Source organism: Jiangella aurantiaca, assembly GCF_004349105.1.
In the GTDB taxonomy this organism is placed as follows: Bacteria; Actinomycetota; Actinomycetes; order Jiangellales; family Jiangellaceae; genus Jiangella; species Jiangella aurantiaca.
Genome location: NZ_SMLB01000012.1, coordinates 57,672 through 140,158, shown reverse-complemented (window position 1 = coordinate 140,158; position 82,487 = coordinate 57,672). Strand labels below are relative to the sequence as shown.

Annotated in this window: 78 protein-coding genes and 2 pseudogenes (1 of these 80 only partly in view); 34 read left to right on the top strand and 46 right to left on the bottom strand. The window is 72.4% G+C overall.

Annotated elements, in window-relative coordinates:
* From E1262_RS11710 to E1262_RS11700, 3 genes and pseudogenes are all read right to left on the bottom strand, one after another.
* Window positions 1-457: pseudogene (locus E1262_RS11710) on the bottom strand (hypothetical protein); the annotation flags it as partial.
* Window positions 454-825, bottom strand: coding sequence for a hypothetical protein (locus tag E1262_RS11705; RefSeq protein ID WP_132103307.1), 372 nt, complete (start codon window positions 823-825; stop codon window positions 454-456). The pseudogene E1262_RS11710 and the gene E1262_RS11705, both read right to left, overlap by 4 nt.
* Before the next feature lie 109 nt (window positions 826-934).
* A complete protein-coding gene (locus E1262_RS11700; protein WP_132103306.1) occupies window positions 935-1,624 on the bottom strand; it encodes a LuxR C-terminal-related transcriptional regulator in 690 nt (229 codons plus the stop codon).
* An 83-nt stretch (window positions 1,625-1,707) separates the two neighbouring features.
* On the opposite strand from E1262_RS11700, the gene E1262_RS11695 reads away from it, so the two are divergent.
* Window positions 1,708-2,547: an NAD(P)H-binding protein gene (locus tag E1262_RS11695; protein ID WP_132103305.1), complete on the top strand. Its 840-nt coding sequence runs from the start codon at window positions 1,708-1,710 to the stop codon at window positions 2,545-2,547.
* Here E1262_RS11695 and E1262_RS11690 read toward each other — a convergent pair.
* Together E1262_RS11690 and E1262_RS11685 are read right to left on the bottom strand one after the other, a co-directional pair.
* Window positions 2,534-3,931 carry an FAD-dependent oxidoreductase gene (locus E1262_RS11690; protein WP_132103304.1) on the bottom strand — a complete coding sequence of 466 codons (1,398 nt, stop codon included), beginning with the start codon at window positions 3,929-3,931 and terminating at the stop codon, window positions 2,534-2,536. The genes E1262_RS11695 and E1262_RS11690 overlap by 14 nt on opposite strands.
* Window positions 3,932-3,942: 11 nt before the next feature.
* A complete protein-coding gene (locus E1262_RS11685; protein WP_132103319.1) occupies window positions 3,943-4,665 on the bottom strand; it encodes an aquaporin in 723 nt (240 codons plus the stop codon).
* A gap of 48 nt (window positions 4,666-4,713) precedes the next feature.
* Here E1262_RS11685 and E1262_RS11680 point away from each other — a divergent pair, with 48 nt between their 5' ends.
* Together E1262_RS11680 and E1262_RS11675 are read left to right on the top strand one after the other, a co-directional pair.
* A complete protein-coding gene (locus E1262_RS11680) occupies window positions 4,714-5,385 on the top strand; it encodes an arsenate reductase/protein-tyrosine-phosphatase family protein (RefSeq protein ID WP_132103303.1) in 672 nt (223 codons plus the stop codon).
* A gap of 14 nt (window positions 5,386-5,399) precedes the next feature.
* A complete protein-coding gene (locus E1262_RS11675) occupies window positions 5,400-6,056 on the top strand; it encodes an arsenate reductase ArsC (protein ID WP_132103302.1) in 657 nt (218 codons plus the stop codon).
* Between the two features lie 9 nt (window positions 6,057-6,065).
* Here E1262_RS11675 and E1262_RS11670 read toward each other — a convergent pair whose 3' ends face one another.
* Genes E1262_RS11670 through E1262_RS11660 form a run of 3 tightly spaced genes read right to left on the bottom strand, consistent with a single transcriptional unit; the run spans window position 6,066 to window position 8,443 of the window.
* Window positions 6,066-6,743: a cation diffusion facilitator family transporter gene (locus E1262_RS11670; RefSeq protein WP_132103301.1), complete on the bottom strand. Its 678-nt coding sequence runs from the start codon at window positions 6,741-6,743 to the stop codon at window positions 6,066-6,068.
* A complete protein-coding gene (locus E1262_RS11665) occupies window positions 6,740-7,072 on the bottom strand; it encodes an ArsR/SmtB family transcription factor (protein ID WP_132103300.1) in 333 nt (110 codons plus the stop codon). The genes E1262_RS11670 and E1262_RS11665 overlap by 4 nt, the downstream gene beginning before the upstream one ends.
* A gap of 45 nt (window positions 7,073-7,117) precedes the next feature.
* Window positions 7,118-8,443, bottom strand: a complete 1,326-nt coding sequence (locus E1262_RS11660) for an FAD-dependent oxidoreductase (protein ID WP_132103299.1) — start codon at window positions 8,441-8,443, stop codon at window positions 7,118-7,120.
* A gap of 103 nt (window positions 8,444-8,546) precedes the next feature.
* On the opposite strand from E1262_RS11660, the gene E1262_RS11655 reads away from it, so the two are divergent.
* Window positions 8,547-9,383 (top strand): helix-turn-helix domain-containing GNAT family N-acetyltransferase, encoded by an 837-nt coding sequence (locus E1262_RS11655; protein WP_132103298.1) that lies wholly within the window; start codon window positions 8,547-8,549, stop codon window positions 9,381-9,383.
* 97 nt (window positions 9,384-9,480) lie between these two features.
* Here E1262_RS11655 and lepB read toward each other — a convergent pair whose 3' ends face one another.
* From lepB to E1262_RS11635, 4 genes are read right to left on the bottom strand one after another with little or no spacing between them, the layout of a single operon-like run.
* Window positions 9,481-10,020 (bottom strand): signal peptidase I, encoded by a 540-nt coding sequence (gene lepB, locus E1262_RS11650; protein WP_132103297.1) that lies wholly within the window; start codon window positions 10,018-10,020, stop codon window positions 9,481-9,483.
* Window positions 10,017-10,694 (bottom strand): DUF305 domain-containing protein, encoded by a 678-nt coding sequence (locus E1262_RS11645; protein ID WP_132103296.1) that lies wholly within the window; start codon window positions 10,692-10,694, stop codon window positions 10,017-10,019. The genes lepB and E1262_RS11645 overlap by 4 nt, the downstream gene beginning before the upstream one ends.
* A gap of 34 nt (window positions 10,695-10,728) precedes the next feature.
* Window positions 10,729-12,168, bottom strand: coding sequence for a copper amine oxidase (locus E1262_RS11640; RefSeq protein WP_132103295.1), 1,440 nt, complete (start codon window positions 12,166-12,168; stop codon window positions 10,729-10,731).
* Between the two features lie 18 nt (window positions 12,169-12,186).
* Window positions 12,187-13,014 (bottom strand): hypothetical protein, encoded by an 828-nt coding sequence (locus E1262_RS11635; protein ID WP_132103294.1) that lies wholly within the window; start codon window positions 13,012-13,014, stop codon window positions 12,187-12,189.
* A 447-nt stretch (window positions 13,015-13,461) separates the two neighbouring features.
* Between E1262_RS11635 and E1262_RS11630 the strand changes: the two genes are divergently transcribed.
* Window positions 13,462-14,535: a PIN domain-containing protein gene (locus E1262_RS11630; RefSeq protein WP_132103293.1), complete on the top strand. Its 1,074-nt coding sequence runs from the start codon at window positions 13,462-13,464 to the stop codon at window positions 14,533-14,535.
* Between the two features lie 103 nt (window positions 14,536-14,638).
* Here the strand turns inward: E1262_RS11630 and E1262_RS11625 are convergent, their stop codons facing one another.
* From E1262_RS11625 to E1262_RS11610, 4 genes are all read right to left on the bottom strand, one after another.
* Complete coding sequence (locus E1262_RS11625; protein ID WP_132103292.1) at window positions 14,639-14,875, bottom strand: hypothetical protein; 237 nt, start codon at window positions 14,873-14,875, stop codon at window positions 14,639-14,641.
* Between the two features lie 221 nt (window positions 14,876-15,096).
* Window positions 15,097-15,834: an SOS response-associated peptidase gene (locus E1262_RS11620; RefSeq protein ID WP_203453784.1), complete on the bottom strand. Its 738-nt coding sequence runs from the start codon at window positions 15,832-15,834 to the stop codon at window positions 15,097-15,099.
* A gap of 59 nt (window positions 15,835-15,893) precedes the next feature.
* Window positions 15,894-18,392 (bottom strand): beta-glucosidase, encoded by a 2,499-nt coding sequence (locus E1262_RS11615; RefSeq protein ID WP_132103290.1) that lies wholly within the window; start codon window positions 18,390-18,392, stop codon window positions 15,894-15,896.
* Window positions 18,393-18,398: 6 nt separating this feature from the next.
* On the bottom strand, window positions 18,399-19,466 hold the full coding sequence (locus E1262_RS11610) for a LacI family DNA-binding transcriptional regulator (protein ID WP_162605874.1): 1,068 nt from the start codon (window positions 19,464-19,466) through the stop codon (window positions 18,399-18,401).
* Between the two features lie 178 nt (window positions 19,467-19,644).
* On the opposite strand from E1262_RS11610, the gene E1262_RS11605 reads away from it, so the two are divergent.
* The 8 genes from E1262_RS11605 to E1262_RS32060 all read left to right on the top strand — a co-directional run bounded on the left by E1262_RS11605 (window position 19,645) and on the right by E1262_RS32060 (window position 30,212).
* Entirely contained in the window at window positions 19,645-21,282 is a 1,638-nt protein-coding gene (locus E1262_RS11605; RefSeq protein WP_132103288.1) for an FAD-dependent oxidoreductase, read from the top strand.
* 29 nt (window positions 21,283-21,311) lie between these two features.
* Window positions 21,312-22,925, top strand: coding sequence for a right-handed parallel beta-helix repeat-containing protein (locus E1262_RS11600; protein ID WP_132103287.1), 1,614 nt, complete (start codon window positions 21,312-21,314; stop codon window positions 22,923-22,925).
* The gene (ngcE, locus tag E1262_RS11595; protein ID WP_132103286.1) at window positions 22,922-24,346 is read left to right on the top strand and encodes an N-acetylglucosamine/diacetylchitobiose ABC transporter substrate-binding protein; all 1,425 of its coding nucleotides are present in this window, start codon (window positions 22,922-22,924) and stop codon (window positions 24,344-24,346) included. Before E1262_RS11600 ends, ngcE begins: the two co-directional genes overlap by 4 nt.
* Window positions 24,347-24,350: 4 nt before the next feature.
* On the top strand, window positions 24,351-25,268 hold the full coding sequence (locus E1262_RS11590; RefSeq protein WP_132103285.1) for a carbohydrate ABC transporter permease: 918 nt from the start codon (window positions 24,351-24,353) through the stop codon (window positions 25,266-25,268).
* 8 nt (window positions 25,269-25,276) lie between these two features.
* Window positions 25,277-26,203: a carbohydrate ABC transporter permease gene (locus tag E1262_RS11585; protein WP_132103284.1), complete on the top strand. Its 927-nt coding sequence runs from the start codon at window positions 25,277-25,279 to the stop codon at window positions 26,201-26,203.
* A 31-nt stretch (window positions 26,204-26,234) separates the two neighbouring features.
* Entirely contained in the window at window positions 26,235-27,773 is a 1,539-nt protein-coding gene (locus tag E1262_RS11580; protein ID WP_132103283.1) for a right-handed parallel beta-helix repeat-containing protein, read from the top strand.
* Window positions 27,766-29,724: an alpha/beta hydrolase family protein gene (locus E1262_RS11575; protein WP_132103282.1), complete on the top strand. Its 1,959-nt coding sequence runs from the start codon at window positions 27,766-27,768 to the stop codon at window positions 29,722-29,724. The genes E1262_RS11580 and E1262_RS11575 overlap by 8 nt, the downstream gene beginning before the upstream one ends.
* 239 nt (window positions 29,725-29,963) lie before the next feature.
* Entirely contained in the window at window positions 29,964-30,212 is a 249-nt protein-coding gene (locus tag E1262_RS32060; RefSeq protein ID WP_132103318.1) for a hypothetical protein, read from the top strand.
* A 121-nt stretch (window positions 30,213-30,333) separates the two neighbouring features.
* Here E1262_RS32060 and E1262_RS11565 read toward each other — a convergent pair whose 3' ends face one another.
* The 7 genes from E1262_RS11565 to E1262_RS11535 form a co-directional block, all read right to left on the bottom strand.
* Window positions 30,334-30,624 (bottom strand): antibiotic biosynthesis monooxygenase, encoded by a 291-nt coding sequence (locus E1262_RS11565; RefSeq protein WP_132103281.1) that lies wholly within the window; start codon window positions 30,622-30,624, stop codon window positions 30,334-30,336.
* Window positions 30,625-30,655: 31 nt separating this feature from the next.
* The gene (gene arfA / locus E1262_RS11560; RefSeq protein ID WP_132103280.1) at window positions 30,656-32,167 is read right to left on the bottom strand and encodes an arabinosylfuranosidase ArfA; all 1,512 of its coding nucleotides are present in this window, start codon (window positions 32,165-32,167) and stop codon (window positions 30,656-30,658) included.
* Entirely contained in the window at window positions 32,168-33,451 is a 1,284-nt protein-coding gene (locus E1262_RS11555) for a family 1 glycosylhydrolase (RefSeq protein ID WP_132103279.1), read from the bottom strand.
* Entirely contained in the window at window positions 33,448-34,275 is an 828-nt protein-coding gene (locus tag E1262_RS11550) for a carbohydrate ABC transporter permease (protein ID WP_203453783.1), read from the bottom strand. Before E1262_RS11550 ends, E1262_RS11555 begins: the two co-directional genes overlap by 4 nt.
* Window positions 34,272-35,231, bottom strand: coding sequence for a carbohydrate ABC transporter permease (locus tag E1262_RS11545; RefSeq protein WP_132103278.1), 960 nt, complete (start codon window positions 35,229-35,231; stop codon window positions 34,272-34,274). The genes E1262_RS11550 and E1262_RS11545 overlap by 4 nt, the downstream gene beginning before the upstream one ends.
* A gap of 5 nt (window positions 35,232-35,236) precedes the next feature.
* Window positions 35,237-36,508, bottom strand: coding sequence for an ABC transporter substrate-binding protein (locus E1262_RS11540; protein WP_132103277.1), 1,272 nt, complete (start codon window positions 36,506-36,508; stop codon window positions 35,237-35,239).
* Window positions 36,509-36,639: 131 nt separating this feature from the next.
* Window positions 36,640-37,662 carry a LacI family DNA-binding transcriptional regulator gene (locus E1262_RS11535; protein WP_132103276.1) on the bottom strand — a complete coding sequence of 341 codons (1,023 nt, stop codon included), beginning with the start codon at window positions 37,660-37,662 and terminating at the stop codon, window positions 36,640-36,642.
* 133 nt (window positions 37,663-37,795) lie between these two features.
* On the opposite strand from E1262_RS11535, the gene E1262_RS11530 reads away from it, so the two are divergent.
* The gene (locus E1262_RS11530) at window positions 37,796-39,898 is read left to right on the top strand and encodes an RICIN domain-containing protein (RefSeq protein WP_132103275.1); all 2,103 of its coding nucleotides are present in this window, start codon (window positions 37,796-37,798) and stop codon (window positions 39,896-39,898) included.
* Window positions 39,899-39,975: 77 nt separating this feature from the next.
* Here E1262_RS11530 and mmsB read toward each other — a convergent pair whose 3' ends face one another.
* From mmsB to chvE, 3 genes are read right to left on the bottom strand one after another with little or no spacing between them, the layout of a single operon-like run.
* Complete coding sequence (mmsB, locus tag E1262_RS11525; protein ID WP_132103274.1) at window positions 39,976-41,229, bottom strand: multiple monosaccharide ABC transporter permease; 1,254 nt, start codon at window positions 41,227-41,229, stop codon at window positions 39,976-39,978.
* Window positions 41,226-42,764 carry a multiple monosaccharide ABC transporter ATP-binding protein gene (mmsA, locus tag E1262_RS11520; protein WP_132103273.1) on the bottom strand — a complete coding sequence of 513 codons (1,539 nt, stop codon included), beginning with the start codon at window positions 42,762-42,764 and terminating at the stop codon, window positions 41,226-41,228. The genes mmsB and mmsA overlap by 4 nt, the downstream gene beginning before the upstream one ends.
* Before the next feature lie 14 nt (window positions 42,765-42,778).
* A complete protein-coding gene (gene chvE, locus E1262_RS11515) occupies window positions 42,779-43,918 on the bottom strand; it encodes a multiple monosaccharide ABC transporter substrate-binding protein (RefSeq protein WP_132103272.1) in 1,140 nt (379 codons plus the stop codon).
* Window positions 43,919-44,126: 208 nt separating this feature from the next.
* On the opposite strand from chvE, the gene E1262_RS11510 reads away from it, so the two are divergent.
* Window positions 44,127-44,726, top strand: a complete 600-nt coding sequence (locus E1262_RS11510) for a gamma carbonic anhydrase family protein (protein WP_132103271.1) — start codon at window positions 44,127-44,129, stop codon at window positions 44,724-44,726.
* Between the two features lie 34 nt (window positions 44,727-44,760).
* Here the strand turns inward: E1262_RS11510 and E1262_RS11505 are convergent, their stop codons facing one another.
* Both E1262_RS11505 and E1262_RS11500 read right to left on the bottom strand, forming a co-directional pair.
* Window positions 44,761-46,035, bottom strand: coding sequence for an MFS transporter (locus E1262_RS11505; protein ID WP_132103270.1), 1,275 nt, complete (start codon window positions 46,033-46,035; stop codon window positions 44,761-44,763).
* 243 nt (window positions 46,036-46,278) lie between these two features.
* Window positions 46,279-46,842 carry a class I SAM-dependent methyltransferase gene (locus E1262_RS11500; protein WP_162605873.1) on the bottom strand — a complete coding sequence of 188 codons (564 nt, stop codon included), beginning with the start codon at window positions 46,840-46,842 and terminating at the stop codon, window positions 46,279-46,281.
* A gap of 70 nt (window positions 46,843-46,912) precedes the next feature.
* On the opposite strand from E1262_RS11500, the gene E1262_RS11495 reads away from it, so the two are divergent.
* Window positions 46,913-47,794 carry a LysR family transcriptional regulator gene (locus E1262_RS11495; protein WP_132103268.1) on the top strand — a complete coding sequence of 294 codons (882 nt, stop codon included), beginning with the start codon at window positions 46,913-46,915 and terminating at the stop codon, window positions 47,792-47,794.
* 10 nt (window positions 47,795-47,804) lie between these two features.
* Here the strand turns inward: E1262_RS11495 and E1262_RS11490 are convergent, their stop codons facing one another.
* The 3 genes from E1262_RS11490 to E1262_RS11480 form a co-directional block, all read right to left on the bottom strand.
* On the bottom strand, window positions 47,805-48,824 hold the full coding sequence (locus E1262_RS11490; protein ID WP_203453781.1) for a fatty acid desaturase family protein: 1,020 nt from the start codon (window positions 48,822-48,824) through the stop codon (window positions 47,805-47,807).
* 65 nt (window positions 48,825-48,889) lie between these two features.
* The gene (locus tag E1262_RS11485; RefSeq protein WP_162605872.1) at window positions 48,890-50,002 is read right to left on the bottom strand and encodes a glycosyltransferase family 4 protein; all 1,113 of its coding nucleotides are present in this window, start codon (window positions 50,000-50,002) and stop codon (window positions 48,890-48,892) included.
* Window positions 50,003-50,325: 323 nt separating this feature from the next.
* Window positions 50,326-54,315, bottom strand: coding sequence for a metallophosphoesterase (locus E1262_RS11480; RefSeq protein ID WP_132103265.1), 3,990 nt, complete (start codon window positions 54,313-54,315; stop codon window positions 50,326-50,328).
* Window positions 54,316-54,710: 395 nt separating this feature from the next.
* On the opposite strand from E1262_RS11480, the gene E1262_RS11475 reads away from it, so the two are divergent.
* Window positions 54,711-54,986: a hypothetical protein gene (locus tag E1262_RS11475; protein WP_132103264.1), complete on the top strand. Its 276-nt coding sequence runs from the start codon at window positions 54,711-54,713 to the stop codon at window positions 54,984-54,986.
* Window positions 54,987-55,083: 97 nt separating this feature from the next.
* Here E1262_RS11475 and E1262_RS11470 read toward each other — a convergent pair whose 3' ends face one another.
* Window positions 55,084-55,983: a siderophore-interacting protein gene (locus E1262_RS11470; RefSeq protein ID WP_203453780.1), complete on the bottom strand. Its 900-nt coding sequence runs from the start codon at window positions 55,981-55,983 to the stop codon at window positions 55,084-55,086.
* A gap of 238 nt (window positions 55,984-56,221) precedes the next feature.
* Between E1262_RS11470 and E1262_RS11465 the strand changes: the two genes are divergently transcribed.
* From E1262_RS11465 to E1262_RS30865, 5 genes and pseudogenes are all read left to right on the top strand, one after another.
* Complete coding sequence (locus E1262_RS11465; RefSeq protein ID WP_132103263.1) at window positions 56,222-58,078, top strand: calcineurin-like phosphoesterase C-terminal domain-containing protein; 1,857 nt, start codon at window positions 56,222-56,224, stop codon at window positions 58,076-58,078.
* 117 nt (window positions 58,079-58,195) lie between these two features.
* Window positions 58,196-58,993 (top strand): thymidylate synthase, encoded by a 798-nt coding sequence (locus tag E1262_RS11460; protein WP_132103262.1) that lies wholly within the window; start codon window positions 58,196-58,198, stop codon window positions 58,991-58,993.
* Window positions 58,990-59,448, top strand: a complete 459-nt coding sequence (locus E1262_RS11455; protein WP_132103261.1) for a dihydrofolate reductase — start codon at window positions 58,990-58,992, stop codon at window positions 59,446-59,448. The genes E1262_RS11460 and E1262_RS11455 overlap by 4 nt, the downstream gene beginning before the upstream one ends.
* Window positions 59,449-59,473: 25 nt before the next feature.
* Window positions 59,474-60,670 carry an N-methyl-L-tryptophan oxidase gene (gene solA / locus E1262_RS11450; protein ID WP_132103260.1) on the top strand — a complete coding sequence of 399 codons (1,197 nt, stop codon included), beginning with the start codon at window positions 59,474-59,476 and terminating at the stop codon, window positions 60,668-60,670.
* Window positions 60,671-60,959: 289 nt separating this feature from the next.
* Window positions 60,960-61,232, top strand: a pseudogene (locus E1262_RS30865) (histidine phosphatase family protein); the annotation flags it as partial.
* A gap of 12 nt (window positions 61,233-61,244) precedes the next feature.
* Here E1262_RS30865 and E1262_RS11440 read toward each other — a convergent pair.
* From E1262_RS11440 to E1262_RS11430, 3 genes are all read right to left on the bottom strand, one after another.
* Complete coding sequence (locus E1262_RS11440; protein ID WP_132103258.1) at window positions 61,245-62,162, bottom strand: RNA polymerase sigma-70 factor; 918 nt, start codon at window positions 62,160-62,162, stop codon at window positions 61,245-61,247.
* Window positions 62,163-62,228: 66 nt separating this feature from the next.
* Window positions 62,229-63,779 carry an apolipoprotein N-acyltransferase gene (gene lnt / locus E1262_RS11435; RefSeq protein ID WP_203453778.1) on the bottom strand — a complete coding sequence of 517 codons (1,551 nt, stop codon included), beginning with the start codon at window positions 63,777-63,779 and terminating at the stop codon, window positions 62,229-62,231.
* 149 nt (window positions 63,780-63,928) lie between these two features.
* Window positions 63,929-64,522 (bottom strand): dihydrofolate reductase family protein, encoded by a 594-nt coding sequence (locus E1262_RS11430; protein ID WP_132103257.1) that lies wholly within the window; start codon window positions 64,520-64,522, stop codon window positions 63,929-63,931.
* A 140-nt stretch (window positions 64,523-64,662) separates the two neighbouring features.
* Between E1262_RS11430 and E1262_RS11425 the strand changes: the two genes are divergently transcribed.
* The 3 genes from E1262_RS11425 to E1262_RS11415 all read left to right on the top strand — a co-directional run bounded on the left by E1262_RS11425 (window position 64,663) and on the right by E1262_RS11415 (window position 67,816).
* Complete coding sequence (locus E1262_RS11425) at window positions 64,663-65,469, top strand: AraC family transcriptional regulator (RefSeq protein ID WP_203453777.1); 807 nt, start codon at window positions 64,663-64,665, stop codon at window positions 65,467-65,469.
* A 25-nt stretch (window positions 65,470-65,494) separates the two neighbouring features.
* On the top strand, window positions 65,495-66,877 hold the full coding sequence (locus E1262_RS11420; RefSeq protein WP_132103256.1) for a pyridoxal phosphate-dependent decarboxylase family protein: 1,383 nt from the start codon (window positions 65,495-65,497) through the stop codon (window positions 66,875-66,877).
* Between the two features lie 264 nt (window positions 66,878-67,141).
* Window positions 67,142-67,816 carry a response regulator gene (locus tag E1262_RS11415; protein ID WP_132103255.1) on the top strand — a complete coding sequence of 225 codons (675 nt, stop codon included), beginning with the start codon at window positions 67,142-67,144 and terminating at the stop codon, window positions 67,814-67,816.
* On the opposite strand, the gene E1262_RS11410 is transcribed toward E1262_RS11415, so the two are convergent.
* The 9 genes from E1262_RS11410 to E1262_RS11370 form a co-directional block, all read right to left on the bottom strand.
* On the bottom strand, window positions 67,776-68,705 hold the full coding sequence (locus tag E1262_RS11410) for an endonuclease domain-containing protein (RefSeq protein WP_132103254.1): 930 nt from the start codon (window positions 68,703-68,705) through the stop codon (window positions 67,776-67,778). The two genes, E1262_RS11415 and E1262_RS11410, sit on opposite strands and share 41 nt — an antisense overlap.
* Before the next feature lie 122 nt (window positions 68,706-68,827).
* Window positions 68,828-69,679, bottom strand: a complete 852-nt coding sequence (locus tag E1262_RS11405; RefSeq protein ID WP_132103253.1) for a cytochrome c biogenesis CcdA family protein — start codon at window positions 69,677-69,679, stop codon at window positions 68,828-68,830.
* A gap of 2 nt (window positions 69,680-69,681) precedes the next feature.
* Window positions 69,682-70,287 carry a redoxin domain-containing protein gene (locus E1262_RS11400; protein ID WP_132103252.1) on the bottom strand — a complete coding sequence of 202 codons (606 nt, stop codon included), beginning with the start codon at window positions 70,285-70,287 and terminating at the stop codon, window positions 69,682-69,684.
* 29 nt (window positions 70,288-70,316) lie between these two features.
* Window positions 70,317-71,075 (bottom strand): S-methyl-5'-thioadenosine phosphorylase, encoded by a 759-nt coding sequence (locus E1262_RS11395; protein WP_132103251.1) that lies wholly within the window; start codon window positions 71,073-71,075, stop codon window positions 70,317-70,319.
* Window positions 71,072-71,740: a glycosyltransferase family 2 protein gene (locus tag E1262_RS11390; RefSeq protein WP_132103250.1), complete on the bottom strand. Its 669-nt coding sequence runs from the start codon at window positions 71,738-71,740 to the stop codon at window positions 71,072-71,074. The genes E1262_RS11395 and E1262_RS11390 overlap by 4 nt, the downstream gene beginning before the upstream one ends.
* Window positions 71,737-72,327: a methyltransferase domain-containing protein gene (locus E1262_RS11385; protein ID WP_132103249.1), complete on the bottom strand. Its 591-nt coding sequence runs from the start codon at window positions 72,325-72,327 to the stop codon at window positions 71,737-71,739. Before E1262_RS11385 ends, E1262_RS11390 begins: the two co-directional genes overlap by 4 nt.
* The gene (locus tag E1262_RS11380; RefSeq protein ID WP_132103248.1) at window positions 72,324-72,776 is read right to left on the bottom strand and encodes a hypothetical protein; all 453 of its coding nucleotides are present in this window, start codon (window positions 72,774-72,776) and stop codon (window positions 72,324-72,326) included. The genes E1262_RS11385 and E1262_RS11380 overlap by 4 nt, the downstream gene beginning before the upstream one ends.
* On the bottom strand, window positions 72,773-73,951 hold the full coding sequence (locus E1262_RS11375) for a molybdopterin-dependent oxidoreductase (RefSeq protein WP_203453775.1): 1,179 nt from the start codon (window positions 73,949-73,951) through the stop codon (window positions 72,773-72,775). Before E1262_RS11375 ends, E1262_RS11380 begins: the two co-directional genes overlap by 4 nt.
* Window positions 73,948-74,592, bottom strand: a complete 645-nt coding sequence (locus tag E1262_RS11370) for a TIGR04282 family arsenosugar biosynthesis glycosyltransferase (RefSeq protein WP_132103247.1) — start codon at window positions 74,590-74,592, stop codon at window positions 73,948-73,950. Before E1262_RS11370 ends, E1262_RS11375 begins: the two co-directional genes overlap by 4 nt.
* A gap of 113 nt (window positions 74,593-74,705) precedes the next feature.
* Here E1262_RS11370 and E1262_RS11365 point away from each other — a divergent pair, with 113 nt between their 5' ends.
* From E1262_RS11365 to trxA, 5 genes are read left to right on the top strand one after another with little or no spacing between them, the layout of a single operon-like run.
* On the top strand, window positions 74,706-75,407 hold the full coding sequence (locus tag E1262_RS11365; RefSeq protein ID WP_132103246.1) for a response regulator transcription factor: 702 nt from the start codon (window positions 74,706-74,708) through the stop codon (window positions 75,405-75,407).
* The gene (locus E1262_RS11360; protein ID WP_132103245.1) at window positions 75,404-76,600 is read left to right on the top strand and encodes a sensor histidine kinase; all 1,197 of its coding nucleotides are present in this window, start codon (window positions 75,404-75,406) and stop codon (window positions 76,598-76,600) included. Before E1262_RS11365 ends, E1262_RS11360 begins: the two co-directional genes overlap by 4 nt.
* Complete coding sequence (locus E1262_RS11355) at window positions 76,597-77,916, top strand: hypothetical protein (RefSeq protein WP_132103244.1); 1,320 nt, start codon at window positions 76,597-76,599, stop codon at window positions 77,914-77,916. Before E1262_RS11360 ends, E1262_RS11355 begins: the two co-directional genes overlap by 4 nt.
* A 16-nt stretch (window positions 77,917-77,932) precedes the next feature.
* Window positions 77,933-79,009, top strand: coding sequence for an NAD-dependent epimerase/dehydratase family protein (locus tag E1262_RS11350; RefSeq protein WP_132103243.1), 1,077 nt, complete (start codon window positions 77,933-77,935; stop codon window positions 79,007-79,009).
* A complete protein-coding gene (trxA, locus tag E1262_RS11345) occupies window positions 79,006-79,365 on the top strand; it encodes a thioredoxin (protein ID WP_132103242.1) in 360 nt (119 codons plus the stop codon). The genes E1262_RS11350 and trxA overlap by 4 nt, the downstream gene beginning before the upstream one ends.
* Before the next feature lie 297 nt (window positions 79,366-79,662).
* Here the strand turns inward: trxA and E1262_RS11340 are convergent, their stop codons facing one another.
* Window positions 79,663-79,857, bottom strand: a complete 195-nt coding sequence (locus E1262_RS11340) for a hypothetical protein (protein ID WP_132103241.1) — start codon at window positions 79,855-79,857, stop codon at window positions 79,663-79,665.
* Window positions 79,858-79,965: 108 nt separating this feature from the next.
* Here E1262_RS11340 and E1262_RS11335 point away from each other — a divergent pair, with 108 nt between their 5' ends.
* Entirely contained in the window at window positions 79,966-80,334 is a 369-nt protein-coding gene (locus tag E1262_RS11335) for an ArsR/SmtB family transcription factor (protein ID WP_132103240.1), read from the top strand.
* 132 nt (window positions 80,335-80,466) lie between these two features.
* On the opposite strand, the gene corA is transcribed toward E1262_RS11335, so the two are convergent.
* A complete protein-coding gene (gene corA / locus E1262_RS11330) occupies window positions 80,467-81,483 on the bottom strand; it encodes a magnesium/cobalt transporter CorA (protein WP_203453787.1) in 1,017 nt (338 codons plus the stop codon).
* Window positions 81,484-81,792: 309 nt separating this feature from the next.
* Between corA and E1262_RS30300 the strand changes: the two genes are divergently transcribed.
* The 3 genes in view from E1262_RS30300 to E1262_RS11320 are tightly spaced (at most 16 nt apart) and all read left to right on the top strand, a layout consistent with a single transcriptional unit that may run on beyond the window.
* On the top strand, window positions 81,793-81,960 hold the full coding sequence (locus E1262_RS30300) for a low molecular weight phosphatase family protein (RefSeq protein ID WP_162605871.1): 168 nt from the start codon (window positions 81,793-81,795) through the stop codon (window positions 81,958-81,960).
* Entirely contained in the window at window positions 81,957-82,367 is a 411-nt protein-coding gene (locus tag E1262_RS11325; RefSeq protein ID WP_132103238.1) for an arsenate reductase ArsC, read from the top strand. Before E1262_RS30300 ends, E1262_RS11325 begins: the two co-directional genes overlap by 4 nt.
* A gap of 16 nt (window positions 82,368-82,383) precedes the next feature.
* On the top strand, window positions 82,384-82,487 hold the start of the coding sequence (locus E1262_RS11320; protein WP_132103237.1) for an ArsO family NAD(P)H-dependent flavin-containing monooxygenase. Its footprint extends 970 nt past the window's final position; 104 of the gene's 1,074 nt are visible here — the first part of the coding sequence; it begins with the start codon at window positions 82,384-82,386; the stop codon falls past the right edge of the window.

Genomic DNA, 82,487 nt, shown 5'->3' with positions numbered 1-82,487 from the left:
GTGGTGGCGGGGGTGGCGCGGCCGCCGTCGTCGGGGTGCGCTGCAGCGAGCGTGCCGCCACCGAGCCGAGCTGGGTGCCGACCGCCGTGCCGAGCGGCCCGCCGATCGCGGTGCCGAGGGCTCCCCCGGCGACCGGCAGGACCTTGCCGGCGATCTGCGCGAACGCCGGATCGGACACCAGCCGGCCGGTGCCGCTGCCGAGTTGCCGCAGCGCCTTGCCGAAGCCGAACGCTTCGGCCGGGCTCAGCTCGTCGAGGATGCCGGCGACCGCCAGCTCGAGGTCCTCCGGCGTCGCGTCGGCGTAGTCGTCGGAGAGCACCTCGGCGAGCGCCGCGCCGAGCCCATCGCCGTCCGCGTCGCCGTACCCGTCGTCGTCATCGACGGCGGCGTCATAGGCGTCGTACGGGTCGGCCGCGTCGTCGGTCTCGCCGGGCCAGTCGTCGTAGCCGATACTCATCGGTACCCCCACGCGGCGTTGTTCTCGGCGACACTGCGGATCGCGGCCGCGATGGCGTCCGGCGACACCGCGTCCATCGGCTCCAGGGACGGCCGCAGCCGGTAGACCGCGCCGCGGCCGGCTTCGACGTCGACACAGACGACGCCGACCAGCGGGTACTCGTCGAGCAGCCGCTCGGCGACCGCGGGGATCTCGCCACGGTGCATCGCGACCACGACGACGTCGGCCCGGCCCGCCTCGAGCATGAGGCCGACCTCGCCGGACGTCGCCGCGACGAGAGTGAGGTCGGGCTGGCCGGCCAGGCTCTGCTCGACCAGCCGGTGCAGTTCCGCGGGCGCCTCGCCCAGCGCGATCCGGATCCGCCGCATGCTCCGACGCTAGGACCGCCTCGGTGCCGGCCGGCAGGCCCAGCCGGGGCCTGGATTCGGCCGCCGGGAGGGACCGGTCCCCGATCCCTTCATGGTCCCGTCCGGGGTACTAGGACCGGGCCACCTCACCCTGCCGGGCGGACGCGGCGACCAGCGCGGACAGCTCCGGGACCCGGGCGTCGCGCAGCCGCGCGGCGGCCTCGCTGCGGTGCCGGACGCGCAGCTTCTCGAGGACGTTGTGCACGTGGTTCTTGACGGTACGCACCTCGATCCCGAGCCGGCGCGAGATCTCCTTGTTGGTGAGGCCCTGCTCGATCAGCACCAGCACCTCGCGTTCGCGCGACGTCAGGCGGCCGTCGTCGGCGGTCTCCTGGACGGCGCCGGCCTCCGCGACCACGTGCCGGACCAGCGCGGCGACGACGCTCGGCGGGCAGACGGTCTCGCCGCGGGCGACGCCGGCAACGGTGGCCTCGAGGTCGCGCAGCGTGCCGGTGCGCAGCACGATGCCGGCCACGCCGGTCCGCGCGCATGCCAAGGCGTCGTCGCCGCCGTCGGGGACCGCGATCGCGACGACGCGAGCCTGCGGCAGGGCGGCACGGACGGCGCGCAGCACCCGCAGCCCGTCGACGGAACCGAGATGCACCAGGACGACGGTGGACTCCGGGTCGAGCGGCAGCCGGACCGTGCCGGCGACGTCGGCGGCGGTGTGAACCTCGCCGGCCCACGCCTGGCCGCGCAGCTGGGCGGCCAGCGCGTCGCGGGACAGCGTGGTGTCGTCGACCAGGATCACAGACGTCATCGCACCGCCCCCCGTGCCGTCCACTGTGTCCCTGGCGGCGGGCGCCGTCAAGATCGGCCGGGTGGTCGCCTACGCTCCGGGCCATGAGGATCGCGGTGACCGGGGCGAGTGGACGGCTGGGCGGCCAGGTGGCAGAGCTGCTGGCCGGCGAGCCGGGCCACGAGGTGGTCGCGCTCGCACGCCCGTCGAGCACGTACGTCCCGCCGCCGGGAGTCACCGTCGCGGCCGCCGACTACGCCGACCCCGTCACCCTGCGCAAGGCGCTGACCGGCGCCGACACGCTGGTCTTCGTATCCAGCGACGGCCACGCGGCGACGGTCATGCTGCACCACGCCAACGTCGTACAGGCGGCCGCCGACGCCGGGGTCGGGCACGTCGTCGCGCTGAGCGGGCTGGACGTCGACCTCGAGTCGCCGTTCTGTTACGCCGTCACGAACGGGCACACCGAGCAGCTGCTGGCCGCCAGCGGCTGCGGCTACTCGCTGGCGCGAGCGTCGGTGTACACCGAGTTCTTCGCCGCCCTGGTGCGCGGCTCCCGGCGCGGCGACGCGGCCGGCGGCGAGGTCCGGCTGCCGGCCGGCGACGCCCGGGTGTCGCTGGTCGCGCGGGCCGACGTCGGGCGGTCGCTGGCCGCGCTGGCGCTGCGCCCGCCGTCGAACACGCACCACGACCTCACCGGTCCCGCCGCGCTCAGCCTCGCCGAGGTGGTCGCGGCCCTCGACCCCGCCGCCCGCTACGTCGACGTCCCGCCGGCCGAGTACGTCGCCGCTCTGCTCGACGGCGGCGAGACGTCGTGGTGGGCGCACGCGTACGCGACGACGCTCGAGTCCATCCGGCTGGGCCGGTGGGCGGCGGTGAGCGACGAGGTCGCGGCGCTCACCGGCCGGCCCGCCGCCTCCCTCCACGACCTCAGCGAGGGCTGAGCACCTGCGCCGGCAGCAGGTGCTCCCGGACCCAGGCCTGGGTGGCCATCTGGGTGGCGTCCCACGGTGAGCCGAGCGGCGGGGTGTAGGAGAGATCGAGCTCGCTGAACCCGTCCACGGTCATGCCGTGGAACAGCGCGGTGGCGTAGGTGTCGACCCGTTTCGCCGTCTCGGTGCCGCGAGGGCCGACCAGCTGCGCGCCGAGCAGCACGCCGGTGTCGCGGTCGCCGGTGATGCGGATGGTGATCGGCTGCGCGCCCGGGTAGTACGCCTTGTGGTCGTCGGGCGTGGCGGTGCTGCTGACCGGCGCGAACCCGGCCGCAACCGCCTCGTGCTCCCGCAGCCCGGTGCGGGCCGCGACGAGGTCGAACACCTTGACGACCTGGGTGCCGAGGCTGCCGGTGAAGCGGGTCCGCCCGCCGAGCGCGTTCTCGCCAGCCACCCGGCCCTGCTTGTGCGCGGTGGTGCCCAGCGGCAGGTAGGTGACGCCGAGCTGGCGGTGGTGGGTGACGACGCAGTCGCCGGCGGCCCAGACGTGCGGCAACCCGGTCGCCATGGTCTCGTCGACGACGACGGCGCCGCGCGGCCCGGTGCGCGCCCCGGCGGCGACGAGCAGGTCGGTGTCGGGGCGGACCCCGACCACCACGAGCACCAGGTCGACGTCCCACGCGAGCGGCTCGCCGTCCGGGCCGGTGCCGTCGACCTGCAGGCCCGCGGCGCCACGGCCCACCCGCGTCACCGTGGAGCCGGTGTGGACGGTGACCCCGTGCCGGTCCAGCTCGGCGTGCACGAGCGCTCCGAGCGACGGGTCGACGGTAGGCAGCACCTCGGGCAGCATCTCCACCTGCGTGACGGCGATGCCGCGGGCGCTCAGCCCCTCGGCCATCTCCAGCCCGACGTAGCCGGCGCCGACGATGAGCGCCGTCGACGGCTGGAGGCGCTCCAGGCTCCGTTCGAGCGCGAACGTGTCGCCCATGGAGTGCAGCACGTGCACGCCGTCGGCCGCCCCGAGGCCGTCCAGCCCGGCGATCGGCGGACGGATCGGGAGCGCGCCGGTGCCGATGACCAGCTCGTCGTAGTCCAGCGTCGTCTCCGCGCCGTCGCTCGACCGCAGCGCCAGCCGCCGCCCGTCGACGTCGATGCCGGTCGCGAGCGTGTCGAGCCGCAGCCGCATCCCCGTGTCCTCGAGGTCGGCGTGCGTGCGGTGCGCCAGGTTCGACCAGTGGCCCACCTCGCCGGAGATGTAGTACGGGATCCCGCAGATGGAGAAGTTCGGATAGGCGTCGGCCACGACCACGGTGACCTCCGCCGACGGGTCCAGCTCGCGGGCGCGCAGCGCGGCGGAGATGCCGGCGTCGCTGCCGCCGACGGCGACGATGTGCATGGGAACGCCTCTCAGGCTCGGGCGTGCGTGGGTTCGGGGTGCGGGACGACGACGGCGTCGGCCGCCCGGCCGGCGTCGGGGTACAGGACGAGGACGAGCAGCACGCCGACGGCACCACCCACGAGCTGGGCGGCGACGAACCCCGGCACCGAGGACGGCGCGACTCCGGCGAAGGTGTCGGAGAACATCCGCCCGACGGTGACCGCGGGGTTGGCGAACGACGTTGAGCTGGTGAACCAGTATGCCGCCCCGATGTAGGCGCCGACCGCCGGCGCGGACAACGCGCCGCGTCCGGTGCGGGCCAGCGCGAAAACGAGCAGCACCAGCCCGGCGGTCGCGACCACCTCACCGACCAGGAGCCCCGTCCCGCCACGCTCGGTCGCCGCCGTCCCGGCGCCGACCTCGAACATCGTGTTCGCCAGCAGCGCGCCGCCGATACCGCCGAGGCACTGCGCGGCCACGTAGGCGGCGAGCTCGGCCGGCGTGAGGCCGTCACCGGTCCGCCGGCCGAGCCACCAGCCGGCCAGCGACACGACCGGGTTGAAGTGCGCGCCGGAGACCGGGCCGAACAGCAGGATCAGCACGGCCAGCCCAAGCACCGTCGCGGTGCTGTTCTGCAGCAGCTGCAGCCCCACGTCGTCGGGCCAGAGCCGCTGGGCGGCGATCCCGGAACCCACCACCACCGCCACCAACAGACCAGTGCCGAGGAACTCGGCCAACAACCGTCGAAGCATCACGGTGACAGCTTGACGGAGCGAATTAGCTCAGTCAAGATTGAGGCAATGAACACTGAGCGAACGGGCGTGGAGCGGCGGGCCGCCAAGCACGCGGCCCTGGCCGACCCGTCCCGGTTGCACATCGTCGACCTGCTCAGCCTCGGCGACCTCTCCCCCAGCGAGCTCCAGGCCCGCCTGGGCATGCCGTCGAACCTGCTCGCCCACCACCTCAACACCTTGGACGCCGCCGGGCTGCTCACCCGCGGCCGCTCCGAGGCCGACCGGCGCCGCAGCTACGTACGGCTCACCCCGGGCGCGCTCGACGGCCTCGTCCCCGGCGCCGCCGGGCAGGCCCACCGCGTCGTGTTCGTCTGCACCGCCAACTCCGCCCGCTCCCAGCTCGCCGCCGCGCTCTGGCAGCAGGCGAGCCAGATCCCCGTCGCCTCCGCTGGCACGCATCCGGCCGACCGCGTCGACCCCGGTGCCGTCGCCGCGGCCCGGCGGCACCGCCTCCCGCTGCGAGCGGCCCGGCCCCAGCGCCTGGCTGACGTCGCGGCCGACGACGACCTCGTCATCACCGTCTGCGACCACGCCCACGAGGAGCTCGGCGACCTCGGCGGGCTGCACTGGTCCATCCCTGACCCCGTCCCGGCGGGCACCGCCGAGGCCTTCGACGCCACCGTGACGGCTCTCGCCGGCCGGGTCGACGGACTCGCCGCACGTCTCGCCGCCATCTGACAGGAGACACCGTCATGCCGAACACCGACGAGCGAGAACCGATCACGCTGGACCAGCAGTACGCCCTCACCACCGCCGCCACCCGGCTGGCCGGCGACTTCGAGGGCACGTTCGGCCAGGAGACGATCGAGCGGTTCCTGCACACCTCCTACGACCAGTTCGCCGGCCGCGCCGTCGTCGCGAACTTCCTCCCGCTGCTGGCCGAGCGTTTCGCCCGGCAGCGGCTCACCGCCCTGGCCCGGGTCGAGGGCCTCCACCACGACGGCCGGCCCACCGTCCTGTTCCTGTGCGTCCACAACGCCGGGCGTTCGCAGATGGCGCTCGGCTTCTTCCAGCACCACGCGGGCGACGGCGCCGTCGCGTGGTCCGGCGGCTCCGAACCCGGCGACCAGATCAACCCGGTCGCCGTCGCCGCCATGGCCGAGCGCGGCATCGACATCTCCGCGGAGTTCCCCAAGCCCTGGACCGACGAGATCGTCAAGGCCGCCGACGTCGTCGTCACCATGGGCTGCGGCGACGCGTGCCCGATCTTCCCCGGCAAGCGCTACGAGGACTGGACCCTCGAGGATCCCGCCGGCCGGGACCTCGCCTCCGTCCGGCCGATCCGCGACGAGATCGAGCGGCGGGTCCTCACCCTGCTCGACCAGCTCGGCGTCGCGCCTCGCGGCTGACGACGCGTGTCAGCAGCAGTCGCAGTCCGGGCCGCACCCGTCGGCCTCCGGGTCGCGCAGCAGCGCACCGGCCGTCGTCGCGCAGGCGTCGCCGCGCCAGGCCTCGATCCCCTCGCGGACGGCGAATCCGGCGATCACCAGCGCCGCCAGCGGGTCGGCCCACCACCAGCCGAGCGCGGAGTTCAGCACCAGCCCGGCCAGCAGCACCGCCGACAGGTAGCTGCAGATCAGCGTCTGCTTCGAGTCCGCGACGACGGCCGCCGACCCCAGCTCGCGCCCGGTCCGCCGCTCCACGAACGACAGCGCCGGCATGACCGCCAGGCTCACCGCGGCCAGCACGATGCCGACGGTGCTGTGCTCGGGCTCGGCCGCGCCGGCCAGCGCACGGACCGCCTCGAACCCGACGTACGCAGCCAGTCCGAAGAACGAGAACGCGATGATCCGCAGCGCGGCCCGCTCGCGCGCCTCGTGGTCGCGGCCGGCGAACTGCCAGGCGATCGCGGCGGCCGACACGACCTCGACGACGGAGTCCAGCCCGAACCCGATCAGCGCGGCCGACGACGCCGCGGCGCCGGCCGCGATGGCGACGACCCCCTCGACCACGTTGTAGCCGATCGTCGTCGCGACGATCAGCCGGACCCGGCGGCGCAGCACCGCGCGCCGGCCGGCACGCACCACGCCGCTCATCCGCAGGTGCACCCGTCGGGCCCGCAGCAGGCCGGATCGACGAACAGCATCACCCGCAGCAGCTCGTCCAGCGCCGGCGCCAGGTGCGGGTCCGACAGGCGGTACCACGTGCGGCGGCCGTCGCGGGTGGCCTCGACCAGCCCGCAGCCGCGCAGGCAGGCCAGCTGGTTCGACATCACCTGACGCGACACGCCCAGCGCGTCGGCGAGGTCGGACGGGAACGCCGGCGCCTCGCGCAGCGCGAGCAGGATCCGCGCCCGTGTGGGGTCGGACAGCGCGTGGCCGAGCCGGGCCACGGCCTCACTGTGCGACATCGTGACGGTGCTCATGACGCCGCACGATACACGGATCGCTGTATTCAGGGAACCCTGTATTCAGCGACCGGACGGCGCGCTCAGCTGGATCAGTTCCGGCTCCGCCGCCACCCCGCAGCAGCCGCCGCTGCCGCCGTCGCCGTCGTACCCGCCCGAGCCGCCGCAGACGCCGGACTCCGGCAGCACCAGCTCGACCCGCTCGGCGGCGGCGCGGTCGCCGGCGAGCGCGGCGGCGATGCTGCGCACCTGCTCGTACCCGGTGAGCGCGAGGAACGTCGGCGCGCGGCCGTAGCTCTTCATGCCGGCGAGGTAGACCCCGGGCTCCGGCTGGCCCAGCTCACGGACGCCGTGCGGCGGCACGCTGCCGCACGAGTGCACGTTCGGGTCGATCAGCGGTGCCAGCCGCACCGGGGCCTGCAGCGCCGGGTCGAGCTCCAGCCGCACCTCCGACAGCCAGCTCAGGTCCGGCCGCAGCCCGGTCAGCGCGATCACGTGGTCGACGGCGTCGACGGTGCGGCCGTCCTCGGCGACCAACGTCAGGCGTTCGCCGTGACGGGCCTCGACGGCCGCCGTCCGGAAGCCGGTGACCACTTGGACGCCGCCCGCCTCGACCGCGGCACGCGCCTGCCGGCCGAGCCGCCCGCGGGCCGGCAGCTCGTCGGCGTCGCCCCCGCCGAAGGTGTCACCGATGCCACCGCGCCGCAGCAGCCACGTCACCGCCGTGTCACCGTTGTGCCTGGTCAGGGACACGAGGGCGGTCAGGGCGGAGTGTCCGCTCCCGGCGACGACGACGTGCCGGCCGGCATAGCGGTCGCGGACGGCCGGCCGGCTGAGGTCCGGCACTCGGTACGTGATGCGGCCGGCCTCGACGGCGGCGCGCTCGCCCAGCGCGGGTAGGCCGTCGCCGCCCAGCGGGTTCGGGGCGACCCAGGTGCCGGACGCGTCGACGAGGCCGCGGGCGAGCACCCGCCCCTCCCGCCCGTCGGCGTACCGGACGTGGACGGTGAGCGGCTCGGTGTCGCGGCCGGCGTCGACCACGCGGTCGCGACCGCGGCGGGCGACGCCGACGACCTCAGCGCTCGTGCGCACCCGCTCCCCCAGCGCCATGGCCAGCGGGGCGAGATAGTCGCGCACCCACTCGGCGCCGGTCGGGTACGCGTCGGCCGGCGGCGGAGTCCAGCCCGTGTGTTCCAGCAACCGCCGGGCAGCGGGCGCGATCAGTTCCGGCCAGGCGGAGAACAGCCGGACGTGTCCCCACTCCGCGACCGCCGCGGCCGCCGTCGCGCCGCGTTCGAACACCACGACGTCGAGACCGCGCTCGGCCAGTTCGGCCGCCGCCGCCAGCCCGACCGGGCCGGCGCCGGTCACCACCACCGGATCCGTCATGTGCGACTCACTTTCATCGAAGACCGTCGATGGACTGGTGGGAGACTCTATCGACAAGTGTCGATCGTCGCAACTATCGATGTGTGTCGATAGACTGCGTCACATGACGATCCTGGCCGCCCCGGCGTCGCTGCTCCCGGCCGACGCCGCCACCGACTACGCCGAGTGTTTCGCCGCACTCTCCGACCCCACCCGGGTCCGGCTGCTGCACGCCGTCGCCACCTCGAACGGCGGCCTGACCGTCGGCGAGCTGACCGAGCTGCTCGGCATCAGCCAGTCGACCTGCTCGCACCACGTGCGCAAGCTGGCCGCCACCCGGTTCGTGCACGTGTCCAAGGTCGGCACCAGCACTCGGGTCACCGTCAACGAGGCCTGCTGCACCGGGCTCCCCCACATGGCCGACGTCGTCATGGGGATGGCCGGCGCCACCCGGCCGTGTTGCCCCGACGACGTCCCGGCCGACGTCACCGTCCGGGCGCTGGACGACGCCGACTGGCCGGCCGTGCGGCGCATCTACCGCGAGGGCATCGACACCGGCATCGCGACGTTCGAGACGTCGGTGCCGCCGGCCGCACAGCTGGCGGCGCGCTGGTTGCCGGGCCACCGCTGGGTCGCCGAGATCGACGGCGCCGTCGTCGGCTGGACCGCCGTCGCGCCGATCTCGACCCGCGACTGCTACCGCGGCGTCGGCGAGACTTCGGTGTACGTCTCCCCGGACCATCGGGGCCGCGGCGTCGGGAAGGCGCTGCTGCGGAAGCAGGTGACGGCGGCCGACGCGGACGGGCTGTGGACGCTGCAGACGGCGGTGTTCACCGAGAACCGCGCCAGCCTGTCGCTGCACCACCAGGCCGGCTACCGCACCGTCGGCATCCGCGAGCGGATCGCCCAGGTCGACGGCGTCTGGCACGACACCGTCCTGTTGGAGCGCCGCGCGAGCTGAAGGATCACGTCGAGTTGGGGTGCTCCCGCTTCCCCAGACATGCGTCCCTGGGGATGCGGGAGAAGTCCTGGTGATGTCAGACGTCGAGCCAACAGGGTCAGAACGTCCGCACACCCTGGCTGCCCCAGGCGAGGGAGACCACGCCGACCACCAGCTCCAGGTCGACGGCACCGCCGTGCTCCCCGAGCGGATCGGAGCGGGAGTCCCTGGAGTCGCCGCGGTTGTCGCCCATCACCCAGAGGGCGCCGTCGGGCACGGTGACGTCGAAGGCGAGCGCGCTGGCCGGTCCGCCGGCCAGGTACGGCTCGGCCAGGGGCGCGCCGTTGACCACCAGGGCGCCGTGCGAGCAGCAGCTCACCCGGTCGCTGGGCACCCCGATGACCCGCTTGACGAGGTACGGGCTGGCGCCGGTCGCGCCGGACCGCACCCAGCCGCCCGGGTCGCGGAACACCACGAGGTCGCCGCGTCCCGGCTCGTCCTGCCGGTTCGCCACGACCCAGTCGCCCGGTTCGAGCGTCGGCAGCATCGACGCGCTGTCCAGCGTGAACACGTGCGCCACCCGGCTCGGCACCAGCGCGCCCACGACCAGTGCCAGCAGGAGCACGGCCACCAGCCGGGCCCGACGGGTCCGGGTCACGGCGCCGCGCTGAGCTCGGCCAGCATCGACTCCATCGCCGCGACCTCCCCCAGCTGATCCTGGACGACGTGCTTGGCGACGGACACCGCGTAGACGTTCGAGCCGGCGGCGATCTCGTCGTACGCCATCTCCACGGCGCCCTCGTGGTGCGGGATCATCAGCCGCAGGTAGAGCAGCTGCGCCGCCGGACCGTCCGCCACCCGTAGTGCCTCGATCCGGCCAGCTGGCAGCATGCCGGGCATCGGCCCGGTGTGGCCGCAGCCGGGAGTGCCGGCGCCGTGCCCGCCGTGCGCCACGCTCCCCCACGCGTCCAGCCAACGACGCATCATCTCGACCTCGCGGGCCTGCGCCGCGCGGACGAACTCGGCGTACCGGCGCCCGCGCTCCCACACGCCGGACTTGGCCAGCAGCAGGTCGCTCATCGCCACCGCCTGCTCGTGGTGGGGGATCATCATCCGGACGAAGCAGATGTCCGCGGCCGTCGGCACGTCTCCCGCCTGCGCGGTCGCGGCACCCGGTGCCGGCGCGACGTGCGCGTCGTGGCCGCTGCCCGCCGTCGCCACCCACACGCCGGGCACCACCAGAGCCGCCGCCACGCAGAGGCCGGCCAGCCGGCCGGGCAGCCGCCGGCCGACCGGCGCGGTCAGAGCAGGCTCGTCCAGGTCCAGCGACATCCGAACCTCACTTCCGCGCCGGTCGGCTCCACGGTCAGCCCCAGCCGGTCGGCCGCCCGGTGGGCCGCGGCTGCGGCGTCGGCCGCGGCCGGCTCGTCGTGGTCGGGCTGGCCGACGGGGCCGGCGTGGGCGTCGGGGTGGCGGACGGCGACGGCGTCACCGTCGGCGTGGGGGTCGGGGTCGGCGTGATGTTCGGGTTCGGCACGCCGCGCATGTCTCCGTTGACCCATTTCCGGCCCTCGGGGACGTTCGGGTTCTGCGCGGTGAAGTCGCGCGGGTAGAGCGTGAAGCCCTGCCAGTGGATCGGCATCGGGCTCTGGTCCTCGTCGCGCACGATGTGGTGGAAGCCCACGTTCACCCAGGCCACCGGTTTGCGCAGGCGTTCCCGGTTGGCGACGTACTGCGTGACGCTCGCGTTCGGCTTCGACGGCAGCAGGTTGTACGACGCGAAGATCTCGTCGGACTTCGGCTCGGTGAACGCGAGGTCGTAGTCGGTCTCCGGGTTCAGCGCGTACGCCTGCGCGCGGTCCATGACGATCTCATAGGAGCGGGCGTGACCGTCGGCGTTGAGGCTGTCGGGGTTCACGACCCGGTAGGTCTCGCGGTTGTCCAGGATCAGCTTCTGCTCCCGGTTCACCGGGCTGATCGCGGTCTCGATGACCGGCGTCCTCCCGGTGTCGCCGGTGGTGCCGTACTCGCCGGTGAACTCGGAGTCGATCTTCTCCACGCGCTGCCTCGCCGCGCTGTCGATGTCGAACGCGACCCGCCAGAACGCGCTGTGGTAGTGGTTGACGGCGAAGTCCTCCTGGCCCTCCGCGATCGGCCAGCCGAAGTTGACCGCGTCGACGTAGTCGTTCGGCGAGAGGTCGCCTGTGGCGCCCAGCCGGACGGTGATCTCGCCGTCGTCGTGGAAGCGGTACTCGGTCTGGTACTCGTACCAGCCGATCCGCGACACCGTATGCAGCACCAGGTGCGTGCCCTGCGCGCCGTAGAGCGCGTCGTTGGTGATGTTCGACCGGTACGCGAGCCCGGCCTCCTGTTCGCCGACGCACAGCACGGGCGCCAGCGGGCGGGTCTCGGTGAGGTAGGAGCTGCGGATCTCACCGGCCGGGCAGTCGATCGCCGTCTGGTCCTGCATCCGGCGGCCGCCCACCTGATAGGTGGTGACGTCGTTGTACTCCGTCATGCCGGTGTCATAGGGGACGTTGAGCTGAGCCAGCCCGATCGAGTCGAGCACCATGACCGGCCGGCCCTCGTCGCGAGGCGTGAACGCCACCTTGTCGACGACGAGGCCGCGGTAGCTGTCGATCCGCCAGCACATCTCCCAGCCCGAGCCGGATCGGAGGGTCTCCTTCACCAGCGACGGGCCCGAGCAGGACAGCTCGGTCACGGACGCGGCGGACGCCGTCGACGTGAACCCGGCGAGCGAGGACGCCGCGAGGGCGGCGGCGAGCACGAGCTTCGGTACGCGCATCTTCAGTCGTCTCCTGGGTCACTTGATGGACGTCACGGTCTGCGCCGACAGGTTCACGACCAGTGGCGTCGTGGTGAGGTACCGGCCGTCCGGCGCCTGGACCATCAGCTGGACGCAGCGCTGCACGCCGCACGACTCCGCGCCGAGGTCGGCCGGTCCGGCGGTGTACGCGTGCGCGGTGAACGTCGTCTGGGCCGGGTCGGTGAGCTCCTCACCGGTCGCGGCCCGGAACTCGTCCTTGATGCCCTGGCTGAGCGGATCGGCGAGCAGCAACTGGTACGCGAGCAACGTCTCCTGGTCGGTGGGTGCCGGCTGCACGCCCGTGCCCTCCGTCACCGACTCGACCGTGCCGGTGGTGACGTCGACGACGTAGTGCAGGAGCTGGTCGGCTGCGTAGTCGAAGTAGAACAGGCTGTACCGGCGGTCGTCGTCGGCGCTCACGCTCGGATCGGCCAGGTCGGCGGACAGGTACTGCGCGCCGGCGCCGCCGCCGACGCTGGCCGTGCCGGCGTAGGACGGATCCTGGCTGACCAGGTAGCGCACGTACGCGACCTCGTCGACGGTCGGCGGGTCATAGGCAGCCGCCGTCACCGCCGGCGCCGGGACGGGGGTCGCGGGCGACGCCTGCTCGGGCGCGTCCTCGCCCGTCGACTCGGCGGCGATGGTCGGCACGGGGGTCTCGAGGGCCGGCGCGCCGGGCTCGGCATGCAGGACGGACGCCTGGGTTGCGACGGCCACGACGGCGGCCACACCGGCCACCGCGGCAATGCCGGCGGCGGCGACGCGCCGCGAGAGACGTCGTGGGAGTCCGGTGGTGCGGTGCGGTCGATCCTCGTTCAAGGGCATCAGGTCACCTTCGGCTCACGCAGGGCAGAGCTGCGCGTGCCCGCGACATCGGGGTGCGACCGCGCAGCGGCGAGGGGCTGGTGCGCGAGGTCGGGTCGCGACCCCGGAATCCTGACCCGGCCCGGTATGCCGGTTTCAGGAGATGGTGAGTAGAAGATTCCGGTCGGCGGTTTCCATCCGGTTACGCCGTGCCACGGAGATCGTTACGTCACTCGAAGCCCGACGGGAGCCGCAGCGTGTACAGCTCCTCCAGTGCGCGCACCTCGTCATCGGTCAGCTCGAGGTCGAGTGCCGCCACGCGCCTCGGCGACCCGCTGGACGGCGTCGGCGATCGGCCTGCCGGAAGATCTCCCACCTCCGTGATCATCAAGGATCGACCACACCATGACGTGGTCGATCCTTGATGATCACGGAGGAGTGCGGCGGACGCGGGCGTAGCCTGCCGGTGTGGACGACGAAGATCGCATCGCCCTGTTCCTGGACTACGAGAACCTCGCCATCGGCGCCCGCGAAGACCTGGGCGGCCTGGCCTTCGACGTGCGGCCGATCGCCGACGCGCTGGCAGAGCGCGGCCGGGTCGTCGCGCGGCGGGCGTACGCCGACTGGTCGTACTTCGACGAGGACCGGCGCATGCTCACCCGCTCGCACGTCGAGCTGATCGAGATGCCGCAGCGGATGGGCGCCTCCCGCAAGAACGCCGCCGACATCAAGATGGCCGTCGACGCCGTCGAGCTGGCGTTCGTGCGCGACTACGTGTCGACGTTCGTGATCTGCACGGGCGACAGCGACTTCACGCCGCTGGTGTACAAGCTGCGCGAGCTGAACAAGCGGGTCATCGGCGTCGGCATCCGCGCGTCGACGTCGGCGCTGCTGCCGCCCGCATGCGACGAGTTCCTCTACTACGACGACCTCGAGGGGATCGAGCCCGCCCCCAGCCGGCACTCACGGCAGCGCGAGCCGGAACGGCTCGCGGCCGAGCCCGCCGGGCCGGCGCCGGCCCACGAACAGCCGCCCGCCGACGAGCGGCCGCCTCGCGACCTCGACGACCTCGCCGGCGTCGTCGCGCAGAGCGTCGCCGGCCTGCAGCGCACCGGCGGCCAGGTGACCGCGTCCACGCTCAAGCGGACGCTGCTGCGCAAGGACCCGACGTTCAACGAGGCCGACCACGGCTTCCGCGCGTTCGGCGAGCTGCTGCGCCACCTGGCCGAGCGGCACGTCGTCGAGCTGGCGGACGGGCCGACCAAGGGCGATCCCGAGGTGCTGCTCCCCGCGCTCGACGGCGAGCAGGAGGCGTTCGACCTGCTCCGCTCCGTCGTCCAGGATCTGACGGCGAAGCAGGGCCGGGCCGCGCTGTCCGGGCTCAAGGACCAGCTGCGCCGGATCCGCCCCGGCTTCGGCGAGCAGGCGCTCGGCTTCCGCAGCTTCCTCCAGTTCGTCCGCGCCGCCGCCACGACCGGAGCCATTGAGCTGCGCTGGGACGACGACGCCGATGACTACCTGCTCACGGTCCCAGCGCCCTGACCCGGCCGCTGTCATCTCTGGTTGACAACCCGATCCGGAGCGGCCTGGATCGCGGCGTCGACACCGGCGTCGCGATCCTGTCCGCCATGTGTGCTGGAGCGAGCTACGACTCCGCCTGCCGCGAGGCCGGCAGCTGGAGTATCGCCGGGAGCTGAGCCTGCGCCGCCGCTCCCGCCGTGTCCCGACCGGAAGGCGTCTCGGGGTCGGACGCGAGGCGCAGGAGGACCAGTCCGCTCACGATGACCAGCACGCTGACGAGGAGGGCGGCCAGCAACCGCTGCTCAATTCCCGGCCGCACGAGCCAGCGCCGCATCTCGTTGAGCACGTGGAGTCCGGTCACGGCGGGTCCTCCCGGAGTTCGTCGCGTCGACAGCCGTGACGGTGACTACCCCGCCGCCGCGCGCCCAAACGGTCCGCCATGGAGGCCGCGCCGTAGGATCGGCGCACCATGCTCCTCGCGCATGCCAGTGACCCGCACGTCGGCAGCGACCACGACGACCCAGCGGTGCTGCGGGACGGGCTGCTGGCGACGGCTGCCGGTCCGGCGCGCTGGGCGGCTGATCAGCCCTCCAGCGTGGGCTGCAGCGGGACCGCCTCGGCCAGCAGCCCCGCATGGTTGTTCCGCACGTTCCCGACCTCCGGCCCGACCGGCCTCGTCTCCAGCGTGGCGCCCACCCGCGCCGCCGCCGTCCGCGCCAGGCCGAGCAGGCTCGCGGTGTCCTCGTTGCGGCGATCCAGCCAGTCCGGGATGTCCTCCGTCGACAGCAGCACCGGCATCCGGTCGTGGATGTGCGCCAGCCCCGGCACCGGCTCCGTCGTCAGGACGCTGGCTGACAGCACCCACCGTTCCGGTGCGCCTGGCGGCACCGACGGGTCCCGCCACCACTCGAACACGCCGGCCATCGCCAGCAGGCCGCGCTTCGGGTGGATGAAGTACGGCCGCCCCGCCCGGCCGGTACGCTGCCACTCGTAGTAGCCACGGGCCGGGAGCACACAGCGGCGCCGGGCGACCGGGCCGCGGAAGGCCGGCTTGTCCGCCACGGTCTCGATGCGTGCGTTGATCATCGTCGCGGCGCCGCCCGGGTCCTCGGCCCACGACGGGATCAGCCCCCAGCGGGCCGCGTGCAGCTGCCGGGTCCGCTCCGGCGGCTCGTCGGTGCGTTCCAGCACGACGGGGACGCGGTCGGTGGGCGCGACGTTGTACGACGGCATCAAGTCCGCGACGGTCCCCGCGGCGATGGCGTCGAACTCGGCCGCCAGGTCGTCGATCGACGCGTCGGCCACGTAGCGTCCGCACACCCGGTCATTGTGCCCAGGGCCCTCGGATGTCGTCGGGCCGGGCATGGCCCCAACCACAGTCACCCTGGCTCGACGACTCGCACCGACGATATCGAGGAGGCCTCCGGCCCCCTCTCATCGCCGGTCTGCCCGGCCCTCCTGGGGGGCGTCAGGTCGCACCGCAGCGGCAGGTCGTCGACGTGCGAGCCGACGTGCAAGGTGAACGGGCCGGGCTCGACGGCCCAGCCGCCGGCGGTCCAGTGCGAGAAGGCCCGCCGCCCGATGCCCACGCGCGCCCGCGTCGTCGCACCCGTCTCCACCCGCACGACGGCGAACCCGGCCAGCCATCGCACCGGCCGCTCGACCGCGCTGTCCGGCCGCGACAGGTACACCTGCACGACGTGCTTGCCGGCCCGCGCGCCCGTGTTCCGCACCTCGACCTCGACGTCGACGCCACCGTCGACCGCCGGTGTCACCCGGAGGCCGCCGAGCGACCACGTCGTGTAGCCGAGCCCGAACCCGAACGGGTACGCCGGCGCGCGCCCGGCCCGCAGCCAGGCTCGGTGGCCGACGTGGATGCCTTCGTCATAGGCGAGCCGGCCGTCGGCCGGCGTCGTGGACCGAACCGGGACGTCCGCCTCCGCGGCCGGCCACGTCGTCGGCAACCGCCCGCCCGGCTCGCGCACGCCGAGCAGCACGTCGGCCAGCGCGTGTCCCAGCTCCTGGCCACCGAACCAGGTGAGCAGCACGGCGGCGACGTCGTCGCGCCACGGCAGCAGGACCGGTGCGCCGGCCGTCACCGCGACCACCGTGCGCGGGTTCGCCGCCGCGACCGCCCGCACCAGCTCGTCCTGCCGGCCGGGCAGCGCCAGCGTGGTGCGGTCGAAGCTCTCGCTCTCGTCGTCGGCGCTGGTGCCGACGACGACGAGGACGGCGTCGGCCGCGCGAGCGGCGGCCACCGCAGCCGCGACCGGGTCGGACGCGTCCGACGCGACCGGATCGGTCCCGACCACCAGCGTCCCGGCGGTCTGCTCGTGGCCACCAGGCAGGTCGAGCCGGACGACGACGTCCACCGGCCGGCCCGCGACCAACTCCACCGGCGCGGCCGCCACCGGTGGCGACACCAGTCCCCCGGCGAACGCAGCGCCGTCGTGTTCGAGCACCGTGTCGAGCACCTCGGCACCGCCGACCGTCAGCCGCACCCGGCCCGCCGCCGCCACGCCAAGCCGCGCCGGGCCGCCGGCCGCCGGCCGGTACACCGTCGCCAGCTCGACCGACGCCGCGCCGGCCAACCGGCGCGACCCCAGCCGGGTCAGCTCGGCCGACCGGTACCGCTCCGACCGCAGCACCGTCCCGTCGGCGGCCCGGACCACCAGCCGCACCCCCGGCTCGCCGGTCTCGGGGTCGGCCAGGTCAGCGGGCGGCAGCGAGACCAGCCCGGGCCGCACCTGCGCACCGAGCGACCACCGCACGTCGACGCCGGGCAGCGCCGCGCGCAGGCCGTCCAGCGGCGACACGACCCGCTCGGGCTCGACGTACGCGCTGCCGCCGCCCTGGGTCCGGGCCAGGAAGGCAGCCTGTCCGATGACGGCGACCGACCGCAGCGCCGACGGGTCCCACGGCAGCTCGCCGCGGGCGTTGCGCAGCAGCACCATGCCATCGGCGGCCGCCTCACGCGCGAACCGTACGCCGTCGACACTGACCGGCGCCGGCCCGCCGGCCGCCTTCTCATACCCGGCCAGCGCGCCTACCCGCGCCGCCAGCCGTAGCAGCCGCAGCACCTTCTCGTCGACGGCCGCCTCCGGCACCGATCCGTCCCGCACGGCCTCGACCAGCGCTGCGCCCCACGGGCCCTCCGGCCCCGGCATCACCAGGTCCAGCCGCGCGAGCGCCGCCGCCGTCGTCGACCGGGCCGCGCCCCAGTCGGACACCACGACGCCGTCGAATGCCCACTCTCCGCACAGCGGCTCGGCCAGCAGCAGGTTCTCCGTCATGGTCGCTGTGTTGACGGAGTTGTACGCGGCCATCACCAGCCACGGCCGCTCGCGCATCACCGTCTCCTCGAACGCCGCCAGGTACAGCTCGCGCAACGCCCGCTCCGACACCACGACGTCGACCGTCAGCCGGTCGGTCTCCGCGTCGTTGCACACGTAGTGCTTCGGGCACGCGCCGACGCCCGCCGACTGCACGCCCCGCACGTACGCCGCCGCCAGCCGCGACGTCAGCAGCGGGTCCTCTGAGAACGCCTCGAAGTGCCGCCCGCCCAGCGGGCTGCGGTGCAGGTTCACGGTCGGCCCGAGCAGGACGTCGGCGCCCACCCGCCGGGTCTCCGCGGCCAGGACCGCGCCGAACCGCTCGGCCAGCGCGACGTCCCAGCCGGCGCCCAGCGCCGTCCCGGACGGCAGGTTCAGCGCCGTCACCGCGCCGCCGCGGTGCGCGGCCCGCACCCCGGCCGGGCCGTCGGTCAGCACGACGGACCGCAGACCCACGGCGGGCTCGGCCGGCAGGTGCCAGGAGTCGGTCCCGGTGAGCAGCCGGACCTTCTGCTCGAGCGTCAGCTTCGCCAGCAGCGCCTCCATGGGCGCTCACACCGCCGACGGGCGGCCGACGGTGCGGCCCGCGGTCAGCTCGCAGGCGATGAACTCCTGTTCCGGGCCGCCGTCGGGGGCGTCGAGCAGCCGCAACAGCATCCGGACGGCAGCCGCGCCGATCTCCCGGCTGGGCGTGCGCAGCAGGGTGAGCGCGGGGTCGGGCGAGAGCACGTTCTCACGGTCGCCGTGGTCGCCCAGTCCGACGACGCTCAGCTCGCCCGGCACGCCGACGCCCTGCGCCCGCGCGGTCTCGTACACGCGGTGGGCGACGTAGGACGACTCGGCGATGACGGCGGTCGCACCGGCCTCGCGCGCCGCCGCCAGCACCGCGGCCTCGCCGGCCGCAACCGGCACCCGCGGCAGGTCGGGGTTCGCGGCACCGAAGGCGACCATGCGCGCCCGCTTCGGCCCGAGCCGGTGCCGCGCGCACGCCGCCGCGAACCCCGCGCGCCGCTCCGCCAGCGTCTCCAGCGAACGCCCGCTGGCGACGTAGAGCAGCCGACGGTGCCCCAGCCCGTACAGCTCCTCGACGACGGCGTCCGTGCCGGCGGTGTAGTCGGCCGCGACCCACGACACCTGCGGCCCGACGTCGTCGTGCCGGCCGATCATGACGAACGGGTAGCCGTCGGCGGACAGCTTTGCCAGCTCCTCGCTGTCGACCCGGCCGCCGACCAGGATCGCGCCGTCGGCGAGTCGCAGCAGGTTCGCGTCGCGGCTGAAGATGGACCGTTCGCCCGACTCGTTCTTCGCGCCGGTGAACAGCAGCAGGTGGTGCGCGACGGCCTCGGCCTCCTCCTCGATACCGAGCAGGAACTCGTAGTAGAAGTCGCGGCTCTCCCACGGGAACATCCGCTGATAGGTGAACGCGCCGATGATGCGGTTGCGGCCGCCGGCCAGGCTCTGCGCGGCGATGTTCGGCGTGTAGTGGAGGTCGCGGACGGCCTGCCAGACGCGCTCGCGGGTCTGCTCGCTGACCCGGATGGCGTCGCTCTTGCCGTTGATGACGGTGGAGACGATGGCCGTGGAGACGTTCGCGGCGCGAGCGACATCGCTCTGCGTCACGCGTCGGCTGCCTGGCCGGCGGCGCTGGGCCACGGATACCTGCCTCCCTGTGCCGGCGAGATCTCGCCGGACCCACCCATTGACGACGGAACGATCCGAGTCTAGCATCGGCTAACGCGCTTAATCATAGCGCTTAATCATTGCGCTTAATCAGCTGCTGACGAGCCGGGAGGCGCCGATGGACCTCGAGACCGATGTGCTCGTCGTCGGCGGCGGGCTGGGCGGCGTCGCTGCGGCGCTCGCGGCCCTGCGCCTCGGCCGTCGCGTCGTCCTCACGGAGGAGTCGCCGTGGCTGGGCGGCCAGCTCACGTCGCAGGCGGTCCCACCGGACGAGAACGCCTGGGTCGAGACGTTCGGCGCGCCGGCGAGCTACCGCCGCCTGCGCACCGAGATCCGCGAGCTCTACCGCCGGCACTACCCGCTCACCGAGTCCGCCCTGGCCGCCGCCGCGCTGAACCCCGGCGACGGCCGGGTCAGCCCGCTGTGCCACGAGCCCAAGGTGGCGCTGGCCGCCATCCACGCGATGCTGGCGCCGTACCTGGCCAACCGGCGGCTCACGGTGCTCACCGGCACCCGGCCGCGGCTCGTCCAGGTCGACGGCGACGCCGTCGCCGCCGTGCGGCTGGAGGCCACCGACGGCCGGGCGGCCGAGGACGTCGCCGTCCGTGCGCCCTACGTCCTCGACGCGACCGAACTGGGCGACGTCGTGGAGAAGTCCGGCGCGGAATCAGTGATCGGCGCCGAGAGCCGCGACCAGACCGGTGAGCTGCACGCTCTGCCCGGGCCGCCGCAGCCGCTGGACCAGCAGGCGTTCACCTGGTGCTTCGCCCTGGACTACCGCGAGGGCGAGGACTGGACCATCGACCGCCCGGCCGGCTACGGCTTCTGGCGCGACCACGCGCCGGACTACTGGCCGGGGCCGCTGCTGTCCTGGACCGACGTGCGCCCCGACTCGCTGGCCGTCCGCACCCATCCGCTGTTCACCGACGCGGCGACGCCCACCGGCGGGCACGGCATCGACCGCTGGACGTTCCGGCGCATCCTCAGCGCCCGCACGTTCACACCCGGGTTCCTGGCCAGCGACGTCACCCTCGTCAACTGGCCGCAGAACGACTACGTGCTCGGCCCGCTGGCCGGCGTCGGACCGGCCGAGCGGCAGCGCCACCTCGACGCCGCCCGGCAGCTGAGCCGGTCGCTGCTCTACTGGATGCAGACCGAGGCGCCCAGGCACGACGGCGGCACCGGCTACCCCGGGTTGCGCCCGCGCGGCGACCTGCTCCGCGACGGGACACCGGACGACGCGGGTCTTGCGCTGCGCCCGTACGTCCGCGAGTCCCGGCGCATCGTCGGCGAGGTCACCGTCGTCGAGGAGCACATCGGCGTCGAGGCCCGCCGGGCCGCCGGCCTGCCGCCCGGCTCGGAGCTCTTCGCCGACTCCGTCGGCATCGGCTGCTACCGCATCGACCTGCACCCCAGCACCGGCGCCGGCGTCCCGCGCAGCTACGTCGACATCGCCTGCCACCCGTTCCAGGTTCCGCTCGGCGCGCTGCTCCCCGTCCGCATGGACAACCTCATCGCCGCGGCGAAGAACATCGCCACCACGCATGTCACCAACGGCGGGTACCGGCTGCACCCGGTCGAGTGGACCATCGGCGAGGCCGCCGGCGCGCTGGCCGCGCACTGCCTCGCCACCGGCCTCCCGCCCCGCGCCGTCCGCGCCAAGCCCGACGCGCTGGCGCAGTTCCAGCGCCTGCTCACCGGCGTCCTCGGCGCCGAACTGGCCTGGCCCGAGCGCATCCGAACCAGCACCGTCTGACCCCCGCTCCCCTTCCCCCTGGAGGGACCATGCCTCAGCCCACCACCGTCACCCGGCGCACCGTGCTCAGCATGGCCGCCGCGATCCCGCTGTTCCACGGCGCGACGAAGCTCAGCGTCGCGGCCGCGGACGCCGACCCCGCGGCCGGCGTCGTCAAGGCCTCCGACTTCGGCTTCGACCCGGAGGACTCCACCGCCGCGCTCACCGCCGCGCTGGCCAGCGACGCCGACGTCGTCGTCATCGACAACGTCGGACAGGACTGGATCACCGGCCCGCTGTGGATCAACCGTGACGACATCACCGTCATCCTCGAGGACGGCGTCACCGTCCGCGGCAAGGCCGCCGCGTTCCCGGACCGCCGCGACGGCATCTGGCGCATCCACGGACGCCGCAACGTCAAGCTGATCGGCTACGGCGCCACCTGCGTCATGAACAAGCCCGAGTACACCGGCGAATGGCGGGCCAACGTCCGCATGGGCACGTCAGAGAACGTCACCGTCGAGGGCCTGGTGCTGCGCGGCGCGCCCGGCGACGGGATCATCACCGGCAGCGGGTCGAAGAACATCACCGTCCGCAATGTCGTGTGCGACGACAACAAGCGCAACGCGATCAGCATCATCTACGCCGACGGCCTGCTCATCGAGGGCAGCGCGTTCATCAACACGGAGGGCACGCTGCCGGAGGCCGGCATCGACCTGGAGCCGGACACCGCGGAGCAGCTGATCAAGGACGTCGTGATCCGCGACTGCGTGTTCGCCGGCAACCGCACGTACAGCTTCGAGATCAACCTGATGCGCTACCGCCCGCACAGCACGCCCGCATCGGTGCTGGTCGAGCGGTGCTACATGGGACCGACCGGCGACGCCGTCGTGCACGTGCAGCCCGGCGCGCAGGGCCCGGCCAGCGGCTCGGTGGTCTTCCGCGACTGCGTGTTCGACGCCGGCGACTCCGCCGGCACCGTCAACCTCTACGGCCTGCGCGGCTACGACGGCCTGCGCGCGACGTTCGACCGGGTCGCGTTCACCGCGCTGCGCGACACCCCACGCACCGACCCGTTCGTCAAGGTCTGGTCCGGGCTCGTCACCGTCCTGCCGGAGTACGGCAACACCGGCTTCACCGACTGCGTCGTGCTCGGCGACCTCGACGGGCCGTTCCTCGCCGGCATGGAGGGCGCCGGTGACCCGATGCTGTCCAACGTCACGGGCACGCTCTGGGCGATCCGGCCGCAGCAGCCGATCGTCGAGACCACCGGCGCGGCCCAGGACGTCGACCTCGACGTGCGGCCCATCAGCGGCGCCGCGACCGTGGTGGTCACCAGCGACCGGCGCTGGGTGCGGGCCGGCGAGGCCGCCACCGTCACCGTCCGCCGGCTCGGCGACGACCTCGCCGCGCCGCTGGCGCTGCACTACGACCTGTCCGGCGACGCCCGCCACCGCGTCGACTACGACGGCCTGCCCGGCGTAGCCGTCATCCCGCCCGGTCACCGAGCCGTCGCGATCCCCGTCCGCGCCCGGGACACCGCCGCCGCCGCGCCCCGCGAGCTGACGCTGACGCTGCGGCCGCTGCCCGGCACGATCGTCGCCGGGCGCGACGCCGTCACACTGCGCGTCGCCGGCCGACCCGACACCGAGGAGACACCATGACCCACCCGACCCACGCCCTGAGCCGGCGCACGCTCCTTGGCATCGGCGCGGGACTCGGCGCCCTGGCCGGCACCGGGTTCCTGTCCGGCTGCGCGACGTCGTCGTCGACGCGCGACGGGGCGTCCCCCAGTCCACGGGCCACCGGCGACCCGGACAACCCGCTCGGCGTGCCCGCGGATCTGCCGCTGGAGGCCGTCATCTTCAAGGGCGGCTACGGCGACCAGTACGCGATCGACGCCGAAGCGATCTACCAGCAGCGGTTCCCGCAGGCCGAGATCCAGCACACCGGCGGGCAGGAGCTGGGCAAGCTGCTACAGCCGCGGTTCGTCTCCGGCGACGTGCCGGACGTCATCTGCAACGCCGGCGCCGGCGCGCTGATGCTCGCCCCACTGGTCGAGAACGGCCAGCTGATGGACCTGACGCCGCTGCTGGACGCGCCGGCCGACGGCGGCGACGGGAAGACCGTCCGCGACACGCTGCTGCCGGGCATCGTCGAGCAGGGCTCGTTCGGCGGGGTGCCGTACGCGCTCAACTACACCTTCACGGTGCACGGCCTGTACTACAGCAGCTCCCTGTTCGAGGAGCGCGGCTGGACCTTCCCCACGACGTGGGCGGAGATGCTCGACCTGTGTCAGGAGATCAAGGACTCCACCGACATGGCGCCCTGGACGTACCAGGGCAAGAACCCCGGCTACATCCTGACGCCGCTGGTCATGATGGCCATCAAGGCCGGCGGCCGCGAGGTCATCGAGGCGCTGGACAACCTCGAGCCGGACAGCTGGACCAGCGAGCCCATGCTGGAGTCGGCCCGGGCCATGTACCAGCTGGTCGAGCGCGGCTTCATCATGCAGGGCACCTCAGGTCTCACCCACACCCAAGCCCAGACGTACTGGGCGAACGGCAGAGCGGTGTTCATCCCGTGCGGCTCATGGCTGGAGAGCGAGCTCGGCGACGTCACGCCCGACGGCTTCGACATGGTCATCGCGTCGCCTCCGTCGCTGACCGACGACGACGCGTTGCCGCAGGCGGCCATCCGGGGCATGGGCAACGAGGCGTTCATCGTCCCGGCGCAGGCGGAGAACCCCTACGGCGGCATGGAACTGCTGCGCATCATGCTGTCGCCGACGTCGTCGCAGAACTTCACCCGGCAGACGCAGACGCTGACCAGCCTGGCCGACTACGACCCGCAGTCGGCCGGCACCGGGCTCACGTCGGTGCGCGACGCGCTGACCGCGTCGGGCGACGACACGTTCTACTGGCGCTACGGCACCTGGTACTCGCCGCTGCAGACCGAGGCCGCCAACGCGACCAGCGCTCTGATGACCGGCGAGATCGACCCGGACGAGTGGAGCCGGCGCTGCCAGGCCGCCGCCGACGCCGTCCGCAACGACGACTCGATCGAGAAGTACGGGGATCAGTGACGCCATGCGTGCCGGCAGTCTCAGGTTCGTCGTCTCGGCCCTCGCCGTGCCGATCCTCCTCTACGGCGTCCTCGTCATCTCCCCCTACGCGCAGTCGTTCTACATCTCCCTGACCGACTGGAACGGGCTGTCGCCGGAGCGGACGTTCATCGGGCTGGACAACTACGTGCGGCTCGTGCGGGACGACGTGTTCTGGATCTCGGTGTGGCACAACGTCATCGCCGTGCTGGTGATCCCCGCGGCGACGCTGGCGCTGGGCCTGTTCTTCGCGACGATGATCCACGTCGGCCGGTACCGCGCCCGTGGCGGCGGCCGCGGCGTCCGGGGCGCCGCGGTCTACCGCATCGTGTACTTCTTCCCGCACCTGCTGTCGATCGCCGTGGTCGGCGTGCTGTTCTCCACTGTCTACGACCCGACCGAGAGCGGCCTGCTCAACGGCGCGCTCGGCCTGGTCGGCATCGAGCCGGTGAACTGGCTGGGCAGCCGCGACACCGCCTACCCTGCGATGCTCGCGGTGATCATCTGGTTGTCCGTGGGCTTCTACGTGATCCTCTTCACCAGCGCCATGAGCTCGATCCCGGCCGACATCTTCGAGGCCGCCCGGCTCGACGGCGCGTCACGGTGGCAGACGTTCTGGCGTATGACGCTGCCACTCATCTGGGACACCGTCCAGGTGGCCGGCGTCTACCTCGGCATCCACGCACTGGACATGTTCGCCATCGTCAACGTGATGTCGGCGGCCGGCGGGTCGGGCGGGCCGGACAACGCCACCCAGGTGCTCGGCAACTACCTGTACCTCACCGCGTTCCAGAACAGCGAGTTCGGCTACGCCACCGCCATCGGCGTCGCCCTGCTACTGCTCACCCTGGCCTTCGCCGCGGCGTCGCTGCGGCTGACCCGGCGCGAACGCGTCGAGTTCTAGGAGCATCGATGAGCCTCGATACGACGCAGCGCGCGCCGGGCCCAGCCGGTCCGCCGGCACCCGGCGCGGTCCGGCCGGCGCCGCCGGGACCGCGCGACGGCCGCACCGCCACCGGCACGGTCCTCAACGTCTTCACCCACGGCTTCCTGCTCACCTGGGCAGCGTTGGTCGTCATCCCGCTCGCGTGGTGCGTGATGTCGGCGTTCAAGACCAACGACGAGCTGCTCAGCAGCCCATGGAGCCTGCCCGGCGCGCTGCGGTGGGACAACTTCGCCGAGGCTTGGACGAACGCCGAGATCGGGCGCTACTTCTTCAACACGGTGATCGTGGTGGCGCTGGGGACGGCGCTCACGCTGGCCATGGGCGCGACCGTGTCCTACGTGGTGGCGCGGTACGCCTTCCGTGGCAACCGGCTCGTGTACTTCCTGTTCGTCGTCGGCATGACGTTCCCGACCTTCCTGGCCATCGTGCCGCTGTTCTTCATCGCGCAGAACCTGCGGCTGGCCGACTCGCTGCCCGGCCTGGCCGTCGTCTACGCCGCGTACAACCTGCCGTTCGCCGTCTTCTTCCTCACCGCCTACTTCCGGACGCTGCCGACGTCGCTGTCCGAGGCCGCGTTCATCGACGGCTGCGGGCACTGGGGCACGTACCTGCGGATCATGCTGCCGCTGGCCCGTCCGGGCCTGGTCAGCGTCGGCATCTTCGTCGTGCTCGGCCAGTGGAACCAGTACCTGCTCCCGCTCATCCTGCAGTCCAGCCCGGAGAACTACGTGCTCGCCCAGGGGCTGGCCAACCTCGCGGTCAGCCAGGGCTACGCCGGCAACTGGAGCGCCCTGTTCGCCGGCCTCACCATCTCGATCGTCCCCGTGCTCGTCGTCTACCTCAGCTTCCAGCGGCAGATCCAGGGCGGCATGGTCACCGGCGCCCTGAAGTAGTCCTCTCTCCGTCCCCCAGCAAGGAGGAACCATGGCCGTCCCCCGTCAGTTCCGCCGCCGCACCGTCCTCGCCGGCGGCGCCGCCCTCGCCGTCGCAACCCAGCTGCCCGGCGTGACGTCCGCGCTTGCCGCGGCCTACCCGACGTTCGACATCAAGGCCGACTTCGGCGCCGCCGGCAACGGCAGCACCAACGACACCAAGGCGTTCCAGGACGCCGCGGCCGCCGTCCAGGCCGCCGGCGGCGGCACCCTCACCATTCCGGCCGGCGTGTACGTGGTCGGACGTCAGACGCACACGAACGGCGTCACTCCCTACTACGTCATGCAGCCGATCTTCCACCTCAGCGGCATCCAGTTCCTGCACGTCAAGGGCACCGCCGGCGCCGTCCTGCGGCTGGCCGCCGGGCTGCGCTACGGCTCGTTCGACCCCACGACCGGAGAACGCTACGACCCGCCGTCGCTCCCGTTCACCACGGCGTCCTACGGGGTGGAGGCCGGCCGGATGATCCAAGTCCTCGACGGCAGCAACATCACCATCGAGAACCTCGAGCTCGACGGCAACAACGACCAGCTCATCCTGGGCGGCGAGTTCGGAGACACCGGCCGGCAGCTCAAGGCCACCGGTATCCGCCTCCTGCGCTGCACGAACGTCCAGATCACCGATGTCCACTCGCACCACCACGGGCTCGACGGCGTCACCATCGGGCACGGGGGACTCACCGCGGCCGACCCGCCGACCCCGCACACGATCACCCGGCTTCGCTCGGAGTACAACGGCCGCCAAGGGTTGTCGTGGACCGGCGGTCGCGGGCTCACCTGCACCGACAGCGCGTTCAACCACACCGGACGCGGCGCGGTCCAGTCGGCGCCGTCGGCCGGCGTGGACATCGAGGCCGAGAACAGCGTGTGCCGCGACGGATACTTCCGCGGCTGCGAGTTCATCAACAACGCCGGCAGCGGGCTCGACGTGACCCACGGCGACGGCGGCTACACCCGGTTCGAGGGGTGCACGTTCTGGGGCACCACCAAGCACAGCGCCTACACCACGAAACCCGGCCTGGTGTTCAAGTGGTCGACGTTCTACGGCTCGGCCAACGTCGGCTACGGGTCCGCCGACGCGTCGCTGGCCACGGTCTACGCCGACTGCCACTTCGAGGACCGGCCGTGGACGAACGGGCAGGTGTACCGCGGCTCGTACCTCATCGCCGACCAGGGCAACGCCGGCCAGAACGTCCGGTACGCCGACTGCACGTTCGTCGCCCGCGAGCTGCGCAGCATCTGGACCAACGACGTCGCCGTGCAGAAGCACTTCCTCCGCTGCACGTTCGACCACCGCTACGCCGCACTGGCCGACGGCGGCATTCAGTGTCACCCGTGGGGCGCCCGGCTGGTGGCCTGCACGTTCACCGAGTCGATGGGGTCCACGACGAAGAACTGGTACATCAACCTCAACGACGTCGTGGTCGAGAACGACGTCGACGGCACACCGACGACGGTGACCGGCCCGCGCGTCCATTGGGCCAGTGCCACCGGCCCGGTCGGCGTGATCGCCGAGGGCACGTATGGCTGACGCCGATGGCACGGCGCCGCGGTTCCGCGACTTCCTCGACGGGATGTACGACCCGTCGCTGCAGGTGCAGCTGAACGTCCACCGCCGGACCAGCGAGTGGCTCGCGGCCGGCCGGCGTGCCAATGACCTGCTGCGGACCCCCGACGACGTGCGCCGGCGCCAGGAGGAGCTGCGCAAGCTCGCCCTCGAGGCGCTGGGCGGGGACCTGCCGGACGTCCGGCAGGTCCCCGCCGCCCGGCCCGCCGGCACGGTGGCGGCGGACGGCCACACGATCGAGAAGCTGATTCTGGAGATCGGCGACGGCGTGCGGCTGCCGGCGAACCTGTACGTGCCGCATACGGCGACCGCCGAGCGCCCGGCCGGCGCGGTGCTGTTCCTGTGCGGGCACGCCGACGCCGGCAAGGCCGCGCCGCGCTACCAGGCGATGTGCGCCAGGCTGGCCCGGGCCGGCCTGGTGGTGCTGACGTACGACTCCATCGGGCAGGGCGAGCGGAAGAGTTACCTCGATGCTGACGGGCGCGAGCTCATCCCCGCCAACGTGCCCGAGCACGTCCACGCCGGCGTCCAGTGCTGGTGGGCCGGCGACACCATCGCGCGCTACTTCGTCAACGACGCGCGCCGGGCGCTGGACTACCTCGTCGCGCGACCGGAAGTCGACCCCGGCCGCGTCGGCGCCGCGGGCAACAGCGGCGGCGGCACCCAGACCACCTGGCTGATGCTGGTCGAGCCGCGCATCGCGGCCGCCGCGCCCAGCTGCTTCATCACCGGCCGGGAGGAGTATCAGCGCTCCGGCCAGGCGCAGGATCCGGAGCAGATCATCCCCGGCGGAGCGCTGGCGGGCCTGGACCACGAGGACTTCCTCATCGCGATGGCGCCCCGGCCGACGCTGGTGCTCTCGGCCAACTCGGACTTCTTCTGTGTCGAGGGCGCGGTCCGGACGGTCGCGCGGGCGCAGCGGGTCGTCGCGCTGACCGGTGGCTCGCTCACCCACGTCAGGGCCGACGGCGAGCACGGTCTCGGCCCGGAGCTGGCCGCGGCCGCGACGGAGTTCTTCGCCCGTCACCTAGGCGACGGCCCGGCCCCGGCGGCGGCGCCGGCCCACGACGAGCCGCCGGTGCGGACGACCGCCGAGCTGCAGTGCACCCGGACCGGGCAGCTGGCCACCGACCACCCGGACGCGCCGCGGGTCTTCGAGCTCAACCGCGACCGGCTGGCCCGCGAGCTGCCCGGCGATGCCGGCGGCATCCCTTGGCTGCACGACCGCGTGATGAGCGGCCGCGAGCCCGCAGCGGAGTTCTTTCCGCGCTGGTGGACCGATCCCGCGTCCGGCGCGCGCAAGGCGTTCTGGTGGTCCGAGCGCGACATCGTCAACGCCGCGATCGTGCTCGACCCGGTCCCCGGTGTGCCGGCGCACGGCACCGACCTGTTGCTGCTCGACCGCGGCACCGAGGACCTCGCCGCCCACTTCGACGCCTGCGACCGCGCCCGTGCTGCCGGCCGCCGGATCGTCGTGCTGGACGTGCGCGGCACCGGCGCGCTCGCAGTGCACCGGTTCAACGAGTTCGGTCTCGAGGCCGGCTACGGGACGCTCTACAAGATCGTCGCCGACCTCGTCTGCCTCTCCGACAGCCTCGGCGCCGCCCGCGTGTACGACGTGCTCCGCGCCGTCGAGTTCGTCCGCACCTGGGCCGCGGGGCCGGTCCGCCTGATCGGCGCCGGCCAGGGCGCGTTCCTCTCCGTCCTGGCCGGCGCGCTGGCTCCCGGCGTCGCCGAGGTGGTCTGCCTGACGCCGCCGCTGGACCCCGTCCAGATCGTCCGCACTCGCTTCTACGGCCCGGAGCGCGACACCCAGGTTCTCATCCCCGGCCTCGCACGCCAGTGCCCGACGACGCAAATCAACGCCGCCCTCGGTCACCGATACACCCCCGCGAACAGGTGGTTCACAGCGTAGCCGCTGTGGCTCACCGGACTGGGGCCGTCATGGAGACAGGTACCGGTCACGGGTACCAGACCGCCCTGCTGGCCAGGGTTGCCGCCGACCTGGTCGGTATCGAGCGGTGGCCGGAGGTGGTCGTCGTTTTCGAGCGGACCACCCACGGGGCTGGAACGCCTGGCCGAACGTTGCATGCCTGGGCAGATCGGAGAAGCATCAACAGCACGGCCCGGTCGCTTACTCCGGAGGTGATCATCGTGGCGGTATGCGAGGTCTGTGGAAACGACTACGCGATGTCGTTCGAACTACACGCGCAGGGCGCTGTCCACGTGTTCGACAGCTTCGAATGTGCCATCCATCGAATGGCGCCGATCTGTGAACACTGCGGCTGCCGCATCGTCGGACATGGCGTCGAGGCCAGCGGCCACTTCTATTGCTGTGCCCACTGCGCGACGGAGAAGGGCGTCAGCGGCGTCGTCGACCATGTCGAAACCGCCCCGCGCTGACACCACGGCGGCGAACCCTGGTGCGGGTGGGCCGGGGGGTTCTCTTCGGGCATGTTGACGCTGATGCCAACCATTGGCGCTGGTGTCAACAAGCCCGAACAGAACATCCGCGGGGGTCGCCTCAGGCGTCGTCGGTGGTGCCCTCCTCGGCGGAGACCAGTTCGGTGATCGCCGAGAAGAACGCCTCGATCCCCGGCAGGTTGGCACCCTTCGCGCGGGAGGCGGCGAAGTCCTCGGGCGAACGCCAGGTGACGATGTCGAGCCACTCGTCGCCGGGCAGGCGGACCAGCATGGCGTCGATGAAGCCCTTCCGGTCGGCGCGGAAGTCGGCCAGCATGGCGGGCCGGGCGGCGAGCAGGCGGTCGGCGTTCTCGGGCAGCACCCGGAAACGGGTCAGCTCCACCGTCGTCATCGTGATCTCCTCGGCGAGGTCGGCAACGCCCTCAGCGTAGTGAGACCGCCGTCCACGACACCGGCGGGAGCTCCACCCGCAGCGTGCCCCCGTCCAGCACGGCCGACGGAGTCGGGCGCAGGCCCACCCGGTCGGGGTGGTCGAGGGTGTTGCGGGCGTGCACGTCGTCGTCCCACAACGTGACGGCCTCGGCGACCGAGCTCGCGCCGACGCCCCGCACGTCCACCGACACCGTGGCCGCCGAGTCCACCGACCGGTTCACCAGGAACACCGCCGTCTCCCCCGCCGACGCGTCGTGCGTCGCCACGGCGTCGACCACCGGGACGTCGCCATACGCCTCCGTCGAGTAGGTCGTCGTCTCGACCTCCACGGCCAGTGTGACGCCGCGAGCCAGCCGCGACGTCGTCGCGAACGGGAAGAACGTGGTCTGGCGCCAGCTCGGGCCGCCCGGCTCGGTCATGATCGGCGCGATCACGTTGACCAGCTGCGCCAAGCTCGCGGCCGTCACGCGGTCGGCGTGACGCAGCAGCGACATCAGCAGGCCGCCCACCACGACGGCGTCGGCGACGGTGTACGAGTCCTCCAGGATCCGCGGCGCGACCGGCCACACCTGCGGGTCCGTGACCTTGTCCTCCTCGTGGTAGCGGTCGACGTACCAGACGTTCCACTCGTCGAAGGAGATGTCGACCCGGCGCCGGCCGGGCCGCAGCGCGCGGACGTGGTCGATCGTCGCGGCGACGGACTCGATGAAGCGGTCCATGTCCACCGGCGACGCGAGGAAGCCGCCCAGGTCACCCGGTGTCTCGTGGTAGTAGGCGTGACACGAGAGGTAGTCGATCTCGTCGTAGGTGTGCTCCAGGACGGTCCGCTCCCAGGCACCGAACGTCGGCATCTGCCGGTTCGAGCTGCCGCACGCGATCAGCCGCACGCGAGGGTCGAGCTGGCGCATCGCCCGGGCGGTCTGGGCGGCCAGCTTGCCGTAGTCGTCGGCGCTGCGGTGGCCGAGCTGCCACGGCCCGTCCATCTCGTTGCCCAGGCACCAGAGCACGACGCCGTGCGGCTCCGGCGTGCCGTTGGCGACCCGCAGGTCCGAGAGCGTCGAGCCGGACCGGACGTTGGCGTACTCCAGCAGGTCCAGTGCCTCCTGCACGCCGCGAGTGCCGAGGTTGACGGCCAGCATCAGCTCAGTGCCGGCCTTCGCCGACCAGCGGGCGAACTCGTCCAGGCCGATCTCGTTGGTCTCCAGCGAGTGCCAGGCGAGGTCGAGCCGTCGCGGCCGCCGCTCGCGCGGTCCGATCCCGTCCTCCCAGCGGTAGCCGGAGACGAAGTTGCCGCCCGGGTAGCGGACGGTCGACACGCCCAGCTCGCGGACCAGCTCGATGACGTCCTTGCGGAAGCCGTCCTCGTCGGCGGTGGCGTGGGCGGGCTCGTAGATGCCGTCGTACACCGCGCGCCCCAGGTGCTCGACGAACGAACCGAACAGGCGCCGGTCGATGGCACCGACGACGAAGGCCGGATCGACGGTCAGGGATGCGTGCGGCACTCAGTTCTCCTCGGTTGCGGGGACGGCGGGCAGGTTGCGGGGGTCGTGGGCGTGCGCGCGGAACCGATCGACGAGGGGGGTGGCTACGCGGTGCAGGACGCCGTCGCGTTCGGACAGCGCCCAGAGGCCCATCGTGAGCAGGTGCGCCTCGCGCGGTGCGGCCGAGTGCCGGTACGTCCACTCGTACATGTCGAACACCGGCCACCATGTGTACGCGACAACGGGGACGCCGTCGGCCCGCAGCCGGTGGACGGCGTCGACGGATGCGTCCAGCCAGGCCAGCCGATCGGCGACGCTCGCCGTCACGCAGGTCTCGGTGAGCGCGACCGGAACGCCGTACCGGCCGGCCGCCGCGCGCAGCAGCTCCTCCAGGCCGGCGACGCCGTCGTCGCGGGTGGGCCGCGGGTCCGGGAAGCCGCCGGCGTGGTGCACGCCGGCCTCGAACACCTCAGTGGAGTGCCGAGGGTAGTAGTTGACGCCCATGACGTCGGGCGGCGTGGGGTCCGCGGCGAACCAGCCGAGGTCGTCGTCGTGGAAGCCGTGCTCCAGCAGGAACGACGCCAGCGGGTGCTCCGCGCCGACCCGGCCGGTCGCCAGGTCCTCGACCAGGTGCACCTGGTGGCGCAGCCGCTCGATCAACGGCAACTGCGACGGCGAGGCGGCGTCGTCGACGTAGCGCATACCGGCGTCGACGTGCACGAACACGCCGCGCTCCCCCAGCACGCCGCGCATCGCGCGCTGCGCGAGCACGAACCCGCGGGCCAGCTGCCGCACCATCGTCACCAGCCCGTCCGGGCCGGACAGGTACGGCGGCCAGTACGCGTACTCGCCGGAGAACAGCGCGTGGATCATCGGCTCGTTGACCGGCGTGTAGTCGGTGACGCGGTCGGCGTAGCGGTCCGCGACGCGGTACGCGTACTCGGCGGCGCGCTCCGGATAGTCGGGGCTGGCGAACTGGCCGTCCAGCCACAGCGGGGTGCCGTAGTGCAGCAGGTCGACGACCGGCCGCAGCTCCAGTTCGGCGAACCGGTCGACGACGCGGTCCAGCCACGACCAGTCCCACTCGTCCTTCGCCGGGTTGATCCGGTACCAGGGCACGCCCCAGCGCAGCAGCGTCGCGCCGGCCGACGCGGCCAGCCCGAGGTCGCCGGACCAGAACTCGTAGTGCTGGGTCAGCTCGTACTCGTCGATGGCCCGCTCGCCCGGCCGCTCCTGCGGCACGAACGTGTCCTCGACGCCCAGCGCGAAGTGCAGCGCACCGTCGGTGTGCCAGGACGTCGTCATTTGATTCCCGTCGTCGCGATACTCTCGATGAACCGCCGCTGCACCAGCAGGAACGCGACCACCAGGGGCAGGATCGCCACCAGCGCGCCGGCCATCATGACGCCGTACGGCACGATGCCGCCCGGCCCGGTCAGCAGCGTCAGCCCGGACGTGATCGTCCCCATCTCGCGCTCCGTCGTGAAGATCAGCGGCCAGAGCAGGTCGTTCCAGTTGTTGACGAACGTGAAGATCGCCAGCGTCAGCAGCGCCGGGATCGCGTTGGGCAGCACGATGCTGCGAAAGATCCGGAACTCCGACGCGCCGTCGATGCGGGCGGCGTTGTCGAGGTCGCGCGGCAGCGCCAGGAAGAACTGCCGCAGGAAGAAGATGCCGAACGCGTCGGCGGCCCGCGGCGCGATCAGCCCGGCGAACGTGTTCACCCAGCCGAGGTCGCTGACCAGCTGGTACACGGGCACCAGCGTCGCCTGGAACGGGATCATCAGCGTCGCGATGATCGCGATCAGCAGCGTCCGCCGGCCGGTGAAGTCGATCCGGGCCAGCGCGTACGCCGCCAGCGAGTCGAAGACCAGCGCGAACACCGTCACCCCGCCGGCGAACAGGAAGCTGTTCAGCACCAGGCGGACGAACGGCAGCTCGTCGACGATGCGGTTGAGGTTGTCCAGCGTCCAGTCCTGCGGCAGCAGGGTGGGCGGGTACGCGTTCACCTCCGACACCGGCTTGAACGCGGTGAGCACGATGATGGCCAGCGGCAGCAGCACGGCGGCGGTGACGGCGAGCATGGCCATCGTGCCGAGGACGGTGCCGGGCCGGATGCGGGCGTTCACTGGGCGTCCTTCTCACGGCGGCCGAAGAAGACGAACTGGACGACGCTCAGCAGCAGCGTCGCGACCAGCAGCACGTACGACAGCGCCGACGCGAAGCCGAGCTCGAGCTTGCGGAAGCCGGACTCGTAGATCTCCATGACGATGGTCTGGGTGTTGCCGTACGGCCCGCCGCCGGTCATCACGTAGATCTGGTCGAACGCCTGCAGCGCCGCGATCATCGCGAACACCAGCACGAACGCGAGCGTGTTGGACAGCAGCGGCAGCGTCACGTTGGTGAACCGCCGCCACGGGCCGGCGCCGTCGACCTTGGCCGCCTCGTACAGCGTGCCCGGGATGTCCTGCAGCCCGGCCAGGAAGATCACCAGGTAGAAGCCGAAGTTCTTCCACACGGCGACCAGAGCCACGGCCGGCATCGCGAGGTCCGGGTCCTCCAGCACGTTGCCCAGCTGCAGGCCGACGCCGCTCAGCCAGTGGTTCAGCAGCCCGACCTGCGGGTCGATCAAGTACGTCCACGCGTAGGCCGCGACCGCCAGCGACACCACGAACGGAACGAACAGCGCCGTCCGGAAGAACCCGCGGAACGGCAGCGCCGGGCTGTTCAGCACCAGCGCCAGGGCCAGCGCCGCGATCACCGCCGTCGGCGTGAACAGCGCCATGTACCAGAGCGTGTTGCCGACGGCGTTGAACAGGTCGGGGTCGGTGAACACCTGGACGTAGTTGTCGAAGCCGACCCACTCGGCCTCACCGAAGCCGCTGGCGTCGGTGAACGACGTCCGCAGGGCCGACACCATCGGCCAGCCGACGAAGACGGTCAGGATGAGCAGGGCCGGGCCGAGGAAGGCCAGCGCGGTCGCGTTGCGGCGTCCGGTTCGGCTCCGCCCGGCCCCGGGTGCCACCCGCCGCCCGCCCAGTGGCGCGGGCGGCCGGTAGCGCTTTCGTGGTGCGGTGACGGACACGAGACCTACCCGATGGCCGTTTCGATCTCGGCCTGGGCCTCGGACAGCAGCATGCCGATGTCCTCGCCGGCCATCGCCCGCTGGGTCAGCTCGTCGACGGCGGTGAGCACGTCGACGCTGTTCACGACGCCGGGCAGCAGCGGCCGGCCGAACTCGGCCTGCTCGGTGAGCGCCGCGACCACCGGGTTCTCCGCGACGGCGTCGGCGGGGACGTCGGTGCGCAGCGGCGGCCAGCCGGAGCCCAGCGACCACGTGACCGCGTTCTCCTGGTCGAGGAAGTAGCTGAAGAACTGCTCGGCCGCCTCGACGGCGTCGTCGCCGGCCTGCTCGGTGATCGCCATCGAGACGCCGATGGCGGACGCGGCCTGGGCCTCCGGGCCGGCCGGGACCGGCGCGATGCCGTAGTCGATGCCGTTCTCCTCCGAGATCGACGCCATCCACGGCCCGCCCAGGTACATCGCGGCCTTGGCGCTGCTGAACAGGCCGTCGCCGGCGATGCCGTCGACGCCGGTGGGCGAGATCTTGTCGACCGCGATCGCCTGGTACCAGTACTCCAGCGTCGCGCGGTTCTCCGGCGAGTCGATGACGACGTCCGTGCCGCCCTCGACGATGTCGCCGCCGCCCCCGTAGAAGAGGCTGGGCCAGACGCCGTTGGCGACTGTCGCGTGGTCAGGGATCGCCACGCCGTACTGCTCCGGCGTGCCGTCGCCGTTCTGGTCGACGGTGAGCGCGCGGGCGGTTTCGACCCAGTCGTCCCAGGTCGCCGGGGGCTCGGTGATGCCGGCTGCGGCGAACAGCGCCTTGTTGTAGAACATCGCCAGCGGGACGAACCCGGTGGGCACGCCGTAGCGGGTCCCCTCGACGGTCACCATGTCGACGGCGCCCTCGTTGAGCTCGGCGGTGTTGCTCTCGGGGTCGTCGTAGAACTCGTCGAGCTCGACGAACGCGCCGCGGTCGGCGTAGACCGGCAGCCGCTCGGCCGGCATCGCGACGATGTCCGGGCCGTCGCCGGCGGAGAGCGCCGGCAGCAACGTGTCGTCGATGACGTCCCAGGGGTTGATCTCGGTGCTGATCACGACCTCGTCCTGCGAGGCGTTGAAGTCGGCCACGATCTGCTCGAGCACGTCGCCGTCGGCCTCGGTGTACCCGTGCCAGAAGGTGAGCTCGACGGGGCCGTCGGCGGCCGCGCCGCCGGAATCGTCGCCGGAACAGGCGGCGACGACTGCGACCGGGGCCAGGACGAGGCCGAGCCCCAGGGTGAAGCGGTTGCGTGTCATGGGTCTGGTTCCTTCTCCGATGCGGGACTGCTCTGTCTGCACGGGGGCGGCGCTGATCAGCTGCGATGATCATGACCTTACAACGTTGTAAGGTTCAGCATGGGGAACGCGGCGGGAGATGTCAAGCGGACTCAGCCCTGCGGCTGGAGGACGCCCGTCGACTCGCGCTCGACGATGCGGTAGGCCGAGCGCAGCTCGCGGCGCGGCGCCTCCGGGCCGCTCTCGATGCGCTCGAGCAGCACCTCGACGGCCAGCCGGGCGATCTCGCGCCGGCCGGGGTCGACGGTGCTCAGGCTGGGCAGCGAGTACTTGCCCTCGTCGACGTCGTCGAAGCCGATGATCGCGACGTCGTCCGGCACTCGGATGCCCTGCTCCTGCATGACCCGTAGTGCCCCGAGCGCCAGCTCGTCGTTGAGGGCGAAGACGGCGTCGAACTCGACGCCGCGTTCGAGCAGCGCCCGCATGGCCTCGGCGCCGTTGATGCGGTGCCACGGTCCGGCGTCGACGACCAGCGCATCGTCGTAGGCGATGCCGCGCGCCTCGAGCGCCGCATGGTAGCCGCTCAGTCGCAGCCCGGCCGAGCCGATGACCTCGCCCTCGTGCGCGCCGAGCGCGGCGATGCGGCGCCGGCCGAGGTCGAGCAGGTGCTCGGTGGCGGCGCGGGCGGCGTCGACGTTCTCCATGGTGACGTGGTCGACCGGGCCGTCGAAGATGCGCTCGCCCAGCAGCACCAGCGGGAAGTCGACGGCGAGCAGCCCGCCGTCGTCGTTGCTCAGACCCAGCGGACTGAACAGCAGCCCGTCGGTCATCTGCCGCCGCGGGCCGGACAGCACGTCCAGCTCGCGCCGGCGGTCGCCGCCGGTCTGCTCGATGACGACGACGACGTCGCGCTTTTCGGCCGCGGTGATGACCTCGTCGGCGAGCTGGGCGAAGTAGGCCAGGCTGAGCTCCGGCACCGCGAGGCCGATGGCGCCGGTGCGGCCCGAGCGAAGGCTGCGAGCCTGGCGGTTCGGCCGGTACCCCAGCTCGTCGATGGCGGCCTGCACCTTGGCGCGAGTGGTGTCGGAGACGTACGGATGGTCGTTGACGACGTTCGACACGGTCTTGAACGACACGCCCGCGAGCCGGGCGACATCACGCAGCGTCGCTGTCATGTGCACACGGTAACCGTTGACACCAGCGGTGACCCAACCCTAGGGTGCTGATCACACCGGTGTTACAACGTTGTATGGCCGCACAACCATACAACGTTGCATGACTGCGCCCACCCCCGTCACGAGGAGAGTCATGTCCACCGTTGTCCGCAGCCCACGCCGCCGTGCGCTGGCCGCCCTCGCCGCCGTCGCCGCTCTGGCCGCGGCCGCCCTGGCCGCCGCACCCGATCCCGCCGCCACCGCCGTCACGACCGGCAACGGCGCGCTCGTCTACTCCCCCGCCGCCGGAACCTCCTTCGAACCCGAGGGCAACCGGCCGGTCGGCACCACCTACGCGAAGATCATCACGCTGAAGAACAACGGCACCGCCAACGGAACCCAGCTGGTGACGTACGACCAGCTGGTGCTCGTCGGCGGCGTCCAGGTCTACCCCATCTACCGCAGTACCGACGACGGCACCAGCTGGACGAAGATCGCCGACGTCGCGCCCAGCGCAACCTTCCCGACGCTCACCCGCACCGCGCAGCCATTCCTGTACGAGCTGCCGCAGCAGGTCGGCTCGCTGCCGGCCGGCACCATCCTGCTGGCCGGGATGATCATGCCGGCGGACCGCTCCAGCAGCCGGCTGGTCGTGTACAAGAGCCAGGACCGCGGCGTCACGTGGTCCTACCTGAGCACCATCGACACCGGCGGGCCGGCGATCTACGACCCCAGCCCGACGTCGACCACCACCACCGTCTGGGAGCCGGCGCTGGCCGTCGACGGCCAGGGCGGGCTGGTCGCCTACTTCTCCGACGAGCGGCAGAAGGCCAACGGCGTGCTGCAGGCGGTGTCGTACCGGCGCTCCACCGACGGCGGGCAGACCTGGGGCCCGCTGGTCAACGTGTCGGCGCCGCCGAACACCAGCGACCGGCCGGGCATGATCACCGTCACGAAACTGCCCGACGGCCGCTACCTGGCGACGTTCGAGGTGGTCAACCGGCCGAGCCAGAGCCTGAACACCGCCCCGGTCTACTACAAGATCTCCCCCGACGGCCTGAACTGGAGCCCGGAGTCCAGCATCGGCACGCCGGTGCGGCTGGCCGACGGCCGCGGCATCGGGTCGTCGCCGTTCGTCCGCTGGGTGCCCGGCGGCGGGCCGAACGGCATGGTCATCGTGTCGTCGAAGTGGTCGCTGGACTCCAGCGGCAACATCAACACCGGCCAGCACTTCTACGTCAACTACAACCTCGGCGAGGGGCCGTGGGAGCGGCTGCCGTACGCCGTCACCTACGACTCCACCGACACCCAGGGCGGTGCGTTCAGCGGCTTCGCGCAGGGCTTCGACACCAGCGTCGACGGCCGCACGCTCTTCCATGCGACCAACGTCGAGAACCCGTCGACCACCTACAACGACGTCCGGGTCGGCACCATCCCGCTGGACGCCCAGCAGTACGAGGCCGAGCGGGCGGCCCGCAACGACGCCACGCTCGTCACCCACCACGACGCGTCGAACGGGCAGAAGGTCGGCAACATCAACAACGCGGGCAGCTCGGTGACGTTCACGGTCCGGGTGCCGGCCGCCGGGTCGTACCGGCTCAACGTCCGCTACGCCAACGGCATGGGTAGCACCAGCACCCACTCCGTCAGCGTCAACGGCGGCGCGGCCACCACCATCTCCTACCCGCCGACGGTCGACTGGGGCCGCTACCTGTGGGCCCAGCAGACGGTGAACCTGAACGCCGGCGTCAACACGATCACGTTCACCAAAGCGACGTCGTTCGCCGAGCTCGACGTGCTGCATGTCTACCGGACGTCAGCGGCGCTGGACCCGCAGTTCCGCGTCGTCAACCGGACCAGCGGCAAGTTCCTGGAGATCCTGTCGGCCCTCACCACCGACGGCGCCGGCGCCGGCCAGTGGGGCGACACCAACCACCCCACCCAGGTGTGGAACCTGCGGACGGTGACCGGCGGCGTCCAGCTGGCCAACGTCAACAGCGGGAAGGTGCTGGAGATCCCCGGCGCCGCCACCGGTGACGGCGTCCAGGCCGTGCAGTGGGGCCCGACCGGTAGCGCCACCCAGACCTGGGTGGCGACGCCGGTGACCGGCGGCTGGTGGCGCCTGGTCAACGCCAACAGCGGCAAGAGCCTCGAGATCGCCGGCGGCTCCACCGCCGACGGCGCCGTCGCCCAGCAGTGGACGACCAACACCTGCCAGTGCCAGCACTGGCGCCTGGTCCGCGAGGGCATCCAGTAACCGCACCCTGACCCCGTGATCATCAACCTTTTGTGTCGCCATGGCGGCACGAAAGGTTGATGATCACGGGCTGGCGTTCAGCGGGAGGCGGCGCCGCCGCGGCGCTTGTTGTAGATGTCGAACGCGACGGCGAGCAGGAGGACCAGGCCCTTGACCACGGACTGGATCGACTGGTCGACGCCCATGAGCTGCATGCCGTTGCTCATCACCGCCATGATGAGGCCGCCGACCATCGCGCCGACGACGGTGCCGACGCCGCCGGTGACGGCCGCTCCCCCGATGAACGCGGCCGCGATCGCATCCAGCTCGAACATGGTGCCGGCCGCCGGCTGGGCGCCGTTGGACCGGGACGAGTAGATGACGCCGGCAACGGCGGACAGGAAGCCCATGTTGACGAAGATCCAGAAGTTCACCGTCCGCACCCGGACGCCGGACAGCAGGGCCGCGGACAGGTTGCCGCCGATCGCGTAGACCTGGCGGCCGAACACCGTCCGCTTGGTGACGACGGCGTACGCGATGACCAGGACGCCGAGGATGATCAGCACAATCGGGAGGCCGCGGGCGTGCGCCAGTTGCCACGCGAAGTACATGACGACGGCGGCGACGGCCACGACCCGGGCGACGAACAACGGGAACGACTCGACCGGCTGGCGGTAGCGGATCCGCGCGACCCGGGTGCGGAAGACGCTGACGGCGTAGCCGGCCACCGCGAACGCGCCGATGAACAGCGTGAACGCGTCGTAGCCCTGTCCGCCGAGCAGGCCGTTGAGGAAGCCGTTGGCCACCCGCTGGTACTCCGACGGGAACGGCGAGAGCGAGATGTTGTCCAGCACCTGCAGGGTCAGGCCGCGGAACAGCAGCATGCCGGCCAGCGTCACGATGAACGCGGGGATGCCGACGTAGGCGACCCAGAAACCGTGCCAGGCACCGACCGCGACGCCGACGAGCAACGCCGCCAGCACCCCGATCCACCACGCGTAGCCCTGCTGGATCACCAGCACCGCCGACACCGCGCCCGTCAGCGCCACGACCGACCCGACGGACAGGTCGATGTGCCCGGCGATGATGACGATCACCATCCCGATGGCCAGCACCAGGATGTAGGAGTACTGCAGGACGATGTTGGTGATGTTGCCGGGGCTGAGCAGCACGCCGTCGGTCAGGATCGCGAACAGCGCGACGATCACGACGAAGGCGACGTAGATGCCGCTCTGCCGCACGTTGCGGGTCACCAGCGTCCGGAGGTTGCTGGTGCCGGTGTGCAGGGCGGCGGCCTGGGCGCTCTCGGGTTCCGCGCGGTTCTCCGCCGGTGGTCGCTGCGTGCTCGTCATGCGGCGGCCTCCTTGTCCTTCGTCATCAGTGCCATGAGGTTCTCCTGGGTCGCCTGTGCGACCGGCAGCTCGCCGGTGAGGCGGCCCGCCGCGAGCGTGTAGATGCGGTCGCAGACGCCGAGCAGCTCGGGCAGCTCGGACGAGATGACGAGGACGCCCTTCCCGGCCGCCACCAGCCGGTTGATGATCGTGTAGATCTCGTACTTGGCGCCGACGTCGATGCCACGGGTCGGCTCGTCGAGGATCAGCACGTCGGGGTCGGCGAACAGCCACTTGGCCAGGACGACCTTCTGCTGGTTGCCGCCGGACAGCGTGCCGACCGTGGTCATCACGCTGGTCGTGCGGATACCCAGGTAGGACCGGCTCTCCTCGGCGACCCGGATCTCCTCGTTGCCGTTCACCCAGCCACGGCTGGCGAGCTTGCGCAGCGCCGCCGCGGAGATGTTGCGGCGCACGTCCTCGATGAGGTTGAGGCCGTACCGCTTGCGGTCCTCGGTGGCGTAGGCGATCCCGTTGTCGATCGCCTCGGACACCGACCGCGCCTTCACCTCCCGGCCGCGCACGTACAGCCGGCCGCTGACGTCGCGGCCGTAGGACCGGCCGAACACGCTCATCGCCAGCTCGGTGCGCCCCGCGCCCATGAGCCCGGCGATGCCGACCACCTCGCCCGCGCGGACGCCGAGGCTGACGCCGTCGACGACCTTGCGGTCCTGGGTGGGGTGCCAGACGGTCCAGTCCTCGATCCGCAGCACCTCGTCGCCCGGCTCGCTGACCCGGTCGGGGTAGAAGCTCTCCAGGTCGCGGCCGACCATGCCGCGGATGATCCGCTCCTGGGTGACCTCGCCCTCGCCGGTCCGCAATGTCTCGACGGTGCGGCCGTCGCGCAGCACGGTGATGGCGTCGGCGATGGACGTGACCTCGCCGAGCTTGTGCGAGATGAGGATGCAGGTGATGCCCTGATCGCGCAGCCGGCGCAGCAGGTCGAGCAGGTGGGCGGAGTCGGTGTCGTTCAGCGCGGCGGTCGGCTCGTCCAGGATCAGCAGCCGGACCTCCTTCGACAGCGCCTTGGCGATCTCGACCAGCTGCTGCTTGCCGACGCCGAGCTGCGCGACCGGCGTGACCGGATTCTCGTCCAGGCCGACGGACGCCAGCAGCTCGGCGGCTTCGGCGTTGGCGCGGTTCCAGTCGATCAGCCCGCCCCGGCCGCGGCGCTCGTTGCCGAGGAAGACGTTCTCCGCGATCGACAGGTACGGCACCAGCGCCAGCTCCTGGTGGATGATCACGACGCCGACGGCCTCGCTGTCGCGGATGCCGTGGAACCGCGCCGGGACGCCGTCGAGGACGATGTCGCCGTCGTACGAGCCGGCCGGGTGCACCCCGGACAGCACCTTCATCAGCGTCGACTTGCCGGCGCCGTTCTCACCGCAGATCGCGTGGATCTCACCGCGCCGCACCACTAGGGAGACGTCCTGGAGCGCCGTCACGCCCGGGAACGTCTTGGTGATGCCGCGCATCTCGAGGATGGTGTCGTTCATCTGGGCGCCGTCCGTCAGCTCTCTGTCTGGCCGGCGGCGACCTCCTCGGCCGTGAAGTAGCCGGAGTCGACGAGGATCGGCTGGATGTCGTCTGCGTACACCGTCTCGACCGGCAGCAGGTACGACGGGACCACCTTGACGCCGTTGTCGTAGGTCTCGGTGTCGTTGGCCTCCGGCTCCTCGCCGCCCAGGAACGCCTCGGCCGCGACGACGGCCTGCTCGGCCAGCAGCCGGGTGTCCTTGAAGATCGTCGAGTTCTGCACGCCGTCGCTGATCAGCTTGACCGACGCGATCTCGGCGTCCTGCCCCGTCACGACCGCCATCGGGTTGCCTGCCGCGCCGTAGCCGGCGTTCTGCAGGGCGGTGATGATGCCGCGCGACAGTCCGTCGTACGGCGACAGCACGCCGTCGACCCGCGACCCGTCGTTGTAGCTGGAGGTCAGCAGGTCCTCCATGCGGCGCTGCGCGGTCTCCTGCTCCCAGCGCAGGATCGCGACCTGCTCGATGTCGGTCTGGCCGGACCTGACCACCAGTGAACCGTCGTCGATGTACGGCTGCAGCGTGTCCATCGCGCCGTCGAAGAAGAAGTGCGCGTTGTTGTCGTCCAGCGAGCCGGCGAACAGCTCGATCGTGAACGGCCCCGCCGCGTCGCCCGGCTGACCGTCGGCCGTCCGCAGGCCCAGCCCGGTGAGCAGCGCCTCGGCCTGCGCGACGCCGACGCGGTAGTTGTCGAAGCTGACGTAAAAGTCGACGTGCTCGCTGTCGCGGATCAGCCGGTCATAAGCGATCACCGGGATGTCCGCGTCGGCGGCCGCCTGCAGCTGACTGCTCAGCGCCGTCCCGTCGATGGCCGCGATGATCAGGACGTCCGCGCCCTGGGTGATCATCTGATCCACCTGCTGCGACTGCGTCGGGATGTCGTTGTTCGCGTACTGCAGCTCGACCCCGTAGCCCAGCTCCTCCAACTGCTCACGCACCGAGTCCCCATCGGCGATCCACCGCTCCGAGGTCTGGGTCGGCATCGAGACCCCGATGGTGAGGTCCTCGGGTGCGGCGGACTCCTCGGTGCCGCCGCCCGCGCCCTCGCCGCCGCACGCCGCCACCGAGAGGGCCAGCACGGCGCCGCCGATCACCGCCACGAATCGTCTGTTCACAAAAACCCTCCCTCGCGGATACGGGCGCCACGACCCGTGATCCCACATGTCCTGACCTGGGCAGGTTGTGAACGTTAACAGCTGATTCCACGCCGAGCCGTTACGATCCGGTAACAGGGTTCCGTATCAAATAGCCAGCTTGGGTGGTACGGATCGGTGCGGATCAGACACGCATCGAGCGCCAACGACAAGGGAGGTAATCGCGGGCATGTTGATCGAGCACGATGGCGAACGTCCGACGGTCGCACCATCGGCGTACGTCGCGCCGACCGCCGTCTTGTCGGGTGATGTCCGGGTCGGAGCGGGCAGCCGCATCCTCTTCGGAGCAGTTGTGAGCGCGGACGGCGGACCGGTCCACGTCGGCGACAACTGCATCGTCATGGAGCACGCGGTGTTGCGCGGGCGATCAGGCTTTCCGCTCACGCTGGGCGAGAACGTCCTGACGGGACCGCATGCGCATCTCAACGGAGCGACCATCGAGGACGATGTGTTCCTCGCGACCGGCGTGTCGGTCTTTCCAGGGGCCCGCGTCGAGCGCGGCGCGGAAGTGCGCGTCAACGCCGTCGTGCACGTCAACACTCGAGTGACGAGCGGCGCGACCGTGCCGATCGGATGGATTGCGGTCGGAGACCCGGCCGAGCTCTATCCGCCGAGCGCTCACGACGAGTACTGGCCCAAGCTCAAAGCGCTCGACTTCCCGGGCACGCTGTTCCACGTGCCACGAGACGAGCTCACCATGCGCAGAATGACAGGCATCTACGGCGAGACGTTCGGCCGGGACATCGACGACCTGATCATCGAGCCCTGACAACACCGATGCCACATCGTCAGCGCACAAGTCGTCAGCCGGCCGGCTCGGGGACGCCGGCTTCGCGCATGCTCTCGCGTGCGCCGGCGGAGCGCGCCGGCCGGACCCGGGTTGCCGCGAGCAGGACGCCGGTCGTGAAGACGGCGGCCAGTGCGAGCAGTCCGGCGAAGCCGCCCAGCGCCATAAGCGGGCCGGCGGCCGCGGCCGCACCGGCCGAGACCAGCGTCATCGCGGTGTCGGCGGCACCCTGGATGCGGGTGTCCGCCACCGAGCAGGCCGCGATGTGCGACGACGCCGCGACCGTGCAGACCGACCAGCCGAGGCCGAGCAGGAACAGGCCGAGTCCGTGCGTGAGCCCGGACGTCCCGGCCAGCCCGGCCGATACCGCCAACGACAGCGTCAGGATGCTGCCGCCGGTCACCAGGGCCGGTCGCACCCCGGCCCGGTCGGCCAGCAGACCCGACAGCGGCGCGAAGGCGTACATGCCCAGGAAATGCACCGAGATGACCGCGCCGATGGCCGTGTGGGTCGCGCCCTCGCGGTGCATCTCCAGCGGGGTCATCACCATGACGGCGACCATCGTGGCGTGGGCGAGGACGAGAGCGGCCACCGTCGGCGCCGCTCCGCCGAACCGTGTCACACCGGCCCGCACCGGCGCCCGAGTGCCGGGCAGCGGCTCAGTCTCGCGCGCCTGACGCGCGACCAGCAGCGGGTCCGGCCGCAGGAAGGCGACGATGAGCAGTCCGGCGACCGCCGCACACGTCATGTCGAACAGGAACGGCCCGGCCAGCGCCGGGAGACCCGACCGCGATGCGACGTCCTCCGCCGGCCCCACCATGAGCGGCCCGAGCACCGCGCCGGTGGTGGCCACCCACACCACCATCGACAGCGCGGTCGCACGCCGCTCCGGCCGGGCCAGATCCGTCGCGGCATAGCGCGCGACATTCGTCGACGCCGACGACGCGCCCAGCGCCACCGTGCCGGCCACCAGCAACCCGAAGCTGCCGAGCTCCGCCGCGACCACGCACAGGCCCGCACCGAGCGCGCCGACGAGATATCCGGCCGCCATCCCGATGCGCCGGCCGCACCGGTTCATCCACGTCGCCAGCAGGTAGGACGCCGCACCGGCACCGAGCGTCAGCGTGGCCTGTGTGAGCCCGGCGGCGCCGGTCGAGCCGGACAGCTCCATCGCCAGGATCCCGCTGACGGCGAACGTCACGGTCACCGCGATGCTGCCCAGGACCTGGGTCACCATCAGCAGGGACATCGTGCGCCGCTGCACGCGGCGAAGGTCGATGGCGGTGGTCATGACGGCCTCCTCGTCGATCCTGGTGGCACGACTGCGTACCGGGTGGTGGGCGGACGGTGTGGCCGGAGCCGGTCTGGACCTGCGCGCCAGAGCATCCGCACGCACCGCGCGAGGAGGCCTTCACCCCGTGGGACCTGCTGACGGACCTGGTCGGCCAGCCGCCACCGCCGGAACACCTCCTGGCGATACTCGAGCTCCGCGGCGATGAAGAACGGGTCTGCGTGAAGCGACATGACACTTCTCCTAGGTCGGTGGACGTGCGGTCGGACGCGGTTCGGCGACGAGCTGCAGGCCGAGCACCGATTCGGCGTCGCGCAAGGACGCGTCCTCGAGGTAGCGGTGCAGATACGGGACCCGGGCGAGCGAGGTGATGGCGAACCGCCTGGCCACGGCCTCGACCATCGCGGTCCCGGCGTGGTACTCGCGGTGCCGCTCCCGCCAGCGCGGCAGGGAGCCCGGCGCCGCGTAGAAGCGGTCGGCGATCGACTCGTCCGCGCACTCGTGGGCGAACTCGTCGAGCAGCAATCGGCCGCCCGGACGCAGCAGCGCGCCGGTGGAGTCGAGGGCGGCGTCCAGATCCGCCACGTGGTGCAGTGACAGCGAGAAGATGACGGCGTCGTAGGGGTCGTCGCGGAAGCCGCAGATGTCGGCGATCCGCACGCCCGGCCGCGCCAGGTCCGGATCGATGTCGATCGCGGTGACCTCGTACCCGCGGGCGCGGAGCCGGTCCGCCAGCGCGCCGTCGCCGCAGCCCGCGTCGAGGACGCGCGCGGGGCCCGGCGGCAGGTGGTCGTCGATGAAGTCCATGCCTCCACCGTGCGGGGCAGGAGCCATAAGCACAACTGCAGGTTGAGCAGAGGAGGTATACGCTCGACGCATGTTGGAGACATGGTCGCTCCGCGTGCTGGTCGAGGTCGCGGAGCGCGGCTCGTTCTCGGCGGCGGCCGACGCACTGACGATGACCCAGCCCGCCGTCTCGCGGCAGATCGCCGCACTGGAGCACAAGGTCGGCGTCGCGTTGTTCCGCCGGGTCCCGCGCGGGGTCGCACCCACCGCCGCGGGCGCCATCGCCATCGACGAGGCGCGCGCGATCCTCGGCCGGCTGGCGGGCATGGAGTCGCGGCTCGGGGCGTTCGCGGAGCTGCGCACCGGTCACGTGCGCGTGTCGGCCTTTCCCAGCGCCAACACCGAGTTCGTGCCCGAGGCGATCCGGCGGTTCAGCGACCTCTACCCCGGCGTCGACGTCAGCCTGGTGGTCGCCGGATGGCGCCAGATCCGCTCCGGCGACGTCGACGTCGCGCTGGTGACCAACTGGGACCGCGTCGACGACGACGGCGTCGACCTCGTGCCGCTCCTCGAGGAGGAGCACCGGGTCGCGCTACCGGCCGCGCACCGCCTGGCCGGGCGGACGACCGTCCCGCTGCGCGACCTGCGCGGCGAGACGTGGATCGAGGGCAGCCACCCCGACTGCCTCGGGCCGCTGGAAGGGCTCGAGAAGGCGCTCGGCGGGCCGCCCCGCATCGGTTTCACCTGCGACGACTGGACGGGCAAGCAGGCGCTGGTGGCGGCGGGCATGGGCGTCACGATCATCTCGACGCTGGCCGCCTCGGCCGTCCGCCCCGACATCGCGCTGCGACCGGCCGCCCCGGCGCTGCCGAGGCGGCGCGTCCTCGCCGCCGTCGCGCCGCGCGACGTCCGCACCCCGGCGGCGAGAGCGATGCTGACGGTGCTGACGACGCTCGCAGCCGGCTACCGCTGAGGGCGGGACGTCAGGTACGCAACTGGGTGGCGAGCGGGCACCGGAACGGGTCCGGGACACGCCCGACGGCGTTGAGATAGCGCACGATCGCACGGTAGGCGCCGACGAAGCTGGTTTCGGTGTAGTGGATGTCGTGCTTGGCGCAGTGGTCCCGGACGAGGGTTCGCGCCCGGCGGAGGTTGGGGCGGGGCATGCTCGGGAAGAGGTGGTGCTCGATCTGGTAGTTGAGCCCGCCCATGGCGAAGGTGGTGAACCGGCCCCCGGAGATGTTGCGCGACATCAGGACCTGACGGCGCAGGAAGTCGATCTTCTGGTCCGCCGGCACGATCGGCATGCCGAGGTGATTGGTCGCGAAGGTGCCGCCGAGCAGCAGGCCGAACAGGGCCATCTGGACGCCGAAAAACGCGGCCGCCTTGCCCGGCGGCAGCACCAGCAGGAGCACGGTCACGTAGCCGCCGAGGCGGCCTGCGACGAACGCGACTTCCCACCACCGGTGCTTGAGCGGCTGCCGACCGACGAGCCGCTGGATGCTCGCGACGTGCAGGGCGAGTCCCACGAACATGATGAGCGGGAAGAAGTAGCCCTGCCACGGGGTGAGACGGGCCGCCAGCCCGCGCCGGCTCTGGGCGATGGCCGGGGTGAAGGCGAAGGCGCTGGGCCCGATGTCGGGGTCAGCACCCTCCTTGTTCGGGTTGGCATGGTGCCGGCTGTGCTTGCTCATCCACCAGCCGTGGCTGAGCCCGGCGAACAGTCCCGACAACACCCGGGACATCCAGTCGTTCCAGTGGTGGGACCTGAAGATCTGCCGGTGTGCGCTGTCGTGGCCCAGGAAGCTGATCTGGGTGAGCACGACCCCCAGCCCCGCGGCGAGGAGCAGCTGGTACCAGGAGTCGCCGAGGAACGCGAACGTGACCCAGACGCCGGCGAAGACCGCGGTGGCCAGGATGATCCTGGACCAGTAATAGGCGTAGCGGCGGCGGAGCAACCCGGCGGCCTGCACCTTGTGGGCCAGTTCGGTGTACGTACTCACATGTCGCACGCGTCGCGGCACGCTCTCGGTCGTCGTATCGGCTATCGCGCTCGGCGAAGTCGCGCTCATGGCTGTCTCCCTGCTACCGGCTCGGCTCGCTCCACCGACGGCGCGGCGATCAGCTCTTCGAGTTGCTGGACGGTGGTCGCGGCCGGGATCGGCTGCGGCTGGGCCAACACGCTCAGCAGCGTGTCCACCGACTGTCCGACGGTGAACCTCGTTCCGGCGTCGCGGCGAGCGGCGACGGAGAGCGGCCCGGCCGCCGCGGCCGCTCGGATGCCCCAGGCGAGTGCCTCGGCGTCGTCCGGCTTGACCAGGATCACGCCCCCGCAGTCGGTCTCGGGTAGGCCGCCGTCGTCGGAGGCGACGACCCGGCACCCGGCGTGCTGGGCCTCGATCGAGACGATGCCGAAGGTCTCGTGCCAGTACTGGCTGTTGGACGGCATCACCACGACGTCGTGCTCGGCCATCAATGCCGCCATCGCCGCCGGCGTCTTGCGGGTGGGAACGACGGAGACCCGGGGGTGCGCGCCGAGCAGCTGCTCGATGATCTTGCCCTGTGGCTTGTCGGCGCCGGCGGTCGTCGCCATGAAGTCGAGGTCGAGGTCCTGATCGATGATGTCGATGTGCAGGGTCGACAGCAGTGTGTAGATGCCCTTCTCCGGGCTCAGCCGGCCGGCGAACAACACCCTGGTCCTCCCGCCGGCGTTGAACGGCCGGGGCTGTGTTGCGAAGCAGGGCTCGGCGAACGGGTAGACCACACTGATGGTCGCCACGTCGATGTCCAGGAACCGTGACCACAGCTCGGCCGCGTAGCGGCTGGTGGCGATCAGGGCACGATCCCTGGTCCCGTCGGCGACGAACGCCCACTCCCGTTCCCGGATCGGCGGCGGGTTGTGCAGGATCACGAACGCCGGCGCCCTGGTCGACACGACGTACGGTTCGTTGACGAAGACGACCGTGCCGTCGAGCTCACTGACCTCGGCCAATGTCGCCAGGGACAGGAACGGGATGTCGGTGAACTCGTCGCGGCCGTCGGCCACTCCCAGGCCGACGGTGACCACCTGCGCCGGTATGCCGCGCCGGTTCAGTTCTCGAACCTGGCCGACGGTGTAGTTCTCCGAGCCGCCGGTGCCGGCCGGCAGCGGGTTGCCAGGAGACCAGATGAAGGAAATCAACGTGTGGTACCACCCAAGGAGGTCGGCTGTGTCGGACTCGAACAGGACGCGGTCGTCATGACCGCGGCTGCGAGCCCGGACGCGACGACGGGCCGAGAGAATCGACCCGTGCGTTGCCGACCGCGCGTGAGGGGACCTCTACGTCAACGCTGAAACACCCGACGACCGGGCAGCGGCGCATCCCACAACGTTCGATGAAACAACGATCACAGCTACCCGCACTATAGCACGTCAGCGCCACTACCAGCACGAACGAACGACAGGTGAGTGACGTCGACGGGGCCGCCACGGACCGCGGCGACCCCGTCATCGGGTGCGATGGACTACTCGACGGGCGCCTCCTCCGGCTCGAACGGCGCGAAGTACGGCCACAGCGGCGCGCTCGGACCCCACGCCCCAGGCCGGCCGGCGGCATCGGTCGTGGTGAAGACGGCGGGCGCGGAGGCGGTGACGCCGCCGCCGGCGCTGTGCGCCGTGACGATCCACGCGTAGGTGGTGCCCGGCTCCAGCCCCGACCAGTCCACCGAGGCGACCGAACCCGACGGCACGGTCACCGCGCCGAGCGCCTCCGCCGGCGCGTAGAGGGCGATCGCGTCGGTCTGGAACGTGGTGGTGCGAGTCTCCAGGTCGACCGGCAGCACCATGTTGTCCTCGTCGCCGTTGTACCGGCCGTTCGTGTCGAACTCGGTCGCGCCGAAGTCCGCCAGCAGCGGCGAGTACGTGTCGACGATCAGCTCCGACCGGTCGACGTCGAACTGCAGGAGCCGGAAGAAGCTGGCGCCGAACTGCAGCTGGTCGTCCGGCTCGTAACCGCCGATCTCGGTGAGTCCGAGCCGCTCGGCGGACACCGTGTAGAACTGGTAGTCCGCCAGCAGCTCGACGACCCCGTGCCCGATCTCACCCACCGGCGGCCGGACGTTCGTGGCGACACCGTGCCGATGGCCGGCCAGCACCAGGAACACGTTCGGATTGGGCGCCACGACCCGGTTGTAGAGCACCGTGCCGTCGGGCGCGGCGAGCGCGGCATCGCGTCCGTCGGGCATGGTGGAGGGCACCACGTAGTCGTGCGTGAGCAGGATGCCGTTGCGGTCGGAGAACCGCTCGAAGACGGAGTCGGCCCACTCGACCTCCTCCTTGGTCACGCCGTAGGACAGACCCACGACGACGAAGTCCAGGCCACCGGCCGAGAACAGGTCGTAGTGGTTCTGGTTGTCGCCCTCGCGCCACGGGCCGCCGTACTCCGCGTGCTCCCACCGGTCGTCGGCGGCGGCGTACCGGTCCGGTCCGTAGTACTGGTTGTACAGCGCCTCCGGGCCGGTCTCGCGGCCGGACTGGTTGTCGTGGTTGCCGGCGACGACGCCGTTCGGAATGCCGGCGCCGTCGAGTACGCCCTGCTGTTCCGACGAGAACTCGAACTCGCCGATGACCTGCTCGCGCATCGGCTCGTCCAGCGGCGGCCGGATGTTGTTCTCGATGATGTCTCCGGTGTGGGCGGCGTAGGCGACCTTCCGCTCGGCGGCGTTGTCGACGACCCAGTCGACGATGCCCTGGTAGGCCGACGCCCACACGGCCCGCTCCTCCGGCGTCTCCTGCTCCACCGCGCCCTCGGAGAGGTACTGGGTATCGGTGAAGTGGACGATGGAGAAGTCGTAGGTGTCAGGGTCGGCGAAGCCGTTCGGGTCGCCGGGCTCGATGTCGTCGGCGAACGGGTCCTCGGCGGTGACCAGCACGTGCACCCGCTGCCGGTCGACGTAGCGCTGCTCGACCGTCCCGGACAGGACGGTGTTGCCCTCGACGGCGCCGCGGGCGCTCGCGACGACGTCCCACGCCTGCGTCTCGGTGTTCCAGGCGTGCAGTGAGACCAGCCGCTCCGGGTCGACGACGCCCTCCCAGCGCAGGAACGGCGCGTCGACGTTCCGGCGGACGCGGATGTCGAACCGCTGGTAAGTGATGTCGCGGCTGGTCGGCGCCGCGACGGTGCGGCCGTCCAGCGGTGCGAGGTCCTTCGTCGGCACCGGCCGCTCTCCCGGCACCCGCAGCGTCGTCGGCCGGGTGGACGTGCTGCCCTGCCAGGCGATGTCCGCGGTGGCTACCTCGGCCCGCGCGAACGACGTCGTCACGTCGCCGCCGCCAGGTGTGGCCACCCGGGCCGACAGCGTGACGGACTCGCCGGCGCCGGTGGTGCCGGACGCCGGAGTCAGCTCGGCCGGGACGTCCGGGATGCCGGCGCTGGTGAAGGCGATCTCACGAACGGCGGCGTTGCCCATGACGTCGGTGCCGGTGACGGACAGCGTGTGCTCGCCCGGCGTGAGGCCGGGGCCGATCGGGTCGCCGAGCGCGACCGCGGTGCCGTCGAGCGCGACCTCCGGGCCGGACAGCACGCCGGAGGCGTCGTCCAGCTGGACGTCCAGCACCACTGCCGACGTGATCGTCTCGCCGGCGGCCGGCGTGCTCAGCGCCACCTCGGGGGCGGTGTTGTCGGTGACCAGCAGCCGGGTGGCGACCTCGCCCGTGGTGGACGACGCGGCGACGGTGTGCTCGCCGTCGGGCAGCGCCGGCGTGTCCAGGTCGGCGCGCAGGCCACGGGCCGGCGCGTCGACGAGGAAATGCAGGTCGATCTCGCGCAGCGGGTTCACGGTGGAACCGCAGTTGCCGTCGCCCATGCCGTACGAGGCGTGCTGGCCCTGACTGGTCGCCGTGCCCTCGGCCGGCGAGAGAGTGACATTCGAGATCGCGTAGTCGTCCCGGTTGGCGCCGCAGCCGGCCTGGAAGGTGCCGGTCACGAAGTCGATCGTGTTCCAGCCGGGCATGAGCCACTCATTGGGAACGGTGACGTCGACCCGCTCGCTCACGTAGTCGCCGCCCAGGTCGACCTGCATGCCGTTGACCAGCAGGTAGCTGTGGTACCGCGCCTCGATCGAGTTGCTGCCGACGTCGAAGCTGACGGTGGCCAGCCCGGACCCGAGTGTGTCGCGCACCGGCGCCGCGGGCGCGTCGATGACGTAGTGCAGCTCCACCTCGCGCAGCAGCGTCGAGTTGCTGCCGCACGAGCCGTCGCCCATCGCGTAGGACGGCGCGATGTCCTGCCCGGCAGCGGTGCCGCCGGCGACGACGAGCTCCAAGTTCGCGATGGCGAAGTCGTCGCGGTTGACGCCGCAGGACGACTGCAGCGAGCCTGCGACGAACGTGATCACGTTCTCGCCGGGGACGAGGAACTGGTTCGGGATCGCCGCGTCGACGCGCTGGCTCACGTAGTCGCCGCCGAGCTCCAACCGCTTGCCGTTGACCAGGAGATGGCTGTGGAAGCGGGCCTCGATCGAGTTGCTGCCGACGTCGAAGCTGAACGTCGCGACGCCCCCGCCCAGCGTCGGGCGGGTGACCGGCTCGGCGCCGTCGACGGTGAGGGTCGGCACCGCGCCGAGGCTGCCGGCCGGGAACGACGCGAACACCGGCTGGGTGCCGGCGGCGAGCGCACCGTCGGCCGGCGCGATGTGTGGCGCGCCCGTCGGCGCGTTGTTCACCGTGACGGTGTGCGCCGTAGTGGCGCCGGAGGCGGTCCGGGCGACGAGCTCGTGCGGCCCGTTCGCCAGCGTCGTCGTGTCGACCTCGGCGGTGAGACCGGTCGTGCGCCGCGGGTCGCCGTCGATCACGAACGCCAGCTCGGCGCGGAGCAACAGCGACGCGTTCGACCCGCAGTTGCCGTCGCCGAAGGCGTAGCTGAACTCGTTGGCGTCGCCGTCGGCGGGCCCGCCGAGCAGCTCGAGGGTGAAGTCGGACAGCACGAAGTCGTCGTGGTTGACGCCGCAGCTCGTGGTGATGGTGCCGGCGAACACCTCGATGGTGTTCTGGCCGGACACCAGGTGCTCGTTCGGCACGTCCAGGCTCACCCGCTCGTTGACGGCGTCGCTGAGGTCGATCCGGTGCGCGCCGTTGACGACGACGTAGTTGCGGTAGCGCGCCTCGGTCGAGTTGCTGCCGACGTCGAAGCTCAGCGTCGACACGCCGACGGTCGGAGTGCCCTGAACCGGCGTGCCGTCGATTGCGAGGCTCGTGACGTCGTCGTCGGCCGTGACCGGCTCGGACGCGACGGTGACGGTGCCTTCCAGGAACGTGCCGTCGGCCGGGGTCAGCGTCGGCGGCTGCGCTTCGTCCCGGTTCCGCTCCGCCGCCTGGGCCGTCTCAGCCGGCGCGTCCGACGCGGCCGTCACCGCGTACGAGGCCGGCCAGGTGAAGCCGACGAGGACGGCGGCCAGCGCGGCCGCGGCCAGGCCGGCCCTTCTCTTCCGTCTACCGGCACGTGGGGGCAGCGTCATCGGCGATGCCAATCTCTCAGGGATGGACGATGGGTAGAGCGCCCTGGATTGTCCCGATCGCCGGAAACGGTCGCCGCTCCGCTCGACGAAACGGCGGTGACCGTTGCGTGAATCCTTGACCCCGCCCGCCGGCTGGCAGCGCGTACGTCACCCGCGATGTGGACACCTCACTCGCCTCAGGACCGCACGCCGTGCGTTCGGGTCCCCATGACGGCCCTGACGCGGGTGACGTGTCGCCCGCGCGCGTGCCGCCACGCTCGCATGGAAGCCGGGGCCCATCTCCCGGCCGCGCCCCCGACAATGGAGAGCAGCAGGGGGCTGGCCAACTGCATGCACTCGGCCAGCCAGGGCCCGGCTCACGGCCGAACCGGCATGACCATGGGAAGCTTGGGCGCATGGAAGCGGACCCGGCCGCCGAGCCCCGTCCCCGTGGCCTCGGCGGACCGGCGCTGTTCACCGGCGTGCTCGCCCTGGTCTTCGCGTTCGTCCCGATCGTCGGCGAGTACGTCGCGGCACCGGCGGCGGTGGTGGCCGTCGTCCTCGGACTGGTGGGGTTCGACCGCGCGGAGCGGGGCCTGGCCGACGACGGCGCCCGCGCGCTCACCGGCGGGGTGCTCGGCCTGGTGGCCGGCCTGGTCGTGTTCTTCGTGTTCCTCGCCACGCTCGGCTGAGGGTTGGCCCACCGGCGCGGTCATGGGCCGGGCGGCGTGCTCCGGGTCGACGACGTGCCGCCGACGGCAGACGCGCCCAGCCTCGGCCAGGCCGGGCTCACAATCCCAGCGACTCCAGCCGGGCGATGTACTCGTCCTCCTGCTCCTCCTCGTCGGCGTCAGTCTCCCAGGGCGCGAGCAGCCACTGCTGGGTGGCCTCGTCGAGCGCGGCCAGGCGGCGGTTGTACTCCTCGCCGTTGTCGGTCCAGTAGCCGACCACCTTGTACGCCGACGGCGGCAGCTTCAGCTCGTGCCGCAGGTACCGGCGGGCGTCGCGCAGGACCGCGGTCTCGCCGGCCACCCACACGTAGCCGGGGCCCGACGGCAGCTCGGCCGCGCGCAACGCGCCCGAGAGCCGGCTGGGGCCGTGACCGTTGCCGCCGTAGAGCCACACGACGTCGAGGCCGTCGTCGCGCGACAGCTCGACGCGGTGCGCCGGCGACGGCACTTCGAGCACGGCGCGGGTCCGCACGCCGGCCGGGGCGGCCTCGAGGATCCGGGTCGCGGCCGGCAGCCCGGCGGCGTCGGCCAGCAGGAGCTGCCAGCGCAGGTCGCCGGGCGGGTCGTACATGCCGGTCGGCGTGTTGACGGTGACGACGTCGCCCGGCGCCGCCCGCCGCGCCCACGACGCCGCCACCCCGCCGTCGTGCACGACGAAGTCGATCAACAGCTCACCGCGGCCGCGCCGGAACTCCCGGACCGTGTAGGTGCGCATCGGCGACGGCTCGGCGCCGTCCGGGTAGGTCCAGCGGCCGTTCTCGTGGATGATCGGCAGCACCGGCTCGGCGCCCTCGGGCGGGAAGAAGATCCGCAGGTACTCGTCGCCCACCCCGGTGGACGCGAACCCGGCCAGGTCGGGTCCGCCGAACACCACCCGCACCATGTCGGCGCAGACCGACCGGGCCTCGATCACCTCCGCCCGGAAGAACCGCATGGGCAGGTCGGCACCGACGGCCATCCGCACTCCTCTAACGATCAGGACAGAAGTGAGGAAAGCCTAACCTGCCATCAGCCGCCCCGCGATGCCGCGGCAACGCCCCCGCCCTTTCCGATCCCGCCACCGGCCTGCGACCCGTTGACAACCGGGCTGTCACGGTCCCTTCAGGTCGCGTTGTCTGGGAGTTCCGGATCGTCCGGAAGAGTCGCGGCTGCCGGCCGGTCCGGCCGGCGCTCCGACGACTTCCGGGAGACCCTGTATGTCTTCGAGAGAACGCGTCCTCGCCGCGGTGGCCGGCATCGCCGCCGTCGCGGCGGCCGTCGCGGCACCCGGCGCCGCCGCGACCGGGCGGCACCAGGACTGGGACGAGACCGCCTACCGAGGCCAGATCGAAGTGGTCCGCAGCGATGACGGACCCTCCGACCCGACGGTGCTGAACGGCACCGTCTTCGTCGACCGCGACCGCGACAGCCGCCATGACCGGAACGAGCGCGGCGTAGCCGGCGTCGAGGTCTCCAACGGGCGCGAGGTAGTGACCACCGACCGCCGCGGCCGGTACCGGCTGCCCGTCTACGACAACATGACGGTCTTCGTCACCCAGCCGGCCGGCTACCAGGTGCCGGTCGACGAGTTCAACGTCGCGCAGTTCCACTACAACCACCTGCCCGCCGGCTCGCCCGAGCTGCGCTACGGCGGCATCAGCCCGACCGGCCCCATCCCCGACGCCGTCAACTTCCCGCTGGTGGAGAGCAGCCTCACCGACGACCGCCGGCTGAGCTGCATCATCGCCGGCGACCTGCAGACGTACAACCTGACCGAGGTCGAGTATGCGCGAAAGGGCGCGATCGCCGACCTCGCCCGGCGCAACGACTACCAGGGCTGCGGCAGCCTGTTCGTCGGCGACGTGGTCGGCGACGACCTGTCGCTGTACGACGAGGTGAAGGGACTGTCCGCGCAGACGAACGGACCGGCCCGGTTCCTGCCCGGCAACCATGACCTCGACTTCGACGCCACGACGGCCGTGCACTCGTTCGACACCTTCCGGGCTCAGCTCGCGCCGGCGTACTTCTCCTACGACGTCGGCGAGGCGCACATCATCGCACTGAACACGGTGCGCTACCCGTGCACCCCGGACCTCGACAACGTCGATGGCCTGCGCCCCGGGTGCAACGACCCGGTGAACCGGCCGCGCTACAACGGCCACATCGACGAGACCCAGATGGAGTGGTTGCGCCGCGACCTGGCCAAGGTCGACCGCGACAAGCTCATCGTGATCGCCGGCCACATCGGCCTGCTGAACTGGGCCGACGAGGGCAGCGCCATCCACCAGGTCGACCAGGTCCGCGAGGTGTACGAACTGCTGCACGGCCGCAAGGCGGTCGCCCTCGCCGGGCACAGCCACTCGATCGAGAACATGCGCACCGGCGACGCCATGCAGGGATGGCGCGACCTGTTCGGCATCGACAGCCTGCCGTTCCCGCACATCACCGTCGGCGCCATCGCCGGTGACTGGTTCTCCGGCCGGGTCACCGAGGACGGCTACCCCACCGCCATCCAGCGCGACGGCGGCCGCCCGGGCGTCCTCACGCTCGACCTCGCGGACTCCTCGTTCCAGGAGCGGTTCACCGTCACCGGCGAGAACGACCGGGTGCAGACCCAGCTCGGCCTCAACACCCCGACGTACCGCGAGTGGTACGTCGCGCGATCAGCGTGGAACAGCAATCCGGTCGGTGCGGCGCCCGAACTCGGCGACCCGCTCGTCGTCGACCAGGCCGACCTCGCCGGCGGCACCTGGCTGACGACGAACTTCTTCATCGGCGGCACCGGATCCACCGTCACCGTCCGCCTCAACAACCACCGGCCGCGCCAGGCCGTCCGCACTCAGCCCATGCGCGGCGAGGACCAGTTCGTCGGCCCCGAATGGTCCGACCCGGCCGCCGTCGCCGAGCAGCTCGTCCACGGTGGCAGCGTGGCCAACCGGACCATGCACCTGTGGCGGTTCGAGCTGCCCACTGACCTGGCCCCGGGCACCCACCAGGCCCACGTCACCGCCACCGACGTCCACGGCCGGCGCTTCGCCGACACGCTCACCTTCCAGGTGGTCGCGCAGCGCTGATCCGTTCCCCCTCGGGGCCGCCATCCGCTCGCCGGGTGGCGGCCCCGCCCCGTCCGAGCGCCGGTGCGTCCGCGGTTCGCCGCGGCGTGTGGGAAAGACTCGTCTAAGCTCGCAGATATGCCCGACACGCAGTACGAGGACCTGCTCCGCCACGTGCTGGACAACGGCGCCCGCAAACAGGACCGCACCGGCACGGGCACGCGGTCCATCTTCGGTCACCAGCTGCGCTATCCGCTCTCCGACGGCTTCCCGCTGATCACGACCAAGAAGGTCCACTTCCGCTCGATCGCCTATGAGCTGCTGTGGTTCCTGCGCGGCGACTCGAACGTCAACTGGCTGCGGGAGAACGGCGTCACGATCTGGGACGAGTGGGCCGCGCCGGACGGTGATCTCGGCCCGGTCTACGGCGTGCAGTGGCGGTCGTGGCCGACCCCGGACGGCGGGCACATCGACCAGATCAGCGAGGTGCTGCGCACGCTGCGCGAGAACCCCGACTCCCGGCGGATCATCGTGTCCGCGTGGAACGTCGCCGACATCCCGCGGATGGCGCTGCCGCCTTGCCACGCGTTCTTCCAGTTCTACGTCGCCGACGGCGAACTGTCCTGCCAGCTGTACCAGCGCAGCGCGGACCTGTTCCTCGGCGTGCCGTTCAACATCGCCAGCTACGCCCTGCTGACGCACATGATCGCGGAGCAGGTCGGCCTCGGCGTCGGTGACTTCGTCTGGACCGGCGGCGACTGTCACATCTACGACAACCACGTCGAGCAGGTCCACACGCAGCTCGCCCGCGAGGCGCGGCCGTTCCCCAAGCTGAGCTTGAAGCCGGCGGACAGCCTGTTCGACTACACCTACGAGCACATCGCGCTCGACGGCTACGACCCGCACCCGGGCATCAAGGCGCCGGTGGCGGTGTGATCGGGCTGGTCTGGGCGCAGGCGGCGAACGGCGTCATCGGCCGCCACGGCACGCTGCCGTGGCACCTGCCCGAGGACCTGAGGCACTTCCGCTCGCTGACCGCGGGCGCGACTGTGCTCATGGGCCGCCGCACCTGGGAGTCGCTACCGCCGCGGTTCCGCCCGCTGCCGGGCCGGGCCAATCTCGTGCTGTCACGCACGCCGCAGGAGGGCGTGGCGACGTTCCCCGACCTGCCGGCGGCGCTCGCCGCGGCGTCCGGGGACGTGTGGGTGATCGGCGGCGCGTCGGTGTATCGGGCGGCGCTGCCGTTCGCGGACCGGATCGTGGTCACCGAGCTCCGGGAGTCCTTCGAGGGCGATACGCATGCGCCGGACGTGGGGCGCGCGCCGGACTCCGTCGGGACGTGGCAGGAGTCGGCGACCGGGCTGCACTACCGGTTACTGACCTGGGACTGACCGACCCGCCGCTGGAGGGCCGTTCGTGAAGACCGTCTACGACCACATCGTCATCGGCGCTGGTGCGCTCGGTTCGGCCGCGGCGTACCGGCTGGCCAAGGCGGGCCACACGGACGTGCTGGTGCTGGAGCAGTACGAACTCGGGCACACGCACGGCGCGTCGGAGGACCACTCGCGGATCATCCGGCACGCCTACCACTCCACCGTCTACACCGCGCTCACCCCGGCCGCCTACGCCGCCTGGGACGAGGTCGAGGAGGAGACCGGCCTGCAGCTGGTGTTCCGCGTCGGCGGCCTGGACCTCGCCGTCACCGGCACTCCCGGCGAACGCGAGCTCGACGCCTACGAGGCCTCGCTGGCGCCCCTGGCCGGGACCAGCGTGACGTGGGAGCGGCTGGACGCGGCCCAGGTGGGCTCGCGGTGGCCGCAATGGCGCATCGGCGACGACGTCGTCGGCCTGTTCCAGCCCGACGGCGGCATCCTCGACGTCCGCCGTGCCACCGCCGCGCACATCGCGCTGGCCCGCGCCCGCGGCGTCGAGTTCGCAGCCGGCACCACCGTGCTCGGCCTGTCCTCGACCGACACCGGTGTCACCGTCGCCACCAGCCGAGGTGGGTTCAGCGCCGGCTCGGTCGTACTGTGCGCCGCGTCCTGGACGCCGACGCTGCTGGCCGGCCTCGGCGTCGACTGGCCGATCACGCTCAGCCAGGAACAGGTCAGCTACTTCGCCACGCCGAACCTGCGCGACTTCGCCCCGCATAGGTTCCCGATGTGGATCTGGCACGGCGAGCCGTTCTTCTACGGCTTCCCCGTCTACGGCGAGGTCGCGGTCAAGGCCGCCCGCGACCTCAGCGGCCACTTCGTCACCCAGGAGACCCGCACCGAGGTCCCCGACCCGGCCCAGACCGAACTGGTCGCGGCGTTCCTGCGCGACCACCTGCCCGGCGCCGTCGGACCGGAGCTGGTCAGCAAGACCTGCGTCTACGACCTGCCACCGGACCGCGAGTTCGTCCTCGACCACGTGCCCGGCCACCCGCGCATCGTCACCGCCATCGGGGCTGGCCACGCCGCCAAGTTCGCGTCGCTGCTCGGGCAGATCCTCGCCGCTCTCGCCACCACCGGCACCACCAGCCACCCCATCGAGGCCTTCCGCGCCGACCGCCCCGCCCTCACCGACCCCGCCTTCGTCCCGTCGTACCGGCTGGCCGCCGCGGCGCCCTGACCGCGCGGTCGCTGACCCGATCCGTGGGTCGAGGTAGCCCGGGCCGCGGCGGCGCTGCCGACGCGCGACGACGCCGGACACCACCGTCACGTTGATCATGGCGAAACGCGGGTTCGGGAGGCGCCTGAACCCCGATTTCTCCGTGATCAACTCCGGTCGCCGGGACGGGACGGGCGAGAGGACGCGCACACGCTGCACGCGGCGCGCTGACGTCACTCGGCGCCGCGGTCGACGCCGAGCGTCGTCACCGAGACCGGCGGCGTGCTGTCCCATGCCGCGATCGTCGCCCTGGGCCGGCTTCTTCGACGGTTTCGCCGCCCTCGCGCCGGACGGCGACACCCACGAGGTGCTGGTCACGCACGCCTACCCCATCGCCGGGCTGGTGCGGCACGTACTGGACGCACCGCCGGCCCGGTGGCTCGGCCTGGGCAGCGCCAACACCGGCCTCACCGTCATCGAGTACCGCACCGGCCTGCCGGACGCACTGGTGATCTTCAACGACCTGCGCCACCTGCCGCACGAGCTGCGCTGGACCGGGTTCCGCCGCACGGTCCGGCCGTGAGCCCGCCCGCGGTCACCCGCGGCGGGCCCGCCGGACCTCGTGGACGACGGCCCAGGCGTCGGCCAGCGGACCCAGGTGCCCGAGCTTGTCGGGGTTGGCGACAGAGCGGATCGCCTGGATCCGCCCGTCGAGCACGTCCAGCGTCATCGTGGCGACCAGGGCGCCGTCCCGGTCGCGGACGACCGCGCCGGGCTGGCCGTTCAGCGTGCGCGGCTCGACCGTCGCGCCGATCGATGCCAGCAGCGGGAAGAGCGACGCGGTGAAGCGGGCCACGTTGTCGGCGCCGAACACGCCCTTGGCCAGCGCCGGCGCCTTGCCGCCGCCGTCGCCGACCATCTGCACGTCGGCGGCGAGCAGCTCCCGCAGCCCGTCGACGTCACCGTCGCGCAGCGCGTCGAAGAAGCGGGCCGCGAGCTCTTCGCGTTCGTGGCGGTCGGCGGCGAACCGGGGCCGCCCGTCATCCATGTGCCGCCGGGCCCGGACGGCGAGCTGCCGGCAGGCCGCCTCCGACCGGCCCACCGCCGCGGCGATCTCGGGGAAGCCGAACCCGAACACCTCACGCAGCACGAACACCGCCCGCTCCAACGGGCTGAGCCGTTCCAGCAGCAGCAACGCCGCCATCGACACCGAATCGGCCAGCTCCGCCGACCGGGCCGGATCCTCATACGGATCGGTGGCCAGTGGTTCGGGCAGCCACGGCCCGACGTACTCCTCACGCCGGACCCGGGCCGAGCGCAGCACGTCGATGGAGATCCGGGTCACCACCGCCGAGAGATACGCCTTGACCGACCTCGGCTGGGTCGGGGTGGTCTCATAGCGCAGCCAGGTCTCCTGCACCGCGTCCTCGGCCTCACTGACGCTGCCCAGCAGCCGGTACGCGATGGAGAACAACAGCGGCCGCAACTCCTCGAACTCCTCGGTCCTGGTCACGCCGCCTCCGCCTTGAACCCCTCGCGCCCGCATTACGTCACACTCCTCGTCCGGTTGCCGCTCACCTCACCGAGACGAGACAGCCCGCCGCCCCGTGACATGGACGACGACGGCGGCGGCCAGTGGCAGCGCGACCAGCAGCAGGACCGGCCAGTCGCCGGTGCGGGCGTACGGGGTCAGGCCGGTCCGCAGCGGCACCCGCCGGTCCAGCAGCTCCTGGGTGCCCAGCCCGCTGAGCCGCGTCACCGACCCGTCCGGGAGCACGATCGCGGAGTAGCCGGTGGGCGCGGCCTGCAGGACGGTGCGGCCGAACTCGCGGGCGCGCAGCCGCGACGCGGCCACCTCGATGGCCGGGACCTCCTCCCCCACGTATGACGACGCGTTCGTGGGCGCGAGCACCAGCTCGCCGCCGTCGCGGACGCCGTCGGCGACGCGGTCGGCGAAGAACACCTCGTAGGAGATGACGATCGCCAGCGGCTTCCCGGCCGCCTCGACGACGGCGTCGGTGCTGCCGACGATCGCGTCGCGCGGCACGAAGCGGGTGTCGTCGCTGAGCAGCTCGAACAGGCCGCGCAACGGGATGTACTCGCCGAACGGGACCCGGTGCCGCTTCTCGTAGCGGTCGGCGTGGTCGCCGTCCGGTCCCCACACGACCGAGGCGTTGCGGAATCCGTGGTCCTGACCCTCGGTGACGCCGACGACGAGCGTGGTGCGCAGCCGCCGGGCCTGCTCGGCGAACGTCTCGTCCAGCGCGGTGCCGGCGATCGGGCCATCGACGTCGGCGACGTTCTCCGGCAGCAGGACGACGTCGGGCTCGCCCTCCACCCGCTCCAGCGTGGCCAGGTGCCGGTCGGTCGCTTCCATGGAGTCGGTGAAGATCGCCCGCAGCCCGCGCGGCCCGCCGCCCTGGACGATCACCGCGTCCAGGCTGCCCGCGCCCTGTGTGCCGGGGGCGCCACTCAACGCGATCGGGACGGCGACCGCGACGGCCGCGGTCGCCACAGCCACGATCCGGGTCCGGTTCGGCCCGGCCACCAGCGCCGCGAGCGCGCCGCCGGTCAGCGCCGCGAGCGCCGTCACGAACAGCGCCCCGCCCAGCGGCGCGAGCGCCAGGAACGGGCTGCCGACGAGGCTCAACCCGAGTGCCGGCAGCGGGAAGCCGCCGAACGGGAAGCGGTACTGCACGGCCTCCAGCAGCACCAGCGCCGCCGGCGCGACCAGCCACCAGCCGGCCCAGCGGCCGGCCGACCGGCCCGGCGACACCACCGCGACCAGCGTCAGCAGCAGCGTCTCCAGCACCGCGACGGCGGCGTAGCCCGGCGGGCTGAAGTCCGTCATCCACCGCAGCGCGACGACGTAGTGGACCGCGCCGCACAGCGCGGCCAGCCAGACGCGGTCGCGCAGCCGGTGCCCGGCGAGCGCCAGTACGAACCCGGCCACGCCGAGCGGGAACAGCGGCCACCAGTCCCGCGGTGGCAGCGCCAGCCACCACAGCAGCGCGACCGCGACCATCAGCGCGGAGCTGGCGGCCCGCCGCTGGGCAGCCGGGCGGGCGGCCCAGCGCTCCGCGACCGCGAGCAGGGAACGGCCGGCCGTCGCGGTCACTGGTCGACGCACCTGCTCACCCCTTCGGCCCGGCCGGCCGCCGGTCGCGGCCATCCTACGTAGTAGGCCGTTGGCGCACTCGCCGGCGCCGTCGGACTAGGCGTCTTCACGCTTCACCAGGTGCATGCCCGGCAGAGCCGGAACACGTCAACTCAACGTGATCAGTCGTAGGTGACCCCGTAGCGCAGATGGGTGACATTCTTCCCCTCGACGACCTGCAGCAGCTCGAGGTGGGTCCGGTCGTTCTCGATGTTGTCGAGGTAGCGGACGCCCTCGCGCATCAGGATCGGCACGAGGTCGACCCGGATCTCCTGCAGCGCGCCCAGGTTGATGCACTGCTGGGCGATGTTCGGCCCCGCGACGCCGATGTCCTTGCCGCCGGCGATGGCCCGCGCCTGCTCCAGCGCGCTCTCGACGCTGTCGACGAAGGTGAACGGCGCATCCGGAATCGGCGGCCAGTTCGCCGGCGGCGGCCGGTGCGTCACCACGAACGTCGGCGAGTCGTTCGGCGGCTTGCCGCCCCAGCCGTTGGCGTGGTCGAAGATCCGGCGGCCGGCGATGAACACGCCCTCGGTCTCGTTCTGCCGCCAGTAGGCGGCGCTCGCCTCGGACATCCTGAACGTGATCGGGTAGCCGGCCGGTTTCACCTCGACGTCGCCGTTGGAGTACCAGTCGAAGAGCGCGCCCACCGAGTCGTCCGGGTCCGCGACGAACCCGTCGAGCGACATGGTGAAGCTGGAGAAGACGACGCCCATCAGTGCCTCCTGGTCGGGACGGTTCCAGTGACAGCCAGACTCCACCCGGCCGCGGAACTCATCGGCGGCGGGGCGCGCCAGGGGCCACGACTCGAGCAGCGCCGGGGCGGCCGGCCGGCCGGCCGCGCTACGGTGAGGGCGTGCGCGACACGGCCAGGTACTGGGCGCATCCCGCCGTCCCGGGCGTCGACCTCATGTGGGCGCGCTTCGTGCGCCATGCGTTCGCGCCGCACAGCCACCCGACGTTCGCGATCGGCGTCGTGGAGCGCGGGCTGGAGAAACTGCGCATCGGCGACCGGACGGAGTACGTCGGGCCGGGTGGGCTGGTCCTGATCAACCCCGGCCTGGTGCACACCGGGGCCGCCGCCGCTGCCGGCGGCTGGACGTACCGGGTGCTGTATCCGCCGGCGGACCTGCTGGCCGAGGCGACCGGCGCCGGCGCGCCGTGGTTCGGCCCGTCCGTGGTCGACGACCACGACGCCGCCGAGGCGGTGGTCGCGGCGCACCGCGCCGCGGAGGAGGGCGACGCGCTGGCGTCGAGCACCCTGCTCCTGACGACGCTCGCAGGCCTCGGGTCGCGCTACGGCCGGGCCCGCCGCGACCGCACCCGCCGCCGGGCCGGCGCCCGCCACGCCGCGACAGCACGCGACGTCCTGCAGGCTCGGCTGGCCGACCCGCCGAGCCTGGACGAACTCGCCGGACTGGTGGGCGTCGGGCGGTTCGCGCTCGTCCGCGCCTTCCGCGAGCGGTACGGGTTGCCACCCCACGCGTACCTGAACGAGCAGCGGGTCCGGCGGGCCTGCGCGCTGCTCGAGGCCGGCCACCCACCGGCGGCGGTCGCGGCAGCGGTGGGCTTCGCCGACCAGGCCCACCTGACCCGCCACTTCCGCCGCATGATCGGCGTGCCGCCCGGGCAGTACCGGCGCAAGAACGTTCAAGACCGCTGACCGGCCGGCTCCTACGCTCGCCCGCATGCACTCCGAGCTGGAACCGGACCGAGCGACGCGGACGCTGTGGGCGAAGGGCGTCCTCGACTATCTCGACGACTTCATCGACGGGCTGCCGGCCGCCCCGGCGAGCTGGGACCGAGCGGCCGGCGCGTCGGCGGCCGCGACGGAGCCACCGGCGGCGGGACCCCGACCGCTGCCGGAGCTGCTGACCCAGGTCGACGGCTCCGTCGCCGCCGCCGTCGAGACCGCGGGACCCGGCTATCTCGCCTACTTCCCCGCCGGTGGCCTGTACTCGTCCGTGCTCGGCGAGCTGCTGGCCCAGACGGTGAACCGCTATACCGGGGTCGCCAGCACGGCCCCGGGCCTGGTGGGACTCGAGCAGAGCGTCGTCCGGTGGTTCTGCCGGCAGTTCGGGCTCCCGCACGGGGCTGGGGGCCTGATCACGACCGGAGCGTCGCTGGCCACGCTGACGGCGGTGCACGCGGCGCGCACCGCCCGGTTGCGCTGGCCGGACCCGAAGGCGGCCATCTACCTCACCGAACAGACCCATCACTGCGTCGCGAAGGCCGCCCGTATCGCCGGCTTCACCGACGACCAGCTGCGGCTCGTACCTGTCGACGCCGAGCTGCGGATGGACGTCGCCGCCGCCCGAGCGGCGATCGAGCGCGACCGCGCCGGCGAGTGGCACCCGTTCCTCATCGTCGGCACGGCGGGATCCACGAGCACCGGCACCGTCGATCCGCTGCCGGAGATCGCGGCGCTCGCGGCGGACCAGGGTCTCTGGCTGCACGTCGACGGCGCCTACGGCGGCGGGTTCCAGCTCACCGAGTACGGACGGTCGCTGCTGGCCGGTGTCGAGCTCGCGGACTCGATTACGTTCGATCCGCACAAGAGCCTGTTCCTGCCCTACGGCACCGGCGTCCTGCTGGTCCGCGACCAGGCGACGCTGCGCGCCGCGCACAGCGCGGACGGCGACTACCTGCAGGACCTCGTCCGCGATCCCGGCCTGCCCGACTTCGCCGATCTCGGGCCGGAGCTGACGCGCGACTCCCGCGGACTCCGGCTCTGGCTCCCCCTGCACCTGCACGGCGTCGAGGCGTTCCGGGCCGCGCTGGACGAGAAGCTGGAGCTGGCGCGCTGGGCGTACGACGAGCTGCGCTCCGACCCGCACCTCGACGTCCCGCTACGCCCTGACCTCACCGTGATCGTCGCCCACTCGACCGCCGGCGACGACGCCACCCGCCGCCTGCTGGACCGCGTCAACGCCGGTCGCCGGGTGTTCCTGTCGAGCACCCGAGTGGCGGGCAGGTACGCGATCCGCCTGTGCGTCCTCAGCCATCGCACGCACCGAGACCGCGTGGAGGAAGGGGTCGCGGCGATCCGCGCCGCGGCCCGCCGCATGTGACGGTGACGGTGACGCCACGCCTACGCCGTCCTGAGTTGATCTTGGAGTAGAGCCGCCAATTCTGACCGGAATGTCCGATGGGTACCGGCGTTACTCCACAATCAACCTGGGAAGGGTGCGCGAAGGGCGGGCACCACAGCACCGGCATCGACGCGGCAGCGGGGCCAGGTCCATCATGCCGAGCTCGGCGCTGCTGCCCAGCGTCGCCGGGGCTGGGGACCTTGGTCCTCGGCCGGCACCGCCGGGTGGCGTACCGTCGTGATCATGGGCACCGACCGTGTGATCAAGGTCTTCCTGCTCGACGACCACGAGGTGGTCCGGCGCGGGGTGTCCGCCCTGCTCGAGACCGAACCCGACATCGAGGTGGTCGGTGAGGCCGGCACCGCCGAACAAGCCATGGCGCGTATCCCCGCGCTCCGCGCCGACGTCGCCATCCTCGACGTCCGCCTGCCCGACGGCGACGGCGTCACCGTCTGCCGCGAGATGCGCTCCCGCCTGCCCGGCCTGCAGTGCCTCATGTTCACCTCGTTCGCCGACGACGACGCCCTCTTCGACGCCGTCATGGCCGGCGCCGCCGGCTACGTCCTCAAACAGGTCCACGGCACCGACCTCATCGGCGCGGTCCGGGCGCTGGCCGAGGGCAAGTCGCTGCTCGACCCCGAGAGCACCGCACGCATGCTTGCCCGGCTGCGCGACCGCGCCACCCGCACCGACCCGCTGGCCGCCTTGACCAACCAAGAACGGCGCATCCTCGACCTCATCGGCGAGGGTCTGACGAACCGGCAGATCGGCGAGCGGATGTTCCTCGCCGAGAAGACCATCAAGAACTACGTCTCCAACCTGCTCGCCAAACTCGACCTGAACCGCCGCACCCAAGCGGCGGCACTGTCGGCCCAGCTCAAGGCCGAGCAGCACCGCGACGACCGAGCGGAGCGATGACGAACGCCTGACGCATGCGGACGTGGCGGGCGACTCGCTGCACGGTTCGCTCGGGATAACGGAGCACATCGTCGGCGGTGAGCGTGATGACGATCCAGCCGAGGTCGCGCAGCTGTTCGTCGCGGTACCGGTCGCGTCGCCATTGTCGCTGATCGGTGCGGTGGTGGTCGCCGTCGTACTCGATGGCGATCCGCAGCTTCGGGTAGGACAGGTCGGGCCGGGCCAGCCAGGCGCCGGTCTCGTCGACGACGTTCAGGCCGACCTCCGGGCACGGGAGACCGGCGTCGACGATGAGCAGCCGGACTCGCGTCTCCATGGGTGAATCGACGCCCGGCCGGATCAGCCGCAGCGCTTCACGGGCGCGGACGATGCCGCGCCGGCGGGTGAGCGCGGCGATCTCGTCGTGCAGGCGTTCCGGCGTGGTCCAGTGACGCACGATCGCGTCGCCGAGTGTCACGAGATCGTCCAGCCGCCAGGTGGCCGCGAGGTGCGCGAACGTCCGCTCCGGCCGAACCACGGGCAGGCCGCTGACCTCGATGACGGTGTCCGGGTCCAGCCCGGTGTGGCCGACGACGCCGCTGAGCTGCGGCACGACCACCCCGGGCGGCACGATGACATGCACGGCGCCGTCGACACGGGGCACCGGCAGCCGGCACAGCGCTGCCGCGGTCTCATGCGAGAACGCCGCTCCGTCAGGTACGGCGAGACGGGCGGCCCGGCAGGTCAGCTCGAAGGACTCCGGCATCGCCGCCGGAATCCGGACACCACGGAACGGCCGCCGGAACTGCGGCCCGTCCAGCAGGTGCTTCAGCAGCCCGGCCTTGGCGGCGTCCATGACACGGAACGGCTGCGAGCGGAAGGGCTCGGGGACGTCGCCGTAGTGAGGCACCGCCCGATCATCACCCGAACCGGCGGACGGTGCCGAAAGTTATCCACAGCCTCCGCCCCGGCCCCGGTTGATCATGGGAAAGTCCCCCTCTCACGGGCGCTGAGAGGAGGACTTCTCCATGATCAACGGCTTGTCGGACGCCGGATCCTCACCAGGCCCACGATCAGCGCGATGCCGGCGACGACGACGGCAGCGGCGGCGAGCCACCGCGGCCCGAGGTCGGCGACGACGCCGCTGAGGCGGCCCTGGAGCTCGAGTGCCGCGTCGATGACGGGATCCGCCGGGTCGCCGCCGGCCCGCACCCGCAGCTCGTAGACGCCGTAGTAGACGACGTAGCCGCCGGCCAGCAGGAGCAGCACCCCGCTGACCCGCGACACGTACGGCAGCAGCCGCCGGGCCCGCCGCACGACGGCGTCGCTGCCCAGTGCGACCGCCGCGGCGAGCAGGCCGACCACGAGGCCCATCCCGACGCCGTATGCGACGAAGGCGGCCAGCCCGCCGAGGATGCCCGACGACGTGAAGGTGGCCGTGGCCATCGCGAGGAACGGTGCGACGGTGCAGGACAGGCTGGCCACCGCGTACGCGACGCCGTACCCGGCCATCGACCACGCCGACGACGAGGGCGCCGCGCCGGACAGCCGTGGCGTCCGGACGACCAGCTCCCGGCCCGCGACCAGCCAGCCGCCGAGTGCGACCAGCGCGACCCCGATCACAATGGTCGCCCACGGCAGGAACCGCTCGACGGACACCGCCGCCGGCACCACGACCAGCCCGAACGCGCCGAACACGGCGACGAACCCGGCCGTCATCGCCGCGGTCGTGACGCCGGCCCGGCGCAGCGCCGCGGCGGTGCCGGGCGGTCCGCCCTGCGCGACCAGCAGGGTGAGGTACGTGGGCAGCAGCGCGAAACCGCACGGGTTCAGCGCCGCCACCGACCCGAGCAGCAGGGCGAACTCGATCGGCACGTCACCCATGGTCAGCCCGTGACCAGCCGCTCGACCTCGGCCACGATCTCGTCCTCCTCGAGCGGCCCGCGGATCACCTCGACGGTGCCGTCGGCAGACACGAAACCGATGTCGTACTGCTGCGTGACCCCGAACCGGCTGTAGACGGCGCCGTCGCGGTCGTCGATGTGGGTGATGCCCTCGACGCCGCCGTCGGCGATGAACGCCTCCATGGCCGTGAGGTCGCCTGACAACCCGGCCACGCCGACGAACGCCACCTGCCCCTCGTACTGGGCGGCGAGGTCGGCGATGAGCGGCGCCTCCCGCTGGCACACCGGGCACCACGGCGCCCAGAACCACAGCACGGCCGGCTGGCCGGCCAGGCTGGCACCGTCGAACGTGCCACCGTCCACGGTCGGCGCGACGAAGGCCAGCTCCTCCGGGACCGCGACCTCGGGGCTCGGCGTGGTGGACGCCGGCGGCGGCTCCGTCGTGGCCGTACTCGACGGCGTGGGCGACGGCGTCGCCGCGGTGCTCGACGGTGCCGGCGCGGCCTCGGTCCCGCCGTCGTCGGCGGAACCGCACGCGGCGAGGAGGAGGGCTGCGGCGATGGGACCGAGCCGGGTGGACGGGCGCATCGTGTCTCCGATCTTCGGGTCGGGGAGGGTCAACGCGTCGCCAGGCCGGCGACGGCGGCGAACAGCAGGGTGCGGACGCGGTCGATGTTGGTGCGGAACACCTCGAAGACCTCGTCCTGGCTCACCGGTGGCACGTCCGGCTCGCCGTCGAGCCCGGTGTCGTAGTCCGTGACGAGGGCGATGCCACCGAAGTCCAGCCCGGCCTCGCGGGCCAGTGCCGCCTCGGGATACTGCGTCATGTTGACGACGTGCCAGCCGGCCTGACGGTGCCAGGCGGACTCGGCGCGGGTGGAGAAGCGCGGGCCGTTGATCACCACCACCGTGCCGCCGTCGTGCATGGTCGCCCCGGCCGTCCGCCCGGCGTCCAGCAGGGCGCGCCGGACCCGCAGAGTGTAGGGGTCGGCGAGCGAGACGTGCCGCGGGCCGTCGTCGAAGCGGTCGTAGAAGGTGTCGGCCCGGCCCCAGGTGCGGTCGACGAGCTGGTCGACGACGACGAAGTCGCCGGGCCGGATCTCCGGGCGCAGCGACCCGGCCGCGAACGGCGCCACCAGCGTGTGCACACCCAGCCGCCGCATCGCGTCGACGTTGGCGCGGTAGTTGACCCGGCTCGGCGGCAGCTCGTGGTGCTGACCGTGCCGGGGCAGGAACGCCACGCCGACGCCGTCGACGTCGGCCACCGTCACCGGCGCGGACGGCGCCCCCCAGTCGGTCTCCACGTCCACCGTCTCGGCGTCGGCGAGGAGGCTGTAGAACCCGGACCCGCCGAAGATCCCGATCTCTGGTGTCACCGCTGCTCCTTGTCGATCAGGCGACGGGTCTCGGCGAGCCGCCGCCGCATGTCCAGCACCGCGCGGACGGTCCCGCCGACGGTGCCGGTGACCTTGCTCTTCCCGGTGCGCGGATGGTACGGCACCGGCCGTTCGGCGACCCGCCAGCCGGCCCGTCCGGCGCGCAGCACCATCTCGAGGGGCCAGCCTGACCGCCGGTCGGCCAGGCCGAGGCCGAGCAGGGCGTCCCGGCGGGCGGCCCGCATGGGCCCGATGTCGGTGAGCCGGACGCCGGTGTAGGCGGCCACCCGCCCGGCGAGGTAGCGGTTGGCCACCCGGACGTGCGGCGGCATCGCGCGGCCGCGCCGGGCGCCGAGCACCAGGTCCGCCGCCCCCGCGGCGACCGCACCGGCGATGTCCGGCAGGTCGTGCGGGTCGAGTGAGGCGTCGCAGTCCATGAAGCACACCACCTCCGACGTCGCCGCCGACAGGCCCGCGAAGCAGGCGGCGCCGAACCCGCGCCTGGGCTCGTCGACGACGACGGCGCCGTGCGCGGCCGCCACCGCCGCCGAGCCGTCGGCGGAGCCGTTGTCGACCACGATCGGGCGATAGCCGGCGGGCATCCGGCCGAGCACCCATGGGATGGCGGCGGCCTCGTCCAGCACCGGCAGGACGACGTCGATCATTCGACCACCCGGGCCACGCGGGCGAACCACCGTCCGGCCGCGACGTGCCACCCGGCCAGTCGCAGCCCGGCCGCGGCGGCGACCCGGGCGAGATCGTCGGCGGCCACTCGAGCCCACGGGAACCAGCCGCTGATCTCGCCGTCGCGTTCCAGCCGCGCCTCACCCCGCCACGAGCCCGCGCCCGGCGGTGCGGTCTCGACCACCACCCGCCCGTCTCCGGCAAGCAGCCGGGCGACGCGCCGCAGCAGGTCCGCCGGCGCGCCGCCGATGCCGACGTTGCCGTCGAGCAGCAGCACGCTCTGCCACCGGCCCTCCCCCGGCAGCGCGTCGAACACCGAGTGGCGCAGCGCGGTGGCGCCACGCGCGCGGGCCTGGTCGACGGCGTGCGCCGACGCGTCGACGCCCAATGCGGGAACACCGAGCTCGGCCAGCGCCACCACCAGCCGGCCCGGCCCGCAGCCGAGGTCCAGGACCGGTCCGCGCAGAGATGCGAGCAGTGTCCGCTCGGTGGCCGTCGCCGGCGCGGTCCATTCGGCCACCGCCAGCGGCCGCGCGGACCCGTCCCGGTCGCGCATCACCACGGTCATCCGGCCGGCCTCCGTTCCCGCCTCCACCGCGCCGTCACGACGGCGCCGACCACCAGCCAGATCAGCGCCAGCACCACCAGCAGGTTGCGGCCGTACTCCAGCGGCAGCGCGCTGGGCACCGACGGCGACCGCCCCCAGCCACGCACCACCGGCCAGAACAGCACCGTCAGCAGCGCGGTCAGGGCGAGCCCGAGCCGGACCGGCAGCCGGGCGGCCCGCGGCAGCCACCGCGTGCCGAGGGCCACGACGATCACCGCGGGCGCCACGACGGCGTCGTGCGCTACGCCGGCGCCGCCCAGCCAGACCGCCAGGTCGGCGGGGTGCGTGTCGGCGCGGTCGCCCCACGCCCCCACGAGGCCGTAGCCGACGATCCCGGCTCCGGCGACCAGGCAGGTCCAGAAGAACGGCCCGGACGGGGTCCGCCGCGGCGCCGCGGCCGGCTCGGTCATGCCCGGATCACCACCAGGTCCCGCACCCATTTCGTCTGCAGCACGCCGGCCCGGTTTGGCCCGATGAGCCGGCACGGATACCCGTGGTCGAGGTCGAGCCGCTCGCCGTTCAGGGCGACGGCCAGCAGGGTGTCGGAGTCGCGGGCCTGCAGGTGGTTCAGCTCCGATGTCCGGTACCGGCCGCCGGCCTGCAGCGACTCCACCCGCACGGTGACGTCGTCGTGCGGGTCGACGCCGGCCGCCGCCAGCAGCTCGGCGACCGGGACGCCGCGCCACCGGGCCGACACGCTCCAGCCCTCGACGCAGGCGATCGGCAGCTCGGCCTCGCGGCGCGCCAGCCGGTCGAGGTCGCCCGCGGTGAGCTCGACCGGCCGCGCCACGGCGCCGGTGACCCGCAGCCGGTACGCCGGGTCGGCCGCGGCGTCGACGACGCCGGCCTGGACGGCGCTGCGGTTGACCGGCACGCCCTGCGGGCCGATGTCCGGGCGGCGCTGCGCGAACAGCGTCAGGGGGCGCAACGCCGGCAGCGTCTGGCCCGCGGTGGTGACGGTGACCACGCCCATGGCGACGGCCACCGCGCCCAGGAAGCCGCGCCGCCCCAGCGCGCCCGGGGCGGCCGCCGCGACCGGGTGGCCGGGCCGGGCCAGTGCCGCGCGGGCGACCGCCGCCTTCGCACCGATGTGCGCGACCAGCGCGCCGATGGTGATCCACGCGACCCAGTAGTGCGCGGCGGGGAAGAAGAACGTCCACGGGTACCAGCGCGACACGTTGGCCACGCCGGAGAACAGCTGGAACACCGCACCGCAGACCAGCGGGACCAGCATGAGCCGCTCGGCGGCGTGCGCGGCGCTCGTCACGGGCGGCCAGTGGAACAGCCGCGGGTACACCGACCACAGCTTCGCCAGCAGCAGCGGAACGGTGGCGAAGCCGGTCGCCACGTGCAGGCCCTGCGTCACCCGGTACAGCGACGCGGGCCGCGGCGGGATCGGCAGCCAGTCCACCGGGTGCTGCTGCAGGTGGGAGTAGAGGCCGGTCAGGAAGCAGATCAGGAAGCAGGCGCCGAGCGCGATGCCCAGGATCGCGGCGGTGCGCGCATCGTGCACCGGCCGCCGCAGCGCCTCGTCGCGGGCCGTCCCCACGGCGCGCAGCCGCTCCGGCACTCGCGGCAGCGTCACCGCGGCTCCGCCCCGGCGAGCAGCGCGCGCACGACGCCGGCGGTCCGGGAGTCCGGGACCGCGTCCGCCACCGCGACCGCGTCGGCCGCCGTGTCGATGTCGCGCAGCACCGGCAGCGGCGTCACCGTCAGGCCCAGCGACCGCAGCCGCTCGGCCTGACGGGCGCCCGTGTGCGGCGTGCTCATGGGCACGCCGTCGAAGACACCGCGCCGCCACCGCCACAGGCCGAGGGCCCACCAGCCGCCGTCCTCGGCCGGCCCGAGCACCGCCGTCCGCGGGCCCCCCTCGACGATCAGGCGGAGCGCGTCGTCGAGCAGGAAGGGCGTCACCTGCGGGGTGTCCATGCCCAGCTGGACGCCCGGGCCGCCGGCGTACCGCCAGGCCGCCGCCAGCCGGGCGCCGAGTGGCCCGCGCACCTGCCGGACGACCTCGAAGCCGGGCGGCAGCCACGGCCCGGGCCGGCCGTCGAGGGCGAGGATGCGCCGGTCGGCGCCACACCGGGCGACGGCGTCGAGCGTGTCGGCGAGGGCCGCCTCGGCGACGCGCGCAGCCTCGACGGGGTCCAGCGGCGGGCAGAGGCGGGTCTTCACCCGGCCGGGGACCGGCTCCTTCGCGACGACGAGCACCTGGGTGGCGTTCACCCTCCCGACCGTAGGGTCGACCGGCTGTCCTGATCCTTACAAGCCGCGAAACTCTGCCGCCGTGCCCGCCCGACCTGGGGCGAAGCGGTCACCGGCAGTGGCATGGTGGAGCCATGGATCCCGGACCGGCCCAGCGCGTGCTGGTGGTGGACGACGACCCGGCGCTGTCCGAGGTGGTCGGGCGGTACCTGCGCCGCGACGGCTTCGAGGTCGACTACGCCGCCGACGGCACCGCCGGCCTGGCGAAGGCCCTCGACACCCTGCCCGACCTCATCGTGCTCGACCTCATGCTGCCCGGCCTCGACGGTCTCGAGCTGTGCCGCCGGCTGCGCCGGGTCGCGCCCATCCCGGTGGTGATGCTCACCGCGCTCGGCGAGGAGAACGACCGCATCGCCGGCCTCGAGATCGGCGCCGACGACTACGTCACCAAGCCGTTCTCACCCCGTGAGCTGTCCGCCCGGGTCAAGGCGGTGCTGCGCCGGGCGGCGGCCGGGAACGTCACACCGTCGACCGCGGCGCGCCAGCTGACTGGCGCCGGCTGCGAGGTCGACCTGGTCGCCCACCAGGTGCGGCGGAGCGGCGAGCTGGTGGCCCTCACGACCAAGGAGTTCGATCTGCTCGTGCACTTCATGACGCATCCGGGCGTGGCCTACCGGCGCGAGGAACTGCTCGAGGCCGTGTGGGGCTGGCGCTTCGGCGACACCTCCACCGTGACGGTGCATCTGCGGCGGCTGCGGGAGAAGATCGAGGACGACGCGTCGGCGCCGCAGCACCTGCTCACCGTCCGCGGCGTCGGCTACCGGTTCCAGCCATGACCCGGCAGGCCACCACCGTCTCGGTCCTGGCGACCGGCCTCGTCGTGGCCGGCGTCATCGCCGCCTCCGCCGGCATCCCGACCCGCGACACCGTGATCCTCGTCGCGGTGACGGCGCTCGCCGCCGGCGCGGCGTTCCTCGCCGGCGCCACCGTGCTACGCCGGTTCCGCGGCCGCCCGGTGCGCACCCAGGTGCTCGTCGTCGCTGTGTCGTCGCTGCTCATGACGGTGGCCGGCGTCGTGGCCGCGGCGCTGGCGATGTTCATCTCGACGCACGACCTCATGGCGTTGTTCGTCGTCGTCGCGGTCGCGACGGCCATGGCGGTCGGCGCGGCGCTGCAGCTCGGCGACGACATCGGCACCGGGACGAGGCAGGTCGGGCACCTGGCCCGCACGATGGTCGACGGCGGGGATGGACCGGCGGCGGTCACCGGTCCCGGCGAGCTGGCCACGCTCGCGGCGGAACTCGCCGACGTGTCCGCCCGGCTGGACGAGTCGCGGCGGCGCGAGCGCGCGCTGGAGGCGTCGCGGCGCGAGCTGATCGCCTGGGTGTCGCACGACCTGCGCAGCCCGCTGGCGACGATCCGCGCGATGGCGGAGGCGCTCGACGACGAGGTGGCCGACGACGCCGCCACCGTCCAGCGCTACCACCGGCAGATCCGCGGCGACGCCGAACGGCTCACCGCCCTGGTCGACGACCTGTTCGAGCTGTCGCGGATCAACAGCGGCACCGTGCGGCTCGGGCCCGAGCTGGTCTCGATCGGCGACGCGGTCGCCGAGTCGCTGGCCGGTGCGGCCTCGCACGCCTCGGTCAAGGGCGTGCAACTGGTCGAGGAGCTCGACGACCTGCCCGCTACGGAGGTGTCGGCCCGCGAGTTCTCCCGCGCCCTGAACAACCTGCTCGACAACGCCATCCGGCACACGCCCGCAGGCGGCCGCGTCGTCGTCCGGTGCGGCCGCGACCACGACGGCGCCGTGCTGCAGGTCATCGACGAGTGCGGCGGTATCCCGGAACCCGACCTGGACCGCGTGTTCGACGTCGCCTTCCGCGGCGACACCGCGCGCGGCCGCGACGCCGGCGGCGGCGGGCTGGGACTGGCCATCGCCCGCGGCCTGGTCGAGGCGCACGCCGGCTCCGTCGAGGTCGCCAACCACGACCGCGGGTGCCGATTCACCATCCGGCTCCCGGCGTGACGGAGTCCGCGGCGCTCGCGGCCCGGCCGGTGCAGGCCAGGGCGCCGCGCCGCCGGACGGTCGTCGTCTGGGTGCTGGCCGGATGGGTCCTGCTGCTGGTGACCGCCCGGGTCTGGGGCCTGGCCCTGCCCGCCGACGACCTGCATCTGGGCGCCATCCCGCTGTACGGCCGCTGGGAGCTCGCGCCGGTCTGGCGGCTGGCCGCGCCGGTCGCCGCAGGCGCGGCGGCCGTGCTGGTGCTGCCCGGGCTCGCGGCGCGCTGGCCGTGGCGGCGGGTGCTCGGCGCGGTGGCGGCGACGGCGATCGGCTGGAGCCTGGCGCTGGCCGCGGTCGACGGCGTTGACGGTTTCGCCGACATCGGGCAGGCGTACGGCCGGCACATCGGGCTGGTCGACGAGCGCGGCGGTCCGGCGGCGTTCCTGCGCACGTACGTCGAGCACCAGGACGCCGTCCCGGTCCATCTGCAGGCGCACCCGCCGGGACTGGTGCTGGCGCTGTGGGCGTCGGCCCGCGCGGGGTTGTCCGGTTCCGGGTGGGAGACGGCGCTCGCGATGGCGGGCGTCGCCGCCGCGGCCGTCGCGGCGCTGGTGATCGCCCGCGAGGTCGTGTCGGAGCGGTCCGCCCGCCGGGCCGCGCCGTTCCTCGTGCTGGCACCGGCGGCCGTCTGGCACACCAACGCGGACGTCGTCTTCGGCGGGCTGGCGCTGACCGGTGTGGTGCTGGTGGTGATCGCGACCGGCCGGGCCGGCCGATCGCGGTGGGCGCTGGCGGGTGCCGGCGGCGCGGTGTTCGGGCTGGCGCTGCTGTTCTCCTACGGCGTCGCGCTGCTCGCGGCGCCGATCGCTGCGGTCGCGCTGTGGCGACGCAGGCCGGCCGTACTGGCCGTCGCGGCCGGGGCGGGCGCCGTCGTCGTGGCGCTGCCGCTCCTCTGGGGGTTCTGGTGGCTCGACGGGCTGGCCGCGACCCGCGTCCAGTACTACGCCGGCGTGGGCGCGGACCGTCCGTACGAGTACTTCCTGCTGGCCAACCTGGCGGTCTTCGCGCTGGCCGTCGGCCCGGCGACGGCGGCCGGGCTGGCCCGGCTGCGCGATCGGCGAGCCTGGCTCGTCGTCGGCTCGGGGCTGGCTGCGGTGCTGCTCGCCGACCTGTCCGGGCTGTCGTCTGCCGAGACCGAGCGGATCTGGCAGCCATTCATGCCGCTGGTGCTGCTGGCCGGCGGCGCGCTGGCGACGTCGGCCGGTGGGGCCAGGCGATGGCTCGCGCTGCAGGTCGCCGTCGCCGTCGTCCTCCAGGCGGCGCTGCGCTCACCCTGGTGAACACGAAGGAGATGCGATGCGAGTCCTCGTCACCGGCGGCGCCGGCTTCATCGGCGGGCACGTCGTCGACCAGCTGGCCGAGCAGGGCGCCGAGGTGGTCGTGCTCGACTCCCTGGCCGCGCATGCCGAGCCGCCCGCGCATCTGCCGGACGGGGTCGACCTGCGCGTGGCCGACCTGCGCGACGCCGACACCGTCGCGCACGCCGTCGGCGACGTCGACGCCGTCTGCCACCAGGCCGCCCGGGTCGGCCTGGGCGTCGACCTCGACGACGTCGCCGACTACGTGTCCGACAACGACCTGGGCACCGCCGTACTGCTGCGCGCCCTGTGGCGGCGCCGCTTCACCGGCCGCCTCGTGGTCGCGTCGTCGATGGTCGTCTACGGCGAGGGCCGGTACCGCTGCACGCGACACGGCACCGTCGCACCCGGCCCGCGGTCGGTCGCCGACCTCGATGCCGGGCAGTTCGAGCCGTCCTGCCCGCACTGCGGTGCGCAGCTGTCCTGGGACCACGTCGACGAGGAGGCGGCACCCGATCCGCGCAACGTCTACGCCGCGACGAAGCTGCTCACCGAGCACCTGGCCTTCGCGTACGGCCGCGAGACCGGCGCCGCCGTCTGTGCGCTGCGCTACCACAACGTGTACGGGCCGCGGATGCCCCGCGACACCCCCTACGCGGGCGTGGCCAGCATCTTCCGCAGCGCGCTGGCCCGCGGCGCCGCACCCCGCGTCTTCGAGGACGGCGGTCAGCGGCGCGACTTCGTCCACGTCGGCGATGTCGCCCGGGCCAACGTCCTGGCCCTCGGGTCCGGGTGGAGCGGGGCGCTCAACGTCGCCAGCGGCGAGCCGCACACGATCCTGGAGATGGCGGCCGCCCTGTGCGCGGCGTTCGGGCCGGTCGCGCCGCCACCCGTCGTCACCGGCGAGTACCGCCTCGGCGACGTCCGCCACGTCGTCGCCTCCCCGCGCCGTGCCGCCGCGGCACTCGGCTTCGAAGCGCGCGTCCCCTTCGCCGCCGGCATGGCCGAGTTCGCCCACGCCCCGCTCCGGGCGGCGGGAATGCGGACGTCCCCCCAGGGGGTTGCACCTTCATGACCACCACCGCACTGACCAGCCAGACCTTCGCACAGACCGTGGACGACAACGAGATCGTGCTGGTCGACTTCTGGGCCGACTGGTGTGGACCGTGCCGCATGTTCGCCCCCGTCTACGAGCGGGCCGCGGAGCAGCACCCGGAGATCGTCTTCGGCAAGGTCGACACCGAGGCGGAGCAGGAACTGGCGGCGTGGGCGCAGATCACGTCGATCCCGACCCTGATGGCCTTCAAGAAGGGCCACCTCGTCTTCGCTCAGCCCGGCGCGCTGCCGGCGGCCGCGCTCGACCAGGTCATCGACGCCGTCACCGCCCTCGACGTCGACGCGGCCCTGGCCGCCGCCAAGAAGGAGCAGTAGCCCGGTCACTGCCCTGCGGCCTCCCAGTCGAACCTCTCAGGGTCGGTGAAGGACCCGGCGTCCGCGGGCACGCCGGCGACCTTGGCGATAGCCGTGACGCTAGCGGCGGCCGGGGAGTCCGCACTTCTCGATAGAGGCGGCGGCAGCGAAGCGGCACCGGCTCGATGCCGGCGCCGCCCCGCAGCGTCGGTGCCGTCAGCAGCACCCGGTGTCGCAGCAGTCCGTGATCAGGTCGTCGCAGCAGTCCATCGTCGCCACCTCCTCTCGCCGTGGTCATCGACAGGTCAGCGGCCGCGCTCAAGCCGTCGTGCAGCACCTGCTGTCGTTGCTGGTGGCGAGCGCGGTCCAGGCACCGCGCAGGCGGCCGACGGTGCGCGCGACGCCGCTGCGGCGGCAGCAGGTGGCGATCGCGACCAGCCGCCGGCGGGCCGCTTCGGCGATGAGGTCGCGCCGGCGTTCGGTCGCGATTGTTTCGGGCAGGTACGGGTCCATGGCGCCTCCTTGTTTCGACGTTCATCTAATCACTGATTCGACGAATCTCAAAGCAGTGTTACGAAGATCTTCGAATCGGCTCGCTTCCGCGGCTAAGCTGGAGACATCATGACCACTGTGACGACCAGCCTCGAGGCACCCGCCCCCGCCTCCGCGCGACAGCTGCCGGTGCTGACCATCTGCTGCGCCCCGTCGGCAGCGATGGCCGACGACGACGCGGCCTCGCTGGCCGGCATGTTCAAGGCGCTGGCCGACCCGGCCCGGGTGAAGATCCTGTCGATGCTGCTCAATGCCGATGAGGTCTGCGCCTGCGACATGGCCGACGCGATCGGCAAGACCGCTGCGACCGCGAGTCACCACCTGAAGCTGCTGCGCGACGCCGGCCTGATCATCGGCGACCGGCGTGGCACCTGGGTCTACTACCGCGTGGTGCCCGAGCGGCTCGCCGCCATCCGCGACGCCCTCACACTCGCATAACGTTGATCATGGAGAAGCGCCCCTTTCCAGCGCCGCCAAAGGGGGACTTCTCCATGATCAACGAGGCTGCGGGGCGCCAGGGCGCCGAGTGGCCGCAGGTCACCGCCATTGCCGTCGTCGCCCTCGGTACCGTCACAGCCAGCCGCGGCGCTTGAACGACAGATACAGCACCACGCAGGTCAGCGCCATCAACGTCAGGGCGAACGGGTAGCCGAGCAGCCAGTGCAGCTCCGGCATGTGGTCGAAGTTCATGCCGTAGACGGTGCCGATGAGCGTCGGGGCGAACAGGATCGCCGCCCATGCGGAGATCTTCTTGAGCTCCTCGTTCTGCGCCTGGGTCACGAGGGTGGCGTTGACGGTGAGGATCTTGCTGAGCAGCGCCTCGAAGTTGTCCACGCGCTCGGCGACGATGGTCGCGTGGTCGCGGACGTCGCGGAGGTAGCGGCGCAGCTCCTCGCTGGTGGCGTATGTCGTGAAGCCGGCCTCCAAGGCCTTGAGCATGTCCAGCAGCGGACGCGTGGCCAGCTGGAACCCGGTCACCTCGCGGGAGAGCTCGTAGATGCGCCGCGACACCTTCGGATCGCCGTCGAAGACCTGCGCCTGGATCTCGTCGATGTCGTTCTGCAGCCCGGCCACCACCGGCGCGTACCCGTCGACGACGGCGTCGAGGATGGCGTACAGCACCGCCTCCGGGCCCAGCGCCAGGAGGTCCGGATCGCCCTCCATGCGACGGCGGACCGCGGCCAGGTCCGGCGACTCGCTGTGCCGGACGGTGAGCACGAAACCCGGGCCGATGAAGACGTGCACCTCGCCGAACTCCACCCGCTCGACGTCGTCGAGGTACCGCGCCGCCCGCAGCACCACGAACAGCGTGTCCCCGTAGCGCTCCAGCTTGGGTCGCTGATGCGCCACGATCGCGTCCTCGACGGCCAGCTCGTGCAGATCGAACTGGTCGGCCACCGCCAGCAGTTCCTCGTCGCTGGGCCGGTACAGCCCGATCCACGCCATGCTCGACTCGTCGGGCAGACTCCGCAACGCCTCGGCCAATGTCGCCGGCGACTCCGTGCGGCGCCCGTCACGGTAGACCCCGCTGTTGACCACGCTGGCACCGACGTCCACGACAGCGGCGGCGTCGGGGCGCGGATCCATCGCCCGCTCCGGCGCCTCGGGCACCTCGCCGGCCGGACCATCGGGGCCGGCGGCACCCCGCCGGGGCGACAGGAAGCGCAAGCGGCTGTTGGCCATGGATCCATCCTGCCCACTGGGAGGGCTCGGCGGCGAAGAACGGCCACGACGACCCAGAACATCATCCCGTCAGCGGTAACAGAGCACCGCCGCGGGCCTTGGTTCAGTCACATCAACGATCGCGTACTTCGGGAACTCGGCGCCGACCTCACGACCGCGTTCCCGAAGCCGCTGACGGACGACGTCGTCACGGCGGCCGACGTCGTCATTACGATGGGGTGTGGCGACGCCTGCCCGGTCTGTCCCGGCAAGCGCTACGAGGACTGGGACGTCGCCGACCCCGATGGCGCCGACGATGCCCGGCTGGCAGCGATCCACGACGATCTCGACAGCCGCGTCCACGCGCTGTCCGCCGATCTCATCGACACGGAGTCCAGGTGACCGACAAGCCCAGCGTGCTGTTCGTCTGCGTCCACAACGCCGGCCGCTCCCAGATGGCAGCAGCATTCCTCCACCACCTCTCCAGCGGCGACATCGAGGTCCGCTCGGCCGGGTCCGCGCCCGCCGACCAAGTCAACCCCGTCGCCGTCCAGGCCATGGCCGAGGTCGGCATCGACATCGCCGCGGAACAGCCGAAGATCCTCACCGATCAGGCCGTCCAGGAGTCCGACGTCGTCATCACCATGGGCTGCGGCGACGCCTGCCCGTTCTATCCGGGCAAGCGGTACGAGGACTGGGAGCTCGACGACCCGGCCGGCCAGGGCATCGAGGCCGTCCGCCCCATCCGCGACGACATCCGCGGCCGCGTCGAGGCCCTCATCGCCGATTTGAAAGCGACCGCCCGCTGACCCCGTCGGGCGCGACATGACGGTTCAGCTCCGCGACGCCGACGTCATCGTGGTCGGCGGCGGCCAGGCCGGGCTCGCCGTCGGCTACTACCTGCGGCGTGCCGGCGTGGACTTCCTGAT

What these genes read in the sequence shown, in the direction of transcription:
- E1262_RS11415 (WP_132103255.1), top strand. Translation starts at nt 67,142, where the DNA reads ATGGGCACCGACCGTGTGATCAAGGTCTTCCTGCTCGACGACCACGAG.
- E1262_RS11690 (WP_132103304.1), bottom strand. Translation starts at nt 3,931, where the DNA reads ATGCACATCGTCGCCGTCGGCGGCAGCGACGCCGGCATCTCCGCCGCG.
- E1262_RS11615 (WP_132103290.1), bottom strand. Translation starts at nt 18,392, where the DNA reads ATGGAGGCGCTGCTGGCGAAGCTGACGCTCGAGCAGAAGGTCCGGCTG.
- E1262_RS11405 (WP_132103253.1), bottom strand. Translation starts at nt 69,679, where the DNA reads ATGGGTGACGTGCCGATCGAGTTCGCCCTGCTGCTCGGGTCGGTGGCG.
- E1262_RS11500 (WP_162605873.1), bottom strand. Translation starts at nt 46,842, where the DNA reads ATGGACTTCATCGACGACCACCTGCCGCCGGGCCCCGCGCGCGTCCTC.
- E1262_RS11670 (WP_132103301.1), bottom strand. Translation starts at nt 6,743, where the DNA reads ATGAGCGGCGTGGTGCGTGCCGGCCGGCGCGCGGTGCTGCGCCGCCGG.
- E1262_RS11555 (WP_132103279.1), bottom strand. Translation starts at nt 33,451, where the DNA reads ATGACGACGTCCTGGCACACCGACGGTGCGCTGCACTTCGCGCTGGGC.
- E1262_RS11680 (WP_132103303.1), top strand. Translation starts at nt 4,714, where the DNA reads ATGAACACTGAGCGAACGGGCGTGGAGCGGCGGGCCGCCAAGCACGCG.
- E1262_RS11530 (WP_132103275.1), top strand. Translation starts at nt 37,796, where the DNA reads ATGTCCACCGTTGTCCGCAGCCCACGCCGCCGTGCGCTGGCCGCCCTC.
- E1262_RS11685 (WP_132103319.1), bottom strand. Translation starts at nt 4,665, where the DNA reads ATGCTTCGACGGTTGTTGGCCGAGTTCCTCGGCACTGGTCTGTTGGTG.
- E1262_RS11380 (WP_132103248.1), bottom strand. Translation starts at nt 72,776, where the DNA reads ATGACCGAGCCGGCCGCGGCGCCGCGGCGGACCCCGTCCGGGCCGTTC.
- E1262_RS11470 (WP_203453780.1), bottom strand. Translation starts at nt 55,983, where the DNA reads ATGGCCGTCGGTGCCGACCTGCCCATGCGGTTCTTCCGGGCGGAGGTG.
- ngcE (WP_132103286.1), top strand. Translation starts at nt 22,922, where the DNA reads ATGACCCACCCGACCCACGCCCTGAGCCGGCGCACGCTCCTTGGCATC.
- E1262_RS11335 (WP_132103240.1), top strand. Translation starts at nt 79,966, where the DNA reads ATGACCACTGTGACGACCAGCCTCGAGGCACCCGCCCCCGCCTCCGCG.
- E1262_RS11475 (WP_132103264.1), top strand. Translation starts at nt 54,711, where the DNA reads ATGGAAGCGGACCCGGCCGCCGAGCCCCGTCCCCGTGGCCTCGGCGGA.
- E1262_RS11365 (WP_132103246.1), top strand. Translation starts at nt 74,706, where the DNA reads ATGGATCCCGGACCGGCCCAGCGCGTGCTGGTGGTGGACGACGACCCG.
- E1262_RS11700 (WP_132103306.1), bottom strand. Translation starts at nt 1,624, where the DNA reads ATGACGTCTGTGATCCTGGTCGACGACACCACGCTGTCCCGCGACGCG.
- E1262_RS30300 (WP_162605871.1), top strand. Translation starts at nt 81,793, where the DNA reads ATGGGGTGTGGCGACGCCTGCCCGGTCTGTCCCGGCAAGCGCTACGAG.
- E1262_RS11360 (WP_132103245.1), top strand. Translation starts at nt 75,404, where the DNA reads ATGACCCGGCAGGCCACCACCGTCTCGGTCCTGGCGACCGGCCTCGTC.
- E1262_RS11385 (WP_132103249.1), bottom strand. Translation starts at nt 72,327, where the DNA reads ATGACCGTGGTGATGCGCGACCGGGACGGGTCCGCGCGGCCGCTGGCG.
- E1262_RS11480 (WP_132103265.1), bottom strand. Translation starts at nt 54,315, where the DNA reads ATGACGCTGCCCCCACGTGCCGGTAGACGGAAGAGAAGGGCCGGCCTG.
- E1262_RS11460 (WP_132103262.1), top strand. Translation starts at nt 58,196, where the DNA reads ATGCCCGACACGCAGTACGAGGACCTGCTCCGCCACGTGCTGGACAAC.
- E1262_RS11645 (WP_132103296.1), bottom strand. Translation starts at nt 10,694, where the DNA reads ATGTCGCTGGACCTGGACGAGCCTGCTCTGACCGCGCCGGTCGGCCGG.
- E1262_RS11505 (WP_132103270.1), bottom strand. Translation starts at nt 46,035, where the DNA reads ATGACCACCGCCATCGACCTTCGCCGCGTGCAGCGGCGCACGATGTCC.
- E1262_RS11390 (WP_132103250.1), bottom strand. Translation starts at nt 71,740, where the DNA reads ATGATCGACGTCGTCCTGCCGGTGCTGGACGAGGCCGCCGCCATCCCA.
- E1262_RS11585 (WP_132103284.1), top strand. Translation starts at nt 25,277, where the DNA reads ATGAGCCTCGATACGACGCAGCGCGCGCCGGGCCCAGCCGGTCCGCCG.
- E1262_RS11495 (WP_132103268.1), top strand. Translation starts at nt 46,913, where the DNA reads ATGTTGGAGACATGGTCGCTCCGCGTGCTGGTCGAGGTCGCGGAGCGC.
- E1262_RS11430 (WP_132103257.1), bottom strand. Translation starts at nt 64,522, where the DNA reads ATGGGCGTCGTCTTCTCCAGCTTCACCATGTCGCTCGACGGGTTCGTC.
- E1262_RS11640 (WP_132103295.1), bottom strand. Translation starts at nt 12,168, where the DNA reads ATGCGCGTACCGAAGCTCGTGCTCGCCGCCGCCCTCGCGGCGTCCTCG.
- E1262_RS11535 (WP_132103276.1), bottom strand. Translation starts at nt 37,662, where the DNA reads ATGACAGCGACGCTGCGTGATGTCGCCCGGCTCGCGGGCGTGTCGTTC.
- corA (WP_203453787.1), bottom strand. Translation starts at nt 81,483, where the DNA reads ATGGATCCGCGCCCCGACGCCGCCGCTGTCGTGGACGTCGGTGCCAGC.
- E1262_RS11540 (WP_132103277.1), bottom strand. Translation starts at nt 36,508, where the DNA reads ATGACACGCAACCGCTTCACCCTGGGGCTCGGCCTCGTCCTGGCCCCG.
- E1262_RS11655 (WP_132103298.1), top strand. Translation starts at nt 8,547, where the DNA reads ATGACGATCCTGGCCGCCCCGGCGTCGCTGCTCCCGGCCGACGCCGCC.
- E1262_RS11575 (WP_132103282.1), top strand. Translation starts at nt 27,766, where the DNA reads ATGGCTGACGCCGATGGCACGGCGCCGCGGTTCCGCGACTTCCTCGAC.
- E1262_RS11695 (WP_132103305.1), top strand. Translation starts at nt 1,708, where the DNA reads ATGAGGATCGCGGTGACCGGGGCGAGTGGACGGCTGGGCGGCCAGGTG.
- trxA (WP_132103242.1), top strand. Translation starts at nt 79,006, where the DNA reads ATGACCACCACCGCACTGACCAGCCAGACCTTCGCACAGACCGTGGAC.
- E1262_RS11600 (WP_132103287.1), top strand. Translation starts at nt 21,312, where the DNA reads ATGCCTCAGCCCACCACCGTCACCCGGCGCACCGTGCTCAGCATGGCC.
- E1262_RS11565 (WP_132103281.1), bottom strand. Translation starts at nt 30,624, where the DNA reads ATGACGACGGTGGAGCTGACCCGTTTCCGGGTGCTGCCCGAGAACGCC.
- E1262_RS11340 (WP_132103241.1), bottom strand. Translation starts at nt 79,857, where the DNA reads ATGGACCCGTACCTGCCCGAAACAATCGCGACCGAACGCCGGCGCGAC.
- E1262_RS11675 (WP_132103302.1), top strand. Translation starts at nt 5,400, where the DNA reads ATGCCGAACACCGACGAGCGAGAACCGATCACGCTGGACCAGCAGTAC.
- E1262_RS11510 (WP_132103271.1), top strand. Translation starts at nt 44,127, where the DNA reads ATGTTGATCGAGCACGATGGCGAACGTCCGACGGTCGCACCATCGGCG.
- E1262_RS11465 (WP_132103263.1), top strand. Translation starts at nt 56,222, where the DNA reads ATGTCTTCGAGAGAACGCGTCCTCGCCGCGGTGGCCGGCATCGCCGCC.
- E1262_RS11420 (WP_132103256.1), top strand. Translation starts at nt 65,495, where the DNA reads ATGCACTCCGAGCTGGAACCGGACCGAGCGACGCGGACGCTGTGGGCG.
- E1262_RS11660 (WP_132103299.1), bottom strand. Translation starts at nt 8,443, where the DNA reads ATGACGGATCCGGTGGTGGTGACCGGCGCCGGCCCGGTCGGGCTGGCG.
- E1262_RS11580 (WP_132103283.1), top strand. Translation starts at nt 26,235, where the DNA reads ATGGCCGTCCCCCGTCAGTTCCGCCGCCGCACCGTCCTCGCCGGCGGC.
- E1262_RS11605 (WP_132103288.1), top strand. Translation starts at nt 19,645, where the DNA reads ATGGACCTCGAGACCGATGTGCTCGTCGTCGGCGGCGGGCTGGGCGGC.
- mmsA (WP_132103273.1), bottom strand. Translation starts at nt 42,764, where the DNA reads ATGAACGACACCATCCTCGAGATGCGCGGCATCACCAAGACGTTCCCG.
- E1262_RS11590 (WP_132103285.1), top strand. Translation starts at nt 24,351, where the DNA reads ATGCGTGCCGGCAGTCTCAGGTTCGTCGTCTCGGCCCTCGCCGTGCCG.
- E1262_RS11665 (WP_132103300.1), bottom strand. Translation starts at nt 7,072, where the DNA reads ATGAGCACCGTCACGATGTCGCACAGTGAGGCCGTGGCCCGGCTCGGC.
- mmsB (WP_132103274.1), bottom strand. Translation starts at nt 41,229, where the DNA reads ATGACGAGCACGCAGCGACCACCGGCGGAGAACCGCGCGGAACCCGAG.
- E1262_RS11400 (WP_132103252.1), bottom strand. Translation starts at nt 70,287, where the DNA reads ATGCGCCCGTCCACCCGGCTCGGTCCCATCGCCGCAGCCCTCCTCCTC.
- E1262_RS11635 (WP_132103294.1), bottom strand. Translation starts at nt 13,014, where the DNA reads ATGCCCTTGAACGAGGATCGACCGCACCGCACCACCGGACTCCCACGA.
- E1262_RS11350 (WP_132103243.1), top strand. Translation starts at nt 77,933, where the DNA reads ATGCGAGTCCTCGTCACCGGCGGCGCCGGCTTCATCGGCGGGCACGTC.
- E1262_RS11705 (WP_132103307.1), bottom strand. Translation starts at nt 825, where the DNA reads ATGCGGCGGATCCGGATCGCGCTGGGCGAGGCGCCCGCGGAACTGCAC.